Source organism: Streptomyces caeni (assembly GCF_042678285.1).
Taxonomy (GTDB): Bacteria; Actinomycetota; Actinomycetes; order Streptomycetales; family Streptomycetaceae; genus Streptomyces; species Streptomyces caeni.
On record NZ_JBHUDX010000064.1, the window covers coordinates 1 to 109620 of the forward strand.

The window sequence follows — 109620 nt, forward strand, 5'->3', positions numbered from 1 at the left end:
AGCGGGGGTTGTGGGGTTGCGGGGGTCGGAGCTGTGGGGGAGCGGGGGTTGTGGGGGTGCCGGGGCTGCGGGGGGCGGAGCTGCGGGGTGCCGGAGCCGTGAGAGCCGGAGCCCCCGGGTGTGGGCCGCTGGGAGTGGGCCCCGGTGGTCTGGGCGGCGGAGGCCGGACCGCGGAGGCCGGACCGCGGAGGCCGGACCGCGGAGGCCGGACCGCGGAGGTCGGACCGCGGAGGTCCGGGCGCCGTTGATGCCGCCGGTGCGGAGGCGCGGGCGTAGTGGTTGGGACGCGGCCCGGGGGCAATCCGCCGTCCCCTGGTGACATCGTCGAATTCACTGCGTACGCTCCTGAATATGGATATGCACACTGTGGTGGTGGGGACGTCCGGGCTGACCGCGTCCGACGTTCTCGCCGTGGCGCGCGACGGCGCCCGGATCGAGCTCTCCGACGAGGCCCTGGCGGCCCTCGCGGCGGCCCGCGAGATCGTGGACGCGCTGGCGGCGAAGCCGGATCCCGTCTACGGGGTGAGCACCGGATTCGGCGCGCTGGCGACCCGGCACATCGGCCAGGAGCTGCGCACCCGGCTGCAGCGCAACATCGTCCGCTCGCACGCGGCCGGGATGGGCCCCCGGGTGGAGCGCGAGGTCGTACGCGCCCTGATGTTCCTGCGGCTGAAGACCGTCTGCTCCGGGCACACCGGCGTACGTCCCGAGGTCGCGCGGACCATGGCCGACGTCCTGAACGCGGGCATCACCCCCGTCGTGCACGAGTACGGTTCGCTGGGCTGCTCCGGAGACCTGGCGCCGCTGTCCCACTGCGCGCTGACGCTCATGGGTGAGGGTGAGGCCGAGGGCCCCGACGACGCCGTGCGTCCCGCCGCCGAACTCCTCGCCGAGCACGGCATCGCCCCGGTCGAGCTGCGCGAGAAGGAGGGCCTCGCCCTTCTCAACGGCACCGACGGCATGCTCGGCATGCTGATCATGGCGCTGGCGGACCTGGAGTCGCTGTACAAGGCGGCCGACATCACGGCCGCCCTCTCGCTGGAGGCGCTGCTGGGCACGGACAAGGTGCTGGCGCCGGAGCTGCACGCCATCCGCCCGCACCCCGGGCAGGCGGCGTCGGCCGCCAACATGCTGGCCGTGCTGAGGGGATCGGGCCTGACGGGCCATCACCAGGACGACGCGCCCCGCGTCCAGGACGCCTACTCTGTGCGGTGCGCCCCCCAGGTCGCCGGCGCGGGCCGGGACACGCTCGCGCACGCCCGCCTGGTGGCCGAGCGCGAACTGGCCTCCGCGGTCGACAATCCGGTGGTGCTGCCCGACGGCCGCGTGGAGTCGAACGGCAACTTCCACGGCGCGCCGGTGGCGTACGCCCTGGACTTCCTGGCGATCGCGGCGGCGGACCTGGCGTCGATCGCGGAGCGCCGCACGGACCGGCTGCTCGACAAGAACCGCTCGCACGGCCTGCCGCCGTTCCTGGCGGACGACCCGGGCGTCGACTCGGGCCTGATGATCGCCCAGTACACCCAGGCGGCGCTGGTGAGCGAGATGAAGCGGCTGGCCGTACCGGCCTCCGCCGACTCGATCCCCTCCTCGGCGATGCAGGAGGACCATGTCTCGATGGGCTGGTCGGCGGCGCGCAAGCTGCGTGCGGCGACGGACAATCTCACCCGGGTCCTCGCGGTCGAACTGTACGCGGCGGCGAGGGCGGTCGAACTCCGCGAGGGTCTGACCCCCGCCCCCGCCACCCGGGCGGCGATCACGGCCCTGCGTGAGGCCGGCGCCCAGGGCCCGGGCCCCGACCGCTTCCTCGCGCCCGATCTTGCGGCGGCCGAGGCGTGCGTACGGGGCGGTGGTCTGATCGCCGCGGTCGAGAGGGTCACCGGGACGCTCGGGTAGCGCGGCCGGGATCGCCGGGGCCCTGCTGCCGGCCGGGCCCCTCCGGGCGCCCCGGCTTCAGGAGTCCATGTGCTCCCTGCGTACCGAGTAGGTCACGAATCCCGCGCCCAGGCACAGGAAGAGGGTTCCGCCGACCACGTACGGCGTCGTGTCCACGCTTCCGGTGTCGGCGAGTTGCGTGTCCGCCGCCGTCGAGCCCGTCGCCGCGCCGGCCTCCTCGGACGTCCGCAGGGAGACCGACGACTGCGGCCCGGACGTGTCCGGGGTCGCGTTCGCGGACGGTACGAACCACAGGGCCCCGAGCAGGGTCCCCGCGGCGGTGGCGGTCAGCAGCGTCCTGCGGGCGCTGGACGACGATCGACGTGCGGCGGACACGAAATACCGATCCTCTTGTGACGCTTGCGAATTGGCCGGGTGGATCGATGCTAGTGAAAGATGCGGGTCGCGGGAAAGCCGCACCCCCTCCGGGCCGTACGCTGCCCGGCATGAGTATTCCTGAAACATCACGGTTTGTCCGCCTTCGAGTCGAGCTGGTCGTCGAGGTCGGCGACCCCGATGCCGTCACCAAGGCCGCCCTGCGCCGTGTCGCGGACGACCCGGACATGCCCGAGGGCGAGCGCGCGTACACGGAGAGCGCGGTGACGGACGACACGGCCGAGGCCCTCGCGTATCTCATCGATCCGTCGGATCTGGTCCGCGAGGTGCCGGGGGTCGAACTCGCCCACGCCTCCTGGAGCAGCGAGCAGGCCGACTACGACCCGGATTCGCCGGACTGGGCCCTCGGCGAGGATGATGAGGCCGACGAGGTCGGGGAGGAGGCCGGGGAGGAGGCCGGACTCCGCTGACGCGTCCGGGGGGGAAAAAAGATCCGCGACCCCGGGCGGCAACCGGCGCCCGGGGTTCCGTCGTCTCAGGGAGCGTTCCCGGGTCCCGTGTGACGCGGGGGCGCCCGGGCACCCGCCGGGACTGCCGCGCCCCGGCGCGGGGACGTGGTGTGCCCCACACGTCCACGGGATATGGAACCGGTCGCACCGGTCGTAGCGTTGGTGGTTCTTACGGGGGCTCACGGGGTTTTGGGGATATCGCAACGATGGAGAAGCGTGTGATGACGACCAGTAAGCGGCGCCAGGGCCTGATAGCCGCGTCCGCACTGCTCGGCGGGGTGCTGGTGCTCTCCGCGTGCAGCGGAGGGAGCGCGGCTGCCGGTGGTGGCGGCGGGGACTCGCAGGCCAAGGTCGACGAGGCCGCCGCCCAGAAGACCTCCGATGCGCAGATCAAGATCACGCCGGCGGACGGCTCCGACAACGCCTCCATCAACAACGCCGCCAAGGTCACGGTCGCCAAGGGCACGCTCACCGACGTCACCATGACCACGGGGTCCGGCACCCGCGTGGACGGGCAGATATCCGCGGACAAGAAGAGCTGGGCGCCCAGCGGCCAGCTGGAGCGGGCCACGACCTACAAGGTCGCCGTGACGGCCGAGGACTCCGCCGGCCGCGCCGCCCACGAGAACGCCTCGTTCACGACCGTCGCCCCCGCCCACTCCTTCATAGGCAACTTCACGCCCGACAACGGTTCGACCGTCGGTGTCGGCATGCCGGTCTCGATCAACTTCGACAAGGCGATCACGAACAAGGCCGCCGTGCAGAAGGGGATCACGGTCACCTCCAGCAGCGGGCAGGAGGTCGTCGGGCACTGGTTCGGCGCCAACCGGCTCGACTTCCGGCCCGAGCAGTACTGGACGGAGGGCTCCACCGTCACGCTGAAGCTGAACCTCGACGGCGTCGAGGGCGCGAGCGGCGTGTACGGCGTCCAGCAGAAGACGGTCACCTTCACGATCGGCCGCAACCAGGTCTCCTACGTCGACGCGAAGACCAAGCAGATGAAGGTGACGCAGGACGGCAAGGTCATCAAGACCATCCCGATCTCCGCGGGTTCGCCGCAGAACAAGACGTACGAAGGCCAGATGGTGATCTCCGAGAAGTTCAAGGAGACCCGGATGAACGGCGCGACGGTCGGCTTCACCGACGACGACGGCAAGGGCGAGTACGACATCAAGGACGTGCCCCACGCGATGCGCCTGACCCGCTCCGGCACGTTCGTGCACGGCAACTACTGGGGCGCCAAGTCCGTCTTCGGCAACGTGAACACCAGCCACGGCTGCGTGGGCCTGTCCGACACGAAGGGCGCGGGCGACCCGAACACGGCGGGCGCGTGGTTCTTCACCCACTCGATCGTCGGCGACGTGGTGGTCGTCCGGAACACGGGCGACAGGACGGTCTCCCCGGACAACGGCCTCAACGGCTGGAACATGGACTGGGCCCAGTGGAAGGCGGGCTCGGCCATCTGACCCACCGGACGCCTGCGCCCCGTTCCCGATGCCGCCGACCGCCCTTGCGGGCAGCCGGCGGCATCGGCGTTCCAGCGCCGCCGCCCCGCCGCGTGCGGCCGGACATGCGCCCGGCGCGGCCTTCTCATAGTTCTCTCATGTCTGGCTTACGGGTTCATCAGGGTGCCTCCCTAGCTTGCGGCCATGTTCTTCACCTACCTGAGGCGCGAACTGCGCCGCCGGAGAAAGGCGGCCCTCGTCGTCGCCTCCGGGCTCGCGCTGGGCATCGCTCTGGTCATCGTGGTCAACTCCGTGTCCTCGGGCATGGGTAAGGCGCAGGACAAGGTTCTGCAGTCGCTGTACGGACTCGGCACGGACATGACCGTCAGCAAGGCGGCGAGCTCCACGAGCAGCGCACAGCGGCCGCGCTTCCGGTTCGACGCCCGCGGCAACGACTCCGACGAGACACAGAGCAGCGACCGCGTGATGGTCCAGGGCTTCCAGACCCTGGCCGACAGCAAGGTCGCCGAGGTCGGCTCGCAGAAGGGCGTGTCGGACGCCGTCGGCGGGCTCAGCCTGCAGGTCGTCAAGGTCAGCGGCCAGTTCAGGCAGGGCCAGTTCAGGCAGGACCAGAACGGCGGCAGGCAGGGCGCCCCGACCGGCCCGCCGCAGGGCCGCGTCGAGGGCGGCGGCGCCGACTTCGACGTGAACAGCTACTCCGTCTACGGCACCGACGTCACCAAGCCCGCCCTGGGCCCGCTGACCTCCTCGAAGATCACCAGCGGCCGTACCTTCACGACCTCGGAGACCGACGCCAAGGTCGTCGTCGCCGACGCGTCGTACGCCAAGCAGAAGAAGCTGTCCGTCGGTGACACGGTGACCATCAAGGGCGTCAAGTTCAAGGTCATCGGCATCGCTACCCCCGACAGCGGGGACGCGGCGGCCAATCTCTACATCCCGCTGAAGCAGGCGCAGACGCTCGGCGACTCCAAGGGCAAGGTCACCACGATCTACGTCAAGGCGGCCGACTCACAGCAGATCGACAGCGTCAAGAAGACCATCCAGAAGAACATCTCGGGGACGACGGTCACCACCTCCGCCGACCTCGCCAGCACCGTCTCCGGTTCGCTGTCCACCGCCTCCGACCTCGCCTCCTCCGTCGGCAAGTGGCTTTCGATCACCGTGCTCGTGGCCGCGTTCCTGGTCGCCGGGCTGCTCACCTCCTCGGCCGTCTCCCGGCGTGTGCGCGAGTTCGGCACCCTCAAGGCCCTCGGCTGGAAGTCCGGGCGCGTCACCCGCCAGGTCGTCGGCGAGGCCGTGGTCAACGGACTGGTCGGCGGTGTCCTCGGCATCGCGCTCGGCCTCGCGGGCGCATACGCCGTCACCGCGGTCAGCCCCACCCTCCAGGCGCAACTGGGCGGCGGCAGCGGCGGCGGCTTCGGCGGCGGCCCGGGCGGCGGCTTCGGCGGCCCCGGCCGCCAGGCCGCCAAGACCCTGGAGGTGGCGCTCACCGCGCCGGTGAGCCCGTCGACCATCGGCCTCGCGGTCGCCCTCGCCGTCACCGGCGGCCTGATCTCCGGCGCCTTCGGCGGCTGGCGCGCCTCCCGGCTGCGTCCCGCGGACGCCCTGCGCCGCGTGGAGTAGCACCCGCCCCGCACACCTCTTGCCCTAGGCGGTCCGCGTGCGCGGCACGGGGCCTGCCGCCGCGGCAGGCCCCGATCCTCATCCGTATCCCAGGAGTTGCACCCCATGTACGAACTCAGAGGCGTCACCAAGCGCTACACGCGGGGCAAGGAGACCATCGTCGCCCTGAACGGCGTCGACCTCACCATCGGCGACGGTGACCGGCTCGTCATCCAGGGGCCCACCGGCGGCGGCAAGTCCACACTGCTGCAGATGCTCGGCGGACTGGACAAGCCCACCGCGGGCAGCGTCGAACTCGACGGCACCGACCTGGCCAGGCTCTCCGAGGCCCGGCTCACCAAGGTGCGCAGCGAGAACATCGGCTTCGTCTTCCAGAGCTTCAACCTCATCCCGACGCTCACCGCCCAGGAGAACGTCGAGACGGCCCTCGTGCCCCTCGGCGCGAAGGGCAGGGAACGGCGTGAACGGGCCGCCGAGGCCCTTCAGTCGGTGGGACTCGGCGAGCGGCTCGGGCATCTGCCGGCGGAGCTGTCCGGCGGTCAGCAGCAGCGCGTCGCCATCGCCCGTGCGCTGGTGAAGCGGCCGAAGGTGCTGCTCGCCGACGAACCCACCGGAAACCTGGACGAGTCCATGCGCGACGAGATCATGGATGTCCTGGAGGCCCTGTGGAAGGAGCACGGGCTCACCTTCGTGATGGTCACCCATGACTCCACGATCGCGAGGAAGGCCCCACGGCTCGCGACCATCCGCAAGGGGAAGATCACCATCCGGGAGAACGCCGCCTCGTAGCCAGGGCCCCAACTCGTGGCCTCCCAGCGCTATTGAGGCACTGATCGACCCCCCGGCACATTGCGTACTGGGGGCTGACGTGCATCTGTGCGAGACCACCCCCGGCCGGGTGAACGGGGAATGCGCGTCGTTCCACGCGAAGATCGCCGACAAGAAGGGCAACAAGTCGACGATCTCGATCTGCAACGCGTTCCACGGTCGGTGAGCGGTGCCCCGCGGGGTGTCCGGGCCACCGGGCCCGGACACCGCGGGGTGCCCGGGCCTGCGGGCCCGGTGTGCGAGCGCCTCAGCGGCGGGGCGCGGTCGTGCCCGCCCGGGTCGCGTCCGTGCCCCAGCTCGCCAGCAGCCGCAGCGCCTCCGCCGACGCGGAGCCCGGCTCGGCGTGGTACGTCACCATCGCCTGCTCACCGTCGCCCGCGAGCTTGAACGACTCGTACAGCAGGGCGAGGTCACCCACCAGCGGATGCCGCATCAGCTTCAGCCCGTGGCTCTTCTCCTTGACGTCGTGCGTGGCCCACAGCCGCCGGAAGTCCTCGCTCTTCACCGACAACTCCCCGACCAGCGCCGACAGCCGCGGATCGTCCGGTTGGCACCCGGCGTCGTAGCGCAGATGGCACACGATGTCGATGGCCTTCTGCTCCCAGTCCACGAACAGGTCGCGGTACTCGGGCCGCAGGAACACCAGCCGCGCCCAGTTCCGCTCCTGCTGCGGCAGCTCCGCCCAGTCGCCGAAGACGGCGGCGGCCATCCGGTTCCACGCCAGGATCTCCGAGCGCCGCCCCACGATGTACGCCGGGACACCTTCGAGGACACCGAGCAGATGGTGGAGCGACGCCCGCACGTGCTGCGGCCGCGTCGACGGCTTCTTCTTGTGCGCCGTCGGCTTCGCGAGATGCGTCAGATGCGCATGCTCGGCGTCGGTCAGCCGCAGCGCGCGGGCGATCGCGTCGAGTACCTCCGCCGACACGTTCCGTCCGTTGCCCTGCTCCAGGCGCGTGTAGTACGCCACGGACACCCCGGCAAGCTGCGCCAGCTCCTCGCGCCGCAGTCCCGGCACCCGCCGGTGCCGTCCGAAGTCCGGCAGCCCCACGTCCTCGGGCTTGAGCCGGGCCCGGCGGCTGCGCAGGAACTCGCTGAGCTCGGCACGCCGGTCCAGGGCCCCGCCGGCATCCGCCCCGGGCTGCCGTACGGCCTCGGCCTGTTCGTCCATACGTCCAGTATTCATGGTCGTACGACCATGAGGCTGACCCCGCCGGTGGTAGGACCGCGGGTCGTAGGCAGGGCCGTGGTCTGGGTGGACCCGAAGGCCCCGGGCACGCTGGGTGGTGTGCCCGGACGGAGGTAGCCGGGCACAGCACCCCACTGAGGAGAACTCGGCATGACCACTGTCGCTGCGTACGCCGCACCCGCTGCCAAGGCTCCGCTCGAACGCACCACGATCGAGCGCCGTGAGGTCGGCGAGTTCGACGTCCTGATCGACATCAAGTTCGCCGGCATCTGCCACTCGGACATCCACCAGGCCCGCGAGGGCTGGGGCAAGGCGATCTTCCCGATGGTTCCGGGCCACGAGATCGCGGGCGTCGTCGCCGAGGTCGGTTCCGGTGTGACCAGGTTCAAGGCCGGCGACCGGGTGGGCGTCGGCTGCATGGTCGACTCCTGCCGCGAGTGCGAGAACTGCCGGGCAGGACTGGAGCAGTACTGCCTCGCCGGCAACGTCGGCACGTACAACGCCCTCGACAAGAACGGCGAGCCCACCTACGGCGGCTACTCCCAGAAGATCGTCGTCGACGAGAACTTCACCCTCCGCATCCCGGACGGCATCTCCCTCGACGAGGCCGCCCCCCTCCTGTGCGCCGGCATCACCACCTACTCCCCGCTCCGGCACTGGGACGCGGGCCCCGGCAAGAAGGTCGCGATCGTCGGCCTGGGCGGCCTCGGCCACATGGGCGTCAAACTGGCGCACGCACTGGGCGCCGAGGTCACCGTGCTCTCGCAGTCCCTGCGCAAGAAGGAGGACGGGCTGAAGCTGGGCGCCGACCACTACTACGCCACCAGCGACCCGAAGACCTTCGAGGAACTGCGCGGCACCTTCGACCTGATCGTCTCGACCGTGTCGGCCCCGCTGGACCTCGGCGCGTACCTCTCGCTGCTCCGCACCGACGGCGCCCTGGTGAACGTGGGCGCACCCGAGGAGCCCGTCTCCCTCAACCTGTTCTCGGTGATCTCCGGCCGCAAGACCCTCGCCGGCTCCGGCATCGGCGGCATCCGCGAGACCCAGGAGATGCTGGACTTCTGCGCCGGGCACGGCATCGGCGCCGAGATAGAGCTGATCGGCGCGTCGGAGATCAACGACGCGTACGAGCGGGTGCTGAGCAGCGACGTCCGGTACCGGTTCGTGATCGACACGGCCACCATCTGAGGAGCCGGCGGCGACGCCGTGCGGTGGTCCCAGGCCACCTCACGGCGGCCGGCTGCGCACGGGCGCGGAAGGGGGACCGGAGACCGATGACAGGCGCCGGCGCGGCCGCCTAGCGTGGGAGGTGGTACTGGCAGCCGAGGGGAGCGGAGGGCCGAGCCATGGCCGTCGAGCTCAACCACACGATCGTCGCCGCGCACGACAAGGAAGAGTCCGCGCGGTTCCTCGCGGACCTGCTGGGGCTTGACGTGGAGCCCCCGTACGGGCCGTTCATCCCCGTGCAGGTCCCGAACGGGGTGACGCTGGACTTCATGGACACGTCCGGCACGATCACCCCGCAGCACTACGCGTTCCTGGTCTCCGAGGACGACTTCGACGCGATCTTCGCCCGCATCCGCGCGGCGGGCCTGGCGTACTGGGCGGATCCCCAGCACAGTCGCCGCGGCGAGATCAACCACAACGACGGCGGCCGCGGTGCGTACTTCGACGACCCGAACGGCCACCGCCTGGAGATCCTGACGAGGCCGTACGGCAGCGGAGGCGACCGGCCGTCCTGACCGGGACCCGGCGGCGGGCCGCGCGGCCGGCTTCAGGGCCGGGGCGGGACGTCCACGGGACAGGAGACCCCGGTGCCGCCGAGGCCGCGGTAGCCCGCCGGGTTCCGGTGCAGATACTGCTGGTGGTGGGTGCGCGCGGGACAGAAGGGGTGCCCGTCGGCCGGAAGGATCTCCGTGGTGGCGGCGCCGTGCCCGAAGGAGGTCAGGGCCTTCTGATAGCGGGCGCGGGAGCGCTCGGCCGCCGAGCGCTGTGCCGGGGAGTGGGTGAAGAGGACCGACCGGACATGGGTGCCGACGTCGTTGCCCCGGCGGAAGCCCTGCGTGGGGTCGTGCCCTCCCAGAACACCCGCAGCAGGTCCGGGCACCTCGTATGCGGGCGCCACCCGCCCCGGCGGAGTTTCCCCAGGTGTGGGCATGCGCGGTGCCCCGCTCCCTGCGAACCACACGACGACCCCCTCCGCCCCATGACGGCCACGGGACCTTGTCCCGCGACCATGCCGGCGGGCGTCCCGTCCCGCCATGGGGCGGCCGCGTCACGGCCGTTCACCGGTCACCGGCGGCCGCCGTCCCTGTGCCGCGGTCCGTGTGTCAGCCGCCGGTGGACTGCTCCTTGCCGTGTGCGGCGTGCCGGGGGCGGTACTTGCACGAGACCTGGCCGACGAGTTCCCGGAAGCACACCAGGGCGGTGATCGGGGGAATCCCGACGATCACCATGGAGAGGACCGAGTGCGAGGAGTGGCTGACGCACAGGGCCACCGCCGTGCCCGAGGCGACCAGGAGGACGGACCAGGACCGCCGGGCGGTCCGGTGCTGAACGGCGGCCCGCAGGATGGACAGGGCGGCCACGAACCATGGCCCGTACACCGTCAGCGGCCACCATTGCGCCAAGGGAGCCGGAAGGACCGTCCCCGCGATGGCGCGCAGCTGGTTGTACGAGTAGCCGATGGACCAGCCGAGCATGGCCACCGCGCATGCGGCGATCGTCGCCACGAGGATCGTGACGGGGGTGACTTTGTGGGCGCCGTCGAGGACATGGGAGCCTGGCCGGGGCCGCCGCCGATCGACCCTGTGGCGGTGCGGCCCGTCCAGCGGGGCGGACGGGGCGGGGTCCACGTCGGACACGCCGGGCATGGCCGACGCGGACGACAGCATCTGGGCCAGCTCTTCGTCCGGGTCCCAGTTGTTCGACGCGATGTCGGGGCCGGGCGCGCTCCAGACGTGATGGGCCTCCAGCGGATCAACATGATAAGAATGCTGGCCTAGCGCATCATAATCTGATCTCAGAGGGAACTGAATGTCGTAGAGGCTCGGCTCGCCTTCAAGCCTGTCCATTCTCTGGCTCCTCCGCGCCCTTGATCAGGGCGTTCCGTCTAGAGCGCGCAGGTATTCGCTTTCCATCTCGCTGATCCTCTTGAGGAAGTCTTCAAGAAGATCGGAGCAGTACTTGAGACGCGCGTCACCACTGGCCGGCTCGTGCCAGACGGTCCCGGTTCCGACAGGGATCTGATCTTCCGGTTCTTTCCAAGTCACGATCACCTAACGAGCGCCATAGGGTCCGAGGTATCGGGCATTCGAGGGAATGGGCCGATGGAGAATCCTTTCGGCTGTCTGATGACCGTACCCAGTTGACGTAATTCTGGATATGTGTCCAAGCATATATTTCTGTGAATAGCATTTAATTCTCGGTGGTGCGCGGCGGTGCGCGCCCGCCGGTCTCGCCGTTCACTCCGGGCGAGCCGATGATGGAGGAAGACGGAGAAAGGGGGGATCGCGTTGCCTCCGCACTGCGACGCACTCGGCGGTCCCGTTGTCACGGCCGCGCGCCCGGCCCTGCAGGACGAGAACGTCGATCACGTCCTTCCCTGCGTCCACGAGGACGGAGAGCCGGAGGCTCGGGCGGCGTTCGACCGGGTCCTGGGGCGCGAACGTTCGGCCCGCGGGTGCGGGACGGGGCGGACCGCTGGCTCTTCGAGACGGTCGTCCGCGTGCACCGCGCCGGCGAGGGCGCGCCGTTCACGGGACTCAGGCCCGCCGGGCCCGGCGTGGGGCCCGTGATCCCGGCCGCCGAACGCGCCCTCGACACCGGCTTCGCGGACGAGCTGACCGCGGTGCTGTGCGAGATCGTCCGCGACCAGGTGGAAGACCGTCACCGCAGGGCGCTCGCCCTCAAGGAACACGCCGGCGAGGGAGTGGCCGGCGCCCGCGCCCACGCCGAGGCCGTGCTCGGACTGCAGATGTGGGCGCACGGCCTGTACCGGCAGGCGACGGCCGCCCCGCACGCGCACGCCGAGGCGCACGCCCCCGCCGACGGGCACGGCGCGCCATCGGGGCACTGATCGAGCTGACACGGCGTCATGCGGAACCCGCTCGGATCCGCTCAGAGCCGCCGGTACTTCTCGATGTCCTCATTGAACTCCTCGATCGCCTGAGTGGTGAGCGTGGGGCGGGTGTCGGCGATGGCGGTCATGTAGTCGTCGGTGGTGGCCGATCCGCCCTGACGGCGCGTGACTTCGCGTTCGAATGCCGCCTGCGCCCCCTTGCGGGCGGCGAATTCGATGTCGGCCGGGGTGAACAGCTCGCTGGCCGCGACCAGTTGGGGCAGGTCCACCGAGTCGGCCGCGGGCCCGAGATAGCGGGTCCAGATCGCCGAGCGGGCGGTCGGGTTCGGCGGCCCGATCGGGATGACGTAGTCGAACCGGCCCGGCCGCAGGAACGCCGCGTCGAGGGAGCGCACCGAGTTGGTGGCGCACACCAGCAGTCGCGCGTCGTGCTCACGGAAGCCGGGGATGAGTTTGAGGAGTTCGTTGGTCACCCCGTGTCCCGGGTCGATCGCCTTCCCCGAACGCGCGCCGGCGATCTCCTCGACCTCGTCGATGAAGAGCAGCACCGAGTCCAGTTCCGCCAGACCCGCGAACGTCTCCCGCAGCGCCGCCGCCAGCCCCTCGCTCGTGTCGGCCGCGAGCCGGGACGGAAAGAGTTCCACGAACGGCCAGGCCAGCCGGGAGGCCACCGCCTTGGCGAAACTGGTCTTGCCGGTACCGGGCGGGCCGAACAGGATGACCGCCTTCGGCGGCACGACGCCGTAGCGGTCGGCCAGGGTCGGCTCCGTCAGCGGGAGCACGATCCGGCGTTCGACGACCTGCTTCTCCCACTCCATACCGGCCATGGCGCCCCAGAGCCCGTAGGGCAGCATCCGGCCGCCCAGGGCCGTGAGCGCGCCGGTGTGGGCGGTCTCGCGCGGTTCGAGTTTCTCGTAGTACGTCAGGTCGCCACGGGTCAGATAGCCGGAGTGCTCCAGGGCCTTCGTCCCGGCGGCGCCGGCGGGCAGGAGGGCGCTGACCCGGCGCACGCCCAGTGTCCGCAGGCGCCGCTCCAACTCGGCGACCAGAGCGCTGCCGATCCCGCGCCCGCGCCACTGGGAGGCGAGCGCCACCAGCAGGATCCAGGCCCGTCCGCCGTGCTCCTGCGCCACCGCCATGCCCACCAGTTCGTCGCCGACCACCGCGACCACCGCGGTGCGGCCGGTCTGGGCCGCGGCCATGACCTCGGAGACCGGGAAGGCCGGCTCCTCGTCGGTCCGGCGGCTCTGGTCCCAGACCTGGATCGCCTGGTCGAGATCGTCGTCGTGATAGTCGCGCAGACGCCATGCGGGCATCGCCACCACCTCGCCCGGTATGAGTCCCATTGTTCCCCGTCGGCCCGCCGGTCACGATCGCATGCGCGGCGCGTGCGCGGTCGTACGCCGAGGGTATGAGGCCGTGCGCCTGGAACACCGCCCGGGCTCTCTTGACCCCGGCGCCATGACGGCGCCCGTGACAGTGCCGGACGAAGGGCGCTCACTCGCTCGGCGGCCCGGTCCGCATCGCGGTGCGCCCGGCCTCCGCGCGGCCGCCCGCGCCGCCGACGGGCCTACGGAAACCGGGGCACCATGCGCGCCACGCCCTCTTGCGACCCGCGGTCCCGGTCGCCACGGCCCACCACGAGGGGTGGCCGTCTCCGATTGCGGCCCCGGTGCGGCCACCTTAGTTTCAGGGCGTCGGATTCTCCCGATAAGGCCGATATTCAACCGTATGTCGGCTTTCCCATGGTGCCATCGAATGGAGCATTCATGTCGGTGATGACCGGTACCCAACCCCAGCAGCAGCAGTTCGGCCAGCAGACCGGCGGCGGCCCGCAGCAGATCGCGCAGGTGGTCCAGCAGGCCATCCAGCAGGCGTGCCAGCAGACCAGCCAGCAGGTCGCGCAGCGGATCCAGCAGACGTTCCAGCAGCTCCAGCAGGTCCAGCAGCAGCTCCAGCAGCAGGGCATGGCCCACCAGGCGCACCCGTACCTGGCCCTCGCCCTGTACCGCTCGCTGCACACGGGCATCCGGACCGCTGTGGAACATTCCGTGCAGCAGGCGCTGCCGACCGCGATCGTGACCCTGCTCCAGCAGAGCCAGCAGGGCCAGCAGGGCCAGCAGGGCCAGCAGGGCCAGCAGTGGGGCGCCGGGTTCGGCCAGCAGCAGTTCGGCCAGCAGTTCCCGCAGTACCAGCAGCCCGGCTTCGGCTACGGCCAGATGGGCCAGCCCTTCGGTATCGGCTGACCCCTGGCGGCGCGCGATGCGGTGCGCCCGGGGGTCGTCCCCGGGCGCACCGCATCACCGTGGAAGCGCGAGCCGCCTCTCGCCGGATCAGGAGTGGACATACGACGTAGGCGTGGTGAAGGTGGACGTAATGGTCAAGGAGAGGTCCGGAAACAACCGCGCGAGCGGGTCCGAGGGCGCGGGGGCAGGGGGGCCGGGACCCGAGAGTGAAGAGACGGGGCCACGCAGGCAAGGCGCGCGGTCACCGCTGCCGGTGCGGCCGCGCCGTGAGCGGTACATGGTCACACCGCTGCCGCAGCACCTGCTCCCACCGGGCGTGCCCGAGATCGGCCTGGACGCGGTGTGCGACCGGCTGGAGCGGATGCCCGAGGTCACAGTGATCCGCAGACTCAAGCACTCGGAGAAGCTCCAGTCGGCCGGGCTGCACCCCTCCTGCCCCGAGATCGCGGTCGTCGAGGCGGCCGAGTCCCAGGTGCCGGCGATGCGGACGCTGCACGTGCACATCGAGCCGGACCTGCCGCTGGCCGGAACCGGACCCGCCGCCGCGCCGACCGCGGGGATCCTGCCGCTCCGCGATCCGGGGCTGGTCATGCCGATGGGGCAACCCGTCGAGATCTCGCTCCGCGTCTGCGGCCCGGACGGCGAACCGCTGGCCGGCGCGGGCGTGTTCCTCATCGGGGCGACCTGGCCGGGCCAGGGTGTCACCGGGTCCGACGGCACAGTCACCGTCACCCTGGCGACGGAGACCGCACAGTCCATCCAGTCCCTGTACGTCCGGCCCGCGAGCGGCTACACGGACCGCTGGATCTACCGCCCCGGCCTGTCGGCGACCCGGGAGAACGTCGTCACCCTGACCCCGCTGGCCAAGGTGTACCCCGAGTTGGAGAAGCGCCAGCAGTACGGCTGGGGCCAGCAGGCCATGCGGCTGGACCGGCTGCCCCCCACGTTCCGCGCCTTCGGAATCAAGATCGCGATCATCGGGTCGGGCGTCAGCGACGAGCACCCCGATCTGAAGCAACGGGTGCGCTCCGGGGCCGATCTCGTCCGCGGCACGCAGGACGGATGGGCCCACGACACAGTGGGCAGCGGGACCCACACGGCAGGCATCATCGCCGGGGCGGACACCGGCAAGGGCGTCATCGGGATCGCGGTCGACGCCGAGATCGAGGTCTGCCAGGTGATGCCCGACGGGCATTTCAGCGATCTCATCGCCGCCCTGGACCACTGCATCGAAAGCGAGGCCGACATCGCCCACATCGGGGTCGCGACCCCGTACTCGTCGGCACTGGTCTCACGCAAACTCGCCGACGCCAACGCGGCGGGCATCGCGTGCATCGCGCCGGCCGGTGACACCGGCGGGCCGGTCGCCTTCCCGGGCTCGCTGCCGACCGTGTTCACCGTGGGCGCCCTGGGCGCCTTCGGCTCGTACCCGCCGGACACGTCCCAGGCCACCCACACGGGAGCACAGCTGACGCCGGAAGGGCTGTTCGCCGCGCCGTTCGGCTGCTACGGCCCCGGCGTCGACGCGGCCGCTCCCGGTGTGGCGGTCCTGTCGTGCACACCGCAGGGCGGATACGCGGCCGTCGACGGCACCGGCACGGCCTCGGCCCACGTGGCCGGTCTGGCCGCCCTGGTCCTCGCACACCACGAGGACTTCCACGGCCAGTTGCTGCCCCGCGGCGCCGGCCGGGTGCAGCACCTGTTCGAGATCATCGCCGCCAGCTGCCGCCGGCTGGCCACTCCGGGCACCGTGGAGGCGGCCCGCGTCGGACGCGGGCTGCCCGACGCTCTCGTCGCCCTCGGCCTGGCCCCCGGGGTGCAGCTCGCCCCGGCCCTGTCGCCCTACGCCCCGTCCATGGCCGGCTGATCCCGGCCCCCGCGGGCCTGCGCAACGGCACCCGCCCCCGAAGGGGAGGGTGCCGTTGGGCCTGCCGCCGTCTTGCGCGGCCGTTCCGGTGACGCTACTCGCCGTTCGGGGGTGCGACCGTCTCCGGGTGATCTTGCCGAATGCCTCTTCCGCGGAGATGGACGAGAACGGGGCGGGACGCTCGGTCAGATGGCGGCCCCATTCCCGCCCCGCCGCGACGGCGTCCTTCGACGGGTTGTCGGAGGTGGCGGCCAGGTGGCCGGCCAGGATCTGGGTCACCGTGCGCACCTCCGGCACCGACGCGGCCACCGTCGTCTTCGACGACATCACCGCTGGGAGCGCTCCCGCGGCGGCGGGAGCGGCAGGCGGGCCGCCGCCCCCGGGGTGAGGGGCGCTGACACCCTCCGGCGCCGCACCATGGGTTACATGAACGAGCGTCAAGTCCTTCTCAACGAACTGGCCCAGGGGGTAAGGACGGTGGCGGAAGGTGCCGCGTGGTTCGCCGTTCTCCCGGAGGACGAGCAGCGGCTGGCACTCACGGAACTGGTGCAGTTCTCCGTTCAGGCGCGTGCCGTGGAGGCGGATGCCGAGGAGGCCGTCGCGCGCTCCGGAACACGTCCCACCCACACGCCGGCCGTGATGTTGTCCCGATGGCGGCTGGACATGGCCGGGCTGCCGCCCTGCGGACCGTGCCAGGGCGTTTCGTCCGCTGGTCGCGCTGTCGGCCATCGCCGACACCCGTCGCCGTGCACGTCATTGTGCCGATGGGTGCAGCCACGAGTGGCACCACCTGGCTGCTCGTCCGGACGCGGGACCTGCCGCCAGGTGATCACCCGTGAGGGCCGCCCGCCACCATGCCGGGTTCTCGCCCGGCTGCCCCACTGTGGTTGCCCCCTTCGCGCACTCGTGGTGACACTCTTGCCAGTTAATGCCCTTGATGTCGGGGGCTTGCCGCATCGTTGGGTCTGTGCCAGGCCGACACCTGGTGCCCGTCGCCGCCGACGGGTGTGCCGAGGAAGGCCCGGACCTCCCGGTTGAAGGCGACGGGGTTCTCCCAGAAGGCGAAGTGGCTGGCGCGCTCGCGGAGAATCCGCACTACGGCCCCGGGAATGACCGATGCCACCGACCGCGCCGCGGCGGTGGGGATGACGCTGTCACTCCCACCGATGACCAGTGTCGGAACAGTGATCCTGGGCAGGACGTCACGCCAGTCCTGCATGACGTTGTCCAGCAGCAGTCTGCCGGCGTACTCCCTGGGCAGGAGCAGGTTCTGGGCGAGAACCCACTGGCGGTCCCCCTCATCCGCGGCCGGGGTCCACATGGCGTCCAGGAACTCGGTGCTGAGCATCTCGGCATCCGAGCGCGGGTCGCGAAGTCCCGTGACGACATCGGCGATCTGCCCGAGGCCGTACAAAGCGCCGAGACTTTCGGCCAGGCCGTCCGGCCAGTACGGCTGCCGGACCAGAACGGCGGGTTCGTCGAACAGCACCAGGCGCGCCAGCCGGTCTCCACCGAACAGGTCCCAGTAGGACCACGCCAGCGCGCAGCCCATCGAGTGGGCCACCCAGACGACCTCGGTGAGGTCCAGGAGGTGAATGAGCTGATGGAGGTCGGTCGACAGGCGAGCGATCCGGTAACCGTGGTCCGGCTTGTCTGATCCACCGTGGCCGCGGTGGTCGACCGCGACCACATGGTGTGTGCGGGCGAAGTCGGCGATCTGATGCCGCCATTGTGCCGCGGTCTGCGACCAGCCGGGCACGAGAAGCATGTCCGGACCACTGCCGGCCTCGAGGTAGTGCAGCCGTACGCCGTCGCTCGTCGTGGCGAAGCCACTGCTCACGCCGTGCATCTCGTCCTCCTCCGACGCAGCCGCAACACCTTGCCGCACCCCTGTGAAGGGATGCTTCGAGACTCGTCCTCTTCGTCACTTCTGCGACTCGGGAAACGATCATGTCGGGATATGCTGCCCCGGCCCATACCCCACGCCGACCGGTCAGCCCTCCGGCGGACCACCGCAACGGGGCGTCTGCCTGCCGGTTCCCGCCGACCTCAGCCGTGGGACGAGGCTGCCAACGCATCTTGATGACCCTCGTCCGTAGATCCTTCCTGCGGAGCTGCCTCACCGTCATGTCGCCGCCCGTCCGGCGCCGGGCTCCCGTCGACGTCAGCAGGCGTCTTGAGGAAGGCTCCGACCACCCGGTCGAATGCTGCGGGCGGGCGTCACCTCCGCGGTCGCGGCGGAGGACAGCGCGGACCGTATCCGGGTCCGCCCGGTCCGAGCAGAGTCCTACGCCCGGGTCCTCTCACGGCGGGGCATCAGCACAAACGCCAGCGCGGCCACAACGAGCGGCAGGATGCTGACGATCAGCATGGTGAGCCGCAGTCCCCGGGTGAAGTCCAGCCCGAGATCCAGCCCTGCGGCCTGCCGGAGCAGGTTCGGATCGTAGACGTTGCCGCCCGGGCTCTGTGCCATTCCGCTGCGCACGGCGTCCACGGCCTGCTTGGCCTCCCCCACCGACAGGTCGCGTGACTCCGCGTCCGCCAGCCACTGCCGCTGGAAGAAGAAGTCGAAGAGCAGAAGGTAGATCGTGGGCCCGAGCGCAGAGCCGGTCATCGCGAAGGCCATCTGGACGGAGGCCACGGTGCCGGAGCGCCCGGGCGGTGCCTGGGAGAGGACCGTCTCGGACACAGATGTGGAGGTGATCAGAGCCCCGAGGTTGCACAGCCATGTGGCCAGCACGAGCAGCCACACCGCCATCATGGGGCCGGCGGTGCCCGCGATCAGCAGCCCGCTCGCCGCCATCGCCAGCAGGCCGGTGACGATCACCGGCCGTGGGGTGTACTTCCCGACCAGGTGCCCCGCCAGGATCACGGCACCGGCGATCAGGAATGTGCCGGGCAGGTACAGCAGGCCGATGGCCTCGGGGGACAGCGCCAGCACCACGCTGCCGAACTGCCCCAGGACGATACTGAGTCCGACTCCGAGGAAGTTCAACGTGAGAGCCGCGGCCAGAGCCACGCTGAACGGCGTGCTGCGGAACAGCGTCAGGTCCAGGGCGGGTTGGGGGGTACGGCCTGCGTGGAACCCGTAAAGCACGGCGGCGACCACGCTGATCACCAACGGTACCCAGGTCTGAGGCCGGTTGACGCCGTTCTGCGCCGCGGCGAGGCCGACGACGAGGGCCAGCAGGACCACCCCGATCAGGGTGACACCGGTCATGTCGATCCGGCGGCCCGGCTGGACGGGCGACTCCGGGGCGTACCGGTCCGTCAGCCAGAGCGAGACCAGAGACAGCAGCGGGGCGATCAGGAACAGGAACCGCCAGCCGACGGCCGCCACCGCCCAGCCCGTGAACGCCGGGATCACCCCGCACAGGACCATCTCGACGGCCATCAGGACACCGATGGCCGTCGGCCGTTTTTCCGGGGGTACCGACACCTTCAGCAGAGCCAGCGGCACTCCCAGCAGAGCCGTCATCCCCAGCCCGTCCAGGAAGCGCATCGCGAGGAGGAAGCCATAGCCGGGAGAGAAGACGGACAGGACGTTGACGACCGTGACGGTGGTCAGTCCCAGCATCAGCAGCCGCTTGAGCCCGATCGCGTCCCCGAGACTGCCCGCGGCGAGGACGGAGGCGGCCATCACCAGCGTCGCCGCTCCGCCCAGCAGTCCGACGACCTGCGGCGGCACATGGAGGGCCCGGTCCACCTGAGGCAGATTCAGGCTGAGCACCAGCGGGTCGACGACCGTGACCGTGAAGGCGAGGGAGAGTCCGAGGACGATCGGCAGAGGCATCGTGCCGGTGCGTGACTCGACCGTCGGCACCGCAGTACCTCCCGTGGCCCCGCCTGGCGTGCCATGCGACGCTAACCCGGCCACAGCGGTCCGCCGGGCTTCTCCGGGCCGACGCGCGCGGAAGCCCGGCGTTCGGGTCAATCGAGGTCTGGACGCACGCTGTCCGGGACCTCGCGGGCGCGGGGCCCGTCTGGCCGGATGCCCCGGTCGGCCCCGAACGAGAGATGCGCGGCTCTACTGTTGGCTCTTTCGTGTTCCACGTTCCATGACGCCACCGCGCCGCGCCGTCCGCCCGCGCGGCAGCCACGAGTGCACGCCGGACGGCCTCCCGACGATCACCAGCGCCAGGCGCCGCGTCCGGCTCGTCCTCATGGCCCCCGATGAGGTTCGTCGTGGGCACCCGCAGGGCTGGGGCCAGTCGGCGCGCAGTCTCCAGGCGCGTGTCAGCCCGTTCCAGCCCGCTTTCCCTGCCCCAGCTTCCGGATCAAGGACAGAGACACACCGGACTCGACGGCTAGCAGGCGCTGAGTCGTACCGCGCCGCTTGCGTACTTCCTGAAGCCGCTCGCCAATGTCGGCACTCGTGATTCGAGCGTACGGCGGCGATCGGGCGTCCGCGCATGCTTCCCGTACCTGCCACCTCTGAAAAGACCGCGGGCCGAGAGCCTCAATCGCCCGCCGGAGCCACCCCGATCGGGCAAGAGACGCCGGTCCCGCCCAAGCCGCAGTAGCCGTTGACGTTGCGCGAGAGGTACTGCTGGTGGTACCCCTCCGCCGGATAGAACTCGCGACCCTGAGCGGGGAGCAGTTCCGTGGTGATGGTGCCGTGACCCGATGCCGTGAGGACCTTCTGATACGCGTCGCGGGACGCCTGCGCGGCGGCCGTCTGGGCGGGGGAGTGGGTGTAGACGGCCGAGCGGTACTGGGTGCCGACGTCGTTGCCCTGGCGGAAGCCCTGGGTGGGATCGTGGGACTCCCAGAACACCTGGAGCAGGCGCTCGTACGAGATCTTCTTCGGGTCGTAGACCACACGGACCGCCTCCGTGTGGCCCGTCAGGCCCGAGCAGACCTCCTCGTACGTGGGATTCTGCGTGTATCCGCCCTGGTAGCCGACGAGGGTCGTGTGGATGCCCGCCGGCAGCTGCCAGAACTTGCGCTCGGCGCCCCAGAAGCAGCCCAGGCCGAAGTCGGCGATCTCCAGACCCTCGGGGTAGGGGCCGAGAAGCGGGGTGCCGAGGACGGTGTGCCGCTCGGGGACCGAGAAGGCCGGCTCGGGGCGGCCGCGCAGGGCCTGCTCCGGGGTCGGCAGCTGGGGCGTACGGCTGTGCAGGAACATGCGGTCTCCACAAGGTCGCGGGGCTGTGGGGGTCCGTGTACGTCAACGGGCGGGCCCGTCCGGGAATTCCGGTTCCGGTCCGGCTCCCCGGTGCCCGTGCCGACGGCTCCCGGCCGCTCTCAGCGCGGCAGTGTCGCCGGGTTCCCCCCGTTCGCCTCGTACCCCGCCACCGCCAGGGCCCGGTAGACCGCGTAGTCGGCGGCCGGGTCGGCGCTCAGGGTCCAGGGGAGCGCGCCGACGTGGCCGTCGATGTGGACCAGCTGGCCCATCGCCTCGGACCAGCGCTCGCTGCGGACGAGGAAGAACACCAGGAGATGGCGGACGTGGGCCAGCATCGGGTCGTCGGGGCGGGCGGACTGCACGGCGAAGAGCGCGCCGTGGATCGCCTTCGTGATCACCTCGCTCTGGTAGAAGCCGTTGACCAGGTGCACCTCGGGCAGGTGCTCGAAGACCGCGAAGAGGGGCATGGCCGCCAGCAGGGAGCCCTGGGGTGCCCGGGCCGCGGCCGACTCCGCGAACGAGTACGCCAGCGCCCGCGAGCCGTGCCACTTCTCGCACCAGTAGTGCAGGGCTGCCAGGTGCGCGCCCATATGGGTGGGTGCGCGGTCCAGGATCCTCAGCCACAGCTGTTCGAACTCCGGCTGCGGGTAGGCGAGTCCGCGGGCCACCGAGAGCTCGATGATGTGGGGGACCGGGTCACCGGGCGCCAGCAGTGCCGCGTCCGCGCACGCGGCCTTCGCCTCCTCCATGATGATCCGGAACTCGTCCGTCCCCGGTGTCGACGTGCGCCATGCCTGCTGCACCAGGAATTCGGCGTGTACCGCGGCGCCGCCCGCGTCCTTGGGGGCCTCGGCCCGCCACACCCGCAGCCACTGGCCGCCCGGCGTCTCGCTGACGCCGCCGGGCCGCTGCTGCAGCTCCAGGGACGCGGCGCCCGCGAAGGCCTGCACGCGCTGCCAGCGGGTCTCGCTCTCCGCCTCCGTGCCGGCCAGGAGCTGCGAGGCCGCGCGGTAGTCCTGGGTGCGCTGCACCATGTCCAGGACGTCCAGCAGGTCCTGGTCGTGGCCGGGCATGCGCACGTCCAGCTCCTCCTGGCGCACGAAGCCGTAGTTCGCCGGGTCCGCGGCGTCGGGGTCGCCGGGCGCCACCTGCTGTATGCCCGCGCGCCGGCGCATGAGGACGGGCAGCAGGACCATGCTGAGCAGGGCCAGCGCCATCAGAACCCAGAGAATCGCCATGCCTCAAGCGAACCAGACGGATCCGGCACTTGGCCAACCTGGTCGCCGGCCTGTGGAAAACCGCCTGTGGACAGCGGCCGGACCCTCGAAGGTCCCCGCGCGCCCGCCCGCACCGCCCGGGCGGGTCCCGCTCCCCACCCCGGTGCCCCGCTCTCGCGGCCCGTCGTCCCGGCCCCGGGCGCACTACCCTCGGTGCCCATGAGCGACAGGCACATCAGTCAGCACTTCGAGACCCTCGCGATTCACACGGGGAACACCGCAGACCCCCTCACCGGGGCGGTCGTCCCGCCGATCTACCAGGTGTCGACCTACAAGCAGGACGGTGTCGGCGGGCTGCGCGGCGGCTACGAGTACAGCCGCAGCGCCAACCCCACCAGGACCGCCCTGGAGGAGAACCTCGCCGCCCTGGAAGGCGGCCGCCGCGGCCTCGCGTTCGCGTCCGGACTGGCGGCCGAGGACTGCCTGTTGCGTACGCTGCTCGCCCCCGGCGACCACGTGGTCATCCCGAACGACGCGTACGGCGGCACGTTCCGCCTCTTCAGCAAGGTCGTCTCGCGGTGGGGGGTGGAGTGGTCGGTCGCCGACACCTCCGATCCGTCCTCGGTACGTGCGGCACTCACCCCGAAGACCAAGGCCGTGTGGGTGGAGACCCCCTCCAACCCGCTGCTCGGCATCACCGACATCGCCGCCGTCGCCGAGATCGCCCATGAGGCGGGTGCCAGGCTCGTCGTGGACAACACCTTCGCCACCCCCTACCTCCAGCAGCCCCTCTCGCTCGGCGCCGACGTCGTCGTGCATTCCCTGACCAAGTACATGGGCGGCCACTCCGATGTCGTCGGGGGCGCGCTCGTCGTGAACGACGAGGCGCTGGGCCAGGAGCTGGCGTACCACCAGAACGCGATGGGCGCGGTCGCCGGTCCCTTCGACTCCTGGCTGGTGCTGCGCGGCGCCAAGACGCTCGCCGTCCGCATGGACCGGCACAGCGAGAACGCGGCGAAGGTCGCCGACATGCTCACCCGGCACGCGCGCGTGACGCGTGTGCTGTACCCGGGCCTGCCCGAGCACCCCGGGCACGAGACCGCAGCCAAGCAGATGAGGGCGTTCGGCGGCATGATCTCCTTCCAGGTCGAGGGCGGCGAGGAGGCGGCCGTGGAGGTCTGCAACCGTGCCAAGGTGTTCACGCTCGGCGAGTCCCTGGGCGGTGTGGAGTCCCTCATCGAGCACCCGGGGCGCATGACGCACGCGTCCGCGGCCGGCTCGGCGCTGGAGGTGCCCGCCGACCTCGTCCGGCTCTCCGTGGGCATCGAGAACGTCGACGACCTTCTGGAGGACCTGCAGCAGGCCCTGCGCTAGGCCAGCACCAGGTCAGGCCGTGCTTTGGAACGTGCCGGTCAGGGCTGTGAGCTGGCCCGTCCGGCTCACGGCCTCCTGCCACCTGAGGGGCCGGCCCGGTCTCACCAGTCGCTGACCGGTGGAGTCGTCGTCGACGGCGGCTCCACCCAGGGCTGTGCGACGGACGCCCAGATCGCGAAGGCGACGGCCGCGGCCAGTAGCGCCAGCCACAGCAGACGGCGTGCCGCCGCCCGGCGGCGCAGGATGCGTAAGCCGCGCCGCACCACCTCGTCGTACAGATCCGGCGGCACCTGCGGCGGCGTCCGCTCCAGCATCCGTCGCAGGGCCGCCTCCCGCTCGGGCAGGTTCACCGGCCACCTCCGTCGCGGCCGGCCTCCGGGCGGGTTGCTCGGCAAGGCTTCGTGCCGCTCCCGTTCCGGGACGGCCCCCTCATGACGGTGCCACCTCGGCGCCCAGGACGGGCCGCGCGGGCTCCCGCGGCGGATGCAGCAGCGTCGCCGTCGCCCGCGCCCCGATCGTCCGTACCCGTTCGACGGGCAGACCCAGCAGCGCCGCCGTCTGCTCCTCGGCGACACCCTCGTACAGCCTGAGGACGATGATCAGCCGCTCCCGGGGGGACAGGCCGGCGAGCACGCTGCCCGAGTCCGGCCGATGCCGGCCGAGCGCCCCGTACTGGTGCCACGCGCCGCGCGCGAAGCGGGAGGCCAGGTGCTGACGGGCCCGGTCGTACGGGTCCTCGTCGCGCCGGCGGTCCCAGGAGGCGTACGTCTGGGCCAGGGCGAGCGTCAGCAGACGCCGCGCACGCGGGTTGTCGTCCGGGGCCTCCGCGGTCAGCAGCGTGGCGGCGTGCAGCAGCCGCCCGGCCGCGCCCGCGACGAACGACTCGAACTCCTGGGCCCGGCGGGCGTCTTGGGACGCATACCGTTCTCGCACCGCGCCTCCCGCCTGAGGGCGACCCTGAAGGGGACGGGACCCCGCCGCGACAGGGACCCGATCTCATATGAGACCGGCCGTATCCCCCGGGTCAAGAGCCGGGAAGCGGTTGCTCACACGGACTTCCCGCGTGACGGCGGAACGGGTCCCCGCCGCTCAGGACGTCGGCTGCGAGTCCGCCGCCGGAACGCCCTGCGCGGCCTGCCTGGCGGAGAGGGCGACGTTGAAGCGGGTGAGGAGCGTGCAGAACGCCTCACGCATCTCCGGCGCCCAGTCGTGCGTCAGCTCGGCCATCAGCTGTCGCCTGGAGGAACGTACTTCCTCCAGGCGGGACACCCCGCGCGGGGAGAGCTGGAGCACCACCGCGCGTCCGTCCTCCGGGTGGGAGGTGCGTTTGACGAGGCCGGTGTCGACCAGCGGGGCGACCTGGCGGGTGACCGTGGACGAGTCGATGCCCATGCTGGCGGCGAGCGCCTTGACGCCCATCGGGCCTTCCTTGTCGAGGCGGTTGAGCAGCAGGTACGCGGCACGGTCCATGGAATTGCGCACCTGGCCGACCCCGCCGAGCCGCGTCTGTTCGGCCCGGCGCGCGAACACCGCGACCTCGTGCTGCAGCGTGTCGAGGAGACCGGTGTCACCGACGATCGTCATGTCCATCGACATGTCAGGTGTTGTGGGCATGGCCGGGGCTCACTTCATGCGTGGGGGGCTGGGTTGGGGGACAGGGTACGCGGCCGGGGCGCGGGTAGTACCGGCGCTGCGCAAACCGGTTCCAGGGCTTGGTCACACCCGCTGTGGACGGGCGTGAACTGCGAGACTGGTGGTCATGAGCCACAGCACGTCTCACTCCTTGCCGACGGTGACGCTGGACGACGTACGCGGCGCCCAGAAGATGCTCTCGGGTGTCGCGCGCGTCACCGCCATGGAGGGGAGCAGGTATCTGTCCCGGCTGGCCGGGACGCCGGTTCACCTCAAGTGCGAGAACCTCCAGCGGACGGGATCGTTCAAGCTGCGCGGCGCCTACGTGCGTATCGCGGGGCTGCTGCCCGAGGAGCGCGCCGCGGGCGTCGTCGCCGCGAGTGCCGGCAACCACGCGCAGGGCGTCGCCCTCGCGGCCACCCTGCTCGGCGTGCACTCGACGGTGTTCATGCCGAAGGGCGCGCCGCTGCCGAAGATCAGCGCGACCCGCGAGTACGGCGCCGACGTACGGCTGCACGGCCAGGTGGTGGACGAGACACTGGCCGCCGCGCAGCAGTACGCCGCCGACACGGGAGCGGTGTTCATCCACCCCTTCGACCACCCGGACGTCATCGCGGGCCAGGGCACGGTGGGCCTGGAGATCCTGGAGCAGTGCCCCGAAGTGCGCACGATCGTCGTCGGCGTGGGCGGCGGCGGCCTGATCGCGGGCATCGCGACCGCGGTGAAGTCGCTGCGCCCGGACGTGCGGGTGGTGGGCGTGCAGGCGGAGGGCGCCGCCTCGTACCCCCCTTCGCTGGCGGCCGGGCACCCGGTGTCGGTGAAGAACCCGGTGACCATGGCCGACGGCATCCGGGTGGGGCGGCCGGGCGAGGTGCCGTTCCGGATCGTCCGCCACCTGGTCGACGAGATCCGTACGGTGTCCGAGGACGCGCTGTCCACCGCGCTGCTGCTGTGCCTGGAGCGGGCCAAGCTGGTCGTCGAGCCGGCCGGCGCGAGTCCCGTCGCGGCCCTGCTGGCCCATTCCGGGGCCTTCGAGGGCCCGGTGGTCGCGGTGCTGTCCGGGGGCAACGTCGATCCGGTGCTGCTGCAGCGCGTCCTGCGGCACGGCATGGCCGCGCAGGGGCGCTACCTCGCCGTGCGGCTGCGGCTGACCGACCGCCCGGGCGCCCTCGCGACGCTGCTGGGGGTGCTGACGCTGGTCGACGCCAATGTCCTCGACGTGAGCCATGTGCGCACCGACCCGAGGCTCGGGCTCACCGAGGCGGAGGTCGAGCTGCACCTGGAGACGAAAGGCCCGGAGCACTGCGCGGAGGTCGGCCGGGCGTTGCGGGACGCGGGTTACACGGTCATCGACTGAGGCCGGATGCGCCGTGTCGGCGGGCTTCCGGGAAATGCGTTGAAGGACGCGATACATCGCGTTATGGTGTGTGTCTCGTCCCGTCGCGCTCGCACGCCCTGCCGGCGTCCGGCGGCGCGTGCGCGAAATCCCATGGAGCGGGCGCGACGGGAGACCTACGCTCTGCCAAACCCCAACGACGTGGAGAACTCATATGCCAGGCGCCATCTATGCCGAGGGTCTGGTGAAGACCTTCGGTGACGTAAGGGCTCTGGACGGCGTCGACCTCGACGTCCCGGAGGGCACCGTGCTCGGCCTCCTCGGGCCCAACGGCGCGGGCAAGACCACCACCGTCCGCTGCCTGACGACCCTGCTGCGCCCCGACAGCGGCACCGCGGTCGTCGCCGGGATCGACGTCCTCAAGCACCCCGACGCCGTGCGCCGCTCGGTCGGCCTGTCCGGGCAGTTCGCGGCGGTCGACGAGTACCTCACCGGCCGCGAGAACCTCGAGATGGTGGGCCGGCTCTACCAGATGAGGGCCAAGGCCGCGAAGCAGCGGGCGGCCGAACTGCTGGAGCAGTTCCACCTCACGGACGCCGCCGACCGCCCCACGAAGACCTACTCCGGCGGCATGCGCCGCCGCCTCGACCTCGCGGCCGCGCTGGTGGTGCGGCCGGCCGTGATGTTCATGGACGAGCCGACGACCGGTCTCGACCCGCGCAACCGCCAGCAGCTGTGGGAGGTCATCAAGCAGCTCGTCTCCGGTGGCACCACACTGCTGCTGACCACCCAGTACCTCGAAGAGGCCGACCACCTGGCCCACGACATCTGCGTCGTCGACCACGGCCGTGTCATCGCCCGCGGCACCTCCGACCAGCTCAAGGCGCGCACCGGCGGCGAGCGGGTCGAGGTCGTCGTGCACGAGCGCGAGCACATCGCGACCGCGGCCGGGGTCCTCAGCGGCTTCGGCAAGGGCGCCACGACCATCGAGGAGCACACCCGCAGGCTCACCGTCCCCGTCAGCGGCGGTGCCAAGCTCCTTGCCGAGGTCATCCGCGAGCTGGACTCCCGCGGCATCGAGATAGACGACATCGGACTGCGCCGCCCCACCCTGGACGACGTCTTCCTGTCCCTGACCGGCCATGTCGCCGAGGAGAACCCCGAGGACAGCGGCGCGGCCGAGGACACCGCGACCCGTAAGCGTGCGAAGGAGACCGCCAAGTGAGTGCCGTGAGCGATTCCCTGGTCGTGACCCGCCGGAACCTGATTCGCATGAGCCGGATCCCCGAGGTGATCATTTTCGGGCTGGTCCAACCCATCATGTTCGTGGTGCTGTTCACCTACGTGTTCGGCGGCTCGATCCAGGTCGGTTCGTCCACCGCGACCCAGGCGTATCGCGAGTTCCTGATGGCGGGCATCTTCGCTCAGACCGTGACATTCGCCACCGCCGGCGCCGGCGCGGGCATCGCCGACGACATGCACAAGGGCCTCATCGACCGTTTCCGTTCCCTGCCCATGGCGCGTGGTGCGGTGCTGACCGGCCGCACCATCGCCGATCTGGTGCAGTCGGCGCTCACCCTCGTCGTCCTGGCGGTCGTCGCCCTGATCGTCGGCTGGCGCACGCACGAGAACCTCGGCAAGGTGCTCGCCGGATTCGGTCTGCTCCTGCTGCTCGGGTACGCGTTCTCGTGGATCGGCGCGCTCATCGGCCTGTCCGTGCGCACCCCTGAAGCGGCGACCTCGGGCGGCCTGATCTGGCTGTTTCCGCTGACATTCATCTCGAACGCGTTCGTGGACGCGAACCAGATGCCGTCCTTCCTGCGGCACATCGCGGAGTGGAACCCGTTCAGCGCCACCGTGCAGGCGTGCCGCGAACTGTTCGGCAATCTTCCCCCGGGCTTCCAGACGTCCGACGCCTGGCCGATGCAGCACCCGGTGTGGGCCTCGCTGATCTGGTCGGTCGTGATCATCCTGTTCTTCCGCACGCTCGCCGTCCGCAAGTACCGTCGGGCCGCCGGTTGACGGCTCCGCCTTCCGGCCGGCGGAGGCCCTCGGGCACGAGCCCGCGAAGGGAACCCGCTCAGTGCCACCGTGCCCGGGACGACGACGGGCGACACGGCGGGCCCCCGGCGCCAAGGCGCCGGGGGCCCGCCGTGGAGTCGTGGAGGATCAGCCCCGGTAGGGCTCGGCCTTGAGGATCCGCACCGATGCCTTCTTGCCGTTCGGCAGCTCGTACTCCGCGTCCTCGCCGACCGTCTTGCCGTGCACGCCCGTGCCCAGCGGGGACTGCGGCGAATAGGTCTCGATGCCCGAGCTCGCATACTCGCGGGAGGCCAGCAGGAAGGTGAGGGTGTCGTCCTCGTCCCCGTCGAAGGCGATCGTGACGACCATGCCGGGTGCCACCGCGCCGTCGGCCGCCGGGGCCTCGCCGACCTTGGCGTTCTCAAGGAGCTGGGTCAGCTGGCGCACCCGGAGCTCCTGCTTGCCCTGCTCCTCCTTGGCCGCGTGGTACCCGCCGTTCTCACGCAGGTCGCCCTCCTCGCGCGCGGCGGCGATCTTGGCGGCGATCTCCGAGCGCGCGGGACCAGAAAGGTACTCCAGCTCGGCCTTGAGCTGGTTGTACGCCTCCTGGGTCAGCCAGGTGACGTTCTCGCTGGTCTGGGTCACAGGTGCTCCTCGTCGGTACTGGGAATACAAAGCATCGCCCTACCCAGAAGCATGTTCGTTCACGGGTGGGCGAAACCACGAGCCTAACAATTCCGTGGTCCAAGGGGGAGGACATAAGGCATCAGACGTACATCTATGCACGTCAGACGATGCCTGGCAAGAGTGCCGTCAGTCCCCGTGACAGCCCAGGAGCTCCGCGGTGGTGCCCTGCGCGGTGGTGCGGAGCGTGACGACCTTGTCGATCCGCGTGGCACGTCCGCCGAACCGGAAGTCCGCGCGCCCCACCTCCAGGCCGTCCGCCGCCTGGGAGCGCACGGTGCAGTAGCCGGTGGCGTCCGCGTCCTTGCGCACTTCCAGGTGGACCTTGACCGAGTCCGGGGAGGTCTGGAAGCTGATGACCTCGCCGCTGATCTCGTTCTGCCCGACGTAGTGGTACGCGAACCAGCCGATGACGGCGAGCAGCACCGCCCCCAGCACGCCACCGACGATCTTGAGCGTGCGGTCGGCGCGCTCGTCCGCGGGTCGGCCGTAACGGCCCTCGGGAAGGCGCGTGCTCGCCGTACTCATGAGCGTCCTCTCGGCAGGGGCCGGGACGAACGTCCCGGAAGGGGCGCCCGCGTACCGGACCCGGAATACTTCGCCCCCCGATTCGGTCACTATAGAAGCCGCCCAGCACGCCGTACGACACCGGGCGCCGACTTGCCGACCTACTGAGGATCGAGTCTTGACTGACCAACTGCGACTGATGGCCGTGCACGCGCACCCCGACGACGAATCCAGCAAGGGCGCGGCCACCATGGCGAAGTACGTCTCCGAGGGGGTGGACGTGCTGGTGGTGACCTGCACGGGCGGGGAGCGCGGATCCATCCTCAATCCGAAGCTGCAGGGTGACGCGTACATCGAGGAGCACATCCACGAGGTGCGCAAGAAGGAGATGGACGAGGCCCGGGAGATCCTCGGCGTCAGGCAGGAGTGGCTCGGGTTCGTGGACTCCGGCCTGCCGGAGGGCGACCCGCTGCCCCCGCTCCCCGACGGCTGCTTCGCCCTGCAGGACGTCGACAAGGCCGCCGGCGAGCTGGTCCGCCAGATCCGCGCGTTCCGCCCGCAGGTGATCACCACCTACGACGAGAACGGCGGCTACCCGCACCCCGACCACATCATGACCCACAAGATCTCGATGGTGGCGTTCGAGGGCGCGGCGGACACCGAGAAGTACCCGGAGGCGGAGTTCGGCCCGGCGTGGCAGCCGCTGAAGCTGTACTACAACCAGGGCTTCAACCGGCCGCGCACCGAGGCACTGCACCACGCGATGCTGGAGCGCGGTCTGGAGTCGCCTTACGGGGAGTGGCTGAAGCGGTGGGACGAGTTCGGGCGCGTCGAGCGCACCCTGACCACGCACGTCCCCTGCGCGGACTTCTTCGAGATCCGCGACAAGGCGCTGATCGCGCACGCGACGCAGATCGACCCCGACGGCGGCTGGTTCCGCGTCCCGATGGAGCTCCAGAAGGAGGTCTGGCCGACGGAGGAGTACGAGCTGGCGAAGTCCCTCGTGGACACCTCCCTGCCGGAGGACGACCTCTTTGCAGGCGTCCCCCGCTCCTGAGGGACAATGCATGACATGAGTGCAAGCGTGAGCCTGGCAGTGACGCACCTCGTCCCCCTCGCGGAGATCGACGAGAACAAGGTCACCCCCGGCGTCCTCGGCTTCATCGTCTTCGCGGTGATGGGCGTGGCGGTGTGGGGCCTGATGAAGTCCATGAACAAGCACATGGGCAAAGTGAACTTCAGCGAGCCGGACGCCCCCGGTGAGGAATCCGCGTCGCAGGACCCGGCCACGCCGAAGGCACAGCAGGGCTGAGACGGTCCTTGGGGGCTGCGCCGGTGGACGGGCGCGGCCCCCGCTCGGCGTGCCGGTCCGCGCGTCAGCCCTGCGCCGGCACCGCCACCCCCATCACCTCCCGTGCTTGCCGTCCGGGCACCGTGCCCAGACGCCACGCCTGCCAGCCGTCCTCCAGACTCACGCCCCGCTCCAGCAGCAGCCGGTACGCCTCCATGCAGTCGTCGAGCTTCTCGTCCCGCGCCGGGTTGGCCGTGCGGGACAGCAGGGCCAGTTCCTCCTGGGCCACCGCGGTGCCCACCTCCGTGCCTCCCGGGGAGGCGTAGGGCAGGAGGGTGCAGCGCAGGAAGCGGGCCCAGTCCTCGCCCCTGCGGTCGCCGTAGGACGTGAACAGGTCCGCCGCCTCGTCGCACAGGGCCAGCGCCTGCTGGGTGCGGGCGTTGCCGGCGTCCACCACCGCGAGTTCCAGGCAGGTCCACGCCTCGCCGTGGGCCACGCCGATGCGCTGGAAGTCCGTCCTCGCGTCCACCAGCAGCTGGCGGGCGAAGCCCGAGTTGCGCAGGGAGCCCGTGCGGACCGCCCGTTGGTCACGGGTCACGCGCGCCGAGTGGTGGCGGGCACAGGCCAGGCCGTACACGTCCCGCATCCGCGAGAACATGGTGCGGGAGCGCTCCAGCTCGCGCACCGCCTGGTCGAGGTCGCCCGAGTCCTCCAGGGCCTGCCCCAGGTAGTAGAGCGTCCATGCCTCGCCGCGAGCGTCCTCGTTCTCCCGGTGGCGCGCGGCCGCCCGGCGCAGGCCGTCGGCCGCCGCGGACGCGTCGCCGGCGACGAGGCGGGCGCGGGCGAGCTGGGTCAGGGCCCAGGCGTCGCCCCGGGCGTCGCGGGTGCGGGTGTGCAGGTCCAGCGCCGTGCGCAGCTCGCTCTCCGCCCGCGGGACATCGCCCATGCGCAGGGCCAGCTGGCCCAGCTGGAGGTGGGCCCACGCCTGGCCGTGCACCGACTCGTTCTCCCGGTGCAGTTCCAGGGCGCGGGTGAGCAGGTCCAGGGCCTTGGCCAGCCGTGCACGGTCGCGCTCCACGGCCGCCAGCGCATGCATCGTCCACGCGCGGTCCGCCGCCAGCTCCGGCGGGGCCTGGAGGTCCATGGCCTCCCGCAGCCGGGCCGCGGCCTCGGTGAGGTTGCCCTGGTGGTGGAGGGTGATGCCGAGGGAGCACAGCGCTCTGGCCGCGCCCGCGGCGTGGTGCGCCTCCACGTAGAGGTCCACCACCGAGGCCAGCGTCGTCCGCGCCTTGTCCAGCTCGCCCAGCTGGCGGGCCGCGATGCCCGTCCGCCACTGCACCGAGCGGACCAGCAGGCCCTGGTCGGCGGCCTTTGTCAACTCGCTGATCTCGCCGAGGCGGTAGAGGTCGCCGCGCAGCAGGCAGTAGTCGCACAGGGCGCCCAGGAGGTTCTGCACCGCCGCCCGGTCGACCCCTTCCGTGTGCCGCAGGGTGGCGGTGATGAAGCTCGACTCGTCGTCCAGCCACCGCAGCGCAGCGTCCAGGGACGTGAAGCCGTGCGGGCCGAAGCGGTCCGAGCGGGTCGACATGTTGCCGTCCACCAGGCGCAGCACCGAGTCGGCCAGCTCCGCGTAGCTGACGATCAGGCGCTGCTGCGCGGCCGTGCGCTCGGCCGGCTCCTCCTCGTCCATCAGGCGGGCCTGCGCGAAGGCCCGTACGAGGTCGTGCAGACGGTAGCGGCTGCCGCGCACGTGGTCGATCAGTCCCGCGCGGGCCAGCGCCCGCAGCAGCCGGGCCGCCTCCTGCTCGTCCGTGGCCAGCAGGGCCGCCGCCGCGGCCGCGCCCAGTGAGGCCCGGCCCGCCAGCGCGAGCCGCCGCAGCAGGCGCCGGGCCGCCTCCGACTGGTCGGTGTAGCGCAGCCACAGGGCGCGCTCCACGGGCTCCACCGGACCGTACGCGCCGAGGTCCGTGGCCAGCCCGCGCGGGGTGCGCCGGCCGAGGGAGGAGCCCACGATGCGCAGGGCCAGGGGCAGCCCGCCGCACAGCTTCCGGACACGCTCGGCGGCTTCGGCGTCGTAGGGCCCCGAGGCGTCCTGGGCCGTCGCGTTCAGCAGTTCCTCGGCGGCCGCCGCGTCCAGTGCCTCTACCGGGAGCCGGTGCACACGGGCCGGCAGGTCCGCGGGCAGGTCCAGGGGTGCCCGGGCGGTGACGAGCACCAGGCTCTCGGAGCGCCCTGGGACGAGGGCGCGGACCTGCTCGGCGTCCGAGGCGTCGTCGAGCACGATGACGACCGGCAGGCCCGTCAGATGCCGGTGGTACAGCTCGCTCAGCCGCTTGACCTGCTGGTCCGGCGCGGAGCGCTCGCGGAACAGGAGCTGCTCGCGGGGTGCGCCGAGCCGGTTGAGCAGATGGAGCAGGGCATCCCGGGTGGACAGCGGGGCTTCCCCGGCGCTGTCGCCGCGCAGATCCACCACGGACGCGCCGCGGAAGTGGTCCTTGAACTCGTGCGCGGCGCGGATCGCGAGCGTCGTGCGCCCCGAGCCCGGGGCGCCGTGCAGGACGACCACCAGCGGCCGGGACTCCGTGCTCGCGCGGGCCGCCTGGACCCACTGCCGGATCCGCGCCAGCTCCTGCCGCCTCCCCGTGAAGGGGCCGGCCGGGTCGGGAAGCCGGCCGAACGACTGCTCCAGCGCGGTGCGCCTGCGGGCCGCCGCGCTCTTGTCGGTGCGGCGCAGCCGCGGGGAGCCCTTCTTGTGGGTGGTGGACACGAACACCCGCTGCTGGTCGAGGAAGGGGCGGATGCCGCGCAACTCCAGGGTGGTCAGCCACTGCAGGCGCAGCTGCTCGGGGCCGCCGGGCCGGCCGAGCTCGCCCGCCCGTCTGCTGGCCGCCGGGAGATGGGAGGCGGTCACCTTCACCACCGTGGCGGCGGCGCCCACGACCCCGGCGGCGGCGCCCGTGCCGAGGGCCGTCCCCGTGCCCGTGCCCAGGGCGAGATCGGCCACGCAGGCCGCGGCCGCCGCAACGGCCGCCACCAGGAGGGGAGTTCCGGCTCCCTCCCGTGCGTATCGCTGGCCGAAGGTCAGCCTCCCGGCCTCCGCGTCGTCGAGGGCCCTGGTGTACGCCGCGTACTCCTCCGCGGCCGTCTGCGCCATGGCGTCGAGCGCCCCGCGCGCCCGCGACAGCAGGACGGCCCCGTCGGTGCGGCCGCCCGAGCGGCGCACCTCCTCCTCCACTGCCCGTGCCAACAGCCGCTCGGCTTCCGCCCGGTGGCTGTCTCGCATGTCACGTCCCCCTCCGGCGTCAACTCCGTCGACCACGAGTGTCCTTCGGGAGCGGCATGAGCGCGAGGGGGCCGCCGATCAACCGAACGCCCGTGTCATCGGCACCTCACGATCCCCGTCCGCTCGGACACCGCCAGGAACACACACGCCCCCGCCAGCGCCCTCTCCGCCACCGCGCAGGCCATCGCCTGGGCCAGGGCCCCGCCCGACGGGGAGGCCGTTATGCCGAACCATGCCTCCGGAACCGCCGCCGCCACTGCCACTGCCACTGCCACTGCCACTGCCACCGCCGCCACCGCCGCCGTCGCCGAGGCCGAGGCCGTGAGGCGCGCATACCCGTGGCGGCGGAGGCCGAGCAGGGCCGTGGCCACGCAGCCCGCCGCCAGCAGGACGTCCAGGCCCGTCCGTGCCACCTGCCAGTTCCGCACGTCCGGGCCGGAGGGGAGGTTCGGGCCGGCAGCGAGAAGCCCGGCGGTCGCGAGCGCTGGTGGCGGGCGCTGCCCTTCCGCCACACCGCGCCCGACCCGGCGACGATGACCCCCGAGGAGTACGCCGCGGCGGAGCACCTGGCGCTCATCAAGGTCGACGTGGACACCGCCCTGTTGCGCCGCGCCCACCAGGAGTACCGGGGTCCGGAGGGCTGGGCCCAGGCCATGCGCGCCGGGGTGTGGACGACCTGGGACGAACTGCTGGGCTTCGTCCGCGACCACCGGGCGCTCCTCGACCTTCACGGCCACACGCGCGATGACGCGCCCGAGGGGGCGCGCCCGGTCAGCCTCCGGTTCTCTGCGGTCCCCGACGCCGTGGGAGAGTGGGAGGGTGAACCGACTGGCCCATGAGACGTCCCCGTACCTGCTTCAGCACGCCGACAACCCGGTCGACTGGTGGCCCTGGTCAGCCGCGGCCTTCGACGAGGCGCGCAGGCGGAACGCACCGGTCCTGCTGAGCGTCGGCTACAGCAGCTGCCATTGGTGCCATGTCATGGCACACGAGTCCTTCGAGGACGAGGCGACCGCCGCCTACCTCAACGAGCACTTCGTCAGCGTCAAGGTCGACCGTGAGGAGCGGCCCGACGTCGACGCCGTCTACATGGAGGCCGTGCAGGCGGCCACAGGCCAGGGCGGCTGGCCCATGACCGTCTTCCTCACCCCGGACGCCGAACCCTTCTACTTCGGCACCTATTTCCCGCCCGCCCCCCGCCACGGCACGCCCTCCTTCCGGCAGGTCCTCGAGGGCGTCCGGATGGCCTGGTCCGAGCGCAGGGACGAGGTGGCGGAGGTCGCCGGGAAGATCGTGCGGGACCTCGCCGGACGAGGGCCGGCGTACGGCGGCACGCAGCTCCCCGGCGAGCAGGAAATCGCCCAGGCACTCCTCGCGCTCACCCGCGAGTACGACCCGCGGCACGGCGGCTTCGGCGGCGCCCCCAAGTTCCCGCCGTCGATGGTCCTGGAGTTCCTGCTGCGCCACCACGCCCGCACCGGCGCGGAGGGCGCCCTGCAGATGGCGCAGGACACCTGTGAGCGCATGGCGCGCGGCGGCATCTACGACCAGCTCGGCGGCGGGTTCGCCCGTTACTCCGTGGGCCGCGACTGGACCGTGCCGCACTTCGAGAAGATGCTGTACGACAACGCCCTGCTGTGCCGGGTGTACGCCCATCTGTGGCGTGCCACCGGCTCGGAGCTCGCCCGCCGTGTGGCCCTGGAGACCGCCGACTTCATGGTGCGCGAACTGCGCACCCGCGAGGGCGGGTTCGCCTCGGCGCTCGACGCGGACAGCGACGACGGCACGGGCAGGCACGTCGAAGGTGCGTACTACGTCTGGACGCCCGAGCAGCTGGCCGAGGTGCTCGGCGCCCAGGACGCCGAGATCGCCGCCCGCTACTACGGCGTCACCGAAGAGGGCACCTTCGAACACGGCAGCTCCGTCCTCCAGCTTCCTCAGCACGACACGGTGTTCGACGCGGAGAAGATCGAATCGATCAGGCAGCGCCTCACCGGGGCGCGCTCCCGCCGCCCGGCCCCCGGCCGCGACGACAAGGTGGTCGCCGCCTGGAACGGCCTCGCCGTCGCCGCCCTGGCCGAGACCGGCGCCTACTTCGACCGTCCCGACCTCGTGGACGCCGCGCTCGGTGCCGCCGACCTTCTCGTGCGGCTGCACATGGACGAGCACACGCGCCTGGCCCGGACGTCGAAGGACGGTCAGGCGGGCGCCAACGCGGGCGTGCTGGAGGACTACGCCGATGTCGCCGAGGGCTTCCTGGCGCTCGCCTCCGTCACCGGCGAGGGCGTCTGGCTGGAGTTCGCAGGGTTCCTGCTCGACCATGTGCTCGCGCAGTTCACCGACGAGAGCGGAGGACTGTACGACACGGCCGCCGACGCCGAGCAGCTCATCCGCCGCCCCCAGGACCCCACCGACAACGCCACCCCGTCCGGCTGGACCGCCGCCGCCGGCGCCCTGCTGTCGTACGCCGCGCAGACCGGCGCCGAGTCCCATCGCGTCGCTGCCGAGCGGGCGTTGGGCGTCGTCAGGACGCTGGGGGCGCGCGTGCCGCGTTTCATCGGCTGGGGGCTCGCTGTTGCCGAGGCGCTCCTCGACGGGCCGCGCGAGGTGGCCGTCGTCGGTCCGGCCCTCGACGACCCCGCCACAAGGGCCCTGCACCGCACGGCACTTCTGGGTACCGCACCGGGCACGGTGGTGGCCGTGGGCACTCCTGGGAGTGATGAGCTGCCGCTCCTCGTTGACCGGCCCCTGGTCCACGGTGAACCCACCGCTTACGTCTGCCGCAACTTCACGTGCGACGCTCCGACCACCGATCCGGAACGGCTGCGCAGGGCACTGAACGGCTGAAACGCCTTGCGGAGGGATTCGTTCCAGGTGTCGCAATTGAGCATGTGTTCGGGTAGATCCCGTTAGATTACCGACCGTTCCGAAACAAGCTATTTATCGGAAGACCTCCCGGACTTCACAATTTCCCCCTAGTCTCTGCACGGTGACGCGGCGGGCGCGATGACGCGCGGTCGCGACTGGGGGGTTTCAGGAGATCTGGGGGGATCTTTGCTGACGTCTGTCTTCATCGCCGTCGTTTCGCTTGCCTTGTTCTGGATGGCGGCCTTCACCCTGTGGTGGCAGATGCACGCGTGGCGCACGCCCGAGGTGCTCGCCTCCACCCGGTTCGGCAGCCCGGACGGCGCCGAACATCTCTCGTTCTCGCTGCTCCTGCCCGCGAGACACGAACAGGCCGTCCTGGAGCACACGATCCAGCGGCTGCTCGAGTCGACCCACGCCGACTTCGAGATCATCGTCATCGTGGGCCACGACGACCCGGAGACCGGCGAGGTCGCCCGGAGGGCCGCGGCCCTCGACGCGCGCGTCCGCGTCGTCGTCGACCACCACGACAAGAAGAACAAGCCGAAGGCCATGAACACGGCGTTGCCGCACTGCCGCGGCGATGTCGTCGGGGTCTTCGACGCCGAGGACCAGGTCCATCCGGAACTGCTCGCCCACGTCGACCACGCGTTCCGCACCACGGGCGCGGACGTCGTCCAGGGCGGGGTGCAGCTCATCAACTTCCACTCCAGCTGGTACAGCCTGCGCAACTGCCTGGAGTACTTCTTCTGGTTCCGCTCCCGGCTGCACCTGCACGCGCAGAAGGGTTTCATCCCGCTCGGCGGCAACACCGTCTTCGTACGGACGGACGTGCTGAGGGAGGCCGGCGGGTGGGACCCCGAGTGCCTTGCCGAGGACTGCGATCTGGGTGTGCGGCTGTCCAGCGCGGGCAAGAAGGTGGTCGTCGCCTACGACTCCGACATGGTCACCCGGGAGGAGACCCCCGGCTCGCTGATGTCGCTGCTCAAGCAGCGCACCCGCTGGAACCAGGGCTTCCTGCAGGTCTACCGCAAGAAGGACTGGAAACAGCTTCCCGGCTTCGGGCAGCGGCTGCTCGCCCGCTACACCCTCATGACGCCGTTCCTGCAGGCGTTCTCCGGCGTCATCATCCCGCTCAACGCCGCGATCGCCCTCCTCCTGGACGTGCCGGTCGGCATCGCCTTCCTCACCTTCCTGCCGCTCGTGACCGCCGCGGTCACCTTCGTCTTCGAGGTCGTCGGGCTGCACGACTTCGGTACGCAGTACGGGCTGCGCGTCCGCCTCGTCCACTACCTGAAGCTCATCGTGGGCGGCCCCTTCTACCAGGTGCTCCTCGCCGGCGCCGCCGTCCGTGCCGTGTGGCGCGAGCAGCGTGGCCGCAACGACTGGGAACTGACCAGCCACGTCGGCGCGCATCTGACCGCGTCCGATGTGATCCGCGAGTCCCGAGAGGACGTTCCGGCGTGACCTCCACCCTTCCCGCGGCGACCGGCACCACGGTCCCCGCGCAGGACACACCTGTCCCCGTCACCGCCCCCCTGCCCTCTGCGGTGTTCCGCTTCCGCCGCTCCCGTCCGGATCTGTTGCTGTGCGGAGTGCTCCTCGCGGTGATCCTCACGGTCCAGGGCTGGAACATCGCCGACTACCCGACCCTCAGCGACGACGAGGGCACCTACCTCGCCCAGGCGTGGGCGGTGCAGAACGGCCACGGGCTCGCCCACTACACGTACTGGTACGACCACCCGCCCCTGGGCTGGATCCAGCTGGCCCTGCTGGCCTGGATCCCCTCGCGCATCGATCCGGGCCTGATGACGGTCGGCACGATGCGTGTCGCCATGCCGGTGGTCAGCGCGGCGAGCGCGGTCCTCGTCTACGTCCTCGCCCGCCGGCTGCGGCTGCCGACCTGGGCCGCGGGCCTCGCCACGGTCCTCTTCGGGCTGTCCCCGCTCTCGGTGGTCCTCCAGCGCGAGATCTTCCTCGACAACATCGCGGTGATGTGGACGCTGCTCGCCTTCACCCTGGCCGCGTCCCCGAGCCGCCACCTGTGGCACCACTTCGGCGCGGGCCTGGCCGCGGCGGCCGGCGTCCTGACCAAGGAGACGATGCTCGTCGTCCTGCCCGCCGTCTTCCTCACGATGTGGCGCCACAGCCACCGCGACACCCGGAAGTTCGCGCTGACCGGCGCGGTCACCGCGTGCGCCCTGATCGGTCTGTCGTACCCCCTCTTCGCCCTGCTCAAGGGGGAGCTGCTGCCGGGAGCCGGCCATGTCTCGCTGTGGGACGGCATCACCTACCAGATGAGCCGGGCCGGCTCCGGGTTCCTCCTCGACCCCGGCTCCGGTTCCTACGGAGTGCTGCACTCCTGGCTCTACTACGACCGTGTCCTGCCGATCGGCGGCCTCGCCGGAGCGCTGCTGATCCTGCTCACCTGGCGCTGGTCGGTGACCGCCCGGGCCCTGGCCGGGCCCGCGCTCGCCGTCGCGATCCTCACCCTGGTCGCGATGCGGCCCACCGGCTACCTGCCCGCCATGTACGTCATCCAGGCCCTGCCGTTCCTCGCGCTGGTCCTGGCCGGCGCCGCCGCGAGCGTCGCCCACGCGGTGCTGCGCCGGCGCCGCGGCACGGCCGAGAAGCGGTACGTCACCTGGACGCGGTACGCCGTGGCGGTGCTGCTCGTGGCGGCCGGCGCCGCCTATGCCGCGCCCCGCTGGTACGACGGCGACCGCACCGCCGTGACCGCCGACGCCAACGCCCCCTACCGGGCCGCGTCGCGGTGGCTGGCGGGCGAGGTCGAGGACCCGGAGGACACCCGCGTCCTGGTGGACGACGCCCTCTGGCTCGACCTCGTGCACGCCGGATACCGGCCCGGCCTCGGGGCCATCTGGTTCTACAAGGCCGACCTCGACCCCGCGGTGAAGAAGACGATGCCGCGCGGCTGGCGTGATCTCGACTACGTGGTGGCCTCGCCGACGGTGCGGCGCGACGCCGTCGACCTGCCGAACGTGAGGGCCGCGATCGAGCACTCGACGCCGGTCGCCACCTTCGGCACCGGTGCCGACCGGATCGAGATCCGCAGGGTCGACCAGGGCACGGGAGGTGACCGATGAGCCATGAATCCACCGTCCCCGGCGAGCTGGGCGATCCGACGGTACGTGCCGCGGAGGTTCCCGAGCCGGGTGCGGTCACCATCGTCGTACCGACCTTCAACGAGTCCGGGAACATCCGTGAACTGCTGCACCGGATCACCGAGTCGGTGCCGGGACGGCTGCCCTGCGAGGTCGTCTTCGTCGACGACTCGGCCGACGACACCCCCGAGGTGATCTCGCGCGCGGCGCAGGACTGCCCGTTCCCGGTCACCGTGCTGCACCGCGAGGAGCCGGCCGGCGGGCTCGGCGGGGCCGTCGTCGAGGGGATGAAGGCGGCCGCCTCCGACTGGATCGTCGTCATGGACGCCGACCTTCAGCACCCGCCGTCACTGGTACCCGAGTTGGTCACCACCGGCGAGCGCACCGGCGCCGGTCTCGTCGTCGCCTCCCGCTACATCGAGGGCGGCAGCCGCGCCGGGCTCGCGGGCGGCTACCGCATCGCCGTCTCACGCGGTGCGACCTGGCTGACCAAGTCGTTGTTCCCCCGTCGGCTGCACGGCATCAGCGACCCGATGAGCGGCTTCTTCGCGATCCGCCGCAGCGCGGTCACCGCGGAGGTCCTCCAGCCGCTCGGCTACAAGATCCTCCTCGAACTGGCCGTGCGCAGCAGACCGCGCGAGGTCACCGAGGTGCCGTTCGTCTTCCAGGACCGGTTCGCCGGCGAGTCGAAGTCCACCGCGCGGGAGGGCTTGCGCTTCCTGCGCCATCTGGTCGGGCTGCGCACCGCCTCGCCGGTCGCGCGCATGGTGGCGTTCGGGCTGATCGGCGCCAGCGGTTTCGTACCGAACCTGGCCGGCCTGTGGGCCCTCACCGCACTCGGCCTGCACTACCTGCCGGCGGAGATCCTGGCCAACCAGCTCGGTGTCGCCTGGAACTTCCTGCTCATCGAGCACCTGCTGTTCCGCGAGCGCCGCAGGCACCGGCACTGGGGGGACCGGGCGGGCCGCTTCGCGCTCCTCGCCAACGCGGACCTGGTGCTGCGCATCCCGCTGATCGCGCTGCTGGTCGGCACGTCCGGGATGAGTGTGCTGCCCGCGACCGCGCTCGCGCTGGTGACGACCTTCGTTCTGCGCTTCGTGGGGACCGAAGCGCTGGTGTATCTGCCGCGCCGGGGCCGGGGGGCCGCGGGCCGCACAGCAAGGAGGCACATGTGAAGACCATCCGAACACTCCGCGTCCTGCGCAGACGCAGGACCGCACTGCTGGCCGTGACCGGTCTGACGGCGGGACTGCTCCTGACCTCTCCGCAGCCGGCCTCGGCCGCCAACCTCGTCAAGAACCCCGGCTTCGAGACCGACGGCACCGACGGGATGCCGTACTGCTGGGAGAAGTCGGGCTGGGGCGACAACGACTTCACCTTCACCACCACCAGCGACGCCCACACCGGCGGCAAGGCCATGAAGGTCGAGCTGACCCGCCGCGTCGACGGCGACCGCAAGGCGCTCATCACCGAGTCCGCCAGCTGTGCGCCGGTGGTGACCCCGGGCAAGCAGTACGACCTCTCGCTCTGGTACAAGTCGACCACCCCGGACGCCGCGGTCACCCTGTTCCGGCACGACACGACCGCGGGCTGGCAGTACTGGACCGACCTGAAGACGCTGGACATGAGCGCGGACTGGGCCCAGGCGAGCGTGCGCACCCCCGAGGTCCCGGCCGGCACCGACATGATCACCTGGGGTGCCTCCGTGTACGGCACCGGGTCCGTGACCACGGACGACTACACCATGGAGCAGGTCGCCGATCCGCTGCCGCCCGCGCAGTGCACGGGCACCGCGGACCAGTGCGCGAACGGAAGCTGGGCGGTCCTGCCCACGCAGAACCCGGTGCGCTCCATGCACTCCGTCGTGCTCAAGAACGGCAAGGTGCTGCTGATCGCCGGGTCCGGCAACAGTGAGGAACTGTTCGCGGCCGGCACCTTCACGTCCGCCGTGTACGACCCGGTGCAGGGCACCTACAAGGTGATTCCCACGCCGGTGGACATGTTCTGCGGCGGCCACGTGCAGCTGCCGGACGGCCGGGTGCTGGTGCTCAGCGGCAACAAGGCGTATCCGGCGGCGGACGGGTCGCACGGGTACGAGGGGTTCAAGGACTCGTACGTCTTCGACCCGGACACCGAGTCGTACATCAAGACCAACGACCTGAACGACGGCCACTGGTACCCGTCCGCCACCGAACTGGGCAACGGCGATGTGATGACCTTCGGCGGGCTGCGCGAGGACTCGACCGGTTCGGTGACCAACGAGCGCTTCTCCTATGCCGACAACCAGTGGCTGCCGGCTTCCCAGGTCAACCAGACCTGGTCGTTCTGGGGTCTGTACCCGTCGATGGTCCTGATGCAGGACGGCCGGCTCTTCTACACCGGCAGCCATGTCTTCGGCAACGGGACACCCGGTACCGGGTCGGCGATCTACGACATCGACGCCAACACCATCACCGAGGTACCGGGCCTGCAGAACAAGGACGAGCGCGACCAGTCGGCGAGCGTGCTGCTGCCCCCGGCGCAGGACCAGAGGGTGCTGACCATCGGTGGCGGCAACATCGACTCCAATCCGGACGCGGGCCGGCTGACCGACGTCATCGACCTCAAGGCGGCGAACCCCTCCTACACCGCCGGGCCCCCGCTCCCGCACGGAACCGTGGACCTGGGGAACGGTCCGGTGGCCGAGACCGGCGACCAGGGCAAGATGTACGTCTCCGCCGTGCTCCTGCCCGACGGCAAGGTGCTGGAGACCGGCGGCGCGCTGCACAACCGGGCCGACCCGGTCTACGAGTCCTCGATCTTCGACCCGCAGACCGAGACGTTCGACCCCGTGGCGCCGGACCCGGAGGAGCGCGGCTACCACTCCTCCGCGTTCCTGCTGCCGGACGGCCGTGTGATGGCGACCGGCGACAACCCGGGCAACGGCAGCTGGAACCACGACGTGTCCATCTACACCCCGCCGTACCTCTTCAGGGGGCAGCGGCCGACGATCACCTCGGTGATCGACACCGAATGGCACTACGGGGACACCCAGCGCATCACGGTCGACCGGCCCATCGCCAAGGCCGAGCTGATCCGCCCGGCCGCCGTGACGCACTCGTCCGACCCGAACCAGCGTTTCGTCGACCTGCCGCTGTCCGTGGACGGCGACAACGTCGACCTGAACGTGACCAGCAACCCCAACCTGGCGCCTCCCGGCTACTACATGCTGTTCGCGGTCGACGCGAACGGCGTGCCGTCGGTGGCCGAGTGGATCCATCTGACCGGGCCCGCGGCCCTCTCCGGCTCCGCGTCCATGTCGATGGACACGGCGACGACGGCGTCCGGCGACGCGCCGGACCCGCAGATCCATTCCTTCGCCGACGGGCTGACGGGCAAGGTGCACGGACCCGGCACGAAGCGGACGTCGCAGAAGGTGAGCTTGACGCTCTCCGGCTGCGACCGTCACTACGGGTACGCCGGGGTGTGCGTGCCCACCGTGTTCCCGCCCGAGGTGGAGAGGACCACGGCCGCCCGCTGCGCCTGGCTGGCACGGAACGACTACGGCCGGCTGAAGCTCAACGGCAGTGACGACCCACTGCGGCTCGACCGCAACAGGGACGGGGTGGCCTGCGGGAAGGGCGATGTGAGGGGGCGTCAGCCCCGGCTCGACCCGTAGGCGAGGGCGCGCTCCACGATGGCCTCCAGCTGGTCGTGGTGCGCGCCCCGCCAGTAGGCGCGGCCACAGTCACGGCACCGGGCGAAGACCTCGTACGTCCGCTTGGTGCCGTGCTTGAGCTGGTCGGCGACCTCCTCCTTGGTGGCCTCGCGGAGCAGGCCGTTGCAGGCGGTGCACCGCGTCCACGGCCGCAGCTCGGGAGCGAACCGGTCGAGCACGTCCCTGAGTTGCTCCTCGGGCCGGGTGCTGTAGACATAGGCGCCCGCCCACAGCTCCCGGCGGCGCAGCAGCCCCCGGTCGCGGCTGAGCATCACCCGGCGCTCGGCGGCGGAACGGGCGGCCAGGGCCGCGTCACCGATGTCCGTGGACTCGTACGCCGTGTCCACGCCCAGCAGCCGCAGCCGACGCGCCAGGGTGCCGAGGTGGACGTCGAGGAGGAAGCGGAGCGGGGCGCCGGGCACCCGCTGGGGGCGCTCGACGGGGCGCACCTCGACGGACTCGCCGGCGGCGGGCACATGGGAGAAGGAGGAGGCGCGGCCGTCCACGACCAGTTCCCCGACCTCGGTCAGGGGCACGCCCAGCGACTCGACGACATGGCCGAGTGAGGAGGCGCCGTCGGTGACGACCTTCGTGGCGCGCCCGCGCCGTGCGTGCGGGACGAAGAGCCCCAGCTCGGGGGAGAACTCGACGTGGATCTCGGGTCCGTTCACCTGGCCAGGATGGCATGCGGGCGGCTCAGGGGGCGTCGGATTTCCGCGGGGGCAGGCCGTGCTGGAGCACATCCATCGTGCGGGTGACGTACGCGCGCAGGTCGCCCTGCTGCCCCTGCTCCGCCCAGTAGCGGGACGCCTCCAGCAGGGCGCCGACGACGCCCATGCAGAACACCCGCACCTCCAGGTCGCCGGGGTCGCGCCCGGTGCGCTCGGCCACCACCTCGCACATCATCCGGCCGGTCACGGACATGCTCTCGGCCATCCGGGAGCGGACCGCGGGCACCTCGACCATCAGCCGCCCGCGCAGCGCCATCTCCTCACGCGTCTCGTACTCCCCGGACAGGCTCCGCTCGACCGCGGTCTGCAGCACCTCCCGCAGCGACTCCATCAGGGGTTCGTCCGCGGGCCGCGCGCGCAGTTCATCCTCCAGGAGCGGGTCGTACTCGTCGGTGATGACGATGTCCTCCTTGGTGGGGAAGTACCGGAACACCGTGGAGGGGGAGACCTCGGCCGCCTCCGCGATCTGCTCGATGGTGGTCGCGTCGTAGCCCTGTTCCCGGACCAGCCGGTACGTCGCCTTGCGGATCGCCATACGAGTTTTGATCTTCTTCCGCTCGCGCAGCCCCAGACGGGGCTGGGCGGCGGGGGCGGAGCGGTGTGCGGTAGCGGCCATGGTCGTCATTGTCCGGCATTCCCGGGGGCGGGAGCCATGGCGGAGTCCTCCTCCGGCACGTCCGGCGCGGGCTTCGGATTCGGCAGCAGGGCCGCCGCGAGCAACGCCGTGACCAGCGCGGCGCCCCCGCTGACCAGCAGGACCAGTCCCATGCCGTGGACGTAGGCGGCGTTCGCCGACGCGGCCAGCGCCTGGTCGCCGAGCCGTGCGGCGACCACATGGGCGCCGACCACGGAGTCGGAGGCGGCCCGTGCCGCGGTGTCCGGGAGTCCAACGGTGTCGAGCCGGCCCTGGTACGTGCCGGCCAGCAGGGAGCCGAGCAGGGCGATGCCGATGGCGCTGCCCACCTGGCGGATGGTCATCATCAGTCCGGAGCCGCTGCCGGCCCGGTCGGGGGGCAGCGCGCCGAGCGCCGCGTCCATGGCCGGGACCACGGCGAAGCCGAAGCCGACTCCGGTGACGGACAGCCACAGCGCGGTGAAGCCGTACCCGTCGTCGACCGTCGTACGGCTGCCGAGAAACGCGGCGAACGCGAGTACGACGAGCCCCGAGCTGATCACCGCGCGCGGACCGAACCTGGCGACGATCGGGCCCGCACCCCGGGCGGCGATCAGCATCCCGCCCATCATCGGCAGCATCCGCACCCCGGTGGCCAACGCGTCGTGCCCGAGCACCGCCTGCAGATACTGCGGCAGCACGAACATCAACCCGGACAGCACGAACATCACGAGGGTCGCGGCGAGGGTGTTGAGCAGGAAGCCCCGGTGGGTGAGCAGGGACAGCTCCAGCATCGGGCGTGCGCTGCGGCGTTCGCGGACGACGAGCAGGGCGATCAGTCCGACGGCGGTGGCCAGGAGTGCGAGGACGAGCGGGTCGCCCCAGCCGCGGTCGGGGGCCTCGATGATCGCGTAGATGAGGCTGCCGAGACCGGTCGCGGTGAGCGCCGTGGAGAGGGCGTCGACCCTCGGGGACGCCGGGTCGGCAGTTTCTGGGAGAAGGAAGACGCAGGCGATGATGCCGATCGCGGCCATCGGCACGTTGATCAGGAAGACCGAGCCCCACCAGAAGTGGTTGAGCAGCCAGCCGCCGGTGATCGGCCCGAGCGGGAGCCCCAGAGCGGACGCCGCCGACACCGCGCCGACGGCCTTGGTGCGCTCGTCGGGCCCGAACAGCGAGGGCAGCACCGCCAGCGCGAGCGGCATCACCAGGGCCCCGCCGATGCCCATGACGGCGCGGGCGGCGATCACCGGTGTCACGGAGTGGACCAGCGCTCCGGCCAGCGAACCGGCCAGGAACACCACGAGCCCAGCGATCAGCATCCGGCGCCGTCCGAACCGGTCGCCGAGCAGGCCCGCCGGGAGCATGAGCGAGGCGAAGACGACGATGTACGCGTCGGCCATCCACTGCTGCTGCCCCGTGGAGGCGCCGAGATCGCGGGCCATGGTCGGCAGCGCCACGTTGAGGATCGTCATGTCGAAGCCGAGCACGAGCATGCTCGCGACCAGGGCCCCGAGGGCCCACCAGCGGCGGGGGGCGCGGCGCACCCCGCCCTCTTGGGTGACAGTAGCCATGAAATGAAAGTAACCCTCAAAAGCATGACACTGTCAATAGCGAGAGGATTCCGTGGGAAGGTGCGGGTCGCGATCCCGGGCGCAACGGTTCCGGACACGGCGAAGGCCGCGGCGTCGGTGCCGCGGCCTTGGTGAACGGGCTGCCGGCGGGGCCGGCCGGAGGGGCTACGCGTGCTGGTACGCCACCAGGGAGATCCCCACGTAGTGCACGACGAACGCGGCGAGGGTGAAGGAGTGGAAGACCTCGTGGAAGCCGAACCAGCGCGGCGACGGGTTCGGCCGCTTGATCCCGTAGATCACGCCTCCCGCGCTGTAGAGCACCCCGCCGACGACGACGAGCACGAGGACGGCGATCCCGCCGGTGCGCATGAAGTCGGGGAGGAAGAAGACGGCGGCCCAGCCCATCGCGATGTAGCAGGGCGTGTAGAGCCAGCGCGGGGCCCCGACCCAGAGGACCCGGAAGGCTATGCCGGCGGCGGCCGCGCCCCAGATGCCCCACAGCAGCCACTGGCCCTTCGCGCCCGGCAGGAGCAGCAGTGTCAGCGGCGTGTACGTACCCGCGATGATCAGGAAGATGTTCGCGTGGTCGAGCCGGCGCAGCACCCCGTCCAGGCGCGGACTCCAGTTGCCGCGGTGGTAGAGCGCGCTGACGCCGAAGAGCAGACAGGCCGTCAGGGCGTAGATGCCGCAGGCGATGCGGCCGCGGGTCGAGTCGGCGAGGGCGGTGAGCACGAGACCCGCGACGAGGACGGCCGGGAACATCCCGAGATGCAGCCAGCCGCGGAGCTTCGGCTTGACCGTGTGAGGCAGGGAGAGCGCGACGGGGCCACGGCCGGCTGCCGGCGAGTCCGTGGGCGCGTCGGGGACGGACGCAGTCATGCGCCGCATGGTACCTACGGAACCGTAAGTTGCGAATCAAAGTGCGACCGGTATCACCCCGCCCGTCCGGTCCGCGCACGACGCGGGGCAACCGAAAGATTCTCTCATCGGAACCCCGGGTGGACGCAAAGAAACGCGATGGCACGTGGCGATCCTCACGTTGCTCAGCTGGGCGCTCCTCTGGACAGATGGGCGATCCCGGCGGATGATCAAATGAGTGCGGTCGGCACCGGATGAGCGGTCACGAAGCATCCGGGTCGCGGCCCCCACGGGGCAGTCAACACAAAATCCCTCATCTAGGAGCAACCGTGGCGCGCGACATCGCGGCTCCCTCAACCGTCCCCACCCAGCACAAGGACCTGATCTCGTGGGTCAACGAGGTCGCCGAACTCACGCAGCCGGACAACGTGGTCTGGTGTGACGGATCCGAGGCCGAGTACGAGCGTCTCTGCGAGGAGCTCGTCCGCAAGGGCACCTTCAAGAAGCTGGACCCCATCAAGCGCCCGAATTCGTACTACGCCGCCTCCGACCCGACCGATGTCGCACGGGTCGAGGACCGGACGTTCATCTGTTCCGAGAAGGAGGAGGACGCGGGCCCGACGAACAACTGGAAGGCCCCCGCCGAGATGCGGGAGATCTTCCAGGGCGCGGACGGCCTGTTCCGCGGCTCCATGCGCGGCCGCACGATGTACGTCGTGCCCTTCTGCATGGGCCCGCTCGGCTCCCCCCTCTCCGCGATCGGCGTGGAGATCACCGACTCCGCGTACGTCGCAGCCTCCATGCGCACCATGACGCGCATGGGCCAGGCGGTCCTCGACGAACTCGGCCCCGAGGGCTTCTTCGTCAAGGCGGTGCACTCCGTCGGCGCGCCGCTGGAGCCCGGCCAGGAGGACGTCCCCTGGCCCTGCAACCGGACCAAGTACATCTCGCACTTCCCCGAGACCCGCGAGATCTGGTCCTACGGCTCCGGCTACGGCGGCAACGCGCTGCTCGGCAAGAAGTGCTACGCGCTGCGCATCGCCTCCGTGATGGCGCGCGACGAGGGCTGGCTGGCCGAGCACATGCTGATCCTCAAGCTGACGCCGCCGCAGGGCGAGTCCAGGTACGTCTGCGCCGCCTTCCCGAGCGCGTGCGGCAAGACGAACCTCGCCATGCTGGAGCCGACGATCTCCGGCTGGACGGTCGAGACGATCGGCGACGACATCGCGTGGATGCGGTTCGGCGAGGACGGCCGACTGTACGCGATCAACCCCGAAGCCGGCTTCTTCGGCGTCGCGCCCGGCACCGGTGAGCACACCAACGCCAACGCGATGAAGACGATGTGGGGCAACGCCGTCTTCACGAACGTCGCCCTCACCGACGACGGCGACGTGTGGTGGGAGGGCATGACCGAGGAGCCGCCCGCCCACCTCACCGACTGGAAGGGCAACGACTGGACGCCCGCGTCCGAGACCCCGGCGGCCCACCCCAACTCCCGCTTCACCGTCCCGGCCGCGCAGTGCCCCATCATCGCGCCGGAGTGGGAGGACCCGAAGGGCGTGCCGATCTCGGCGATCCTCTTCGGCGGCCGCCGCGCCTCCGCGGTCCCGCTGGTGACGGAGTCGTTCGACTGGAACCACGGCGTCTTCCTGGGCGCCAACGTGGCCAGCGAGAAGACCGCCGCGGCCGAGGGCAAGGTCGGCGAGCTGCGCCGCGACCCGTTCGCCATGCTGCCGTTCTGCGGCTACAACATGGGCGACTACATGGCGCACTGGATCAAGGTCGGCGAGGGCAAGGACCAGTCCAAGCTGCCGCGGATCTACTACGTCAACTGGTTCCGCAAGAACGACGAGGGCCAGTTCGTCTGGCCGGGCTTCGGCGAGAACAGCCGCGTCCTGAAGTGGATCGTGGAGCGCCTGGACGGCAAGGCGGAGGGCGTCGAGACCCCGATCGGCATCCTGCCGACCAAGGAGGCCCTGGACACCAACGGCCTGGATCTCTCCGAGTCCGACCTGGACTTCCTGCTCACCGTCGACAAGGAGGTGTGGCGCGAGGAGGCCGCCCTGGTCCCCGAGCACCTCAACACTCTCGGCGACCACGCTCCCAAGGAGCTGTGGGACCAGTACCGGGCGCTGGTGCAGCGCCTGGGCTGACCCCGATGTGAACTCCGCGGCCGGTCGGATGCGCCCTGACCTGCTCCTCGGGCCGGCCGCGGTGACGGCGCATGCACGGGCGGGGCCCGCCTCGTACGACGGTGTACGGGCGGGCCCCGCCCCATGAGCCGTGCGACAAAGCGGTATTCGGGGGTATTGCGCCCAGGGTGCTGCCATGCGCGGAATCCTGTTGGCGGGAGGCGCCGAACGCTCGTGATGGCCGGCGTCCGGGAGATCCTGGTCATCACGACCCCCGATGACCAGCACCAGTTCCGCCGGCTGCTCGGCGACGGCAGCCAGCTGGGCTTGCGGCTGGAATACCTGGCCCAGGAGCGCCCGGAGGGGGGCATCGCCCAGGCGTTCATGCCCGGAGCGGACTTCATCGACGGCGAGCCCGTCGCCCTGACCCTGGGCGACGACATCTTCCACGGGAGCGGTCTGGGCGCCCGGCCGGCCCGCCGCGACCGCCTTGAGGGCGGGCGGGGCTTCGCCTGCCAGGCCGCCGACCCCTCCGCCTACGGCGTGGTGGAGCCCGACGAACGGCTCCGGGAGCTGGCCCGGCCGCTGCTCGGAAGCGGATACGGGCACTGTCTGCTGGGACCGCTGGAGGAGGAGCCGGGGGCTCCCGGCACGTCGTCATGCCCCGAGGGGGTGGCGGACCGCCGCGAGTTCACAGGCCCTGCGCCTGGCCGTCCCCACGCCGCGGACCTCGTCCGCGACCTCCACCCGGACCCTCTCGTCGGGCGCTCCGGACGCCAGCGGACGCCGTTGTCGAGCAGGACGATCCACTCCCGGTCGGTACAGGTCTGCGCCTGCAGGGTCGTCAGGCACTCGTCGAGGAAACGGGGCCTGTGGCTGGAGGTGAAGACGGAGAACCTGGGTGCCGGGGTCGACGTCGTCTGTGCTTCCTGCGTGGCTCGTTGTCGGTGGGGCCGAACAGGCCGTGGCGGTGTGGGAGCAACCCGGGCCCGAACCGCCGTCGTGTCCGCCGACGTTACGAGTCCCCCCTCGGGCGCCGCCATTCGGCAGACAGCCGGGGCGCGGAGACCACCCGAATGCGGGCAGCGACGGCGAACGCGGTGTCATGGCGCCCGGTCCGCGCGTCGCTGCGGGTGCACGCGGACCGGGGCCGTCGGGGGGAGCCGCTCGGGGCGGCTCGGGAGGGGTCAGCTTGCGGCGACGCGCTCGCGCGGCCCGGCCAGTGCGGCGGAATGGGCGTCCATGCGCTCCGCCGACAGGATCGCCGCCGCCGTGTCCGCACGGGACGCCGCCACCACCAGGGCGCGGCCCGCCAGTGCGTGGGCGCGCCGGTGGAGCGCCGCGGCGTGCGGCTCGTGAGCGGTCGCGGTCGCCGTCGCGCGGATCGGCGGTGTGCTGCGGCGCAGCCGCGCCACCTGCTCGGCGAGCCGCTCGGCGGCCGTGTCCAGCTCCGCGGAGGGCGTCAGCGCACGCAGTTCGTCCGTCGCCGCGAGCAGCGCCGACAGATGGCCCGCGAGCTGGATGTCCAGTTCCTCCTCACGCGAACGGTGCGGGAAGTCGGAGATGGTGCCGGCCGTCGTGTGGACCGACTTGGTGCGGATCGGTTCGTACATGGGACGGCCTCCTGTGCTCTGACAGGAAGCCATCCTAGCTTGGATTTTGTCTAAGGTTGAGTCGGATCGGAAAACTGGCCGAGGGGAGATCCGCGCGGGGTGCGCGTCAGGGCTGGCCGTAACCGTCCAGGAAGTTCCCGATGCGCGTGATCGCCGCGGTCAGGTCGCTCACCGTCGGCAGCGTGACCACCCGGAAGTGGTCCGGCTCCGGCCAGTTGAAGCCCGTTCCCTGTACGACCATGATCTTCTCGCTGCGCAGCAGGTCAAGGACCATCTGCCGATCGTCCTTGATCTTGAAGACCTTGGGGTCGAGGCGCGGGAAGAGATACAGCGCGCCCTTCGGCTTCACGCACGTCACGCCCGGGATCTGCGTGAGCAGGCCGTACGCCGTGTCCCGCTGCTCTTTCAGCCGCCCGCCCGGCAGCACGAGGTCGTTGACCGACTGGCGGCCGCTGAGCGCCGCCACGACGCCGTGCTGACCGGGCATGTTCGCGCACAGCCGCATGTTCGCGAGGACCGTCAGTCCCTCGATGTACGACTCCGCGTGCGCCCGGGGGCCCGAGATCGACATCCAGCCCACGCGGTACCCCGCCACCCGGTACGCCTTCGACATGCCGTTGAAGGTCAGCGTCAGCAGGTCCGGGGCCACCTTCGCCGTCGCCGTGTGCGTCGCGCCGTCGTAGAGGATCTTGTCGTAGATCTCGTCCGAGCAGACGAGGAGGTTGTGCCGGCGCGCGATGTCCGTCAGGCCCCGCAGCATCGCCTCGTCGTACACCGCGCCCGTCGGGTTGTTCGGGTTGATGATGACGAGGGCCTTGGTGCGGTCGGTGACCTTGCGCTCCACGTCCGCGAGGTCCGGCATCCAGTCCGACTGCTCGTCGCAGCGGTAGTGGACGGCCGTGCCGCCCGACAGTGACACCGCCGCCGTCCACAGGGGGTAGTCCGGCGCGGGTACGAGCACCTCGTCGCCGTCGTCCAGCAGGCCCTGCATCGCCATCACGATCAGCTCGGAGACGCCGTTGCCGATGAAGACGTGCTCGACGTCCGTCTCGATGCCGAGGGTCTGGTTGTGCATGACGACCGCCCGGCGCGCCGCGAGCAGGCCCTTCGCGTCGCCGTAGCCGTGCGCCGAGGAGACGTTGCGGAGGATGTCCTCCAGGATCTCGGGCGGGCACTCGAAGCCGAAGGCGGCCGGGTTGCCGGTGTTGAGCTTGAGGATGCGGTGACCCGCGGCCTCCAGCCGCATCGCCTCCTCGAGAACCGGGCCCCGGATCTCGTAGCAGACGTTGGCGAGCTTCGTGGACTGGATCACCTGCATATCCGTGAGCTTACGGCCGCGTAACGCATCGCGCCGCGTGTTTTCCACCACGTGAGACCGGGTCGTTTTGTGCTGTTACCGCCGGTCGCTGCCTTGGCCATGCCTCCCGCCCTTAGAATGCGCGGCCATGTCATGGGAGCACCGGCCCGGCGACGGGGCGAGCGGCGCGCCTGCCGTGAACGACGCGGCAGACGCCCACCCCGCCAGCGGGCCGCACCAGGAGAACGGCGATCCCCAGGGTTCGCCGCACGTGTACCACCCGTACGCCGACGCGGCGCCCGAGTACGACCGGTACGCCGACCCGGCGGCCGCGCACGGCTGGCAGAACGCGTACGACGAGACGCAGAGGCTGCCGCCCGTGTCCTGCGACGGTGAACGGGGCTCCGCGACCTACGACACCTACGACACCTACGACGGCGGTCCCGGCCCCGCCCCCGGGGCGTACGGCGACGGCGGTGGCGACGGCGGCTACGGCCCCGGCCCGCGCGCCGGATCGCGGCGCAGGGCCCGCTCCGCACCGCGCTTCCGGCTGCCCCGCCCCGCGGTCGTGGCCGCCGGAGCCCTGGGTGCCGTGGGCGTCGCCGTCGCGCTCGCCGGAGCCTTCAGTTCCGGCTCCTCGGGCGCGCCGGGAGCCGGGGAGCCGGCGCGCCCGAACGTGAAGCCGTCGCTGCCGCTCCCGGAGGGGCCCGTCTCCTCCGCGACCGAGCCGTCCGCGGGAGCCACGGGCTCCCCCTCGGCCGGAGCCTCGTCGAGCGCCTCCGATGCGGCGAGCGGAGACCCGGCGGGGTCGCCCGCGCCCACCACCAGTGCCCCCGCCGCCTCTCCCTCCGCCACCGCGAGCGCGACCGGCACAGCCGGCGTCGTCCGCAAGCCCGGTCGCGGGCACGGGGCCACCAAGGGGCCCAGGTAGCCGGGTCCCGGGGATCGCGGGCGGTCCCCGGCCGGGGGCGAGGGGGGCAGGTCCCCGGCGCGGTGCACCGTCGTGTTCGCCGTCCTGTCCGGATGTCCGTTTCGAGGCGGCCGAAAACGACTCCTTGCCCGCGCACACCCCTCCACTCACAATGCGCATGACAAAACAGGGGCGGCCGGACGACCTCCGGCCGTCACGTCATCGCAGCCTCATCCAGAGGGGATCCCCCACATGAGAAAGCCTCTCGTCGCCGCGCTCCTCGCCCTGGTGATCGCCGGGGCCGGCGCGGCACCGGCGGTCGCGGCGCCCCACTCCGCGGAAACGGCCGCCAGGACGGCCGCGGTCGCGCAGCCGGCCCCGCTCTCGCGGACGGCCACGGCTTCCGGTACGGCGACCATCCAGGCCGTGAACTTCGCCGGCGCGGTCTCGCTCAGCAACTGTTCCGGGTCCGTCATACGCTTCCCGAACTCCGCGGACACCGACCCCGCGCTCGTGCTCACCAACGGCCACTGCCTGGAGACGGGCTTCCCGTCGCCCGGTGAGGTCATCGTCGACCAGGCGTCCAGCCGCACCTTCGGCCTGCTCAACTCCTCGGGCAGCAGAATCGGGACGCTGCGCGCGAGCAAGGTCGCGTACTCCACGATGACCGACACGGACGTCACGATCTACCAGCTCACGAGCACCTACGCGCGGATCAGGAACTCGTACGGCATCAGCGCCCTCACCGTCGCCGACACGCATCCGGTCGCCGGCACCGCCATCAGCGTCGTCTCCGGCTACTGGAAGCGGATCTACACCTGCAGCATCGACGGGTTCGTCTACCGCCTGAAGGAGGGCGGCTGGACCTGGAAGGACTCGGTCCGCTACACCTCCTCCTGCAACACCATCGGCGGCACGTCCGGATCGCCCGTCGTCGACGACGCCACCGGCAAGGTCGTCGCCGTCAACAACACCGGCAACGAGAACGGCGAGACCTGCACCGTGAACAACCCCTGCGAGGTCGACGAGAGCGGCAACATCACCGTCCGCCAGGGCATCAACTACGCCGAGGAGACCTACCAGATCCCGGCGTGCTTCGGGACCGGCAACAAGCTCGACCTGAGTGCGAGCGGCTGCGTCCTGCCCAAGCCCTAGCCAGCGGGCGCGGGGCGGGCGGTCACAGGGGAGTCCTGCGAACCGCCCGCCCCGCCAGCACCTGGGTCCTGCGCCCGTCCTCGATCACGAAACGGCCGTCGACCAGGACGTGGGGGATGCCCGTCGGGAGCGTGCGCGGATGCTCGAACGTGGCGCCCGCAGCGACCGTGTCCGGATCGAACAGCACCAGATCGGCGCGGTACCCCTCGCGGACCAGACCGCGGTCCGGCAGCCGCAGCCGGGCCGCCGGGCGCGAGGTGAGGTGGGCCACGCACTCCTCCAGCGACAGCACCCCCAATTCCCGCACATACCGGCCGAGATAGTGCGGAAAGGTGCCGTACGCGCGCGGATGCGGCTTCGCGCCCCGCAGGATGCCGTCGGAGCCGCCGGTGTGGGCGCGGTGCCGCATGACCGCCCGGACGTTGTCCTCGTGGCCCACGTGCTGCAGGACCGTCGGGCCCAGCCGGTCCTCGACCAGCAGCCGGCGGGCGGTCGCCCACGGCTCCTCGCCGCGCAGTTCCGCCGACTCCCGGACGGTCCTGCCGACGTACGACGCGAGCGCGGGATCGCTCACCCCCGAGATCTCGATCGTGTCCCACCCGACGGGCACGCCATGGCAGCCGTCGGTGCCCAGGACCTCCAGGTCGTGCCGGATCCGCTCGGCCACCGCGTCGTCGGCCAGCCGCCCAAGGATCTCCTGCGGGCCGCCCTCGCTCGCCCAGCTCGGCAGCAGCCCGGCCAGCGTCGTGCAGCCCGGGGTGTAGGGGTAGGTGTCCAGCGTGATGTCCGCGCCCGCCGCCAGGGCGTCGTCCAGCAGGGACAGCAGTTCCGGCGCGCGGCCCTCGTTGACGGCGAAGTTCATGGTGGCGTGGGCGAGGTGGAGCGGGCAGCCGGCCTCACGGGCCAGGGCCACCATCTCCTCGTACGCCTTGAGCGCTCCCGCCCCGTACGAGCGGTGGTGCGGGCAGTAGTAGCCGCCGTACTCGGCCACCACCCGGCACAGCTCGGCGAGTTCGGCGTCCTTGGCGTACATGCCGGGCGTGTAGGTGAGCCCGGACGACATGCCGACCGCGCCCTGCCGCATCCCCTCGGCGACCAGCCGGCGCATCCGGTCCAGCTCCTCGGGCGTCGCCTCCCGGTCCTCCCAGCCCACGGCCAGCATCCGTACCGTGCCCTGCGGGATCAGATAGGCCGCGTTGACCGCGATGCCCTGGTCCAGCCGGTCCAGGTACTCGCCCACCGACCGCCAGGTGAAGTCGATGTCGTCGCCGTGGCCGTTCCAGCCGGCGATCGTGCGGCGCACCTCGGCGAGCGTGCGGTCGTCGACCGGGGCGTACGAGAGCCCGTCCTGCCCGATGACCTCGAGGGTCACGCCCTGCGCCGCCTTCGCGCTGTGGTCGGGGTCGCGCAGGAGGGCGAGGTCGCTGTGGGCGTGCATGTCGATGAAACCGGGAGAGAGGGCCAGGCCCTCGGCGTCCAGCTCCCGCACGGCCCTGGGACGCTGGCAGCCCGCCCCCGCGGCCTCCTTGACGATCGAGACGATCCGGCCGCCCTTGACCGCCACGTCGGCACGGTAGGAGGGGGCGCCGCTGCCGTCGACGACGTCCGCGTCCCGGATGACGAGGTCGGCGAGATCGGGGAGATCCATGGGAACGCTGCCTCCTGTTTCCTTCTGCTCGCTCTGTGCCCTGCTGTTCTCCTAGAAGAACGTGCGGATGTAGTCGACGACCGTGCCGTCCGCCTCGGTCACCGGGATGAGCTGCCACTTGTCGAAGGACGTGCACGGGTGGGACAGGCCCATGCCGAGCCAGTCCCCGACCTCCACGTCCGCCTCCGGGGTCGTACGGAGCCAGGCGTGCTGGTCGGACAGGGCGGTCACCGAGACACCCGTGGCCGGGCGCTCCTCGCCGCCCCGGCGCACCACCAGGGCGAAGGGCAGATCCAGATCGTACGCCGCGTCCCGCTTGCCGGCGTTGGAGAACCCCTGCTCCGGCGAGGGCCTGGACACCACCTGCGTCCACAGCCGGAAGGCGGGCTCCAGCGAGCCCTCCTCCGGGACCCGGACGAACGGGGTCAGTCTGCGGTAGTGGCCGTCGTCATGGGAGACGTACGCGCCCGAGCGCAGCAGCTTCAGCACGGGCGCGGACAGGCCGGGGAGCTCCGCGAAGACATCCGCCACCGCGTCGAACCACGCGCTGCCGCCCGCGCTCACCACGATCTCGTCGAGCCCCGCGAACCGGCCCGCCTCGTCGAAGTCCGCCGCCAGCGCGGTCAGCCGGCGCAGCCAGGCACGTACCCGGTCCGGGTCCGCCCGGGGCACCTCGCCCTCGTATCCGGCCACGCCCACCAGGCGCAGCGTCCCCGTCGCCGCCACCGCGTCCGCGACCGCAGCGCACTCCGCCTCCGTGCGGGCACCGGTGCGCGCGCCCTCGCCGGCCGCCAGCTCGACGACCACGTCCACCGGGCGCCCGGTCCCCCCCAGGGCCGCGTCCATCAGTTCGACGCCGCGCACCGAGTCCACGTAGCAGACGAACCGGAAGTCCGCGTCGGCGGCGAGTTCGGCGGCGATCCAGCGCAGGGCCGCGGGATCGACCAGTTCGTTCGCCAGGAACACCCGCTGGATGCCGAACCACCGCGCCACCCGGACCTGGTGGGGGACCGCGAGCGTGATGCCCCAGGCGCCGTGCTCGATCTGGCGGTGGAAGAGCTGGGGTGCCATCGACGTCTTGCCGTGCGGGGCGAAGGCGAGGCCGTGGCGGGCGGCGTACGTCTCCATCAGGTCGAGGTTGTGCTGCAGGCGTTCGGCGGACAGGGCCAGGACCGGGGTGGTGAAACCACCGGTGAAGAGGTTGCGGCGCTGGGCGGCCAGTTCCGCGAGCGTCAGCCCCTCGGCGTCCGGCGGGAGGCCCTTGAAGCGGTGGTCGACGCGTTCCGCCAGGAGAGCGGCGAGGCGCTCTGCGGTGGTCCCGGCATCCATGGAGCCTCCTGAAGTGGTCGTTGCAGCCGCCGCCTCTCCGGCGGAAGGCGCGCGACCAGGGCTGGGCCGTCGGCCTCGGCGGCCACGAAGAGTCCTCCGCCTGCGTCGCCGGCCCCGTCCGCCGGGTCACGGCCGGTGAGCGTCGTTGTATGGCGAGGATTCGTATAACGATGCAGGGGCCGACTGTGTCCGGCACAGGATCTTCGACCATACTGCCCGCTGTGGAGCAGCGCATTGGTTCGAGCAGTCAGCCCCTGGACGGCGCCGGGATGGACCCGGCCTTCATCCCCGGGCTCACCTCACCCGCGTCCGCCGCCGAGCCGGAGGACCCCAGGTCCGACGAGGCCGAGCCCGAGGAGAAGGGCACGGTCGGGGACGCGGTCGCTGACGCCGGCGGGGAGCCCTCCGCCGAGGACGAGAATGAGGAGACGGCCGGCGAGGAGCCGGAAGAGGAGCCCGAGGGGGAACAGGCCCCCGAAGGCCCCGTGTTCGAGGCCGCCGACCGCCGTGCCCGGATCGTCGCCGACCACGGCGGCATCCGGCTGCGCCTGGACGACCAGGAGTGCGAGTTCGGCTGGGACGAGATCGGCGCGGTGGAGACGGAGACCGCCCGCTTCGGGAAGCGGTTCACGGTGACCGTGCACACGCCGGAACGCCGCTGGTACCCGCTGGAGATCGAGGCGGACTCCCGTTCGCGCTTCACGGAGTGGGACGCGCGCCTGGACGAGGTGCTGGACGCGTACTTCGAGGACGGCGGGAAGGAACCCGCAGCCCCCGGGAAGGACGACGACTGAGGCGACCGACTCGCGCCGCCGTCAGCCGCAGTACCGGGCCTCCCCGAGTCGGCGGACCGGCCTGCAACGGGTGGTCCGCCTCGCCTGCCGGTGGAAGGTGCCCCGGCGGCGGATGAACGGGCCTGGCCGTCGTAGGCGCGGGAGTTGCTGCCATAGACGAGCTGAGCAATGGAGGTGGCTGGCGGTGCCGACTGAGCTGCTCAGTCCGCAGCGCCGCCGGGTTCGGCCGCGCGGTGGCAGGGGCGGCCGACCCCCGGTCGGCCGCCCCGCGTCCCGTTGTGCGTCGCCCGGCCGCCGTCACGGCAGCGCGTGCACGTGCGCCCCCACCGAGTTCGACCACGCGTTCCCCGACGACGCGTCCCAGTTCGTCGACCACGTCATCGCGCCCCGCAGGCCCGGGTACGTCCTCGACGGCTTGAAGGAGCCGCAGTTCGTGGCCTGGGTCAGGCAGTCCAGGGCGTTGTTCACGACCGTCGGCGACACGTACCCGCCGCCCGCCGCGCTCGTCGAGGCCGGGAGGCCGAGGCCCACCTGGGACGGGGACAGGCCGCCCTCCAACTGGATGCACGCCAGGGCCGTCAGGAAGTCCACCGAGCCCTGGCTGTAGACCTTGCCGTCGCAGCCCAGCATCGAACCGCTGTTGTAGTACTGCATGTTGACGACCGTCAGGATGTCCTTGATGTTCAGCGCCGTCTGGAAGTACGTGTTCGACGTCGACTGCATGTCGATGGTCTGCGGGGCCATCGTGATGATCAGCGACGAGCCCGCCTTCGACGACAACTGGCGCAGCGCCTGAGACATGTACGTCGCGTTCAGGCCGTTCTCCAGGTCGATGTCCACGCCGTCGAAGCCGTACGTCTGCATCAGCGAGTAGACCGAGTTCGCGAAGTTCGCCGCGGACGCCGCGTCGTTCACCGAGACCGTGCCGTTCTGGCCGCCGACCGAGACGATGACCTTCTTCCCGGCCGCCTGCTTCGCCTTGATGTCCGCCGTGAACTGGTCCACCGTGTAGCCGCCCAGACCCGGCGAGTCCAGCGTGAAGGACACCGCGCCGGGTGTGCCGGTCGCGTCCGCGAACGCCACCGCGATGATGTCGTACTGCGACGGGACGTCCGAGATCCTCTGCACGGCCGCGCCGTTGTTGAAGTTCTGCCAGTAGCCCGTCACCGCGTGCTTGGGGAGCGCTCCGCCCCCTCCGCCGCCGCCGGAGGGCGCCGTCGTGGCCGTCACCGGGGACGACTTCGCCGACTCGCCCGCCGCGTTGGTCGCCGTCACCTGGAAGGAGTACGACGTCGACGGCGACAGGCCCGTCACCGTCGCCGAGGTGCCGGTGACGGCCGTCGCCTTCGTGCCGTCCCGGTACACGGTGTAGCCCGTCGCGCCCGTCACCGGGTTCCAGGCCAGGGAGGCCGAGGACGACGTCGTCGCCGATACCGCCAGACCCGTCGGGGCCGCGGGCACGGTCGGTCCCGGGTCGCCGCCCCCGCCCCCGTCCGGCCCGTACACCGACACGTCGTCCGCGTAGTACACCGCCTGCCCGTACCAGCCGTGCAGGTACACCGTCACCGATGTCGTCGACGCGCCGGTCGAGAAGGTCGTGGTCAGCTGCTTCCAGCCGGTCGAGTCCGGCGTCCAGACCGAGACGTCCGTCGTGCCGGTGCCGGTGGCGCCCAGGAACGCGTAGCCGCCCTGCACCCACGCGGTCAGCGTGTACGTGGAGTCGGGCCGGACCGCCACGGTCTGGGTGCACTCCGCGTCGTCCTGCCCGGCCGGCGTCGCCTTGAGCGCGGACGCGCCCCCGTGCACCGGGGAGGACACCGTCGTGCCGCTGCCGGCCGAACAGGTCCAGTTGCTCAGGCCGGACTCGAAGCCGGCGTTCCTGGTGTTGTTCACGTCCGCGGCAGCCGCGTGGCCCGCGCCCAGGAGGGAGAGGGCGAGCGCGGCGACGACGGCCCCGGCGAGGGTCCGTCTGCGGCGGAGCATGCCTGGTACGCGGTCCACTTGGGCCTCCGAATGTGGGGAGAGGAAGGGCAGGAGGGCATTGCGGAACGGTGACCACCGTCTGACCCGTGAATTTGGTCCAGACCAATCGTGTTGTCAAGGTCCCCGGCGGTGCCAATGCTCCAGCAGTCGCGACGAGTTGAGGCATATGCGCCTACTCTGTGTCGATCGCGCCCCCACCTTCCGTGAGATGATCTTCCCGATTGTGTGTTGAGCGGGGCATGCCGTGGATATGGTGCTGTTGCAGGACGACGCAATGGGACGTCACAGGGGCCATCTGAGGCGGAGGTCGACCACCTCGCCGCAGTGAACGGGGTGGTGTGCAGCCGTGCCGACCGCGATAGCCGTCACCAGTCCCGGCCTGGTGCTGCCACCGCTCGATCGGCAGACCCCGCCGGCCGCCGTCCAGCCGCAGCCCACGCTCGAAGAGTCGCTGGGCGCCATGCACGCTCTCATCGAACAGCACGGTTACGTCATCGCCCTGTACCCCGCCTCCGGTGACGACCCGGCCGTCCAGCGGCTGCACACCGTCCGCTGCGTGCTGGAGAGCGACCGCATCGCGCTGCTCGGCGTCGACCTGCCCCCGCTCGGGCTCGCCCTGCTGGCCCAGCAGTTGCGGCAGCTGTCCGTCTGCGACTTCAGCCCGGGGGTGCTGGCGTCGTCCGCCCGTCTGCTCGCCCACTACATCTACGCCGGCGCCCTCCTCGGTTCGGTCGCCAGGCTCGACAGGGTCCCCGTCCCGCTGACGTCCCACGCCAAGTCCTGGATGCCGGGAGCCCAGTTCGCCGTACTGGCCAATCCCCGGCCGCAGCTCGCACGGGCGGGGCAGGAGGAGTTACCGGGCCCCGAGTTCGGCACCCGGATGCTGGTCGCCGCCGGACAGCCGCCCTCGGACTGGGTCACCGCCTCGCTCGCCCCCTCCTGGCAGGTGCAGGGCGTCGCGACCGTCCCCCTGCCGGAGGAGTCCGCGCGCTGGTGGGGGACCGGCCGGCTCGCCGAGTTCGCCGCCGGACTGCACGACGTGTCGGTGCTCTACCAGCTCGTCTCGTCCGTACGGCGCGAGGTGTGCCACTGGTGCGGGCTCGAACTCATCGGCGACCGCTGCGGATTCTGCGCAGCGCCCCTGCCACCTCCCGCGGACCACCGGCCGGCCACCGCGGTGCGCGCACTTCCCCGAGGGGGCACATAACCCTGCGGACGCCATCACCACCCCACGGCACCACAGCGCTACAACGCCACAGCACCGGGGCATCACAGCAACAGGGCATCACAGCCACAGGCATCACAGCACCGGGCTCCAGCGCTCGACCACACGGCACGTCCCCTCGAGGTGAGATGTAGTGAACGCACGCCAGCGCCGCGGCGTCATCCTGCTGGTCCTCTCGGCCCTGTGCGCCGTCGGCGCCTTCGCCGGAGTGCTGTCGGTGATCCGCGACGTGAACTCCAAGGTCGGCCCGGAGGTCACGGCGTACCGGCTCAAGAGCGACATCGCACCGTACAAGGAACTCACCGCCGACCAGTTCCAGAAGATCTCCGTGCCCAGGCGCTGGCTGTCCTCGACCGCCGTCACCAGCCTCACGCAGATCCGCGGCAAGATCGCCGTGACCCGGCTGGAGAAGGGGTCGCTGCTCCAGGCCGACATGATCGTCGACCGGCCCGCACTCGAGCCGGGGCAGCAGGAGATCGCGATCATGATCGACGCGTCGACCGGCGTCGCCGGAAAGATCGACCCCGGCTCGCGGGTCAACATCTACGCCACCTTCAAGGCCGCGAACGAGAAGAGCAAGGACGAGTCGAAGGTCATCGTGACCAACGCCCGCGTCCTCGACGTCGGCCGGCTCACCGCCCTGGACCCGGGACAGTCCAGTGACGAACGCCGCCGCAACGCCACCGAGGCCGTGCCCATCACCTTCGCGCTCGACACCGCCGACGCCCAACGGGTGGCCTACGCCGAGTCGTTCGCCGAACACGTCCGGCTCGCCCTGGTCGCGGGCGGCTCCGAGACGGCGGTCGCCCCGGGCGAGCGCACCTACACCCTCGACCAGGACAAGTAGGAGGCCGCGCATGAGGTCCGTTCCGGCCCCCGGCGGGTCTGTTCCGACGGGGGCGCGCCGATGACCATCCGTATCCTCCCCGCCGTCGGTGACGCCGACGCCGCCCGAGCGCTCACCACCCTGCTGAGCCAGATCGCCGACGCCGAGCCCGCCCCGCCGGTCCAGGACTCCACGGCCCTGCTCGACACCCTGGCACGCCTGGCCGGCGAATCCCTGGACGAGTTGCCCGAGGTCGTGCTCGTGCACGAGCGGATCGGGCCGGTCCCCGCACTCGACCTGATCCGCGACCTGGTGATGCGGTTCCCGGCCGTGGGGGTCGTGCTGATCACCGCCGACACGACTACGGGCGTCCTCACCGCCGCCATGGACTCCGGCGCCCGCGGCATCGTCACCCTGCCCCTCGCCTACGACGCCCTCGCCGAACGCGTCCAGGCCGCCGCCGCCTGGTCGTCGGGGATGCGCCGTCATCTGGGCAGCGCCACCCCGGAGCCGTACGCCGGGCCCGGCGGAACCGTGGTCGCGGTGACCGGTGCGAAGGGCGGCGTCGGCGCCACCGTCACGGCCGTCCAGCTGGCGCTCGCCGCCCGGGCCTCGGGGCGTACGGTCGCGCTGGTCGACCTCGACCTGCAGTCCGGGGACATCGCCTCGTACCTCGACGTGCAGTTCCGGCGCTCGGTCGCCGACCTCGCCGGGATCACCGACATCAACCCGCGCGTGCTCCAGGACGCGCTCTACACCCATGACAGCGGCATGGGCATCCTCCTCGCGCCCGCCGAGGGCGAACGCGGCGAGGAGGTCACGGACCGGGTCGCCCGCCAGGTACTGGGTGCCCTGCGCTCCCGCCACGACGTGGTGATCGTCGACTGCGGCTCCCAGATGAACTCCGCCACCGCCGCGGCGGTCGAGGTCGCCGACCAGGCGCTGCTGCTGGTGACGCCGGACGTGGTCGCGGTCCGTGCCGCCAAACGGATGGTGCGCCTGTGGGACCGGCTCCAGATCCGCAAGGCCGAGGAGACCCTGACGGTCGTCAACCGCCACTCGCGCGCCACCGAGATCCAGCCCTCCCTCGTCGAACGCGTCACCGGCACGCGCATGGCCCGCGCCGCCGTCCCGGCCGCCTACAAGGAACTCCAGTCGGTCGTGGACGCCGGACGCCTCCAGGACCTCGACGCCCGCTCCACCGTGAAGCAGGCGCTGTGGGCGCTGGCGGGGGAGCTGGGCCTGGTGACGGTGCACGAGGGCGGGGGCGGACGGCGCCGCAAGCCGTCCTCCGACCGGGGCGCGATCGGCCTGTGGCGCAAGGGCGGCGACCGGGGCGCGGTGACCCTGGAATTCGCCGGGATGTTCCCGCTCGTGCTGGTCGTGATGGCGCTCCTGTGGGAGTGCGTCCTGTATGGCTACACGTACTCGCTCGTGGGCAACGCGGCGGACGAGGCGGCCAGGGCTGCCACCGCCGCGTACGCCGTGCGGGGCGACGTCGCGGGGGCGTGCCGGGCCGCGGGCGCCGCCCACCTGCCCGACGCCTGGAAGGGCGCCGACATCACGTGTGCTCCGGCCGGCCCGGTGATGAGGGCGACGGTCACGGCGGACGTCCCCCTGTTCTTCCCGGGCGTCAACCCGGGCTGGAGCGTGGACGGCAGCGCGGGCGCGGCGCTGGAGGTGAACGGGCCATGAGGACAGCGCTCCGGCGCCGCAGCACCGCGCGCCCACTGGCACGGCGGACCCCCCGGTGGGGGAGAGGGCGGACCCGCCGGTGGAACGACCGCGGCGTCTCCATGCTGGAGTTCGCCGGCTTCCTGCCCGTCCTCCTCCTCATCGGCATGGCCGCCATCCAGCTCGGCCTCGTCGGCTACGGCATCAACCAGGCCGGATCGGGCGCCCGCGCGGCCGCACGGGCGGCTTCCCAGAAGCAGGACGGGCCGGCGGCGGGCCGGGCCGCGGTGAGTGGATGGCTGAACCCGCGGCCCGATGTGCAGCAGGGCTCCGACACCACCACCGCCACCGTCACCGTGCACGTACCCGCCGTCATCCCCCTCTTCGGCGGCTGGGACGTCACCCGTCACGCCACCATGCCCAACGACGACTGAAGCCCATACGCCAGAGAGGAGTTGACGACAGGCATGAGCCTCCGCTCCCGTATCGCCGCCCAGGACGACGGCGTAGCCCCCCGCGAGGACGGGCACCTCGTCGCGGTCTACCGCGCCAAGCTCCTCGAAGAGATCGACCTCGCCGAGATGTCCGGCCTCGCGGCCACCGAACGCCGGGTCCGTCTGGAACGCGTCCTCGGCCACATCATCAGCCGCGAGGGCCCGGTCCTCTCCTCCGCCGAACGCTCCCAGCTGATCCGCCGGGTCGTCGACGAGGCCCTGGGCCTCGGCGTCCTCGAACCGCTGCTCGCCGACGCGTCCATCACCGAGATCATGGTCAACGGCCCGGACTCGATCTTCGTGGAGCGGGCCGGCCGGGTCGAACAGCTCCCGCTGCGCTTCGCCTCCACCGAGCAGCTCATGCAGACCATCGAGCGGATCGTCTCCACGGTCAACCGGCGCGTCGACGAGTCCAACCCGATGGTCGACGCCCGGCTGCCCACCGGCGAACGCGTCAACGTCATCATCCCGCCGCTCGCCCTGACCGGCCCCACCCTCACCATCCGCCGCTTCCCCCGCGCGTACACGCTCCCCGAACTCATCGGCCTCGGCTCGCTCGACGAGCAGATGCTGATGCTGCTGGCCGCGTTCGTCCGCGCCCGCTTCAACCTCATCGTCAGCGGCGGTACGGGCACCGGCAAGACGACCCTGCTCAACGCCCTGTCCGGGCTCATCCCGTCCCACGAGCGCATCATCACCATCGAGGACTCCGCCGAACTCCAGCTCCAGCAGGAGCATGTGATCCGCCTCGAGTCGCGCCCGCCGAACGTCGAGGGCAGGGGCCAGATCACCATCCGCGACCTGGTCCGCAACAGCCTCCGGATGCGGCCCGACCGCATCATCGTCGGCGAGGTCCGCGGCGGCGAGACCCTCGACATGCTCCAGGCGATGTCGACCGGCCACGACGGCTCCCTCGCCACCGTGCACGCCAACTCGGCCGAGGACGCGCTGATGCGGCTGCAGACCCTCGGCTCCATGTCCGAGGTGCTGATCCCCTTCGAGGCGCTCAAGGACCAGATCAACTCGGCGGTGGACGTGGTCGTCCAGCTCGCCCGGTACGCCGACGGCTCCCGCAAGGTCGTGGAGATCGCGCTCGTCGTCTCCCACGGCCGCGAGCAGTTCAGCATCGCCCCCGTGTCCCGGTTCGTCCCGCAGCCCCTCGGCCCCGACCGGATCGTCCGCGGCCGCTTCGAGCACCTGCCGCTGCCCCGGGCGACCGCGGAGAAGCTGTACGTCGCGAACGAGCCGCTCCCCCCGGCCTTCGGCGTCGCGGAGGCCCTGGACGCACTGACCACGAGGCAGGCCATCGGATGACCCCCGCCCACGACGTCTACGACGTCCGCGACGTCCACCCCGCCTCCGGTGTTCCTGCCTCCGATGCCTTCGCCTCCGGTGTTCCTGCCTCCGGTGTTCCTGCCTCCGGCATCCCTGCCCCCGGCGTTCCCGCCTCCGACGTCCACCGCGCCCACGACGTCCACCCTGCCCACGACGCCAACCAAGCCCGCGAGAGGAGCGAGCCGTGAACAGCCCCGCCCTCCTCGCCCTCGGCGCCACCGTCCTCACCGGCACCCTCGCCGTCGCCGGAGTGCACGTGTACGCCTCTGGCCGTGCCCAGCGCCAGGCGCTCGTCGACCGGCTCTCCGGAAGCACGACGGAACCGGCCCGCGCCGCCTCGGGCCGGGTACGGCGCTTCACGGCCGTCGACCGCAGACTGCGCCGCACCCGTCTGGGCCGCACCCTCCAGCTGCGGCTCTCGGCGACCGGACTCGACCTGACGCCGGGCGAGTTCTCCACCTACGTCACCGCCGTCGTCCTCGCCCTGTGGCTGATCGCGGCGGCCACCCTCGCCCCCTTCTTCGGCCCGATCGCCGCCCTGGTCGGCGTGTGGAGCGCGGCCATCTTCCTCAACTGGCAGCGTCAGAAACGCATCGAGGCGTTCATCAACCAGCTCCCCGACGTGGCCCGTCTGCTGGCCAACGCCACCGCCGCCGGCCTGGCCCTGCGCACGGCCCTCGCCATGGCCGCGGAGGAGCTGGAGGCCCCGGCCGGCGAGGAACTGGCCCGGGTCGCCGACCAGTTGACCCTCGGCCGCACAATCGACGACACCCTCGGCGAACTCGCCGAACGGCTCCCGTCCCGGGAGCTGATCGTTCTGGTCACCACCCTTGTCCTGGCCAACAAGGCGGGCGGCTCGGTGGTGAACTCACTGCGCAACCTCACCCAGACCCTGGAGGACCGCAAGGAGACACGGCGAGAGGTCCGCACCATGCTCTCCGAGGTCAACGCCACCGCCTTCACCGTGCCGCTGCTTGGCCTCGGCTCCCTCGTCCTGGTCAACTCCTCGAACGAAGGCGCACTCGCCCGCGTCACCGGCTCCCCCCTCGGTCAGGGCCTGGTGCTGCTCGCGCTCGGCCTGTACACGGTCGGCTTCTTCGTCATCCGCCGCCTCGGCAAGATCGAAGTGTGAGGGGGACCACACTATGCTGCCGTTGCTCCTCGCCCTGCTGATGGCCGTGTCGGTCGCCGGGATCCTCTTCGCGGTCCGCATGATCCGCGCGGAGGCGAAGCTGCCGAGCGACCTGGCCCTCGCCCTGGAGGTGGGCGCCACCCGAGTCTCCAAGGCGGGTTCGGCGGTCGACCGGCTCGGTATGCGCCTCGCCCCCCTCGTCCTGCGCCTGATGGGCCCGCGCCGCGTCGACGCCAAGCGGCGCCGCATCGACATGGCAGGCAACCCAGGCGGGCTCACACTCACCAGATACGCCGCGCGCCGGGCGGTCTACGGCGTCTTCGGCCTCGTCATGGGCCTGGTCTTCCTGTCGAACGGGCAGCTCCTGTTCGCGGCCGGCACCCTCGCCTTCGGGCTGTTCGCCGCCGACGCCCTGATCTGGCAGGCCGTCCGCGAACGCAAGGAGGTCATCGACCGCACGCTGCCCGACTTCCTGGACGTCCTCGCGGTCGTCGTCTCGGCGGGCCTCGGCTTCCGCCAGGCGCTGGACCGGGTCGCGGAGAAGTACGAGGGCCCCTGGGCGGACGAACTGCGCATCACCCTGCGCCAGATGGACATGGGGGTCAGCCGCCGCCAGGCCTTCGACGAACTCCGCAGACGCAACTCCTCCGAGCAGGTCGCCCAGTTCGTCTCGGCCCTGCAGCAGGGGGAGGAACTGGGCTCCCCGATCGCGGAGACGCTGATCCAGCTGGCCACCGACATGCGGCGGACCGACGCCCAGAACGCCCGCCGCCGCGCCGCCAAGACGATCCCCAAGGCCACGCTGGTCACCCTGGTCTTCATGCTCCCGGCGACGATGATCCTCATCGCCACGGGCATGTTCCTGGGCTCGGGGACGGACTTCGGATCGATCCTGGGCCGATGATGAGCAGCCGCACCGGCCGCCCGACCCCCGGGTACCTGGAGGACGACGCACCGCCCCCGGCGAGCGTCCGCCTCCAGTTGAGCGCGCTCCAGGCCCTGTGCCGCCAGACCGTGGCCGTACGCCTCGCCATGGTGCTGATCGGCTCCCCCTTCGCCCTGGCCAACACCCCGCACGGCGCCTCCCGCTACGCCGTCCTCGCGGCCGCCGTCCTCGGCGTCATGACGTCGTACGCCATGCTGCGCGACTGGGACCGCGTCGGCCCGCGCCTCCTCGCCCACCCGACGCTGATGGCGCTGGACCTCCTCTTCGTCGCCACGCTCCTGCTCACCGCCTCCCCGGCCTCCCCTCTCGCCTACGCCAGCGTCTGCACCCCGCTCCTGTCCGGGCTGCTCTACGGCTGGCGCGGCGCGGGCGTCCTCACGGGCCTGCAACTGGGCGTGGTGCTCGGGGTGTTCCGCACCTGGGAGCACCGGCCCGGTGCCGGCGTCAGCACCCTCCTCGTCGCCGGCTTCTGTGTGGCCGCCGGCATCATCGGCGTGACCCTGCGCAATCTGCTCTTCCGCTTCGGCGCGGCCGGCGAGGCGCTGTCGGAGGCCAACGCCCGCCTCGCGGCGGCGGAGGCCGTGGAGTCCGAACGCGCCCGGCTGGCCAGGGAACTGCATGACTCGGTGGCGAAAACGCTGCACGGGCTGGCCCTGGCGGCCGAGGCCCTGGCGGCCTCCGCCGACCACCGCGACCCCGAGGAACTCAAGCGCCGGGCCACCCTGGTGGCCGGCGCGGCGCGCCGGGCCGCGGCGCAGTCCCGCGACCTGCTGTCGGACCTGCGGCGCCACACCGACTTCACCACGGCGAATCTGGACGTGACAACCGAACTCAGGTCGCGGCTGGGCGAGTTCGCGGCACGCGCCGGCGCGGATGCCGAGCTGAGCGGACCGCACGCGGACGCCCCGCTGCTCCTTCCGCCCGTCACGGCCCGCCACGTCCTGGAAATCGTGTCGGAGGCACTGGAGAACACGCACCGCCACGCCCGTGCGACGCGCGTACGGCTCGAACTCGGCACCACCGAGGACGGCACGCTCGATCTGAGGATCGACGACGACGGTGTCGGCCTGCCCCCGGCCGCGATCCCCGAAGCGCTGGCGAAAACCGGCCACTTCGGGCTGCTGGGCATGGCCGAACGGGCCGCCTCCCTCGGCGGCAGCCTCCGCCTGTGCCGCTCCCCACTGGGCGGCGCCGGGATCCAACTGCGCATCCCCCTTCGCCCCGCCGCTCCCCACACCCCCCAAGAGGAGGCCGCACATGCCTGACCAGGCACTTCCCGGCCCGCCCCTGCGCGTCCTCGTGGCCGACGACAACCCGGTCGTCCGGGCCGGTCTCACCGCCCTGCTGTCCGTCCACCGCGACATCGAGGTGGTGGCAGAGGCGGCGGACGGCGCCCAGGCGCTCGCCCACGCCGCCCGGTACCGCCCGGACGTCGTCCTCCTGGACCTCCGCATGCCCGGCACGGACGGCCTGACCGCCCTGCCCGAACTGACGCGCACAGCACCCGTGATGATGCTGACGTACAACCGGGAGCCCGAGGTGGTGGCCGAGGCCCTGCGTCGCGGCGCCTCCGGCTACCTGGTGCACGGCGAGTTCACGGCGGCCGAACTCATCACAGCGGTACGGGACCTGAGGGACGGCCGGCCGACGCTCTCCCCGGGCGCCTCCTGCCCGTCCCGCCCTGTCTCGTCTTCGCTCGGCACTTCCTACGAACCCGGCGAAACCTCTTCGCATCTGCAACCATTTGTGGCACAGTCGTCCACGTCCCGGCCCGCCCCTGTCGGCGGTCCGCGGCGCCGTGTCGCGGGATGGCTGGACTTCGGTCTGAGTGCGCGGGAGGTGGAGGTCATGGATCTCATCGCGGCCGGCATGAGCAACCGGCAGATCGCCGCCGCCTGCTTCATCAGCGAGAAGACGGTGAAGAACCACATCAACCGCATCTTCGCAAAGCTGCACAGTTCCTCGCGTAGCGAAGCGATCGCCCGCTGGCTGGGCACGGCCCGGGAGGGGTGGAGCCGGTGACCCCCCGGCCTCAGGGAAGTTGGGCCCCTGGACCCACTCGCAGTGAGGATGCTTTCACGTACCGTGTCCGGGTTGGGAGCAGTCGCACCTGGTGGGAGGGCAGGGACCGTGATGGCGAAGACGTGGCGCAGGGCCGGCGCGTGGGGGCGGACCGTGGTGTCCCGGATGCGGGGGGCCGGGCGGGATACGGGGGCCGGGTTCGTGGAGTATGCGGGGCTGATGATCATCATTGCCGGGATCTTCACGTTGATCGACCAGATCGGTCTGGACGGAATGATTTCGGGCGCGATCCGGACCGCCGTCACGTCGGTCACGGGCGGCGGCTGACGCTCCCGGATCTCCGCGGTGATCGAGGGCAGACGCTCCCCATCTACATCTGGCTGACGGGGATCCTGCTGTTCGCCGCGTTCGCCTTTTTCGCTTTCGCTCAAGCAGCGTCCGCGCGGAATGGAGCTCAATCCGCAGCGGACGCTGCTGCGTTGGCGGCCGCGCAGGACTCACGCGACGAGTTGATGACTGGCCTCCAAACGGCCATCGGCCATGACGACAACTGGCTGGACTGGCTGAAGGGCGATCTCTTCCAGGGCACGGGAGCCACCGCCGCGGCCGAGCGGCTCGCCGCGGAGAACGACTCCACCGTGCAGGGCGGTGCCGTCCGCACCATCGTCAACGGCTATCCCGGATACCGGGTGGCCATCGAGACGCGCTACACGGTCGGGAAATCCATCATCCCGGGCACCGAGACGCGGCACGCCACGGCCGAGGCCACCGCGGTGATTCAGCCGCGTTGCACCTTCGCGCCGGACGCCGATCCGAAGAAGCCCGTGCAGTTGGACTGCAGTGGCGATCTCGTCGACATCAACCCCGAAGATTTCCAATCGGGGGACCTTCCCGACGCGTCCGTGCTGTTCTCTGTGCATCTGGCCGAGTGAGAGGAAGCCGTACTGATGGATCTCCGGCACACCATGAAGGGTCGCAGGGTGCTGTCCGCGCTGGCGATCACGACCGGGCTGCTCTTCACGATGGCCGGCTGCGGGTCAGGAGACGGCGGTGGGAAGTCCGGTGGAGCGTCCTCGACCAAGTCCCCTGCCGGAGGCAGTGGCAGCCAGGCCGGGCAGTCTTCCGGACCCGCTGCGGAGCAGGCGCTGGCCGAGGTGAAGAGCGGTGACATCACACTCGCCGTCACCTCCGCGGTTCGCGACCAGGGCGGCTTTGTGACGGTGAGCGGCACGGTCACCAACAGCGGCGGCCGGTTCTGGATCGCGGCCAACTGGCGTGGCGACGAGCGGGAGCTGAGCAGGAACGGCGCATCCCTGGCCGGGGCGTCCCTGATCGACAGCAAAGGCAAGAAGAAGTACCTCGTTCTGCGGGACACCCAGGGGCGCTGCCTCTGCACCAAGTTCGACGGCGGTGGCGTGGACGCAGGCAAGTCGGCCGCATGGTTCGCCCAGTTCCCCGCTCCACCCGAAGACACCACCAAGGTCGACTTCCAGGTCGGTGCCATGCCTCCCGCCTCCATCGAGATTTCCCAGGGGTGAACGACATGCCCCTCATCCCCCGTCTCACCGCCCTCTCCCTCCTCTCCGCACTCACCCTGGCCGGCGGCCCCGCGGCCGTCGCCGCCGACAGCCCCAGCGAGCCGCCCGGTACCGTCGCCACCTCCCCGCCCCCGTCCGTCGACCCCACCAGCCCGGGGCTGAAGCTCGCCGACGGGGCCACGCTCGCGCCCGCCAAGGTGCTGGACATCAAGTCCGTCGTGGAGGACCTCGGCGGTGAGGAGCGCCGCGAGGACACCGCCGAGAACGTGACGGTCGCGCTTCAGGCGGAGGTGTTGTTCCCCAAGGACAGCGCCAAGCTGAACCCGGAGGCCCGCTCCCGCATCGACGCGATCGCGGGGGAGATCAAGAAGCAGAACGCGACGAACGTCCGAGTCTTCGGCTTCACCGACAACCTCGGCTCGTACGCCCACGGCCTGGTCCTGTCCCGGCGGCGCGCCGAGGCGGTCCACGACCGGCTGGCCGTGACCCTCGGCGGGGACGTGACCTTCGAGGTGCGCGGCTACAGCGAGGACTACCCGATCGCGGACAACTCCTCGGAGGAGGGCCGCCGCAAGAACCGCCGGGTGGAGGTGTCGTTCCCGAGAGGGACGTCGAGCGGCGCCGCCACAGAGGGGGCCGGCGCCTGACACCGGACCCCGCAGCCATCGAGCGATGGGCAGATCCGTTCCAGTCACTGCCTCACCCGGACCCGGGCCAGGTCGTCGTTGCTGGAACGGAACTGCCGACCGCTCGGTCACCTGGGCCGCACGGGTCGCGGGCGGAAGGGGCGTGGCAACCGGGACCGGTGCGGCCTCGCACGAGTAGCTTGGGCGGCGGGTGATGGGAACCGACGTCGGTGAGGTGCGCGGTGCGGAAGATCGTCCTGATGATGTCCATGTCCCTGGACGGGTACAGCGAGGGCCCGGACCGCGAGATCGACTGGCATCGGGTCGACGACGAGCTGCATCGGCACTTCAACGACGTCCTCATGGAGATGGGCGCCTTCCTCAGCGGGCGCGTGACCTACGAGCTGATGGCGGATCACTGGCCCACCGCCGACGCCGACCCGCAGGCGTCGGCGCCCGTGGCCGAGTTCGCGCGGATCTGGCGGAACATGCCGAAGGTCGTGTTCTCCCGGACCCTCAAGCACGCCGGCTGGCACACCACCGTCGTCCGGGACGTCGTCGTCGAGGACATCCTCGCGCTCAAGGCCCAGGACGGCGGTGACCTCGCCCTCGGCGGCGCCGGCCTCACCGCCGAGTTCCTGCGGCACGGCCTCGTCGACGAGTTCCGCGTGTACGTCCATCCGGTCCTCGCCGGCCGGGGCAAGCGGCTCTTCCCCGAGGCCGACGGCCTGACCTGCCTTCGTCTGAAGGACACCCGACGGTTCGGCAACGGTGTGGTGCTGCTGCACTACGAACGCGACGCGGCCGGCGGCCGGTAAAGGTGTTGTCCGCTGCGGCCGGGCTCTGTAGGAAGGCCGCATGACTGGACTCGGTGCGGTGTTCCGGCCCCAACTGCCTCCCGAGCGGCTGCGCGCCCTCGCGCAGCTCGCGGACGAGTCGGGCCTCCAGGAGCTGTGGCTGTGGGAGGACTGCTTCCTGGAAGGGGGGATTTCGGCCGCGTCCGCCGCGCTGGCCTGGACCGAGCGGCTGCGCGTGGGCGTGGGACTGCTGCCCGTGCCGCTGCGGAACGTGGCGGTCGCCGCGATGGAGGCGGCCACGCTGGAGCGGATGTTCCCGGGGAGGTCCGTCCTGGGTGTCGGACACGGCGTCCAGAGCTGGATGGGACAGGTCGGCGCCCGCGCCGAGTCGCCGGTGACGCTGCTGCGCGAGTATCTCGACGCGCTGCGGGCGCTGCTCCGCGGCGAGCGGCTGACCACGGACGGACGGTACGTCAGACTGGACGGCGTCGCACTGGACTGGCCGCCCGCGGAGGCGGTCCGCATCCTCGCCGGGGCCACCGGTCCGCGGTCGCTGCGGCTGTCCGGCGAGGCGGCCGACGGCACGATCCTCACGGCGGCCACGGCGCCGGAAGGCGTCCGGCGGGCGCGCCGGCTCATCGACGAGGGCCGGGAGGCGGCGGGGCGTACCGATCCCCACCACGTCGTCGTCTACCTCCACACGGCCACCGGCCCGGACGCCGCCGCCCGGCTGCGCGCCGAGATGGAGGCGTCCGGGGAGGACCCGCCGCCGGAACACGGGGTGGCCGGGGACGCGGACGCCGTCGCCGAGGCCGTGCAGCGACTCGCGGAGGCGGGCGCCGACACCGTGGTCCTGCAGCCGACCGCGGACGAGCCGGACCCGGAGGCGTTCATCCGCTTCGCGGCCCGGGACGTACGCCCCCTCGTGCCGTAGGCGCGGTCGGCGGACGCCCGAAATTCGTTCGCCTTCCCTCCCGGTGGTTGGGAGGATCACGCCATGACCGCCGACCATGCCTTCGAGGAACTCGTCCGTGAGGCCGTCGACGCTCCCGTCGACGGCTGGGACTTCTCCTGGTTCGAGGGCCGGGCCACGGAGGAGCGGCCCCCGTGGGGATACGCGCGGTCCATGGCGGCGCGGCTCGCGCGCGTGAGCGCCGCGCTCGACGTGCAGACCGGGGGAGGCGAGGTCCTGGGCTCCGCCCCGGTGTTCCCGCCGCTGACCGTCGCCACCGAGGGCTGGCCGCCCAACGTGGCCAAGGCCGCCGCGCTGCTCCACCCGCGCGGTGCCGTGGTCGTCGCCTCGCCGGAGGACGCGCCGCTGCCGTTCGCGGACGCCGCCTTCGACCTGGTGACCAGCCGCCACCCGGTGCGCACCTACTGGCACGAGATCGCCCGTGTCCTGCGTCCCGGCGGCATGTACTTCTCCCAGCAGGTGGGCCCGGCGAGCGCTTTCGAACTCGTCGAGCACTTCCTGGGGCCGCAGCCGCAGGAGGTCCGCCGGGCCCGTGATGCCCGGCGCGCGCGGGCCGAGGCCGAGATCGCCGGGCTGGAGGTCACCGATCTCCGGGAGGCGCGGCTGCGCATGGAGTTCCGTGACATCGGCGCCGTCGTCCACTTCCTGCGCAAGGTGATCTGGATGGTTCCGGGCTTCACCGTGGAGCAGTACGCGGACCGGCTCCGGTGCCTGCACGAGCGGATCGAGACCGAGGGGGCCTTCGTCGCCCACAGCACCCGTTTCCTGATCGAAGCCCGCAAACCGGGGGAACGGGGGTGAGGCCGGTGTCCATATGCCGGGACGTCCGCACGGGGTTTCCACATCGTTATGGACAGCGGCTCGCTTCGCGCCCATGACTCACGTAAGTTCAGACCAATGTAATTCGCGTGAGCAAAGCTACGCGGGTGGCACCGCGCAGCGGAGGGGGCTGTGCGGTGCCGTGAACACCGCGTCGAGCCGCCCTCAGTCGTCCTGTACGGCGACCCGTACGCCGCGCCGTATCCCCCAGCGTTGCATCGCCCCGGCCTCCGCCTCCAGTGCGTGGCGTGCGCGGGGGCGAGGCAGGCCGATGCGACCCGGCCGCATCGTCCGTACCGCCACGACCCGCAAGCTCCGGTCGAGATAGGCGACATCGATCGCGAACCGCATCCCCAGTGTGTGGAGCGCGCTCGCGGGACTCAGCAGCAGTGCCCCCTTGATCCCGTCGCGCCCGAGCAGTCCGCGCCGCCGGGCCCGCGCCGAGCGGGCGACCTCCAGGGGTATGGGATCGGGTGTTCCAGGTGTCGTGAGCATGGCCATGACTGCGAAGTTAGCGACGGCGTCAAGCGCCCGCCCTCCCCTGCGGTCACCCGCCGGGAGGATGTGGGACATGTCACCGAGTGCCCCACAAGCCCACCCAAACCCCTTGGATCCCTCAGGATTCCGCTGGATTCCCCTGGAAACCGCAGCGAGAGAGTCGCGGCCCGCCTGTGAATGCGCGCTTCCGGGATGACCGGGGCGTTGCCAGACGATTGCGGAGAGTAGTTTTGGCACGGCAATGCGCGCAGCATCACTTACAAAGGGTTATGGTGGAACCCCCCCCTCGGGCCGGTCCGTCTCCCCCCCACGGACCGGCCCGTTTTTTGTGCCCGTTCCTCTTCCCGTTCCTCTTCCCCCGGACGGGCGTCCGGATCGTCTGTCGCACCGAGCGGGGAGCCCGTTCCGGCCCGCCTGCCCGGCCCGCCTGCCCGGCCCCCCGACACCCCCTTGCCGGCCCCCGGGAGACCGCCCCGCGTATCTCCCCAGGAGGGCCACCCTCGTGCGAACGGCCTAGAACACCGGCTGCCCGGGCCCCCGTTCACGGCCGGAACCCCGGCCGGGGCCCCGGCGCCCGCGGGCCGGGCGGGGGTCTTGCGGGGGTAGGCTTCGGCTCCGGGGATCCCCGTCTGACGGGGTCCGGGGACCGCCATCTGACGGGGAGCGCGCCCGCCCGCACCTGTCTGATCCGCACGGAGGGGCTGACAATCACGTGAACCTGCGCGACAAGCTGCGCGGCCTGCTGGTCAGGTTGTACGCACGCCGGGTGGAAGGCCACCTGGACCACGCTCAGGTGCCCAAGCACATCGGCGTCGTCATGGACGGCAACCGGCGCTGGGCGAAGGCGGCGGGCTCGACCACCGCGCAGGGCCACCGGGCCGGGGCCGACAAGATCGAGGAGTTCCTCGGCTGGTGTGCCGAGACGGACGTCGAGGTCGTCACCCTCTGGCTGCTGTCGACCGACAACTTCGACCGGCCGAAGGAGGAGCTGGTCCCGCTCCTCGGGATCATCGAGGACGTCGTCCGCTCCCTCGCGGCCGACGGCCGCTGGCGCGTGCACCACGTGGGCGCGCTCGACCTGCTGCCCGGGCAGATGCAGACCGTCCTCAAGGAGGCCGAGGCGGCCACCGCGCACGTCGACGGGATACTCGTCAACGTCGCCATCGGCTACGGCGGACGCCAGGAGATCGCCGATGCCGTGCGGTCGATGATCCTCGACGCCCGCGACAAGGGCACCTCGATGGAGGACCTCGCCGAGTCCGTCGACATCGACATGATCGGACGCCACCTCTACACCAGCGACCAGCCCGACCCCGACCTGGTGATCCGTACGAGTGGCGAGCAGCGGCTGTCCGGATTCATGCTGTGGCAGACCGCCCATTCGGAGTACTACTTCTGTGAGGTCTTCTGGCCGGCCTTCCGCAAGGTCGACTTCCTGCGCGCCCTGCGTGACTACGCGGCGCGGCACCGCCGCTACGGCGGCTGACCCACCACGTCGTATCCCCCTGGGGGAAGGCGTCACGCGGAGTTCACCGGCGCGCCGTCATGGCCCATGGCATGGCGACGCGCGTTCGAGGGCATAAGGCAAGCAGGTCGACACCCGAACCACGGGTGTCGTATCTCAGCGGGCGGCTCGGGGTCGTCCGCCCGGGAGGCCCTTTGCATCAGCCCGACCGTGCGGCCACTGCACGGAGGAAGCAGCGGAGGGCCGGTTCCCGGCCCGTGCGACGCGGCCGGCAACCGGCCGCCTTCCTCCCGCCCGCCTTCCCGGATTCCCTTCTCGTCGCTCCCCGACCTCATCCGAGGGGGTACGTCCTTCCGTGGTGACCAGCACAAAGCGCCACAAGCCAGACCGGCGCACCTATGTTCTCGACACCAGCGTCCTGCTGGCCGACCCGAACGCCATGAGCCGCTTCGAGGAGCACGAGGTCGTGCTGCCCGTCGTCGTGGTCACGGAGCTGGAGGCCAAGCGGCACCATCCCGAACTCGGCTACTTCGCCCGGCAGGCGCTCCGCCTGCTCGACGACTACCGTGTCCGGTACGGCCGTCTCGACGCCCCCATCCCGATCGGGGACCTCGGCGGGACCCTCCGGGTCGAGCTCAACCACTCGGACCCCAGCGTGCTGCCCACCGGCTACCGCCTGGGGGACAACGACTCCCGCATCCTCGCGGTCGCCCGCAACCTGCAGGCGGAGGGGTTCGACGTCACCGTCGTGTCGAAGGACCTCCCGCTGCGGATCAAGGCGTCCTCCGTCGGCCTCCTCGCCGAGGAGTACCGCGCGGAGCTGGCCATCACGGACTCCTCCGGCTGGACCGGGATGTCCGAACTGACCCTGTCCGGCGAGCAGGTGGACGTCCTCTTCGACGAGGGGCACGTCCACGTCCCCGAGGTCGCGGACCTCCCCGTGCACACCGGCCTGACGATCCAGTCGGAGCGGGGCAAGGCGCTGGGGCGCGTCACGGCGGAGGGCAACGTCCGTCTCGTCCGCGGTGACCGGGAGGCGTTCGGCATCAAGGGCCGCAGCGCCGAACAGCGGATCGCCCTGGACCTGCTGCTCGACGCGGACGTGGGGATCGTCTCGATGGGCGGCCGGGCCGGCACCGGCAAGTCGGCGCTGGCGCTGTGCGCAGGCCTGGAGGCGGTGCTGGAGCGCAGGCAGCACCAGAAGGTGATGGTCTTCCGGCCGCTGTACGCGGTCGGCGGGCAGGAGCTCGGCTATCTGCCGGGCACCGAGGCCGAGAAGATGAGCCCCTGGGCGCAGGCCGTCTTCGACACGCTGTCCGCGGTCACCAGCCGCGAGGTCATAGAGGAGGTCACCGCGCGCGGGATGCTGGAGGTCCTCCCGCTCACCCACATCCGCGGCCGCTCGCTCCATGACGCGTTCGTGATCGTGGACGAGGCCCAGTCGCTCGAACGGAACGTCCTGCTGACCGTTCTGTCCCGGATCGGCGCGAATTCACGGGTGGTGCTGACCCATGATGTCGCCCAGCGGGACAACCTGCGCGTGGGCCGCTACGACGGGGTCGTCGCCGTCGTGGAGAAGCTGAAGGGGCATCCGCTCTTCGCCCACGTCACGCTCACCCGGTCCGAGAGGTCCCAGATCGCTGCCCTTGTGACCGAAATGCTGGAAGAAGGGCATATCTGACCGAAGCGCTCAACTTGGGTTGATTGCTCGCAGGTTGGCGTCGTCCGGCAAAGGTTAGAGCCTAGCCGGGCGGCGCCTTCACATGTGGTGGATCCTGGGAATCCCCTGGGGTAAACGGGATGTGAGCTTTCACACGCAACGCGGAATTGCCACCCGGTGTCGGGTTACGGCAGAGTCTCACTCCTGTCAGGCCCCGCATACGACACACCGGTATCCCTGGGGGTACCTCCCACGCCCTTGAGGCAGTGGGGGAGGTGCGGCACAACTGAAGCATCCAGAACTCCATAGGGCCGTCGTATGCCGCCCGAGCACCACGCGGCGCTCCCGTGCCGGGAGTTGCCCACCGGGCCCGTGCCTCCCGTGACCCCGCTAGTTGGGAGGCCAGCGCCAGGGGCACGATTGCGTCCGCCAGGGTCACCGAAGCGGGCGATGCTGGAAGGAAACCGTGTGAGCCGGATTTCGGTCCGGGGATTCGCAGTGGCCTCGGCCACGGCGGTCACCGCTGTCGGAAGCGTCGTCGGGGTTGCCTCGGGCAGCACCGCCCAGACCAACGACGCCGAGGCGACGGCAAGCGACTCGACACTCCTCGCTGACATACCCGCCGGCCAGCAGGCCCAGGTGCAGACGGCGTCCCTGACGCAGCAGGCCGACGCGCAGGCCATCGCCGCGGACGCCAGCGCCAAGAAGGACGCCGAGGCGGCGGCACGCAAGCAGGCGGCCGCGGACGCGATCGCCAAGCAGAAGGCCGCGCAGAAGGCGGAAGAAGACGCCAAGGCGCGCAAGGAGGCGGAGGCCAAGGCCAGCCGCGACTCCGTGCGCTCCGCATCCAGCTTCGCCGTTCAGAGCTCCTACACCGTGGCGCAGATCCAGGCGATGGCGCGGCAGATGGTGCCGAGCGGCCAGTTCCAGTGCTTCAGCAACATCGTGGACCACGAGTCCAGCTGGAACTACCGGGCCGTCAACGCCTCCTCCGGTGCCTACGGCCTCTTCCAGGCCCTGCCGGGCTCCAAGATGGCCTCCGTCGGCGCCGACTGGCAGACCAACCCGGCCACGCAGATCAAGTGGGGCCTGAACTACATGAACAGCCGGTACGGCAGCCCGTGCGAGGCATGGTCGTTCTGGCAGGCCAACCACTGGTACTGAGTCGCGACCCCGCCCGCGGGCGGCCACTCAACCTCCCGCAGCCCCTCACCGTCTATGGGTGAGGGGCTGCGGCCGTTCACCGCCGTGAGGCCCGGCCCTGTACGGTCGGAACCGTGAACTCCAGGGGGGAGTGATGGGGGGCACTCGCGGACACGGGGGAAGAGGACGGATCATGTCGGTAGTGCCAGGGTGGCTCGCCCGGCTCGGCGCCGGACTGACCCAGATGGGGGAGCGGCTGGACGAACGCCGTGCCGAGGTGGAGAAGGAGAACGCCGAGCCGGAGCCGGTCGCGGCGCCGGACCGGCTTCCGCCACCCCCCGCGTACACACCCGCCGTCGTGCCGCGCCCGCACCCCGTCGAGGCGGTGCCGTGGGGCGTGCGGGTCGCGGCGGAGGCGGGCTGGCGGGTGCTCGTCCTCGCGGGCACCGTCTGGGTGCTGATGCGGGTCATCAGCGCCGTGCAACTGGTGGTGCTGGCCTTCGCGGCCGCGCTGCTCATCACGGCGCTGCTGCAGCCGACCGTGGCATGGCTGAAACGGCACGGAGTGCCCCGCGGGCCCGCGACCGCGCTGACCGCCGTTCTCGGCTTCGTCATCATGGGCCTGATCGGCTGGTTCGTGACGTGGCAGGTCATGGAGAACATCGACTCGCTCTCCAACCAGATCCAGGACGGCATCGACGAGTTGCGCAAGTGGCTGCTGAACAGCCCCTTCCACGTCACCGACAAGCAGATCAACGAGATCGCGAAGAACCTGCGCGAGGCGATCGGCGCCAACACCGACCAGATCACTTCGACGGGCCTGGAAGGCGTGACCGTCATCGTGGAGGCGCTGACCGGCATCCTCCTGACGATGTTCTCCACCCTCTTCCTGCTGTACGACGGCCGGCGCATCTGGGAGTGGACGCTGAAGCTGGTCCCCGCGGCGGCGCGGCCGGGGGTGGCGGGAGCGGGCCCCCGGGCATGGCGCACGCTGACGGCCTACGTCCGCGGCACGGTGATCGTGGCCCTGATCGACGCGATCTTCATCGGTCTGGGGATCTACTTCCTGGACGTTCCCATGGCGGTGCCGCTGGCCGTCTTCATCTTCCTGTTCTCCTTCATCCCCCTGGTGGGCGCGGTGGCGTCGGGCGCGCTGGCGGTGGTGGTGGCGCTGGTGACGCAGGGCGTCTTCACCGCCATCATGACGCTGGCCGTGGTCCTTGCCGTCCAGCAGATCGAGGGCCACATCCTGCAGCCGTTCATCCTGGGCCGGGCGGTCCGGGTCCATCCGCTGGCGGTGGTGCTGTCGGTGACGGCCGGCGGGATGATCGCGGGGATCGGCGGCGCGGTGGTCGCGGTGCCGCTGGTGGCGGTGACGAACACCGTGGTGGGCTATCTGCGGTCGTACTCGGCGGCCATCGCGGCGCAGCAGAAGCCGGAGCGGGCGGTGGAGCAGATGCCGCGGCAGACGGCCCCACCGCCGTCCGACGTCGTCTCGTAGGGGCCGCGCACACCCGAGAGAGGCGGCACACGGCGTCGGGCCCCGCCCACCGCACGGTGGACGGGGCCCGAGGCGGCTGCCGCCGCCGACTACTTCGCCAGGACCGCCTCCGCGTCCAGGGTCACACCCACCGCATGGATCACCGCGGCGATCTTGAACGCCTCCTGGACGACATCACGCTGCACGCCGGCCTTCCGCAGCACCTGCTCGTGCGAGTCCAGGCACGAGCCGCAGCCGTTGACCGCCGACACCGCGAAACACCACAGCTCGAAGTCGGCCCTGTCGACCCCGTGGTTGCCGATGACGTTCATCCGCAGGCCCGCGCGCAGATTGCCGTACTCGTGGTCCGACAGCAGGTGGCGCGTGCGGTAGAAGACGTTGTTCATCGCCATGACGGCGGCCGCGGACTTCGCCGCGGTGTACGCCTCCGGCGTGAGGTTCGCCTTCGCCTCCGGCTCCAGCTCGTGCAGCACGATCGGGGACCGGGAGGCGATGGCCGTGGCCAGCACCGTGCCCCACAGCTGCTGCGCGGGCAGGCCGGAGTTGCCGATGACCGAGCCGAGGTTGAGCCTCAGGTCCTTGGCGTGGTCCGGTACGGCGGCCTTGAGGGAGTCGAGGGACATCGGTTCACTCACCGGCCAGCAGCTTGACCGGGTCGAGCGTCTCGTCGCCCTTGGCCCAGTTGCACGGGCACAGCTCGTCGGTCTGCAGGGCGTCCAGGACCCGCAGGACCTCCTTGGGGTTCCGGCCGACGGAACCGGCGGTCACCATGGTGAACTGGATCTCGTTGTTCGGGTCGACGATGAAGACGGCGCGCTGCGCGAAACCGTCCTCGCCCTCGATGCCCAGCGCGCGCATCAGCTCGTGCCTGGAGTCGGCCATCATCGGGAACGGCAGGTCGCGCAGGTCGTCGTGGTCCTTGCGCCAGGCGTGGTGCACGAACTCGGAGTCACCGGAGAAGCCGAGGATCTGGGCGTCACGGTCGGCGAACTCGTCGTTCAGCCTGCCGAAGGCCGCGATCTCGGTCGGGCACACGAAGGTGAAGTCCTTGGGCCAGGCGAAGACGATCTTCCACTTGCCCTCGTAGGTCTTGTGGTCGATCTGCTCGAACTCCTTGCCCTTCTCCAGCGAGACGCAGGCGGTCAGTTCGAACTCGGGGAACTTGTCACCGACAGTGAGCACGGGCTCTCCTTGCAGCGAGGAGACATCCTGGTCGCAGGTTGTCTCCCATGGGTTGGACGATCGCGATCCTGGCACAGAGTGCATTGATCAGGGAAATAGCTACACTCGGTCATGTTGATTGAGGTCGGCTATCAGTGACTACGAGTAAGGGGTACGGTCTTGACCCCGATCAGGACCCATGGGCGCCGCCAGCCCAGTCTCGCCCAGCTGCGCGCCTTCGCGGCCGTCGCCGAGCACCTCCACTTCCGCGACGCCGCCGCCGCGATCGGCATGAGCCAGCCGGCGCTGTCGGGCGCCGTCTCCACCCTGGAGGAGATCCTGGGCGTCACCCTGCTGGAGCGCACCACCCGCAAGGTGCTGCTCTCGCCCGCCGGTGAGCGCCTCGCCGTACGGGCCAAGGCGGTGCTGCACGAGGTCGGCACGCTCATGGAGGAGGCCGAGGCCGTCCGGGCGCCCTTCACCGGAGCGCTGCGGCTCGGTGTGATCCCGACCGTGGCGCCCTATCTGCTGCCGACCGTCCTCCGGCTCGTGAACGACCGTTACCCGCACCTCGACCTCCAGGTCCACGAGGAGCAGACCGCCAGCCTCCTGGACGGGCTCACCAGCGGCCGCCTCGACCTGCTGCTGCTCGCCGTCCCCCTCGGCGTGCCCGGCGTCGTCGAACTCCCCCTGTTCGACGAGGACTTCGTGCTCGTCACCCCCCTCGATCACTGGCTCGGAGGCCGCGAGGGGATCCCCAAGGAAGCCCTGCGCGAGCTGAACCTGCTGCTCCTCGACGAGGGGCACTGCCTGCGGGACCAGGCCCTCGACATCTGCCGCGAGGCCGGGCGCGGGGACTTTCCGGTGACCACGACCGCGGCCGGACTGTCCACCCTCGTGCAGCTCGTCGCCGGCGGACTGGGCGTCACCCTGCTGCCCCGTACGGCCCTCAGGGTAGAGACCACCCGCAGCGACCAGCTCCTCACCGGCTACTTCGCGGATCCGGCGCCGACCCGGAGGGTCGCCCTCGCCATGCGCACGGGCGCCGCCCGGGGCGCGGAGTACGAGGAACTGGCGCAGGCCCTCCGCGAGGCCATGCGGCCGTTGCCCGTGCGGGTGTGGGCACCCGGCTCCTGAGAATCCGTGGACAACCGCCAATGCACTTCCGGTCATTTGTGCGCCGCAACACGCCCCGGGAACGGCGAGAGAACACAACTTCTGTCACCCACCGCGACTTTCACCGGGAAATCCAACCGGACTGATACACATACCTCCTCGGCGTGACGCGTCAAGCACATGTGCGACATTCCAAGGGGAGTTGTGACGGGCATATGGGATTCCCCTGAGCGGGACGGATACGACCTGCTGTCGCGCGCGGTGACGCGCTACGCACACGAAAAGGGCGATGGCGGCCTGAGGGTTTCCGGTCGGCCGGGGGGAGTCGTCCATATCCGTGACGGCCTCGTCGTCGCCGTCGCGAGCCCCGGCGCCCCCGGCCCCGGAACGCTGCTGCTGCGTTCCGGCCGGTCCGGCGCCGGGGCGGCCGCCCTGCGGGTCGTGCGGGTGATGGCGATGCAGGACGCGGTCTTCGCGATCATCGCCGGCCAGGTGGACGGCTGCGAGGCGATCGAGGACCCCGCCGAACCCCCCGACGCGCTGGCCGTCGGGGAGATGCCCACGCGGCTGCTGCACCAGGCGGCGCGCAGGCTGGCCGCGCTCGACGTCCTGCCGCATCCGCTACGGCCCGACCGGGAGCGCCCGCTGCCCGCCGTCGAGGTGGACCTCGCCCGATTCGGCGCCGTACAGCGGGAGGTGATGCTCCACGCCGACGGCCGCCGCACGGCTCGGGACATCGCCTTCAGCACCGGGCGCGCGGTCTACACGGTCACCGTCGAGATGGCCCGCCTGCTGGGCGCGGGCTACCTCGAATGCGTCGCGTCGGCCGCACCGGCGGTCCGGATACGGGGCCACGTACCGGCCGAGGGGCTGCGCCCGCGGACGCCCCCGAGGGCGGAACCGCGGGCGGAACAGCAGGGCGCGGCGGCCCCGGGCCCCGAGCGTGCCGCGTCTCCCCCTCCGCCCCCGGAGTCCGTCCTGCCCCGCCGCACCCCAGGCGCCAGCGGCATCGCCGAGACGCCCGCCACCGAAGGGAGCGGGCCGCGCCGGAAAGGGTTCTTCCGGCTGCGGAGTGGAACCGCGAAATGACCACCAGTCGAGCACGAACCGACCACGACCCGCATATGCGCACGACGCACGTACGCGGTCACCGATGAATCATGCACAGGGAGTTGAGACCATGGACCACACGGCGCTGGCGCTGGAAATGCGCGGCCTGCGCGATCAGGTGACGGGAATCACCGACACCGCGGTCGCGGCGGCCGACGGACTGCTCATCGCCGCCGACACCGCGAACGGCATCGATCCCGAGGGGCTGGCCGCACTGGCCGCGGCCGGCATCGGGCTCGCCCGGCGCACCACCGAGGCGACCGCCCGGGGCACCCTGCAAGGAACCGTCGCATACGGCAGCCACGGCTGCGCCGCCTTCTACGCCGTCGGCGACACCGCCCTGATGGTCGTGCTCGGTGACGAGGGGATGGACGTGGACCGGCTGCACCTGGCGACCCGGCCGGCCATCGACCGCATCGGCTCGATCCTCACCGCGACGGCACCCGAGGGAGTGTGAGGGGATGGCGACGAAGCGTATGGCTCAGGGCTTCTCCGACCAGGTGATGAGCCTGGTCAAAACCCTCCGCGCCGAGGCCCCCGACTGTGTGGCCGCGGGCGTGGTCGACATGGCGACGGGCATGCTGCTGTCGTACGAGACCGTGGACAACCACCCGCCCGAGGTCCTCGACCTCCTGGCGGGCGCGACCCTCGACCTGTTCCAGGGGCGCACGGTGGTGATGATCGAGGACGTGTTCAAGGAGCGCCGCGGGGTCACCGGCGACAACCACTTCTTCCAGGAGATCCTCGTCAACAGCGACCATCTCACCCATCTGTTCGTGCGCATGAACGAGCAACAGGACGTCGTCGCCGTGGTCGTCTGCCGCAAGTCGGTGAACGTCGGCATGCTCTTCGCCCAGGTCCGCCGGGTGGTGAAGGAATACAGCCTGTGAACGCGTGCGGGGCCCCCTCCCCACCGGGGAGGGGGCCCCGCACGGCCGGCCGCCGGTCACTCGGTGCGCAGCCCGTCCGGCCGCATCAGCCGCAGCAGCGGCGGCAGACTGAGCGCCGTCACCACCAGCACGACCGCCGCGCCGCTGCCGGTCATCGCCAGCAGGCTCGCCCAGTCCACGCTCACCGTGGCGCCGACCATCTTCAGCAGGACCGCGCCCAGCGTCAGACCCACCGCCGACGCCAGCAGCAGGCCCAGCGCGATCGGGATCGCCGTCTGCCACAGCACCGACAGACTCAGCGTGCGGCGCCGGGTGCCGAAGGCGACCAGCGACGACAGCAGCTTCTTGCGTTCGCGCAACTGCTCCAGCTGCGAGACCAGCAGGCTCACCCCGATCAGCGCCAGCACACAGGTCGCGCCGACGAACAGCCCGGTGCGGATGGAGGTGAAGCGCCCCGACTGCTCGGAGGCCACCCAGGTGGTGGGCGTGGAGTACGGAGCGATCCGCGCCGCCGTGTTCCACACGTACTCCCGCGCGTCGGGCACCGACCGGTCCACCGCGATGAACAGTCGTCCGTCGAACGCCGGCGCCGCCTTCGCGGGCAGGGCACCGCGGGTGATCAGGAAGCCGCCGCGCTCCGCCCCGGTCGGGTCCTCCCGCGTCCGGGCCCGCTTCAGGGTCCGCGGCACCGACCAGGCGAACTCCGCACCCTTGGTGCTGCCGCTGTAGGACGGGTCGAAGTACAGGGTCCGGCCGGGTGTGGCCAGCTTCGGGGTGTCGGTGTCGTACTCGGCGCCCCGCACGGCGAAGACGTCGCCCTCGTGGCACGAGGGGAGCGTCGCCACCTCGCGCAGGGCCGCGCAGTCGCCCACGGTCACCTCGGTGCTCAGGCCCGGATCCTTGCGCCGGTCGCCGAGGGACGCCCCCGAGAACGCCATGACCTGGCGCACCCCCTTGGTGGCCCGCATCTGCCGGGCGGCGGAGTCGACCGGGGTGCCGCTCGGCAGGGAGACCTGCACCTGGGCCCGGGTCAGGTCGTGGCGCGTCGACTCCGTGTAGTCGCCCTCCACGCCGGAGAACAGCATCTGCAGCGCGATGGCACCGGCCACCGCCACCGCGACGCCGTTGACCATGCGGGCCGCGGTGCCGCTGCTCAGCTGGAGCCTGCGGACGGCCAGTTGCCAGGACGGTCCGCCGGCGTTGAGCCGGGCGACGACCGTTTCGACGACCCAGGGCAGCAGCGCGGTGATGCCGACGAGCAGGAACAGGACGCCACCGACGACCAGGTACTGGTTGAAGTTCCCCCGGTCGTTGCCCTTCCCGATCATCGGGTAGAGCATCGCGAGCCCGGCCAGCGGCGGCAGCAGCCGCCACCACAGCCGGCGGCGTGCGGGCTTGGCCGTGCGGACCACGCCGAGTGGCTCGATGACCACACCGCGCAGCGCGAGCAGGGTGACGAGCACCGCGGCCGCCGGGACGGCCACCGCGACCAGCAGCGCCAGCGCGGGAGCCGGGTTGAGATCGCTGGAGAAGACGCTGACGCCGAAGATCTCGGCCCGTGCGGCGAGCTGACGGCCTATCAGGAAGAAGCCGGTGCCGAGGAGCAGTCCGAGCAAGGCCCCGGCGAGGGCCTCACCCGCGGCGATCCGCCGGGTCATGCCGCTGTCGGAGCCGACCAGGCGCAGCGCGGCCAGCCGCCGGTCGCGCCGCTCGCCGCCGAAGCGCACGGCTGCGGCGATGAAGACGCCGACGGGCATCAGCAGCGCCACGAAGACGACGAGGACCAGCAGGAGCAGAACGGGATCCCATGGCTCGGAGGCGGGGCGGGGGCCGCCGAAGCTGTCGATACGGGCCACCTCCGGGGGAGAGATGTGCGCCGCGAGTCCTCTGGCGCCCGCGTAGTAGGCGAGTTCCTGCGAGCCGACGAGGCCGTTCTCCCCGATGGTTCCGACGATCCGGTACGGCAGCCGTTCCCGCAGCAGCCTCCCGCCGTCGGACGCGAGCAGCTTCCCCAGGGCGGGGGAGACGACCATCCCGCCCGGCTCGGGGAACTCCTTGAGCCCGGGCGGCAGGGGCGCCCGGGTGCCCTCCGGTTCCATCACCCGCCCGCGGACGTCCTTGCCGTGGTATTCGGTGTTGACGTCCGCGATCACCAGGGTGTCGTCGACCCTGGGTTTCTGCTTCTGGCCGTAGGTGTGGTCCGCGCGCGCGTCGTCGCGCGCGCTGCGCTCCGCCAGCGCGTCCGGCAGGGCGGTCGTCAGCAGCAGCAGCGCCACGCCGAGTCCGACGCCGACAGCCGTCAGCAGGACCCGGACCCACCCCTCACGCCCGCCCGTGAACGCGAACCTGGCCCCCATGGCCAGGTCCCTGGTCCTCCCCCAAGCCCTCGACTCCGGTCGGGCGGGGAGGTGTCCCCGTCCCGTACTCATACGATGCGCTCCATGTCCCGGGACTTCCCGTCCCGTACGACGATCTCGCGGTCGGAGTACGCGGCCACCCGCGCCTCGTGCGTGACCAGGACGACGGCGGCGCTGGCGGTGCGGGCCGCCTCGGTGAGCAGTTCCATCACGCGCTCGCCGTTGAGCGAGTCGAGGGCGCCGGTGGGTTCGTCGGCGAACACCACGCGCGGCGAGGTGACCAGGGCGCGGGCGACTGCGACCCGCTGCCCCTGACCGCCGGATATCTCACCGGGCCGCTTCTTCGCGAGGTCGTCGACCTCCAGCCGCTCCATCCAGGACCGCGCGGTCTGCTCGGCGTCCTTGCGGGACGTCCCGCCCAGCCGCAGCGGGAGGGCCACGTTCTCGACGCACGTCAGCTCGGGCACGAGCTGGCCGAACTGGAACACGAACCCGAACTCGGACCGCCTCAGCAGGCTGCGCTCGGCGTCGCTCATGCCGGCCATCTCGCGGCCGTCGTACAGGATCGACCCCGAGTCGGGCGGCACGATGCCGGCGAGGCAGTGCAGCAGGGTCGACTTGCCGGAGCCGGAGGGACCCATCACGGCGACGATCTCGCCCGGGTGGATGGAGAACCCGGCGCCGTCGAGGGCGAGGGTCGGACCGTACGCCTTGCACAGGTTCTCGGCGACGAGCAGGGAACCGGGAGGATGCGTCATGGGGCCACCACCTCGGCGAGCCTGTCGAGGCGCGCGGCGGTCAGCTCCAGCCAGCGCAGGTCGGCCTCGAGATGGAACAGGGCGTGGTCGCAGATCAGCTGGTCGGCCAGGTCGCCCTTGCGCTTGCGGTCGGTGAGGATCCGCATCATGCGCAGGTGCTCGGCGCGCTGTGTGTCGAGGATGTCGGCCGCGTCGCGGTGGGTGAGAAGCGCGAGGACGACCTTGGTGTAGAGGGTCGACTGCAGATACGGTTCGGGCTTCTCGGGGGTCGCGAGCCACCGCTGCACGTCGGTGATCCCGGCCTCGGTGATGGCGTACCGCTTGCGCTCGGGCCCGTCGCCCGCCTCGATCCCGTCGACTTCGACGAGCCCGTTCTTCAGCAGGCGGGACATCGTCGAGTAGACCTGGCCGTAGTGCAGCGGCCGGTCGTGACCGAATTTCTCGTCGAAGGCCCGCTTCAGGTCGTAACCGTGACGGGGCCCGGACTCCAGGAGTCCTAGGAGGGTGTGACCGATGGACATTCCCCCACTCTACACACAGCGTATACACCTCGCGTATACATGTGGCGTATAGGGCTCGTCGGAGGGTGACTCCTCGCAGGTGAGGAGCCTTTGTCACGGTTCTGCCACAGGCCCCGGTCCGGCCGTCCGAGAACGGCAGCCGCTCGGTCCGGCGGGGGTTCCCGGCGTCCGCGCAAGGCCGTCCCGCGCCAGGAACCCGGGCCTCCTCGACAACCTTCCGCCGCTCTCAGGCGTCGGTTCCGATGGGCAGGTGCTGGATCTCACGTCCGACAAGGCGTGATCGGCAACCCTTTGTCATACCGTGCGGTGTTAGCTTTCTGAGCTGACCCGAGCCACGAACCCGTGTGACCCACGGGACCGAAGCGGATTGGATCGAGCCATGGGACGAGCGGAAGAGAGACGAGCGCGGCAGCGCGGTGGCCGCCGCGCGGCGCCCAAGCGCTCGTCCAGGACGGCCGGATCCGCGTCGGCCGGCGCGTCGCCGGGCCCCCGGGCCGCCGCACGAGGCAGGGGCGGCAAGGCCGGGAAGAGCGGCATACGCAGGTTCTTCACCTGGAAGACCGTCCTGGGCTCGCTCTTCGGTTTCGTGCTGCTGGGCATGGGCGCCTTCATCGTGCTGTACATGATGATCGGCATCCCCGAGGGCAACGCGGCCGCCAAACTGCAGAGCAACGTCTACAAGTACAGCGACGGCACCATTCTGGCCCGCACCGGCGAGATCAACCGGGAGAACGTGGATCTCGCCGAGATCCCCAAGGACGTCCGGCTCACCTTCGTCGCCGCCGAGAACAAGACCTTCTACAAGGACGCGGGCGTCGACCTGAAGGGCACGGCCCGCGGTCTGATCAACACCCTGTCCGGCAAGGGCGCCCAGGGCGGCTCCACGATCACCCAGCAGTACGTCAAGAACTACTACCTGAACCAGAACCAGACCGTCACGCGCAAGCTGAAGGAACTGGTCATCTCGCTGAAGCTGGACCGCCAGAAGTCGAAGGACTACATCCTCGCGGGCTACATCAACACCAGCTACTACGGCCGCGGCGCCTATGGCATCCAGGCCGCGGCGCAGGCGTACTACCGCAAGGACGCCAAGGACCTCACGGTCCAGGAGGGCGCCTACCTGGCCGCGCTGCTCCAGGCGCCGAACCAGTACGACTGGGCGATCGCCACCGACACCGGCAAGAGGCTGGCGAAGAACCGCTGGAACTACGTCCTGGACAACATGGTCGGGGAGCACTGGCTGGACGCGGGCAAACGTCAGGGCATGACGTTCCCGGTGCCGAAGACGCCCAAGGCGGCGCCCGGCATGGAGGGGCAGACCGGCTACCTGGTGGACGCGGCCAACGCGGCGCTGGAGAAGCAACTGGTCAGCCAGGGCGCCGCCGCCTCCCTCGGTGACGCCGAGGCACTGGTGAAGCAGGGCGGCTGGACCATCACACTGAACATCGACAAGAAGAAGCAGGCCCAGCTGGAGCAGGCCGTCAAGGACCGCCTCACCAGCAAGCTGAACCCGAAGAAGCGGTCCGTCGACGGCGACGTCCAGGCCGGTGCGGCGTCCGTGGACCCGAAGACGGGCCGGGTGGTCGCCATGTACGGCGGCGTCGACTACTTCAAGCACTTCCGCAACAACGCGACGCGCCGCGACTACCAGCCCGCCTCCACCTTCAAGCCGTTGATCCTCGCCGCCGCACTGGACAGGGGCGCCAAGACCCAGGACGGCCGGGCGATCGACGCGAACACGATCTACGACGGCACGAGCCGCCGCCCGGTCAAGGGCAGCACGATCCCCTTCGCCCCGCCCAACGAGGACGAGCAGAACTACGGCGACATCACCGTCCAGACGGCGATGAACCAGTCCGTCAACTCGGTCTTCGCGCAGATGGGCGTCGACGTCGGCATGGAGGACGTCCTGAAGGTCGCGAACTCCCTCGGCATGGACACCGAGGGACTGCCGGCCGTGCCCGCGCAGACACTCGGCTCCATGGGCGCGAGCCCGCTGGAGATGGCCGGCGTCTACGCCACCCTCGACAACCACGGCAAGAAGGTCACCCCCGCGATCATCAAGTCGGCCGAGCACAAAGACCGCACGGTCACCCTCCCGGACCCGATCGGGGACCGGGTGATCACCCGCGAGGCCGCGGACACCGTCACCTCGGTACTCACCGGCGTGGTCGACGACGGTACGGCCCGCACGTCGGTGCGAAACAACCCGGCCCGCCGCGGCCAGCAGGTCGCCGGCAAGACGGGTACGTCCGACAGCAACAAGTCGGCCTGGTTCACCGGCTACACGCCGAGCCTGGTCACCTCCGTCGGCCTGTTCGGCGAGGATGCCAAGACCCACGCACAGGTGTCGCTGAAGGGGGCGACGGGCCTCATCCCGGGCAGCGGCCGCATCAACGGCGGTGGCTACCCGGCGCAGATCTGGGCCCAGTACACCTTCGACGCGATGGACGCCGTCAGCAAGTTCGACCTGGAGACCACGCAGGGCGCGGCCGTCCAGCCGAGCTCGTCGCCGACGACCAGCCAGTCGCCCACCGGCACGCCGTCGTCGACGCCGACCACCCAGCCGCCCACGTCCGCGCCGCCGACGTCCTCGGCCCCGCCGACGCAGTCGCAGACGCCCACCCAGGAGCCTGCGACCACGAACCCGCCGACGACGCCGGCCACCACCACCCCGCCGCCCAGCAACCCGCTGAATCCCAACAGCGGGACATGAGCCCGAGCGCGCGGGAGAGGGGGCACCCGGTCTTCCGGGTGCCCCTCGACGCGTCACGGGAGCCGCCCGAGCGGCCGCCCCGCTCAGGCGCCGTTGACGTTGTGGGCGATGCGGTCGCCGATCTCCTTGTCGATGTTGCGCCAGTACTGCAGCGCACGGTCGAGGACCGGGCGGGTCACGCCGGCCTTGAGGTGACCGGTGACGTTCGACACCAGCCGGTCGCGGGCCGCGTCGTCCAGCACATGGCGGACCATGGTGCCCGGCTGGCCGAAGTCGTCGTCCTCGGAGTGCAGCCGGTAGGCCTCGCGGACCATCTCGCCCGCCGTCTGCCAGCCCGCGATATCGCCGAACTGCGCCACCGCCGCGGCCGGGCCGCCGTAGGAGTTGGGGGCGTACGGCCGGGCCGTGTCGGCGGGCTCGTAGCGCATCGGGCCGTCCTTGGCGTAGGAGTTGACCTGCGAGCGCGGCCGGTTGGGCGGCAGCTGGGCGTAATTCGGTCCGATGCGGTAGCGGTGCGTGTCCGGGTAGGAGAAGAGCCGGCCGAGCAGCATCTTGTCCGGGGACGGGCCGATGCCCGGCACCATGTTGGACGGCTCGAACGCGGCCTGCTCGATGTGGACGAAGTAGTCCTCGGGGTTCTTGTCGAGGGTCATCCGGCCGACCTCGATCAGCGGGTAGTCGCCGTGCGGCCACACCTTGGTCAGGTCGAACGGGTTGAACCGGTAGTCCGGGGCGTCATCGAACGGCATCACCTGGACGTGGACCGTCCAGGACGGGTGCTCGCCGCGCTCGATCGCCTCGTACAGATCACGGCGGTGCACGTCGGCGTCCTCGCCGGCGAGGCGGTCCGCGTCGGCCTGGGTGAGGAAGTCGACGCCCTGGTCGGTCTTGATGTGGTACTTGACCCAGAACTTCTCGCCGCCGCCGTTGATCCACATGTACGTGTGCGAGGAGTAGCCGTTCATATGGCGGTACGTCTTCGGGACGCCGCGGTCGCCCATGAGCCATGTCACCATGTGCGCCGACTCGGGGGAGAGGGTCCAGAAGTCCCACTGCATGTCGTTGTCGCGCAGTCCGGTGACGGGGTGGCGCTTCTGCGAGCGGATGAAGTCCTGGAACTTCTGCGGATCCCGGACGAAGAAGACCGGGGTGTTGTTGCCGACCAGGTCGTAGTTGCCGTGCTCCGTGTAGAACTTCAGCGCGAAGCCGCGCGGGTCGCGCCAGGTGTCGGGGGAGCCGAGTTCGCCCGCGACCGTCGAGAAGCGTGCGAGCATCTCGGTGCGCCTGCCCGGCTGGAAGAGGGCGGCCTTGGTGAACTGGCTCACGTCGTTGGTTACTTCGAAGGTTCCGTACGCGCCACTGCCCTTGGCGTGCACCACGCGCTCGGGGACCCGCTCCCGGTTGAACTGGGCCATCTTCTCGATGAGGTAGTGGTCCTGGAGGAGGATCGGGCCGTCCGGCCCCACGGTCAGCGAGTGTTCGTCGCTCTCCACCGGAATGCCGGCGTTCGTCGTGGTGTACGGGACCGACTGAGGTGCCTGAGTCACGAGCGTCCCTCCTGTCGAACGAGGTCGTCAGGTCGCTTGGCTCACCTCAGCAGTCAACTCCGCCCATGGGATGTCGGCAACATTTGGACCCAGTCCAGCTCCGGTCCCGGTCCAGGGCCGAAGGCCGGACCGGGTCGCCGTCCGGGACCGCTCAGCCCCTGTTCAGCTCGAACCAGACCACCTTCCCCGTGCTCAGCCGGGTCGCACCCCAGCGGCGCGCCAGCCGGTTGACCAGGTACAGGCCCCGGCCGCCCTCGTCCGTGGCCCGCGCCTGGCGCAGCCGCGGCAGCTGCGGCACATCGTCGCCGACCTCGCAGCGCAGCACATCGGTACGCAGCAGCCGCAGCGTGACCGGCCGTGACGCATAGCGCACGGCGTTCGTCACCACCTCGCTGACCAGCAGCTCCACCGAGTCCGTCAGCTCGTCCAGGTCCCAGCGGGCGAGCGCCCGGCGCACCAGCCGACGGGCCCGGCTCGGCGCCGAGTCCTCCGGTTCCAGGAACCAGTAGGCGACGTCGGTCGGCGCGATCCCGTCGAAGCGGGCCGCCAGCAGCGCGATGTCGTCGTCGCGGTCGCCGGGACCGAGCATGTCGAGCACCTCGTCGCACAGCGCCTCCAGCGGCGGCGGGTGATCGGGGCCGGTCAGCTGGGCGGTCGCGGCGAGCTTCTCCCGCAGCTGCTCTATCCCGGTCCACACGTCCCGCAGCCGCGACTCCACCAGACCGTCGGTGTACAGCAGCAGCGTCGCGCCGGCCGGGGCGTCCAGCTCGACCGCCTCGAAGTCCACGCCGCCCACCCCGATGGGAGCGCCCGCAGGGACCCGCAGCACCTCGGCCCGGCCGCCCAGGTGCAGCAGCACCGGTGGCGGATGGCCCGCGTTGGCGATGGTGATCCGGTGCGAGACCGGGTCGTACACCGCGTACAGGCAGGTCGCCATGCGGTCGGTGCCCAGCCGCTGGGCCTGCTCGTCGAGGTGGTGCAGCACCTCCTGCGGCGGCAGGTCCAGCCCGGCGAGCGTCTGCGCCGTGGTGCGTAGCTGCCCCATGATCGCCGCGGACGTCATGGAGTGGCCCATGACGTCGCCCACGACCAGCGCCACCCGGCTGCCCGGCAGCGGAATCGCGTCGTACCAGTCGCCGCCCACCCGCGCGGTCTCGGCGGCCGGCAGATACCGGGACGCCAGCCGCACGCCCGTCGGGTTCGGCAGGGTCTCCGGCAGCATGGTCCGCTGCAGCTCGTCGGCGATGTACGCCTCGCGGCCGTACAGCACCGCCTTGTCGATGCCGAGCGCGCTGTGTGTGGCGAGCTGGGCGGCGACCAGCAGATCGTCCGTCTCGAACGCCATGCGTTCAGGGCGGCGCAGGAACAGGGCGGCGCCGATGACCCGGCGGCGGCCACGCAGCGGAGCGAGGATCGCACGCTGGCCCGCCGGGATCACCAGGTCGTCGCCGAGCAGCTCCGGCAGCGCGGCCCGCGCGGCGGGCGCGTCCGCGAACACGGGCCGCACCCCGCGCAGCACCTCGGCGAGCGGGCCGCCGGGCCGCACCTGGCACAGCTCGTTGCTCAGCTCGGCCAGACCCGAGTTCTCCGGTGCCGGAACCGGCAGGATCCCGTCCTCCAGGTCCCGCTCCTGAGGGATCCGGTCGGTGCGCCGCAGCCGCAGCACCAGGGGCCCGGTGGGCCGCTCGTCGCCCACGGGCAGGGGATCACGCAGATAGACCAGGATCGCGTCCGAGAAGGTCGGCACGGTGGCCCGGCACAGGCCCATGACGATCTCGTCGAGATCGATGCCCCGGGCGATCCGGCGGGTCGCGGCGCCCACGAAGCGCAGCCGGTCCCCGTCGCGGCGCATGGGCATGGGCCCGCTCGGCGGCGACTGGCCGGTGCGCCGGTCCTCGCCCGCGGGCGGCGCGGCGCCACGGTCCTGGTCGGCGCCGGGCTGGGCCGGGATGCTCTCGGGAGCGGGGCGCGGCCGGTGCGCGTCGGGCTCCTCCGCGGCCGGCTGGGAGTGCTCCGTGACACCCTCCGCGGGCAGCGGGGCGGGCGTGCCGCCCGGGGTGCCCGCTGGCCCGTGCTGGGCGCAGGGCATCGGCGCCGCGGATACGTCGCCGGGCCGGGTCTGTGCCGGTAACGCCGAGGCCGGCGCGGTGGACAGCGGCTCCGGGGTACGCAGGAGCGCCCCGCGGGGCTCCGCGGGGCCGACGCCCGGCTGCGGGCGCTCGTGGGAGGTCGGGTGCTCCGTCACGCGTGTCGAATCCATCCGTCCGGGGCTGCGCGCCGTGCGTGCAGTTCGTCCCGCAGAAAAGCCGATACCCGGAATACGTGCCCCGGGAACGGGAATCCCGTGCGGTCACGGGCCCTCCATGGTCCACCGGCCGGGCGGCCCGGAGCCGTTCCGGTGTGGCCCTCGTACCCCTCGCTCACGTCCTGCCGCCCCTCGGTGACGTTTGGTCAAGCCCAGCACACACTGCGGGAGTTGCTCTTGCGTGCCCTTGCGGAGGACGATCCTACGGTTGTACCGCGGGGGCGCAACAAGGGTCTCATGAGGTCACGTACGCGGGGGTACGGTCCCAGTCCTCCGGCAGCGACGGCACAGACCAGGACGGATCCGGGCGCCAGTGCTGCCAGCCCTCCGAGAACGGCGGTCCCCAGGCGCGGATCACCTCCACCGCCGAGCGCCCCGCCTCCCGTACCCGGCGGGCGAGCCGGGCGTCCATCAGACCGTCCCGCTGGGCCTGCGCGAACTCGTCCTCGTCGCGCCAGCCCCAACTGCGGTTCGGATAGACGCAGATGTCCAGGAAATGGTCCTCGGAGTCGACCCCGCCGCTCCAGCGGACCAGCGGCGCCTCCAGATTGACGTACCAGTTCTTGAACCGCCAGCCCGGCTCCCAGAACAGCCACACCGACCAGGGCTCGCCGGGCCGCGCCAGCTTGAGCACACCGGTGCCGGACCAGCGGTCGAGCCGCACGGTCCGCGGCTTGGTGTAGCGGGACTCCAACGGCTCCGCGTGCGGCGGGGTGCCGTCGGCGAGGACGGGCTTCACGCACCGGGTGCCGGGTGCCATCCACACGGCGAGCATCTCGTCGTCGTCCCGGACGACGGTGACCGGCCGGGCGATGTGGAAGCGCTCACCCGCGTTCTCCCGGTACCGCCAGAGGATCCGTTCCCCCGGGGTCCAGTACACCGTCGGTCCGTTGTCTTTCCCACCCGCTTCCACTCGTCTCACCGTCCCGTCGTCCGCCATGCACAGATATTAGGTGCCACAGGCATACGACGCCGTGGCGTCCGCCATGGTTCGCGTCACGAGCGGGCCGTGTGACGGGATGCGACGGGAGTCGTCACGGATGCGTCATCCGCAGGACGTCGAGCGCCTCGTCCAACTGCTCCGGAGTGAGGTCTCCGCGGTCCACGTACCCCGATTCCAGGACGACCTGACGGATCGTCTTGCGTTCGGCGAGCGCCTTCTTGGCGACCTCGGCGGCCTCCTCGTACCCGATGTACGCGGTGAGCGGGGTGACGACGGAGGGGGACGACTCGGCGTACTCGCGGGCGCGTTCCCGGTGGGCGACGATGCCGTCGACGGTGCGGTCGGCCAGCAGCCGTGCGACGTTGGCGAGCAACCGGACGGATTCGAGGACGTTCCTGGCCATCACCGGCAGCATGACGTTCAGCTCGAAGGTGCCCGAGGCGCCGGCGGTGGCGATGGCCGTGTCGTTCCCGACGACCTGCGCGGCGACCATCAGGACCGCCTCCGGGATGACGGGATTGACCTTGCCGGGCATGATCGAGGACCCCGGCTGCAGATCCGGGAGGCTGATCTCGGCGAGCCCCGCCCGCGGCCCGGAAGCCATCCACCGCAGATCGTTCGCGATCTTGGTCAGTCCCACGGCGATGGTCCTGAGCTGCCCGCTGATCTCGACGACCGCGTCCCGGGCGCCCTGCGCCTCGAAGTGGTCGCGGGCCTCGGTGAAGGGCAGCCCCGTGGCCCGGGCGACCTCCGCGATGACGGCGGCGGAGAACCCGGGCGGGGTGTTGATCCCGGTCCCGACCGCGGTACCGCCCAGCGGCAGCTCGGCGAGCCGCGGCAGCGAGGCGTTCAGGCGCTCGACGCCATAGCGCACCTGGGCGGCGTACCCGCCGAACTCCTGACCGAGCGTCACGGGCGTGGCGTCCATGAGATGGGTCCGTCCGGCCTTCACCACGTCGGCGAATGCGTCCGCCTTGCGTTCGAGCGAGGCGGCGAGATGCTCCAGGGCGGGGACGAGATCCCGGGTGACGGCGGCGGTCGCGGCGATGTGCAGGGAGGACGGGAAGACGTCGTTGGACGACTGCGAGGCGTTCACATGGTCGTTGGGATGCACGTCCCTGCCGAGCCGCTCGCTCGCGAGGGTGGCGATGACCTCGTTGGCGTTCATGTTGGACGAGGTCCCGGACCCGGTCTGGAAGACGTCGACGGGGAAGTGCTCGTCCCACCGCCCCTCGGCGACCTCCGCGGCAGCCTCCTGGACGGCCTCGGCGACGTCCTCGGACAGCACGCCGAGTTCCCCGTTGACCTTGGCGGCGGCTCCCTTGATCCGCGCGAGCGCCTCGATGTGGGCCCGCTCGATCCGCTGCCCGGAGACGGGGAAGTTCTCCACGGCCCGCTGCGTCTGCGCCCGCCACTTGGCGTGCAGCGGCACCTGGACTTCACCCATGGAGTCGTGCTCGATGCGGTAGTCGCTCATGGCTGGTACAGCGATCGGGCGTGGTGGAGTTGTTCCGGGGTTGGGCCATGCGGGTGGCGAGGTCTCGCTTGAGCTGTGTGCGCGAGTGATCGCAGAGGGACGCGGACGGGCACGACGTACGGCGACCGGCTTCGGCAGCGGCGCGAGGCTGCGGGGACGACGCGGCAGCGGCTCGTCGACGAGGCGATCGCGACGCGCACGCACATCGCGCACATCGAGGCAGGGCGACGGGTGCCGTCGAAGGAGGACGCGCGGCGCGCTCGCTCGCTTCTCCCCCGTGCCGGAGCGCCCTTTGCCCGGGTCGCGGAAGCACGACACCGGCGAAGAAGCGGGCGACCCCGACGGCCACGTCGCAGCCGCCGGGGTGGCGAGACGGCACCCGCCGCGCGGACGGTGCTACGCCAGCCCGGGCCCGCGCACCGGGATCGATGTGAAGGTGGGCGGCTCCGACGGTGCCTGGAAGAAGTCGTTGCCCTTGTCGTCCACCACGATGAACGCCGGGAAGTCCTCGACCTCGATCTTCCAGACCGCCTCCATGCCGAGTTCCTCGTACTCCACGACCTCGACCTTCTTGATGCAGTCCTGGGCGAGGCGCGCGGCCGGGCCGCCGATGGAGCCGAGGTAGAAGCCGCCGTGGGCCGCGCACGCGTCCGTGACCTGCTTGCTGCGGTTGCCCTTCGCCAGCATCACCTTGGAGCCGCCCGCCGCCTGGAACTGCTCGACGTAGGAGTCCATGCGGCCGGCCGTCGTCGGGCCGAACGAGCCGGACGCGTACCCCTCGGGGGTCTTGGCCGGGCCCGCGTAGTAGACCGGGTGGTCCTTCAGGTACTGCGGCATCTCCTCGCCGCGGTCCAGCCGCTCCTTGATCTTGGCGTGCGCGATGTCGCGCGCCACCACCAGCGGGCCGGACAGCGACAGCCGCGTCTTGACCGGGTACTTGGTCAGCTCGGCGAGGATCTCGTCCATCGGCTGGTTCAGGTCGATGCGGACGACGTTCCCGTCCTGCTCCAGGTGCTCGTCCGTCGTCTCCGGCAGGAACCGCGCCGGGTCCGTCTCCAGTTGCTCCAGGAACACGCCCTCGGCCGTGATCTTGGCGACCGCCTGCCGGTCCGCGGAACACGACACCGCGATCGCCACCGGGCAGGACGCCCCGTGCCGCGGCAGCCGCACCACCCGCACGTCGTGGCAGAAGTACTTGCCGCCGAACTGCGCCCCGATGCCGATCTTCTGCGTCAGCTCGAAGACCTTCTCCTCCAGCTCCTTGTCCCGGAAGCCGTGCCCCAGTTCGGAGCCCTCGGCCGGCAACTCGTCCAGGTAGTGCGCGGAGGCGTACTTCGCGGTCTTCAGCGCGTACTCGGCGCTCGTGCCGCCGACGACGATCGCCAGGTGGTACGGCGGGCAGGCGGCCGTGCCCAGCGAACGGATCTTCTCCTCCAGGAACTTCATCATGGAGGACTCGTTCAGGACGGCCTTGGTCTCCTGGTAGAGGAAGGACTTGTTGGCGCTTCCGCCGCCCTTCGCCATGAACAGGAACTTGTAGGCGCCGCCGTCCGTCGCGTACAGCTCGATCTGTGCCGGCAGGTTGGAGCCGGTGTTCTTCTCCTCCCACATGGTGAGCGGAGCCATCTGCGAGTACCGCAGGTTCAGCTTCGTGTACGCGTCGTAGATGCCGCGGGAGAGCGCCTTCTCGTCCTCACCTTCGGTGAGGACGTTCTGGCCGCGCTTGCCCATGACGATCGCCGTGCCGGTGTCCTGGCACATGGGCAGCACACCCGCCGCCGCGATGTTCGCGTTCTTCAGCAGGTCCAGGGCGACGAACTTGTCGTTGGCCGACGCCTCCGGGTCGTCGACGATGCGCCGCAGCTGGGCGAGGTGCGCGGGACGCAGGTAGTGCTGGATGTCGTGGATCGCCTCTTCGGCGAGCTTGCGCAGCGCCTCCGGCTCGACCTTGAGGAGCGTCCGCCCGTCGGCCTCGAAGGTGGAGACACCCTCGGAGGTCACCAGCCGGTAGGGGGTGGTGTCCTCTCCCGTGGGGAGCAGATCGGTGTACGCGAACTCAGGCATCTCGCCCATTCCTCACTCGACAGACAGCGGCTGGCCTCCGTTGGCAGCGCTCACCAGCGTAGAACCTGGCGTGGACGGCCCGCCTGTGAGGTAGGGCTCAGTTCACGCCCGGTTGTCTCCCGGTCGTCTCCCGTTCGTCCCGTGGCCGTCCCCCGGGCCGTCCCCCGGTTGTCCACAGGCCGGGTCGAGGGGTAGTCGCGATCTATCGCGTTTCGGTACGCTGCTGCCGTGGACCTTCACAAGAGCCCCGCCCCGACGGACCGGCAGCCGGTGGCCCCGGCCGAGCTGCGCTGCTCCGATGCCGACCGCGACCGCGTCGCCGACATCCTGCGCGACGCCCTGGCCGAGGGCCGCCTGACCGCGGAGGAGCACGCCGAGCGCGTCGAGGGTGTGCTGAGCGCCAAGACCGTCGGCGACCTGGAGCGGTTCGTCCGGGACCTGCCCGCGGCCCACCCTGGCCGCACCACGGCATACGCGTCGGCGCCCCCTCGCCCCACCCGGGAGGCGATACCGGCCGAGCCCGACGAGAACGTGGTGGCGGTCTTCAGCAGCGCCATACGCAGGGGCCGCTGGCGCCCCGGCCGTCGGCTGCACGCCTACGCGATCTTCGGTTCCGTCGAAATCGACCTCAGCGAGGCCATGTTCGAGTACCAGCAGGTCGTGATCAAGGCGATCTCGGTCTTCGGCAATGTGGAGATCCGCGTCCCCGAGAACGTCACGCTGCGCGGAACCGGAGGCGGCGTGCTCGGCAATTTCGAGGTGAGCACGCTGGACTCGGGCGAACAGGACGCGCCCGTCGTCTACGTGGACGGACTGGCCGTACTCGGAAACGTCGAGGCGCGGCCGAAGCGCGGAAAGCTCGTCGCGGACATTCTCGATCGGGTCTCGGACAAGGTCGACAGGGCTTTGCATAAACATCTGGACCGTTGACGCTTGTGAATCCGGCCGCGCCCGAAGTGCGCCGGGCGCACCCCGTTGACATCAACGTTCCCTGGAATTCCGGTGGTTCGGGACCCAGCGCATAGGCACGCGCACAGCGGGTAGACCTTGCTGCATCGTCGCTCGCTCGCGAAGCCGTCGTCAGGAGTAGACCGTGCTGCAACCGCTGCATTCGTCCCTGCAGGTCGCTGACGTTCCGCACCAGCGGGTGCCGGTGCGCGACAGGGATCAGGACGCCCCGTGGCACACGGAGGCGGTGTGCCGGCGCGACGAGGCCGGCCTGTTCTTCGCCCCCTCCAAGGAGCCCACCGCGGCCCGGTTGTCCCGTGAGGAGGCGGCCAAGCGGGTCTGTGCGCGCTGCCCGGTGATGGTCGAGTGCCGAGATCACGCGCTCTTGCAACCGGAGCCGTACGGCGTGTGGGGCGGCCTCACCGCCGCCGAGCGCCGCGTGGTGCTGGCCCGGCGCCGCCGCCGCGACGTGGAACTCAAGAAGGCCGCGCGGGGGACGATAGCGGCGGCGGGCTGAGCGAGGCATACGGGAAGGGACGCCCTCTCCGCACCGAGGACGCCCCTCACCGGAACGAGGCGTGAGGCGGACCCGAAGGGTGCCCGCCGTCGGCGCGCGCCCCTCGGATCCCCGACGACCCCGTAGCTCCGTTTACTTCGCGCGTTCGAAATCGATCGTGCTGTACGCACGCAGCTTGCTCAGCCGGTGCACGGAGTCGATCCGCCGGACCGTGCCGGACTTCGAGCGCATGACGATCGAGTCGGTGGTGGCGGTCTCGGAGCGGTAGCGCACCCCGCGCAGCAGCTCGCCGTCGGTGATGCCGGTGGCGACGAAGAAGACGTTCTCACCGGAGACCAGGTCGTCCGTCATCAGGACCCGGTCGAGGTCGTGGCCCGCGTCGATGGCCCGCTGCCGCTCCTCGTCGTCCTTCGGCCACAGCTTGCCCTGGATCGTGCCGCCCAGGCACTTCACGGCGCAGGCGGAGATGATGCCTTCGGGCGTGCCTCCGATGCCGAGCAGCAGGTCGATGCCCGTGCCCTCGCGCAGCGCGAGGATCGAGCCGGCGACGTCGCCGTCCGAGATCAGCTTGATGCGCGCACCGGTCTCCCGGACCTCCCTGATCAGGCCGTCGTGGCGGGGCCGGTCGAGGATGACGACGGTGACGTCCTCGGGCGTGGAGTTCTTGGCCTTCGCGACGCGGCGGATGTTCACGGAGACGGGCGCGTCGATGTCGACGAAGTCGGCCGCCTCGGGGCCGGTGACCAGCTTGTCCATGTAGAAGACGGCGGACGGGTCGAACATCGTGCCGCGGTCGGCGGCGGCCAGCACCGCGATCGCGTTCGGCATGCCCTTCGCGGTGAGCGTGGTGCCGTCGATCGGGTCCACGGCGATGTCGCACTCCGGGCCGGTGCCGTCGCCGATCCGCTCCCCGTTGAAGAGCATGGGGGCTTCGTCCTTCTCCCCTTCCCCGATGACGACGACGCCGTTCATCGACACGGTCGAGACGAGGGTCCGCATGGCGCGTACTGCCGCGCCGTCCGCGCCGTTCTTGTCCCCGCGGCCGACCCAGCGGCCCGCCGCCATCGCGGCGGCCTCGGTGACCCGGACCAGCTCGAGGGCGAGGTTGCGGTCGGGGGCCTCGGAGGGAACTTCGAGCTCGGACGGTAGATGGTGATTCTCGGTCATCGGAGCGCACCTTTCTGATACGACGACGGCCGGACGAGGGTGATAACCCCTGACTCTATCGCCGGACAGACAAAATGAGCAGCGGGCCCCACGGATGAGCAGATCCCTGCACCTGCGACGATAGGGGCGTGGCAGGTACGAAAGGCAAGCAGAAGACGGTCCGGGACATGATCCTCTCCCTGGGCCTGATCGGGCTGATGGCGGGCGTCATCTACCTCTTCATCCCGCATGACGACCACGCTCCCGACCTCAAGAGGGTCGACTACCGCGTCGAGCTGCTCACGGCGCGCCGTGCCGCGGGCTACCCGGTGGCGGCACCCGAGGGGCTGCCCGATACCTGGAAGGCCACCTCGGTGCGCTTCCGGGGCGACCACTTCGACGCCTGGCACCTCGGCTTCCAGGACCCCGAGGGTCAGTACGTGGCGATCGAGCAGTCCACTCAGAAGGCGTCCGAATTCATCGACGAGGCCAGCCAGGGCGCCGAGGCGACGAAGGTCACCCAGAGCATCGGCGGCCGGACGTGGCAGCGCTACACCGGCGGCCGCTACGACGCGCTCGTGTTCAAGGACAAGGGCTCCACGACGGTGGTGACCGGAACGGCCTCGTTCGCGCGGCTGACGGCGTTCGTGGAGGCCCTGAAGACGGAGTGACCCGGGTCACTGCCGGAGTGACCGGGGCCACTGCCGGGGTGACCGGGGTCACTACGAGGGCTCCGCGCCCTCCCCGCCCTCTTCCTCCCCGGCCAGCGCGGCGTCGAGCCGTCTGCGCGCGCCCTCCAGCCATGTGCGGCACACCCGGGCCAGCTCCTCACCCCGCTCCCACAGCGCCAGGGACTCCTCGAGCGTCGTGCCTCCGGCCTCCAGGCGCCGTACGACCTCGATCAACTCGTCCCGCGCCTGCTCGTACCCGAGTGCCTCGTCCGTCTTGCTGGTCATGCGCCCACCCTAGATGTCGACCCGTACCGTGAACTCGCCCTCCGCGACCCGTGCCCGCAGCGTCTCGTCCGCCGACACCTCGTCCGGCGCGCGGACGACATGCCCGTCGGCCTTCTGCAGCACCGCGTACCCCCGCTGCAGCGTGGCCGCCGGGGACAGGGCCACCACGCGCGCGCGTGTGTGCGTGAGCTCCGACTCGGCGCGGTCGAGCAGATGCCCCAGCGTGCGCCGGGCGCGGTCCACCAGCGAGTCGACCTGGCCGGCCCGCTCGTCGATCATGCGGTGCGGGTCCTCTATCGAGGGCCGCGCCAGCGCGTGCGCGAGTCCCCGCTCCTCGCGCTCGACGAGGGCCAGCACGCACCGCCGCGCCCGGTCCCGCAGCGCCCGTACGCGCTGCAGCTCCTCACCGACGTCCGGCACCACCTTCTTGGCGGCGTCCGTCGGGGTGGAGGCCCGCAGGTCGGCGACGTAGTCGAGCAGCGGATGGTCCGGCTCGTGGCCGATGGCCGACACCACCGGCGTACGACAGCCCGCCACCGCCCGTACGAGCTGCTCGTCCGAGAACGGCAGCAGGTCCTCCACGCTGCCTCCGCCCCGCGCCACGATGATCACGTCGACGTCCTCCAGCGCGTCCAGCTCCTTCACGGCCTGGACGACCTGGGGCACGGCGTGCACGCCCTGCACCGCGACGTTGCGCACCTCGAAGCGGACGGCGGGCCAGCGGTGCCGTGCGTTCTCCAGCACGTCCCGCTCGGCCGCCGAGGCCCGGCCGCAGACGAGCCCGACGAGCTGCGGCAGGAACGGCAGCGGCTTCTTGCGCTCGGGCGCGAACAGCCCCTCCGCGGCCAGGGACTTCTTCAACTGCTCCAGCCGTGCGAGCAGTTCACCGACCCCCACGGGCCGTATCTCGGCAGCCCGCAGGGACAGCTGCCCTCTGGGCGCGTACCACTCCGGCTTGGCGTGCACCACCACGCGGGCGCCCTCGCTCACGACGCCGGCGACGGCGTCGAACACCTGCCGGTAGCAGGTGACGCCGACGGAGATGTCGTACGACGGATCGCGCAGCGTCAGGAAGACGACGCCGGCGCCGGGCCGCCGCGACAGCTGCGTGATCTGCCCCTCGACCCACACGGCCCCGAGCCGGTCGATCCACCCCCCGATGAGCCGCGACACCTCGCCGACGGGCAGCGGGTTCTCCACGGACGTGTTCACAGCCATGCGCCCGAGCGTAACGGCCGGTGCCGACAAAGCCGTCCAGGCCGGCACGCCACCGGACACCGGCGGACCGCGCCGGGCCCGCCGACGGCCGAGAAGCCGATCTCGGAGCCGCCGGGCACGGCCTTACGATGGTGCACATGACCGCTTCGTCTGGCCGCCGTGTCCTGCTCGCCGCCCCCAGGGGCTACTGCGCGGGCGTCGACCGTGCCGTGATCGCCGTCGAGAAGGCCCTGGAGCAGTACGGGGCCCCGATCTACGTCCGCCACGAGATCGTCCACAACAAGTACGTCGTGCAGACCCTGGAGAAGAAGGGTGCGATCTTCGTCGAGCGGACGGAAGAGGTGCCGCCGGGGAACATCGTCATGTTCTCCGCGCACGGTGTCGCGCCCGTGGTCCACGACGAGGCCGAGCGGGGCCGGCTGGCCACCATCGACGCGACCTGCCCGCTGGTCACCAAGGTCCACAAGGAGGCCGTCCGGTTCGCCAAGGAGGACTTCGACATCCTCCTGATCGGCCACGAGGGCCATGAGGAGGTCATCGGGACGTCCGGCGAGGCCCCGGACCACATCCAGCTCGTCGACGGCCCCGAGGACGTCCCGGGTGTCGAGGTGCGCGACCCGTCGAAGGTCGTCTGGCTGTCCCAGACCACCCTCTCGGTCGACGAGACCATGGAGACGGTCGACGCGCTCAAGGAGCGGTTCCCGCAGCTGCTCTCCCCGCCCAGCGACGACATCTGCTACGCCACGCAGAACCGCCAGCTCGCCGTGAAGCGGATGGGCGCCGAGGCGGACCTGGTGATCGTGGTCGGCTCGCGGAACTCCTCCAACTCCAAGCGGCTGGTCGAGGTCGCCAAGCTCGCCGGCGCGCGCGAGGCATACCTCGTGGACTTCGCCGACGAGATCGACGAGGCGTGGCTGGAGGACGTGTCGACGGTCGGCGTGACCTCCGGCGCCTCCGTTCCAGAGGTCCTGGTCGAGCAGGTCCTGGAGTGGCTCGCGGGGCACGGCTTCGAGGGCGTCGAGATCGTCAAGGCGGCCGAGGAGTCCATCACCTTCTCGCTCCCCAAGGAACTCCGCCGCGACCTGCGCGCCGAGGCGGCGGCACTCGCGGCGGAGCGCACCGACGGGAAGTGACGTCCCGTCCGGGAGGTGACGTCCCGTCCGGGAGGTGACGCCACGTCCGGAACATGGCCCCGGGGCCCACGCCGTACCGTGGTGTGCATGCAGATCTTCGGTGTGGACATCGGCGGGTCCGGAATCAAGGGCGCTCCTGTGGACCTCGGCCTTGGCACCCTGGCGGACGAGCGCTTCAAGGTGCTCACCCCGCATCCGGCGACGCCCGACCGCGTGGCCGACGGAGTGAAGGAGGTCGTCGGCCACTTCGGCTGGACGGGGCCGGTCGGCATCACGTTCCCCGGCGTGGTCACCGGCGGCTCCACGATCCGCACCGCGGCGAACGTCGACAGCGGCTGGATCGACACGGACGCGCGCGCCCTGTTCGGCGAGCGCCTGGGCGGCCTCCCGGTGACCGTGGTGAACGACGCGGACGCGGCCGGTGTGGCCGAGATGCAGTTCGGGGCGGGCCGCGACCGCCGGGGCACGGTCATCCTGCTCACCTTCGGCACGGGCATCGGCAGCGCCCTGTTCAGCGACGGCGTCCTGGTCCCGAACACGGAGCTGGGCCATCTGCGGCTCAACGGCCACGACGCGGAGAAGCGCGCCTCCTCCAAGGCCAAGGAGGACCAGAACCTGACCTGGGGGCACTGGGCCCGCCGAGTGCAGAAGTACCTCGCCCATGTGGAGATGCTGTTCTCCCCGGAGCTGTTCATCATCGGCGGGGGAGTCAGCCGCAAGTCGCACAAGTTCCTGCCGCTGATCGAGGGCGTCGAGGCGGAGATCGTCCCGGCCCGGCTGCAGAACAACGCGGGGATCGTCGGGGCCGCGATGAGGGCGGCGCAGGCAGGGTAGCGGCCAGGGCCACCGCCACTGTGGCCGACCGGTGGGTACGCCGCTCAGGCCGCGCCGCGGCGCTGTGCCGCCCGGCGGCGCATCATCCGCACCCTGCGCACGGTGGCGATGGCGCCCGCGATGAGGGTGCCGCCGTACAGCCAGCCCGCCTGGGTGGCGAGCGCGGTGAACAGCCCCACCAGATGTCCGGCGAGCCCGCTGTCGCCGTCGGTCACGGTCAGCAGACCGGCGGCGAAGGCGATCGGCACCACCACGGGCGGGGCCACCAGGTCCCCGCGCCGCACCCACAGCGCGGTCAGTGCGCACACGGGCAGGAACAGCACCCCGTAGACGGTGAGCGATCCCTCGAACAGCAGCCGGTCGAGGGATCCGAGAACCGCCATCGTGGCGATGCCGAACAGTCCGCCGCCGAGGCCGGTGAGCCGGGGGTTGGGCAGGCGCCGTGCCGTGGGAGCGGTCGGCGAGGAGGGTGCTCGCTGGGCCGGCGGACGCCGCCGGGGGCCGGTGTTCCCGGCTCTCAGCTGCCGTTCCGGGGCGCCGGGCCGGGCGGCAGCACCGGACCGTCCCGTCGCAGCCGCGTCCCTGCGGCCCTGCGGGGGAAGAGGCGCACCGCGTCGCTGTCCGTGGTGCGGAAGTCGCGTCCTGTGTTGCTCCACTGGACCAACTTAGGTCGGTTTATGTGCGGAATGACCTCTCAGACACGCCGTTGTTCGCGAGCTTGGCCAAGCGTTCGATACCTCGCCGGGGAGAGTCCGCACACGCCGTAGACTGGGGGATCGGCCCGCACACACTCCTGACGGACCCGGGCCCACCCAGCCCAGTCCAGTCCTCCTCTCTCACGTACGGGAAGTCGCAACGTGTCGCTCACGATCGGAATCGTCGGTCTGCCCAATGTCGGCAAGTCGACCCTGTTCAACGCCCTGACCAAGAACGACGTGCTGGCGGCCAACTACCCGTTCGCCACGATCGAGCCGAACGTCGGCGTGGTCGGCGTCCCCGACGCCCGTCTCACCAAGCTGGCCGAAATCTTCGGCTCGCAGCGGATCCTCCCGGCGACGGTCGACTTCGTCGACATCGCGGGCATCGTGCGCGGCGCGAGCGAGGGTGAGGGCCTGGGCAACAAGTTCCTCGCGCACATTCGTGAGTCCGACGCGATCTGCCAGGTCATCCGCGCCTTCAAGGACGAGAACGTCGTGCACGTGGACGGCAGGGTCTCGCCCAAGGAGGACATCGAGACGATCAACACCGAGCTGATCCTCGCGGACGTACAGACGATCGAGAAGGTGCTGCCACGCCTCCAGAAGGAGTCGCGGATCAAGAAGGACGTCGCCCCGAAGGTGAAGGCCGTCGAGGAGGCGAAGGAGATCCTGGACAAGGGCGACACCCTGTTCGCACACGGCATCGTCCAGGGCACCGAGCGCGCGGAGCCCCTCCACGACCTGCACCTGCTGACCACCAAGCCCTTCCTCTACGTCTTCAACGTCGACGAGGACGAGCTGACGGACGACGCCTTCAAGGACGAGCAGCGCGCCCTGGTGGCCCCCGCCGAGGCGATCTTCCTCAACGCCAAGCTGGAGGCGGACCTCGCCGAGCTGGACGAGGACGAGGCACTCGAACTCCTGCAGTCGGTCGGCCAGGACGAGCCGGGCCTGGCGACCCTGGCCCGCGTCGGCTTCGACACCCTGGGCCTGCAGACGTACCTCACGGCGGGCCCGAAGGAGGCCCGCGCCTGGACGATCAAGAAGGGCGCCACCGCCCCCGAGGCCGCCGGTGTCATCCACACCGACTTCCAGAAGGGCTTCATCAAGGCGGAGGTCATCTCCTTCGAGGACCTGGTCGCCACGGGCTCGGTCGCCGAGGCCCGCGCCAAGGGCAAGGCGCGGATGGAGGGCAAGGACTACGTGATGCAGGACGGGGATGTGGTGGAGTTCCGCTTCAACGTTTAGCGGACCCCATAGCATCGACGTGGCCGATGTGGCAAATGTGCAGGTCAGGCGGGGTCGGCCCCATCCAGGGTCGCCCCCGTCGCTGTATCCGCTGCTGGATCCGCGCTGGATCGGAGCTGGCGGTCCGTCAGGTGAGCGGGCGTGCTGGGTGGGACGGATCTCGTTGCCGCTGGGGTGCGCGGGCCGTTGACGGTGGCGTGAAGGTCGGATGGGCGTGCGGCGGTGTCGTTGCGCGTGGACGGCGGACAGGGGGCTGCGATGGGGTCGTGCGACCGATGGCTGGCAATTGGAGAGGCGCAGGAAGTCCTTGGTCGTGACCGGCCGCCTCGCTCTGACCCCGGCGGTACTGAACCGCCCCGTGTCAGGTGGAGGCTCGATTCCATGAAAGGATTGAGCCATGGC

At 71.1% G+C, this 109620-nt stretch carries 100 protein-coding genes and 5 pseudogenes; 65 read left to right on the forward strand and 40 right to left on the reverse strand.

The genetic code is table 11. The annotated features are described in order from the left end of the window. The first annotated feature begins 357 nt into the window (after positions 1-357). Positions 358-1896 carry a histidine ammonia-lyase gene (hutH, locus tag ACFSL4_RS22460; protein WP_381086026.1) on the forward strand — a complete coding sequence of 513 codons (1539 nt, stop codon included), beginning with the start codon at positions 358-360 and terminating at the stop codon, positions 1894-1896. 57 nt (positions 1897-1953) lie between these two features. Here the strand turns inward: hutH and ACFSL4_RS22465 are convergent, their stop codons facing one another. Continuing rightward, complete coding sequence (locus ACFSL4_RS22465; protein WP_381085774.1) at positions 1954-2271, reverse strand: hypothetical protein; 318 nt, start codon at positions 2269-2271, stop codon at positions 1954-1956. Between the two features lie 110 nt (positions 2272-2381). On the opposite strand from ACFSL4_RS22465, the gene ACFSL4_RS22470 reads away from it, so the two are divergent. The 5 genes from ACFSL4_RS22470 (at position 2382) to ACFSL4_RS22490 (ending at position 6863) form a co-directional block, all read left to right on the forward strand. Next, positions 2382-2741: a hypothetical protein gene (locus ACFSL4_RS22470; protein ID WP_381085777.1), complete on the forward strand. Its 360-nt coding sequence runs from the start codon at positions 2382-2384 to the stop codon at positions 2739-2741. A 260-nt stretch (positions 2742-3001) separates the two neighbouring features. After that, positions 3002-4246 carry a L,D-transpeptidase gene (locus ACFSL4_RS22475; RefSeq protein ID WP_381085780.1) on the forward strand — a complete coding sequence of 415 codons (1245 nt, stop codon included), beginning with the start codon at positions 3002-3004 and terminating at the stop codon, positions 4244-4246. A gap of 183 nt (positions 4247-4429) precedes the next feature. Further along, positions 4430-5869: an ABC transporter permease gene (locus tag ACFSL4_RS22480; protein WP_381085783.1), complete on the forward strand. Its 1440-nt coding sequence runs from the start codon at positions 4430-4432 to the stop codon at positions 5867-5869. A gap of 105 nt (positions 5870-5974) precedes the next feature. Beyond that, positions 5975-6658 (forward strand): ABC transporter ATP-binding protein, encoded by a 684-nt coding sequence (locus tag ACFSL4_RS22485; RefSeq protein WP_381085786.1) that lies wholly within the window; start codon positions 5975-5977, stop codon positions 6656-6658. Between the two features lie 79 nt (positions 6659-6737). Further along, a complete protein-coding gene (locus tag ACFSL4_RS22490) occupies positions 6738-6863 on the forward strand; it encodes a hypothetical protein (protein ID WP_381086051.1) in 126 nt (41 codons plus the stop codon). An 81-nt stretch (positions 6864-6944) separates the two neighbouring features. Here ACFSL4_RS22490 and ACFSL4_RS22495 read toward each other — a convergent pair whose 3' ends face one another. Then, positions 6945-7868, reverse strand: a complete 924-nt coding sequence (locus tag ACFSL4_RS22495) for a helix-turn-helix domain-containing protein (protein WP_381085788.1) — start codon at positions 7866-7868, stop codon at positions 6945-6947. Between the two features lie 168 nt (positions 7869-8036). On the opposite strand from ACFSL4_RS22495, the gene ACFSL4_RS22500 reads away from it, so the two are divergent. Both ACFSL4_RS22500 and ACFSL4_RS22505 read left to right on the forward strand, forming a co-directional pair. Continuing rightward, positions 8037-9077: an NAD(P)-dependent alcohol dehydrogenase gene (locus ACFSL4_RS22500; RefSeq protein ID WP_381085790.1), complete on the forward strand. Its 1041-nt coding sequence runs from the start codon at positions 8037-8039 to the stop codon at positions 9075-9077. A 158-nt stretch (positions 9078-9235) separates the two neighbouring features. After that, positions 9236-9631 carry a VOC family protein gene (locus tag ACFSL4_RS22505; protein WP_381085793.1) on the forward strand — a complete coding sequence of 132 codons (396 nt, stop codon included), beginning with the start codon at positions 9236-9238 and terminating at the stop codon, positions 9629-9631. Positions 9632-9663: 32 nt separating this feature from the next. Here ACFSL4_RS22505 and ACFSL4_RS22510 read toward each other — a convergent pair. Both ACFSL4_RS22510 and ACFSL4_RS22515 read right to left on the reverse strand, forming a co-directional pair. Beyond that, a pseudogene (locus ACFSL4_RS22510) lies at positions 9664-9989 on the reverse strand (peptide-methionine (S)-S-oxide reductase); the annotation flags it as partial. 230 nt (positions 9990-10219) lie between these two features. After that, the gene (locus ACFSL4_RS22515; protein WP_381085796.1) at positions 10220-10963 is read right to left on the reverse strand and encodes a DUF2637 domain-containing protein; all 744 of its coding nucleotides are present in this window, start codon (positions 10961-10963) and stop codon (positions 10220-10222) included. A gap of 441 nt (positions 10964-11404) precedes the next feature. On the opposite strand from ACFSL4_RS22515, the pseudogene ACFSL4_RS22520 reads away from it, so the two are divergent. Together ACFSL4_RS22520 and ACFSL4_RS22525 are read left to right on the forward strand one after the other, a co-directional pair. Beyond that, positions 11405-11539 (forward strand): annotated as a pseudogene (locus ACFSL4_RS22520) (DUF6448 family protein); the annotation flags it as partial. Then, positions 11494-11967 (forward strand): DUF6448 family protein, encoded by a 474-nt coding sequence (locus ACFSL4_RS22525; RefSeq protein WP_381086029.1) that lies wholly within the window; start codon positions 11494-11496, stop codon positions 11965-11967. The pseudogene ACFSL4_RS22520 and the gene ACFSL4_RS22525, both read left to right, overlap by 46 nt. Before the next feature lie 41 nt (positions 11968-12008). Here the strand turns inward: ACFSL4_RS22525 and ACFSL4_RS22530 are convergent, their stop codons facing one another. Beyond that, positions 12009-13316, reverse strand: a complete 1308-nt coding sequence (locus tag ACFSL4_RS22530) for an ATP-binding protein (RefSeq protein ID WP_381085799.1) — start codon at positions 13314-13316, stop codon at positions 12009-12011. Between the two features lie 423 nt (positions 13317-13739). On the opposite strand from ACFSL4_RS22530, the gene ACFSL4_RS22535 reads away from it, so the two are divergent. From ACFSL4_RS22535 to ACFSL4_RS22555, 5 genes and pseudogenes are all read left to right on the forward strand, one after another. After that, on the forward strand, positions 13740-14216 hold the full coding sequence (locus ACFSL4_RS22535; protein ID WP_381085802.1) for a hypothetical protein: 477 nt from the start codon (positions 13740-13742) through the stop codon (positions 14214-14216). Positions 14217-14493: 277 nt separating this feature from the next. Then, positions 14494-16083: a S8 family serine peptidase gene (locus tag ACFSL4_RS22540; protein WP_381085805.1), complete on the forward strand. Its 1590-nt coding sequence runs from the start codon at positions 14494-14496 to the stop codon at positions 16081-16083. 127 nt (positions 16084-16210) lie between these two features. Beyond that, positions 16211-16471, forward strand: coding sequence for a hypothetical protein (locus ACFSL4_RS22545; protein ID WP_381085808.1), 261 nt, complete (start codon positions 16211-16213; stop codon positions 16469-16471). Positions 16472-16509: 38 nt separating this feature from the next. Then, a pseudogene (locus ACFSL4_RS22550) lies at positions 16510-16683 on the forward strand (DUF5958 family protein); the annotation flags it as partial. A gap of 127 nt (positions 16684-16810) precedes the next feature. Beyond that, complete coding sequence (locus ACFSL4_RS22555) at positions 16811-16912, forward strand: DUF5958 family protein (protein ID WP_381086031.1); 102 nt, start codon at positions 16811-16813, stop codon at positions 16910-16912. Between the two features lie 96 nt (positions 16913-17008). Here the strand turns inward: ACFSL4_RS22555 and ACFSL4_RS22560 are convergent, their stop codons facing one another. The 4 genes from ACFSL4_RS22560 to ACFSL4_RS22575 all read right to left on the reverse strand — a co-directional run bounded on the left by ACFSL4_RS22560 (position 17009) and on the right by ACFSL4_RS22575 (position 22449). Next, the gene (locus tag ACFSL4_RS22560) at positions 17009-17932 is read right to left on the reverse strand and encodes an alpha/beta fold hydrolase (protein WP_381085811.1); all 924 of its coding nucleotides are present in this window, start codon (positions 17930-17932) and stop codon (positions 17009-17011) included. A gap of 438 nt (positions 17933-18370) precedes the next feature. After that, positions 18371-19876 carry an MFS transporter gene (locus tag ACFSL4_RS22565; protein WP_381085814.1) on the reverse strand — a complete coding sequence of 502 codons (1506 nt, stop codon included), beginning with the start codon at positions 19874-19876 and terminating at the stop codon, positions 18371-18373. Between the two features lie 666 nt (positions 19877-20542). Next, positions 20543-21211, reverse strand: coding sequence for a peptide-methionine (S)-S-oxide reductase MsrA (gene msrA, locus ACFSL4_RS22570; protein WP_381085817.1), 669 nt, complete (start codon positions 21209-21211; stop codon positions 20543-20545). 119 nt (positions 21212-21330) lie between these two features. After that, positions 21331-22449: a hypothetical protein gene (locus ACFSL4_RS22575; protein ID WP_381085820.1), complete on the reverse strand. Its 1119-nt coding sequence runs from the start codon at positions 22447-22449 to the stop codon at positions 21331-21333. Between the two features lie 198 nt (positions 22450-22647). Here ACFSL4_RS22575 and ACFSL4_RS22580 point away from each other — a divergent pair, with 198 nt between their 5' ends. Then, on the forward strand, positions 22648-23802 hold the full coding sequence (locus tag ACFSL4_RS22580) for a cystathionine gamma-synthase (RefSeq protein WP_381085823.1): 1155 nt from the start codon (positions 22648-22650) through the stop codon (positions 23800-23802). A 101-nt stretch (positions 23803-23903) separates the two neighbouring features. Here the strand turns inward: ACFSL4_RS22580 and ACFSL4_RS22585 are convergent, their stop codons facing one another. From ACFSL4_RS22585 to ACFSL4_RS22595, 3 genes are all read right to left on the reverse strand, one after another. Further along, entirely contained in the window at positions 23904-24152 is a 249-nt protein-coding gene (locus ACFSL4_RS22585; protein ID WP_381085825.1) for a hypothetical protein, read from the reverse strand. 79 nt (positions 24153-24231) lie between these two features. Further along, positions 24232-24735 (reverse strand): sigma factor-like helix-turn-helix DNA-binding protein, encoded by a 504-nt coding sequence (locus ACFSL4_RS22590; RefSeq protein ID WP_381085828.1) that lies wholly within the window; start codon positions 24733-24735, stop codon positions 24232-24234. A gap of 156 nt (positions 24736-24891) precedes the next feature. Continuing rightward, a complete protein-coding gene (locus tag ACFSL4_RS22595; protein WP_381086034.1) occupies positions 24892-25398 on the reverse strand; it encodes a MarR family winged helix-turn-helix transcriptional regulator in 507 nt (168 codons plus the stop codon). A gap of 163 nt (positions 25399-25561) precedes the next feature. On the opposite strand from ACFSL4_RS22595, the gene ilvA reads away from it, so the two are divergent. The 3 genes from ilvA to ACFSL4_RS22610 all read left to right on the forward strand — a co-directional run bounded on the left by ilvA (position 25562) and on the right by ACFSL4_RS22610 (position 28792). Continuing rightward, on the forward strand, positions 25562-26791 hold the full coding sequence (gene ilvA, locus ACFSL4_RS22600; protein WP_381085831.1) for a threonine ammonia-lyase: 1230 nt from the start codon (positions 25562-25564) through the stop codon (positions 26789-26791). A 193-nt stretch (positions 26792-26984) separates the two neighbouring features. Then, positions 26985-27995, forward strand: a complete 1011-nt coding sequence (locus tag ACFSL4_RS22605; RefSeq protein WP_381085834.1) for an ATP-binding cassette domain-containing protein — start codon at positions 26985-26987, stop codon at positions 27993-27995. Further along, positions 27992-28792 carry an ABC transporter permease gene (locus tag ACFSL4_RS22610; RefSeq protein WP_381085836.1) on the forward strand — a complete coding sequence of 267 codons (801 nt, stop codon included), beginning with the start codon at positions 27992-27994 and terminating at the stop codon, positions 28790-28792. The genes ACFSL4_RS22605 and ACFSL4_RS22610 overlap by 4 nt, the downstream gene beginning before the upstream one ends. A 147-nt stretch (positions 28793-28939) precedes the next feature. Here the strand turns inward: ACFSL4_RS22610 and greA are convergent, their stop codons facing one another. Both greA and ACFSL4_RS22620 read right to left on the reverse strand, forming a co-directional pair. Further along, entirely contained in the window at positions 28940-29437 is a 498-nt protein-coding gene (gene greA / locus ACFSL4_RS22615) for a transcription elongation factor GreA (protein WP_381085839.1), read from the reverse strand. Between the two features lie 168 nt (positions 29438-29605). Further along, on the reverse strand, positions 29606-30004 hold the full coding sequence (locus tag ACFSL4_RS22620) for a DUF4307 domain-containing protein (protein ID WP_381085841.1): 399 nt from the start codon (positions 30002-30004) through the stop codon (positions 29606-29608). A 178-nt stretch (positions 30005-30182) separates the two neighbouring features. On the opposite strand from ACFSL4_RS22620, the gene mca reads away from it, so the two are divergent. Both mca and ACFSL4_RS22630 read left to right on the forward strand, forming a co-directional pair. Beyond that, a complete protein-coding gene (gene mca / locus ACFSL4_RS22625; protein WP_381086037.1) occupies positions 30183-31040 on the forward strand; it encodes a mycothiol conjugate amidase Mca in 858 nt (285 codons plus the stop codon). Positions 31041-31046: 6 nt separating this feature from the next. Beyond that, positions 31047-31295 carry a hypothetical protein gene (locus ACFSL4_RS22630; protein WP_381085843.1) on the forward strand — a complete coding sequence of 83 codons (249 nt, stop codon included), beginning with the start codon at positions 31047-31049 and terminating at the stop codon, positions 31293-31295. Positions 31296-31359: 64 nt separating this feature from the next. Here the strand turns inward: ACFSL4_RS22630 and ACFSL4_RS22635 are convergent, their stop codons facing one another. Together ACFSL4_RS22635 and ACFSL4_RS22640 are read right to left on the reverse strand one after the other, a co-directional pair. Beyond that, the gene (locus ACFSL4_RS22635) at positions 31360-34557 is read right to left on the reverse strand and encodes a tetratricopeptide repeat protein (RefSeq protein WP_381085845.1); all 3198 of its coding nucleotides are present in this window, start codon (positions 34555-34557) and stop codon (positions 31360-31362) included. Positions 34558-34652: 95 nt separating this feature from the next. Beyond that, on the reverse strand, positions 34653-34970 hold the full coding sequence (locus ACFSL4_RS22640; protein ID WP_381085847.1) for a hypothetical protein: 318 nt from the start codon (positions 34968-34970) through the stop codon (positions 34653-34655). A 120-nt stretch (positions 34971-35090) separates the two neighbouring features. On the opposite strand from ACFSL4_RS22640, the gene ACFSL4_RS22645 reads away from it, so the two are divergent. The 6 genes from ACFSL4_RS22645 to ACFSL4_RS22670 all read left to right on the forward strand — a co-directional run bounded on the left by ACFSL4_RS22645 (position 35091) and on the right by ACFSL4_RS22670 (position 44205). Next, positions 35091-35396 (forward strand): hypothetical protein, encoded by a 306-nt coding sequence (locus ACFSL4_RS22645; protein ID WP_381085850.1) that lies wholly within the window; start codon positions 35091-35093, stop codon positions 35394-35396. After that, entirely contained in the window at positions 35377-37404 is a 2028-nt protein-coding gene (locus ACFSL4_RS22650; RefSeq protein ID WP_381085853.1) for a thioredoxin domain-containing protein, read from the forward strand. Before ACFSL4_RS22645 ends, ACFSL4_RS22650 begins: the two co-directional genes overlap by 20 nt. A gap of 207 nt (positions 37405-37611) precedes the next feature. Continuing rightward, entirely contained in the window at positions 37612-38889 is a 1278-nt protein-coding gene (locus tag ACFSL4_RS22655; RefSeq protein WP_381085856.1) for a glycosyltransferase, read from the forward strand. Beyond that, positions 38886-40529, forward strand: a complete 1644-nt coding sequence (locus tag ACFSL4_RS22660) for an ArnT family glycosyltransferase (RefSeq protein WP_381085859.1) — start codon at positions 38886-38888, stop codon at positions 40527-40529. The genes ACFSL4_RS22655 and ACFSL4_RS22660 overlap by 4 nt, the downstream gene beginning before the upstream one ends. Continuing rightward, entirely contained in the window at positions 40526-41722 is a 1197-nt protein-coding gene (locus ACFSL4_RS22665) for a glycosyltransferase (protein ID WP_381085862.1), read from the forward strand. Before ACFSL4_RS22660 ends, ACFSL4_RS22665 begins: the two co-directional genes overlap by 4 nt. Continuing rightward, positions 41719-44205, forward strand: coding sequence for a galactose oxidase-like domain-containing protein (locus ACFSL4_RS22670; protein ID WP_381085865.1), 2487 nt, complete (start codon positions 41719-41721; stop codon positions 44203-44205). Before ACFSL4_RS22665 ends, ACFSL4_RS22670 begins: the two co-directional genes overlap by 4 nt. On the opposite strand, the gene ACFSL4_RS22675 is transcribed toward ACFSL4_RS22670, so the two are convergent. The 4 genes from ACFSL4_RS22675 to trhA form a co-directional block, all read right to left on the reverse strand. Then, positions 44184-44915, reverse strand: a complete 732-nt coding sequence (locus ACFSL4_RS22675) for a Mut7-C RNAse domain-containing protein (protein WP_381085868.1) — start codon at positions 44913-44915, stop codon at positions 44184-44186. The genes ACFSL4_RS22670 and ACFSL4_RS22675 overlap by 22 nt on opposite strands. Positions 44916-44940: 25 nt before the next feature. Continuing rightward, entirely contained in the window at positions 44941-45600 is a 660-nt protein-coding gene (locus ACFSL4_RS22680) for a TetR/AcrR family transcriptional regulator (protein WP_381085871.1), read from the reverse strand. Then, complete coding sequence (locus tag ACFSL4_RS22685) at positions 45597-47162, reverse strand: MFS transporter (RefSeq protein ID WP_381085874.1); 1566 nt, start codon at positions 47160-47162, stop codon at positions 45597-45599. Before ACFSL4_RS22685 ends, ACFSL4_RS22680 begins: the two co-directional genes overlap by 4 nt. A 165-nt stretch (positions 47163-47327) precedes the next feature. Then, positions 47328-48041 (reverse strand): PAQR family membrane homeostasis protein TrhA, encoded by a 714-nt coding sequence (trhA, locus tag ACFSL4_RS22690; RefSeq protein WP_381085877.1) that lies wholly within the window; start codon positions 48039-48041, stop codon positions 47328-47330. A gap of 308 nt (positions 48042-48349) precedes the next feature. On the opposite strand from trhA, the gene ACFSL4_RS22695 reads away from it, so the two are divergent. Both ACFSL4_RS22695 and ACFSL4_RS22700 read left to right on the forward strand, forming a co-directional pair. Next, entirely contained in the window at positions 48350-50173 is a 1824-nt protein-coding gene (locus ACFSL4_RS22695; protein WP_381085879.1) for a phosphoenolpyruvate carboxykinase (GTP), read from the forward strand. Positions 50174-50389: 216 nt separating this feature from the next. Then, positions 50390-50704, forward strand: a pseudogene (locus ACFSL4_RS22700) (sugar phosphate nucleotidyltransferase); the annotation flags it as partial. A gap of 635 nt (positions 50705-51339) precedes the next feature. Here the strand turns inward: ACFSL4_RS22700 and ACFSL4_RS22705 are convergent. Together ACFSL4_RS22705 and ACFSL4_RS22710 are read right to left on the reverse strand one after the other, a co-directional pair. Then, the gene (locus ACFSL4_RS22705) at positions 51340-51765 is read right to left on the reverse strand and encodes an SCO4983 family protein (protein WP_381085881.1); all 426 of its coding nucleotides are present in this window, start codon (positions 51763-51765) and stop codon (positions 51340-51342) included. A gap of 106 nt (positions 51766-51871) precedes the next feature. After that, positions 51872-53083 (reverse strand): pyridoxal phosphate-dependent aminotransferase, encoded by a 1212-nt coding sequence (locus ACFSL4_RS22710; protein ID WP_381085883.1) that lies wholly within the window; start codon positions 53081-53083, stop codon positions 51872-51874. Positions 53084-53210: 127 nt separating this feature from the next. Between ACFSL4_RS22710 and ACFSL4_RS22715 the strand changes: the two genes are divergently transcribed. Together ACFSL4_RS22715 and ACFSL4_RS22720 are read left to right on the forward strand one after the other, a co-directional pair. Further along, entirely contained in the window at positions 53211-53993 is a 783-nt protein-coding gene (locus ACFSL4_RS22715) for a hypothetical protein (RefSeq protein WP_381085886.1), read from the forward strand. A 231-nt stretch (positions 53994-54224) separates the two neighbouring features. Then, positions 54225-55127, forward strand: coding sequence for a S1 family peptidase (locus ACFSL4_RS22720; protein ID WP_381085889.1), 903 nt, complete (start codon positions 54225-54227; stop codon positions 55125-55127). A gap of 22 nt (positions 55128-55149) precedes the next feature. Here the strand turns inward: ACFSL4_RS22720 and ACFSL4_RS22725 are convergent, their stop codons facing one another. Together ACFSL4_RS22725 and ACFSL4_RS22730 are read right to left on the reverse strand one after the other, a co-directional pair. Then, positions 55150-56775: an N-acyl-D-amino-acid deacylase family protein gene (locus ACFSL4_RS22725; protein ID WP_381085892.1), complete on the reverse strand. Its 1626-nt coding sequence runs from the start codon at positions 56773-56775 to the stop codon at positions 55150-55152. A gap of 51 nt (positions 56776-56826) precedes the next feature. After that, entirely contained in the window at positions 56827-58104 is a 1278-nt protein-coding gene (locus ACFSL4_RS22730) for an amino acid deaminase (RefSeq protein WP_381085894.1), read from the reverse strand. 221 nt (positions 58105-58325) lie between these two features. Between ACFSL4_RS22730 and ACFSL4_RS22735 the strand changes: the two genes are divergently transcribed. After that, on the forward strand, positions 58326-58898 hold the full coding sequence (locus ACFSL4_RS22735; RefSeq protein WP_381085897.1) for a hypothetical protein: 573 nt from the start codon (positions 58326-58328) through the stop codon (positions 58896-58898). Positions 58899-59195: 297 nt separating this feature from the next. Here ACFSL4_RS22735 and ACFSL4_RS22740 read toward each other — a convergent pair whose 3' ends face one another. Next, entirely contained in the window at positions 59196-60881 is a 1686-nt protein-coding gene (locus ACFSL4_RS22740; protein ID WP_381086040.1) for a chitinase, read from the reverse strand. Positions 60882-61227: 346 nt separating this feature from the next. Between ACFSL4_RS22740 and ACFSL4_RS22745 the strand changes: the two genes are divergently transcribed. The 17 genes from ACFSL4_RS22745 (at position 61228) to ACFSL4_RS22825 (ending at position 75270) form a co-directional block, all read left to right on the forward strand. Continuing rightward, positions 61228-62088 carry a hypothetical protein gene (locus tag ACFSL4_RS22745; RefSeq protein WP_381085900.1) on the forward strand — a complete coding sequence of 287 codons (861 nt, stop codon included), beginning with the start codon at positions 61228-61230 and terminating at the stop codon, positions 62086-62088. 151 nt (positions 62089-62239) lie between these two features. Beyond that, on the forward strand, positions 62240-62953 hold the full coding sequence (cpaB, locus tag ACFSL4_RS22750; protein WP_381085902.1) for a Flp pilus assembly protein CpaB: 714 nt from the start codon (positions 62240-62242) through the stop codon (positions 62951-62953). A gap of 60 nt (positions 62954-63013) precedes the next feature. Beyond that, positions 63014-64627 (forward strand): CpaE/TadZ family protein, encoded by a 1614-nt coding sequence (locus ACFSL4_RS22755; protein WP_381085905.1) that lies wholly within the window; start codon positions 63014-63016, stop codon positions 64625-64627. Continuing rightward, positions 64624-65040, forward strand: coding sequence for a TadE/TadG family type IV pilus assembly protein (locus ACFSL4_RS22760; protein ID WP_381085908.1), 417 nt, complete (start codon positions 64624-64626; stop codon positions 65038-65040). The genes ACFSL4_RS22755 and ACFSL4_RS22760 overlap by 4 nt, the downstream gene beginning before the upstream one ends. A gap of 33 nt (positions 65041-65073) precedes the next feature. Then, positions 65074-66414, forward strand: coding sequence for a CpaF family protein (locus tag ACFSL4_RS22765; protein ID WP_381085910.1), 1341 nt, complete (start codon positions 65074-65076; stop codon positions 66412-66414). Continuing rightward, positions 66411-66623, forward strand: a complete 213-nt coding sequence (locus tag ACFSL4_RS22770; RefSeq protein WP_381085913.1) for a hypothetical protein — start codon at positions 66411-66413, stop codon at positions 66621-66623. Before ACFSL4_RS22765 ends, ACFSL4_RS22770 begins: the two co-directional genes overlap by 4 nt. Further along, a complete protein-coding gene (locus tag ACFSL4_RS22775) occupies positions 66620-67567 on the forward strand; it encodes a type II secretion system F family protein (RefSeq protein WP_381085916.1) in 948 nt (315 codons plus the stop codon). Before ACFSL4_RS22770 ends, ACFSL4_RS22775 begins: the two co-directional genes overlap by 4 nt. A 13-nt stretch (positions 67568-67580) precedes the next feature. Further along, positions 67581-68471, forward strand: coding sequence for a DUF5936 domain-containing protein (locus ACFSL4_RS22780; RefSeq protein WP_381085919.1), 891 nt, complete (start codon positions 67581-67583; stop codon positions 68469-68471). Continuing rightward, a complete protein-coding gene (locus ACFSL4_RS22785; RefSeq protein WP_381085922.1) occupies positions 68468-69778 on the forward strand; it encodes a sensor histidine kinase in 1311 nt (436 codons plus the stop codon). Before ACFSL4_RS22780 ends, ACFSL4_RS22785 begins: the two co-directional genes overlap by 4 nt. Then, the gene (locus tag ACFSL4_RS22790; protein ID WP_381085925.1) at positions 69771-70535 is read left to right on the forward strand and encodes a response regulator; all 765 of its coding nucleotides are present in this window, start codon (positions 69771-69773) and stop codon (positions 70533-70535) included. The genes ACFSL4_RS22785 and ACFSL4_RS22790 overlap by 8 nt, the downstream gene beginning before the upstream one ends. A gap of 108 nt (positions 70536-70643) precedes the next feature. Beyond that, on the forward strand, positions 70644-70862 hold the full coding sequence (locus ACFSL4_RS22795) for a hypothetical protein (RefSeq protein ID WP_381086054.1): 219 nt from the start codon (positions 70644-70646) through the stop codon (positions 70860-70862). Between the two features lie 41 nt (positions 70863-70903). Continuing rightward, positions 70904-71467 (forward strand): pilus assembly protein TadG-related protein, encoded by a 564-nt coding sequence (locus ACFSL4_RS22800; RefSeq protein ID WP_465269761.1) that lies wholly within the window; start codon positions 70904-70906, stop codon positions 71465-71467. Between the two features lie 15 nt (positions 71468-71482). Then, positions 71483-72073, forward strand: coding sequence for a hypothetical protein (locus ACFSL4_RS22805; protein ID WP_381085928.1), 591 nt, complete (start codon positions 71483-71485; stop codon positions 72071-72073). A 5-nt stretch (positions 72074-72078) separates the two neighbouring features. Further along, positions 72079-72720 (forward strand): OmpA family protein, encoded by a 642-nt coding sequence (locus tag ACFSL4_RS22810; RefSeq protein WP_381085931.1) that lies wholly within the window; start codon positions 72079-72081, stop codon positions 72718-72720. Between the two features lie 221 nt (positions 72721-72941). Continuing rightward, positions 72942-73517, forward strand: coding sequence for a dihydrofolate reductase family protein (locus tag ACFSL4_RS22815; RefSeq protein ID WP_381085934.1), 576 nt, complete (start codon positions 72942-72944; stop codon positions 73515-73517). Between the two features lie 40 nt (positions 73518-73557). Next, positions 73558-74430, forward strand: coding sequence for an LLM class flavin-dependent oxidoreductase (locus ACFSL4_RS22820; RefSeq protein WP_381085937.1), 873 nt, complete (start codon positions 73558-73560; stop codon positions 74428-74430). Positions 74431-74493: 63 nt separating this feature from the next. Continuing rightward, positions 74494-75270 (forward strand): class I SAM-dependent methyltransferase, encoded by a 777-nt coding sequence (locus ACFSL4_RS22825; protein WP_381085940.1) that lies wholly within the window; start codon positions 74494-74496, stop codon positions 75268-75270. Between the two features lie 183 nt (positions 75271-75453). On the opposite strand, the gene ACFSL4_RS22830 is transcribed toward ACFSL4_RS22825, so the two are convergent. Then, positions 75454-75789 (reverse strand): DUF192 domain-containing protein, encoded by a 336-nt coding sequence (locus ACFSL4_RS22830; protein ID WP_381085943.1) that lies wholly within the window; start codon positions 75787-75789, stop codon positions 75454-75456. A 709-nt stretch (positions 75790-76498) separates the two neighbouring features. On the opposite strand from ACFSL4_RS22830, the gene ACFSL4_RS22835 reads away from it, so the two are divergent. From ACFSL4_RS22835 to ACFSL4_RS22850, 4 genes are all read left to right on the forward strand, one after another. Beyond that, on the forward strand, positions 76499-77272 hold the full coding sequence (locus ACFSL4_RS22835) for an isoprenyl transferase (protein WP_381085946.1): 774 nt from the start codon (positions 76499-76501) through the stop codon (positions 77270-77272). 334 nt (positions 77273-77606) lie between these two features. Then, on the forward strand, positions 77607-78932 hold the full coding sequence (locus tag ACFSL4_RS22840) for a PhoH family protein (RefSeq protein ID WP_381085949.1): 1326 nt from the start codon (positions 77607-77609) through the stop codon (positions 78930-78932). Between the two features lie 447 nt (positions 78933-79379). Next, positions 79380-80075 (forward strand): aggregation-promoting factor C-terminal-like domain-containing protein, encoded by a 696-nt coding sequence (locus tag ACFSL4_RS22845; protein ID WP_465269760.1) that lies wholly within the window; start codon positions 79380-79382, stop codon positions 80073-80075. A 172-nt stretch (positions 80076-80247) separates the two neighbouring features. After that, a complete protein-coding gene (locus ACFSL4_RS22850; protein ID WP_381085955.1) occupies positions 80248-81555 on the forward strand; it encodes an AI-2E family transporter in 1308 nt (435 codons plus the stop codon). An 89-nt stretch (positions 81556-81644) separates the two neighbouring features. Here ACFSL4_RS22850 and ACFSL4_RS22855 read toward each other — a convergent pair whose 3' ends face one another. Beyond that, positions 81645-82178, reverse strand: a complete 534-nt coding sequence (locus tag ACFSL4_RS22855) for an alkyl hydroperoxide reductase (RefSeq protein ID WP_381086046.1) — start codon at positions 82176-82178, stop codon at positions 81645-81647. A gap of 4 nt (positions 82179-82182) precedes the next feature. Then, a complete protein-coding gene (locus ACFSL4_RS22860; RefSeq protein WP_381085958.1) occupies positions 82183-82737 on the reverse strand; it encodes a peroxiredoxin in 555 nt (184 codons plus the stop codon). 159 nt (positions 82738-82896) lie between these two features. Between ACFSL4_RS22860 and ACFSL4_RS22865 the strand changes: the two genes are divergently transcribed. The 4 genes from ACFSL4_RS22865 (at position 82897) to ACFSL4_RS22880 (ending at position 85832) form a co-directional block, all read left to right on the forward strand. Then, positions 82897-83853, forward strand: a complete 957-nt coding sequence (locus ACFSL4_RS22865; RefSeq protein ID WP_381085961.1) for a LysR substrate-binding domain-containing protein — start codon at positions 82897-82899, stop codon at positions 83851-83853. Positions 83854-84036: 183 nt separating this feature from the next. After that, complete coding sequence (locus ACFSL4_RS22870; RefSeq protein ID WP_381085964.1) at positions 84037-84921, forward strand: MarR family transcriptional regulator; 885 nt, start codon at positions 84037-84039, stop codon at positions 84919-84921. Positions 84922-85012: 91 nt separating this feature from the next. After that, the gene (locus tag ACFSL4_RS22875) at positions 85013-85399 is read left to right on the forward strand and encodes a roadblock/LC7 domain-containing protein (RefSeq protein ID WP_381085967.1); all 387 of its coding nucleotides are present in this window, start codon (positions 85013-85015) and stop codon (positions 85397-85399) included. Between the two features lie 4 nt (positions 85400-85403). Then, positions 85404-85832, forward strand: a complete 429-nt coding sequence (locus ACFSL4_RS22880) for a hypothetical protein (protein WP_381085970.1) — start codon at positions 85404-85406, stop codon at positions 85830-85832. 56 nt (positions 85833-85888) lie between these two features. Here the strand turns inward: ACFSL4_RS22880 and ACFSL4_RS22885 are convergent, their stop codons facing one another. The 3 genes from ACFSL4_RS22885 to ACFSL4_RS22895 form a co-directional block, all read right to left on the reverse strand. Continuing rightward, positions 85889-88189 carry an ABC transporter permease gene (locus ACFSL4_RS22885; RefSeq protein WP_381085973.1) on the reverse strand — a complete coding sequence of 767 codons (2301 nt, stop codon included), beginning with the start codon at positions 88187-88189 and terminating at the stop codon, positions 85889-85891. Positions 88190-88257: 68 nt separating this feature from the next. Continuing rightward, positions 88258-88947 carry an ABC transporter ATP-binding protein gene (locus ACFSL4_RS22890; RefSeq protein WP_381085976.1) on the reverse strand — a complete coding sequence of 230 codons (690 nt, stop codon included), beginning with the start codon at positions 88945-88947 and terminating at the stop codon, positions 88258-88260. Continuing rightward, positions 88944-89468, reverse strand: a complete 525-nt coding sequence (locus ACFSL4_RS22895) for a PadR family transcriptional regulator (RefSeq protein WP_381085979.1) — start codon at positions 89466-89468, stop codon at positions 88944-88946. Before ACFSL4_RS22895 ends, ACFSL4_RS22890 begins: the two co-directional genes overlap by 4 nt. Positions 89469-89847: 379 nt before the next feature. Between ACFSL4_RS22895 and ACFSL4_RS22900 the strand changes: the two genes are divergently transcribed. Continuing rightward, entirely contained in the window at positions 89848-92184 is a 2337-nt protein-coding gene (locus ACFSL4_RS22900; RefSeq protein WP_381085982.1) for a transglycosylase domain-containing protein, read from the forward strand. A gap of 83 nt (positions 92185-92267) precedes the next feature. Here the strand turns inward: ACFSL4_RS22900 and ACFSL4_RS22905 are convergent, their stop codons facing one another. The 4 genes from ACFSL4_RS22905 to ACFSL4_RS22920 all read right to left on the reverse strand — a co-directional run bounded on the left by ACFSL4_RS22905 (position 92268) and on the right by ACFSL4_RS22920 (position 98456). Continuing rightward, the gene (locus tag ACFSL4_RS22905) at positions 92268-93731 is read right to left on the reverse strand and encodes a catalase (RefSeq protein ID WP_381085985.1); all 1464 of its coding nucleotides are present in this window, start codon (positions 93729-93731) and stop codon (positions 92268-92270) included. 151 nt (positions 93732-93882) lie between these two features. Next, positions 93883-95991, reverse strand: a complete 2109-nt coding sequence (locus ACFSL4_RS22910) for a SpoIIE family protein phosphatase (RefSeq protein ID WP_381085988.1) — start codon at positions 95989-95991, stop codon at positions 93883-93885. A 280-nt stretch (positions 95992-96271) separates the two neighbouring features. After that, complete coding sequence (gene fomD / locus ACFSL4_RS22915; RefSeq protein ID WP_381085991.1) at positions 96272-96976, reverse strand: cytidylyl-2-hydroxypropylphosphonate hydrolase; 705 nt, start codon at positions 96974-96976, stop codon at positions 96272-96274. 94 nt (positions 96977-97070) lie between these two features. Further along, entirely contained in the window at positions 97071-98456 is a 1386-nt protein-coding gene (locus tag ACFSL4_RS22920) for a class II fumarate hydratase (protein ID WP_381085994.1), read from the reverse strand. Positions 98457-98531: 75 nt separating this feature from the next. Between ACFSL4_RS22920 and ACFSL4_RS37635 the strand changes: the two are divergent. Further along, positions 98532-98714, forward strand: a pseudogene (locus tag ACFSL4_RS37635) (helix-turn-helix domain-containing protein); the annotation flags it as partial. Positions 98715-98852: 138 nt separating this feature from the next. Here the strand turns inward: ACFSL4_RS37635 and ACFSL4_RS22925 are convergent. Beyond that, on the reverse strand, positions 98853-100520 hold the full coding sequence (locus ACFSL4_RS22925; protein WP_381085997.1) for a fumarate hydratase: 1668 nt from the start codon (positions 100518-100520) through the stop codon (positions 98853-98855). Positions 100521-100748: 228 nt separating this feature from the next. Between ACFSL4_RS22925 and ACFSL4_RS22930 the strand changes: the two genes are divergently transcribed. Together ACFSL4_RS22930 and ACFSL4_RS22935 are read left to right on the forward strand one after the other, a co-directional pair. Beyond that, on the forward strand, positions 100749-101450 hold the full coding sequence (locus tag ACFSL4_RS22930) for a DUF1707 SHOCT-like domain-containing protein (RefSeq protein ID WP_381086000.1): 702 nt from the start codon (positions 100749-100751) through the stop codon (positions 101448-101450). A 163-nt stretch (positions 101451-101613) separates the two neighbouring features. Next, on the forward strand, positions 101614-101985 hold the full coding sequence (locus ACFSL4_RS22935) for a WhiB family transcriptional regulator (protein ID WP_381086003.1): 372 nt from the start codon (positions 101614-101616) through the stop codon (positions 101983-101985). Positions 101986-102117: 132 nt separating this feature from the next. Here ACFSL4_RS22935 and glpX read toward each other — a convergent pair whose 3' ends face one another. After that, positions 102118-103152, reverse strand: coding sequence for a class II fructose-bisphosphatase (glpX, locus tag ACFSL4_RS22940; RefSeq protein ID WP_381086006.1), 1035 nt, complete (start codon positions 103150-103152; stop codon positions 102118-102120). Positions 103153-103280: 128 nt separating this feature from the next. Between glpX and ACFSL4_RS22945 the strand changes: the two genes are divergently transcribed. Beyond that, positions 103281-103802: a DUF4245 domain-containing protein gene (locus tag ACFSL4_RS22945; protein WP_381086009.1), complete on the forward strand. Its 522-nt coding sequence runs from the start codon at positions 103281-103283 to the stop codon at positions 103800-103802. Between the two features lie 51 nt (positions 103803-103853). Here the strand turns inward: ACFSL4_RS22945 and ACFSL4_RS22950 are convergent, their stop codons facing one another. Next, positions 103854-104087, reverse strand: coding sequence for an exodeoxyribonuclease VII small subunit (locus ACFSL4_RS22950; protein ID WP_381086012.1), 234 nt, complete (start codon positions 104085-104087; stop codon positions 103854-103856). A 9-nt stretch (positions 104088-104096) separates the two neighbouring features. Further along, positions 104097-105305, reverse strand: coding sequence for an exodeoxyribonuclease VII large subunit (xseA, locus tag ACFSL4_RS22955; RefSeq protein WP_381086015.1), 1209 nt, complete (start codon positions 105303-105305; stop codon positions 104097-104099). Between the two features lie 137 nt (positions 105306-105442). On the opposite strand from xseA, the gene ACFSL4_RS22960 reads away from it, so the two are divergent. Beyond that, on the forward strand, positions 105443-106438 hold the full coding sequence (locus tag ACFSL4_RS22960; RefSeq protein WP_381086018.1) for a 4-hydroxy-3-methylbut-2-enyl diphosphate reductase: 996 nt from the start codon (positions 105443-105445) through the stop codon (positions 106436-106438). Positions 106439-106525: 87 nt separating this feature from the next. Continuing rightward, the gene (gene ppgK, locus ACFSL4_RS22965; protein WP_381086021.1) at positions 106526-107272 is read left to right on the forward strand and encodes a polyphosphate--glucose phosphotransferase; all 747 of its coding nucleotides are present in this window, start codon (positions 106526-106528) and stop codon (positions 107270-107272) included. 44 nt (positions 107273-107316) lie between these two features. On the opposite strand, the gene ACFSL4_RS22970 is transcribed toward ppgK, so the two are convergent. Then, a complete protein-coding gene (locus ACFSL4_RS22970) occupies positions 107317-107709 on the reverse strand; it encodes a DUF6542 domain-containing protein (protein ID WP_381086049.1) in 393 nt (130 codons plus the stop codon). Between the two features lie 420 nt (positions 107710-108129). Between ACFSL4_RS22970 and ychF the strand changes: the two genes are divergently transcribed. Then, positions 108130-109218, forward strand: a complete 1089-nt coding sequence (gene ychF / locus ACFSL4_RS22975; RefSeq protein WP_381086024.1) for a redox-regulated ATPase YchF — start codon at positions 108130-108132, stop codon at positions 109216-109218. The last annotated feature ends 402 nt before the right edge of the window (positions 109219-109620 follow it).

Coding starts and splice junctions, on each gene's coding strand:
- hutH (WP_381086026.1), top strand. CDS start 358: ATGCACACTGTGGTGGTGGGGACGTCCGGGCTGACCGCGTCCGACGTT.
- ACFSL4_RS22470 (WP_381085777.1), top strand. CDS start 2,382: ATGAGTATTCCTGAAACATCACGGTTTGTCCGCCTTCGAGTCGAGCTG.
- ACFSL4_RS22475 (WP_381085780.1), top strand. CDS start 3,002: ATGACGACCAGTAAGCGGCGCCAGGGCCTGATAGCCGCGTCCGCACTG.
- ACFSL4_RS22480 (WP_381085783.1), top strand. CDS start 4,430: ATGTTCTTCACCTACCTGAGGCGCGAACTGCGCCGCCGGAGAAAGGCG.
- ACFSL4_RS22485 (WP_381085786.1), top strand. CDS start 5,975: ATGTACGAACTCAGAGGCGTCACCAAGCGCTACACGCGGGGCAAGGAG.
- ACFSL4_RS22495 (WP_381085788.1), bottom strand. CDS start 7,868: ATGGACGAACAGGCCGAGGCCGTACGGCAGCCCGGGGCGGATGCCGGC.
- ACFSL4_RS22500 (WP_381085790.1), top strand. CDS start 8,037: ATGACCACTGTCGCTGCGTACGCCGCACCCGCTGCCAAGGCTCCGCTC.
- ACFSL4_RS22505 (WP_381085793.1), top strand. CDS start 9,236: ATGGCCGTCGAGCTCAACCACACGATCGTCGCCGCGCACGACAAGGAA.
- ACFSL4_RS22515 (WP_381085796.1), bottom strand. CDS start 10,963: ATGGACAGGCTTGAAGGCGAGCCGAGCCTCTACGACATTCAGTTCCCT.
- ACFSL4_RS22530 (WP_381085799.1), bottom strand. CDS start 13,316: ATGGGACTCATACCGGGCGAGGTGGTGGCGATGCCCGCATGGCGTCTG.
- ACFSL4_RS22535 (WP_381085802.1), top strand. CDS start 13,740: ATGTCGGTGATGACCGGTACCCAACCCCAGCAGCAGCAGTTCGGCCAG.
- ACFSL4_RS22540 (WP_381085805.1), top strand. CDS start 14,494: ATGGTCACACCGCTGCCGCAGCACCTGCTCCCACCGGGCGTGCCCGAG.
- ACFSL4_RS22560 (WP_381085811.1), bottom strand. CDS start 17,932: ATGCACGGCGTGAGCAGTGGCTTCGCCACGACGAGCGACGGCGTACGG.
- ACFSL4_RS22565 (WP_381085814.1), bottom strand. CDS start 19,876: ATGCCTCTGCCGATCGTCCTCGGACTCTCCCTCGCCTTCACGGTCACG.
- msrA (WP_381085817.1), bottom strand. CDS start 21,211: ATGTTCCTGCACAGCCGTACGCCCCAGCTGCCGACCCCGGAGCAGGCC.
- ACFSL4_RS22575 (WP_381085820.1), bottom strand. CDS start 22,449: ATGGCGATTCTCTGGGTTCTGATGGCGCTGGCCCTGCTCAGCATGGTC.
- ACFSL4_RS22580 (WP_381085823.1), top strand. CDS start 22,648: ATGAGCGACAGGCACATCAGTCAGCACTTCGAGACCCTCGCGATTCAC.
- ACFSL4_RS22595 (WP_381086034.1), bottom strand. CDS start 25,398: ATGTCGATGGACATGACGATCGTCGGTGACACCGGTCTCCTCGACACG.
- ilvA (WP_381085831.1), top strand. CDS start 25,562: ATGAGCCACAGCACGTCTCACTCCTTGCCGACGGTGACGCTGGACGAC.
- ACFSL4_RS22605 (WP_381085834.1), top strand. CDS start 26,985: ATGCCAGGCGCCATCTATGCCGAGGGTCTGGTGAAGACCTTCGGTGAC.
- ACFSL4_RS22620 (WP_381085841.1), bottom strand. CDS start 30,004: ATGAGTACGGCGAGCACGCGCCTTCCCGAGGGCCGTTACGGCCGACCC.
- mca (WP_381086037.1), top strand. CDS start 30,183: ATGGCCGTGCACGCGCACCCCGACGACGAATCCAGCAAGGGCGCGGCC.
- ACFSL4_RS22630 (WP_381085843.1), top strand. CDS start 31,047: ATGCATGACATGAGTGCAAGCGTGAGCCTGGCAGTGACGCACCTCGTC.
- ACFSL4_RS22635 (WP_381085845.1), bottom strand. CDS start 34,557: ATGCGAGACAGCCACCGGGCGGAAGCCGAGCGGCTGTTGGCACGGGCA.
- ACFSL4_RS22645 (WP_381085850.1), top strand. CDS start 35,091: ATGACCCCCGAGGAGTACGCCGCGGCGGAGCACCTGGCGCTCATCAAG.
- ACFSL4_RS22665 (WP_381085862.1), top strand. CDS start 40,526: ATGAGCCATGAATCCACCGTCCCCGGCGAGCTGGGCGATCCGACGGTA.
- ACFSL4_RS22680 (WP_381085871.1), bottom strand. CDS start 45,600: ATGACGACCATGGCCGCTACCGCACACCGCTCCGCCCCCGCCGCCCAG.
- ACFSL4_RS22685 (WP_381085874.1), bottom strand. CDS start 47,162: ATGGCTACTGTCACCCAAGAGGGCGGGGTGCGCCGCGCCCCCCGCCGC.
- trhA (WP_381085877.1), bottom strand. CDS start 48,041: ATGACTGCGTCCGTCCCCGACGCGCCCACGGACTCGCCGGCAGCCGGC.
- ACFSL4_RS22705 (WP_381085881.1), bottom strand. CDS start 51,765: ATGTACGAACCGATCCGCACCAAGTCGGTCCACACGACGGCCGGCACC.
- ACFSL4_RS22710 (WP_381085883.1), bottom strand. CDS start 53,083: ATGCAGGTGATCCAGTCCACGAAGCTCGCCAACGTCTGCTACGAGATC.
- ACFSL4_RS22715 (WP_381085886.1), top strand. CDS start 53,211: ATGTCATGGGAGCACCGGCCCGGCGACGGGGCGAGCGGCGCGCCTGCC.
- ACFSL4_RS22720 (WP_381085889.1), top strand. CDS start 54,225: ATGAGAAAGCCTCTCGTCGCCGCGCTCCTCGCCCTGGTGATCGCCGGG.
- ACFSL4_RS22725 (WP_381085892.1), bottom strand. CDS start 56,775: ATGGATCTCCCCGATCTCGCCGACCTCGTCATCCGGGACGCGGACGTC.
- ACFSL4_RS22730 (WP_381085894.1), bottom strand. CDS start 58,104: ATGGATGCCGGGACCACCGCAGAGCGCCTCGCCGCTCTCCTGGCGGAA.
- ACFSL4_RS22740 (WP_381086040.1), bottom strand. CDS start 60,881: ATGCTCCGCCGCAGACGGACCCTCGCCGGGGCCGTCGTCGCCGCGCTC.
- ACFSL4_RS22755 (WP_381085905.1), top strand. CDS start 63,014: ATGACCATCCGTATCCTCCCCGCCGTCGGTGACGCCGACGCCGCCCGA.
- ACFSL4_RS22760 (WP_381085908.1), top strand. CDS start 64,624: ATGAGGACAGCGCTCCGGCGCCGCAGCACCGCGCGCCCACTGGCACGG.
- ACFSL4_RS22765 (WP_381085910.1), top strand. CDS start 65,074: ATGAGCCTCCGCTCCCGTATCGCCGCCCAGGACGACGGCGTAGCCCCC.
- ACFSL4_RS22770 (WP_381085913.1), top strand. CDS start 66,411: ATGACCCCCGCCCACGACGTCTACGACGTCCGCGACGTCCACCCCGCC.
- ACFSL4_RS22780 (WP_381085919.1), top strand. CDS start 67,581: ATGCTGCCGTTGCTCCTCGCCCTGCTGATGGCCGTGTCGGTCGCCGGG.
- ACFSL4_RS22785 (WP_381085922.1), top strand. CDS start 68,468: ATGATGAGCAGCCGCACCGGCCGCCCGACCCCCGGGTACCTGGAGGAC.
- ACFSL4_RS22790 (WP_381085925.1), top strand. CDS start 69,771: ATGCCTGACCAGGCACTTCCCGGCCCGCCCCTGCGCGTCCTCGTGGCC.
- ACFSL4_RS22805 (WP_381085928.1), top strand. CDS start 71,483: ATGGATCTCCGGCACACCATGAAGGGTCGCAGGGTGCTGTCCGCGCTG.
- ACFSL4_RS22810 (WP_381085931.1), top strand. CDS start 72,079: ATGCCCCTCATCCCCCGTCTCACCGCCCTCTCCCTCCTCTCCGCACTC.
- ACFSL4_RS22820 (WP_381085937.1), top strand. CDS start 73,558: ATGACTGGACTCGGTGCGGTGTTCCGGCCCCAACTGCCTCCCGAGCGG.
- ACFSL4_RS22825 (WP_381085940.1), top strand. CDS start 74,494: ATGACCGCCGACCATGCCTTCGAGGAACTCGTCCGTGAGGCCGTCGAC.
- ACFSL4_RS22830 (WP_381085943.1), bottom strand. CDS start 75,789: ATGGCCATGCTCACGACACCTGGAACACCCGATCCCATACCCCTGGAG.
- ACFSL4_RS22850 (WP_381085955.1), top strand. CDS start 80,248: ATGTCGGTAGTGCCAGGGTGGCTCGCCCGGCTCGGCGCCGGACTGACC.
- ACFSL4_RS22855 (WP_381086046.1), bottom strand. CDS start 82,178: ATGTCCCTCGACTCCCTCAAGGCCGCCGTACCGGACCACGCCAAGGAC.
- ACFSL4_RS22875 (WP_381085967.1), top strand. CDS start 85,013: ATGGACCACACGGCGCTGGCGCTGGAAATGCGCGGCCTGCGCGATCAG.
- ACFSL4_RS22880 (WP_381085970.1), top strand. CDS start 85,404: ATGGCGACGAAGCGTATGGCTCAGGGCTTCTCCGACCAGGTGATGAGC.
- ACFSL4_RS22885 (WP_381085973.1), bottom strand. CDS start 88,189: ATGGGGGCCAGGTTCGCGTTCACGGGCGGGCGTGAGGGGTGGGTCCGG.
- ACFSL4_RS22890 (WP_381085976.1), bottom strand. CDS start 88,947: ATGACGCATCCTCCCGGTTCCCTGCTCGTCGCCGAGAACCTGTGCAAG.
- ACFSL4_RS22895 (WP_381085979.1), bottom strand. CDS start 89,468: ATGTCCATCGGTCACACCCTCCTAGGACTCCTGGAGTCCGGGCCCCGT.
- ACFSL4_RS22900 (WP_381085982.1), top strand. CDS start 89,848: ATGGGACGAGCGGAAGAGAGACGAGCGCGGCAGCGCGGTGGCCGCCGC.
- ACFSL4_RS22910 (WP_381085988.1), bottom strand. CDS start 95,991: ATGGATTCGACACGCGTGACGGAGCACCCGACCTCCCACGAGCGCCCG.
- fomD (WP_381085991.1), bottom strand. CDS start 96,976: ATGGCGGACGACGGGACGGTGAGACGAGTGGAAGCGGGTGGGAAAGAC.
- ACFSL4_RS22920 (WP_381085994.1), bottom strand. CDS start 98,456: ATGAGCGACTACCGCATCGAGCACGACTCCATGGGTGAAGTCCAGGTG.
- ACFSL4_RS22925 (WP_381085997.1), bottom strand. CDS start 100,520: ATGCCTGAGTTCGCGTACACCGATCTGCTCCCCACGGGAGAGGACACC.
- glpX (WP_381086006.1), bottom strand. CDS start 103,152: ATGACCGAGAATCACCATCTACCGTCCGAGCTCGAAGTTCCCTCCGAG.
- ACFSL4_RS22950 (WP_381086012.1), bottom strand. CDS start 104,087: ATGACCAGCAAGACGGACGAGGCACTCGGGTACGAGCAGGCGCGGGAC.
- xseA (WP_381086015.1), bottom strand. CDS start 105,305: ATGGCTGTGAACACGTCCGTGGAGAACCCGCTGCCCGTCGGCGAGGTG.
- ACFSL4_RS22960 (WP_381086018.1), top strand. CDS start 105,443: ATGACCGCTTCGTCTGGCCGCCGTGTCCTGCTCGCCGCCCCCAGGGGC.
- ppgK (WP_381086021.1), top strand. CDS start 106,526: ATGCAGATCTTCGGTGTGGACATCGGCGGGTCCGGAATCAAGGGCGCT.